We start from the raw sequence: 113376 nt of genomic DNA on the forward strand, positions 1-113376 counted from the left end.
GTACCGGTGTTGTATTGGTTGTCTGGCCTCACCTGCAACGACGAAAACTTCACTCAAAAAGCGGGCGCCTTTCGCAAAGCGGCCGAACTGGGCTTAGCCATCGTCTGTCCCGATACCAGCCCGCGCGGCAGCGATTACCCGGGCGAATACGACAGCTACGACTTCGGTTCTGGCGCTGGTTTTTATATCAACGCCACAGTAGATCCCTATTCAAAAACCTACCGCCTGTACGACTATGTGGTGAAAGAACTGCCGCAGTTGGTAGAAGCTAATTTTCCGGTAACCGACAAGCGCTCGATCTCCGGTCATTCCATGGGTGGCCATGGCGCTTTAATCTGCGCATTGAAAAATCCGGGCCGCTACCAATCGGTATCCGCCTTCGCGCCCATTGCCAACCCAACCAACTGCCCCTGGGGTGAGAAAGCTTTTACTGGTTACCTGGGTGAAGATCGCGCTCAATGGGAAGAATGGGACGCGACTTTATTGGTTGCCAACGCCAGTGAACGCTTACCCTTGTTCATTGACCAGGGCGAAGCGGATAACTTTTTAGCAGAGCAGTTAAAACCAGAAGCGCTGGAAGCGGCCTGTGATAAAGCGGGGCATCCGATAAAGCTGCGCCGTCAGCCGGGTTATGACCATAGCTATTACTTTATCGCCAGTTTTATTGATGATCATCTGGAGCATCACTTCAACGCACTGAGTTAAGACTGGAACCCTTCTGTTGGCCAGCTACCGATGGAAGGGTATTTATCGACGGGATGCAGAAATCCGGTTTCCAGTACTTATTATTGCGTCTTATCGAGCGTTATATATTTGGGTCCGCACTCAGGAAACAGATTGTAGGGATTCATGCTGTTGCCATAGTTCTGAATAGTGAGTGAATCGTTACTGTGTAAAGCGCTCACCACCATTTCTTGGTTGTTGCCCGGATCAGCAGCGACTAGCCCTGAAAATGTAAGATACTGTCCATCCAATACAAAACGACCCGTTGCTGAGCGGCTTTTGGTCGTAACGCTGTATTCACCGGTACCGTTGTTCTGCGTTAACTCAATAACCAGGTTGCAGGTCAGTGGCACTGAGCTTTCATAATGACCAGTAGCCGACTCTAGGGTTTCGGCATGGATAGACAGTGACCAGAGTGTAACTAACAGAAGGCCTGGCTTTTTCATTTTTTCTCCTTGCAAACTAATTTGAGCCTGCATCGCGCACCATTTAGGTGAAGCTGACAACTGGGCCTATCACTCTACCAGGCAGCCTTTCCAGGCGGATGCTCTTCAAACCAGGAAACGATGCTTGGCATGTTTTGCTCGAAGTTTCCCGGTGCAGAGAAGTTCAGTACGCCCGCGCGCTGAGCGCTTCGGTTCTCAAAGTCGTGCGTCAAGCCAGCAGGCGCAAGCACAAAGGAACCAGTTGGCGCCTCTGTCCATTGGTCACCGATCAGAAAACTCATGGTGCCTTCAATTACGAAAAAGATGTCGTCTTCATCGTGGCTGTGAGCGCCGGGGCCTTGGGTGAAAGGCTCTAACCACCATTCAGAAATTGAATACTGTCCAGCAGATTCTGCACCGTCGGCTTTGAACAGCGCAGATATCCCACCCATAGAATAACGACGGCCTTCACCGGGTAACAGTAAAATGGGTTTTCGATTCATGGTGTGTTCCTTTTCGTTGAGTCATCTATCTAGGCTGAATAGGACACTCACTTTAAGTCTTTATCAGGGTGGGTGTGCTTTTTACTTGAACTGGCATACGTTTTTGCATTGCATTTCTGTGTTTAGACGTTGATGTCCAATCGATACGATGCGTACCTGCTAACTGCCTTCCAAAAAAACGATCTAATACTTTAATGTAATCAGGTTCAAGATATTAATCGGTCCAAGAATGGGAAATCAGGGTACTCTTGATTCCAGTCTCCAAAGTGGCCTTCATTCATTATGATTTGAGTACCACCGATTTTCTCAAATATGAAACGCCCTTGATCTGCATCGCAACCATAGGGGTCGACCAATGAATTTATTATGTATGCATCTCCACAGTTGGTCTTAATCGATTCCCAGTTATAGGATTGCTGTAAAACAGGCTCATCTTCCTCGTTTGGCTGGATATGATATCCCGCAATCAGGTAAGTTGCTTTTACTGGAACTTGGGATTTCTCGAGAATAGCAAGCAGTAAAGCAGCACCAGCCGAATGACCGATCAAAATAGTATCCCTGGTAAGAACATGGCTGCTTAGAATTTTTGGTAGAAACGTCTCAATTGGCTCTTGGTTTATTTCGGGCCAATGAGGCGTTTCGACGTCAAAACCTTTGCCTTTGAGCTGTTCTGCTAGCCAGGAATACCAAATGGCTTGCGGATCACTGCCAGTCCCATGAAAAATTATTGCATGTTGCCCCATCGAATATACCTTTCATATATTGCCAGTCTGATGACAGTTATTAAGCTACTTGCCATAAATTATCACGCTAATCAGGAATATCACCATTATTGAGGTGGGTGTCCAATTAACTTAACAAAACCACCCATAGAGTGCGCCACAACTATGGGTGGGCAGGCCAGAGAATCGATGACCTGCTGAATGTCTGCTACGTAGTCTTCAATGGAAGTGCTATGCAGGGTAGAAGCCCCGTCACTCTGACCATGGCCGCGCAGGCTAACGGCGTGAGTTTCCCAGCCACGGGATGGGAAGTAATCCAGAAAGTTACCTTCCCAGCACCAGGCCGCATGCCAGGCACCATGTATCAGCACAATGGGAGTGGTTGAAATCCGCTCATGCGGAATCTTAGTGATGATTTCCAGTTTCATGCGTATCCCTGCCTTATGGCTTGAGTGGCTAGCGCCTTGGTTCAGCTTTTCCATGCTGTTAGGTGGCAACAATATACAACTTTTAGAGATTCTAAAGCAGCCTGATCTGACACCTCTGCTGTGGGTGCCTTCTTAATTAGTTAATTCCGCTTTCTATGCCTTGACAGTGGTCGGGCCACCGTATATGTCATATTAGTTCAATAAGTAGTTCCGTGGAGATATAGAATGGGTGAAGCTAGAAGAAGGGGAACTAAGCAAGAACGTATAAAAGCAGCGATAAATCGATTGAAAAGAGGGCTTCTTGCTGAGTATGGTGAGAGAGATGAAAAGATAGATAGAATGTTGTCAGAAGGGATGTCCCTTTTCTTAAACCGAATGAGCTCTGAGGAGTGGGGGAAAAGACGAGCAAATATTATTAAAAACTTAAGTTTATTCTCTGAGCCATCTACTGATTATTCCGATCTTAGCCTAGCAAATGCCAATGCAATTCGCTATAAACCAGATGAGATAGGATGGTATTTGTTTTTAGCAGAAAAGGCCCTGACTGACCCTTTTTGTATCGATGTAAGTCAAGCATCTCGATGTTTGCCATATATGGCTGGGATTGGTTCAAAGTCTAGTTTTTATGAAAAAATATATGGACTAGAGAAAAAAGTTGATGAGGTCCTCGGTAAGTATAAATCCGATCCAGACGGGGTTTTGTTCGAAATATTGGTTGCTCTAGCATACTCCTCGCTTGGATGGGAGGTGAGGTTTGTAGACGAAGAATATAAAAGGAAAAGACCTGATATTTTCGTGAGTTTAGGAAATAGAAGTTTTTATGTTGAGTGTAAAAAACAATCCAGAAGACCTCAGTATGGAGAAGATGAGCGAAATAAGTTTTTACGTATGTGGGATCTTGTAAAAGATGTTCTATTAAAGAATGGGCAATGGTTGTGGTTCGATTTTAAGTTTAATGAAGATATTATGGGGTTAAATGATGATTGCCTGGAAAAAATAATTTTGGGTAATTTGCCAATATCAGATGGTATGGTTTCGTTACAAAACGATGTCGCTGTAGATATATCTGTAAAAGAAATAGATCCTTTTAGGGTGAAAAGGTATCTTTTTGACTATAAAGTTAAATATAACTCACCTTTTCTAAATAAATTGTTGGGTGGTGAGTCAGTAACACCAAATTCTCAAGTTTCACTTATAGGCTTGATGAAAAGTTCATATGTTTCAGGGTGTGAAGTAAGTGCACTGGGGCAATATATAGACGATATTAGCTGGGCGTGTGGCGCGACCAGAGAATTTTGTTCTGAAGTCTCAATAGATCGAAAAGCAAGGGACATCAAAAATTTATTGTCTTCAGCAATAAAACAGGTACCTAGTGATACTCCTTCAATCATTCATATAGCTGTGGAGACGCTTGAAGGTGATGATGTTGAAAAGCGCCGGACAGAAAAAGTCATGAAGTCAGTTCCATCATTCTTAACCGATAAACCTATTGCAGAAGTTAGATTGCATCGATTCCAGCCTAATATGACGTTAGATAAATTGTGGGAATTCGATGAAACAGTTCAGAAGTTTTCAAGTGGTATCGTAAATGTCAATGGACTCCCTGAAGCAGTAGTTTTGCCGTCAGGTATCGAAATGAGTGATGGCGATCACTGGAGCTAGCCTCTTACTAAGTTAGACGGAAAAGGAACTGTAATCCCTTCACAATGCTGATGGATGTCTAGTTAGCTTGATTCAAAAAGTATCTGAAACGTGCAGGAAGTTCACCGTTTTAAATGCATATCCGTTAAGGTGGATGTCCTGTTAGCTCACCGGTTTCCTGTTCTTCGTTACTGCCTTCGAATGCTTCGTTCGTTTCGATTGCTAATTCTTTGAGTTCGCCATCCGCAAAGCAATTATCGCATATGCAGTCGATTTCATTTTCTCCATAGAAACCGCCAGCATCAAATCACGAGCCTACGTCACCACAAATAGTGCATTTCGAATTATCTTCGACTCTAAATGCGAAATTCTCTGGGCCACGAAAGTATTTGAATTTCATATTACTCATCTCATAAAATATTACATTTGAAAACGCATCTGGTGTTTCATAAGTTTTTATTCTATCCGTAAGTGATGAGATATAGGGTATTGGCTAACGCCGTTGTTTAGCGGCGGCCTGTCAAGGTCGTCAGGTGGAGGCCAAAGGTCGCAACGAACTACAACTACTTGTTAATACTTACATTCCAGGCCCCTTTGGACCACCATCACGTGGTTCTGGCCCTATGACAGGCTTAGGTTCATTAGGTTTGATCCATTTTTCGTAAATACTTCTATCAATAAATGAACTGTCGAGCTCTGGCTCCAAAGTTTGAGTTTTTGCTACCGCCGCATTAAGTACAACAAATGGCCTGTCCGCTTCATCGACTAGCCTCTTAATTTCATTCACTGCTTTTTTTTGAAAATCCAAATTAAATCCGAGCAAATTACTACCTAGAGCCTTAACCCATAAATCACCGTAGTAGTGCAAAATTCTCCCCGAGCTTGCTGCCAACTTGGCACTTGCTAGCTCATTAACAAATACAGTAGGAACAGAAGATGCGTAAGCTCTTCTCTCCTCTTTATCAACGTCATATAGTAAGACATTACTAGCGTGTGTTATTGAGCTTATCCTACAGAGCTGCTCTTGCTTGATTGTCGAAAACCCTTTTGCCTTCCAAGCATCATCAAAAAACTGCCTTTTTGCTTCGTAAAATGCAACTCCTTCAACATAGCGATCACCAGTAATCCAAACTTTGACTATTACAGCTATATCTCCGAAGCTTGTTTCTGACTTACTTTTTAGTTTAAAACCTTCCCATCTAACCTTTTGAGGCTTATCTGCCCAGTCTAACTCGAGCCCTAGGCATTCAATAGATTCCATAACCTGAGTCGTTATATGATTTTCGCTCCAACCACCAAGGTGATGATTATTAAAGCAAGTCGCTAAAGCATTATTTATTTGATTATTGGCTTTTTGGAGCCAGTCTTGATAGTTCATTTGACCCTTACACCGGAAATTGAAGAGTGCTAACGCCCGCGTAATAGGCGCGAGCTTGCCAGCGTCCTAATTGACGCGCTTGTTAAGAGCCCACCACGGGTCCGCTTGATCGAAAAAACGCTCGACAACCTCTTGCGCAATTGTTTCGTAATGAGCGAGGTTGTGCGCAATTTGGTGCTCATAATTCGGTCTATTGAATTCGAACCAGTGATCGTTGATACCTTCCTCTGGTTTTGACCCAAGTCGGAGTCTTGGCCAAACATCAGCAACACGGACCTTATTAGGCTCAATGTAAGCCCCCCCCCAACCGGTTGTAAAGCCCTCTGCATCGCATTGCGCAACTTCAACAACAAAGCTGCCACCTGAGCATAAAACTGAATCATTAGAAGGTCTAACTTACCGCCGTCTTTTCTCCGGAAGTGCGGATATGAGCCTTTGAACCCCTCGGCTCGAATTCGTGGCACTAGAATTTCCTTCAATGCCTTGTTCATGCTTTTTCTTGCTTCGTTGGTCATGATGCTTTTGACGCCGCTAGCAACAGTGAACGGAGCATCGCGTAGTGAGTCGAGGCAGCGCGTGCTTTTCTCGATGGCGGTGTTGGCTAACCTTGTTAAGCATTTTACACATAAAGTGCTGAGTCACCGCTTTTAGCCTGCCGAGCACGTTCAGCAAAGCCTTTATAAAAGAAAGGCAGATTATCGGCAGTATCTCCGTTTAAGCGGCCTCTTACTTTATTGAAAGTAATTATTGCAACGTTGAATTCAGGCTCCCCAACTACAAATACTGGCTGATCTTGTTGTTCATGCCAGTAGAACTGACCTCCAAATTCATTTGCTGCTACTGCCAACACGTAGGAACCAGCTAAGTGCGTTAGTGCATTAATTTCTTCTTCTGGCAGTTCGTCAATAAAGTTAGAGGCTTCATCAAGCATATCTTCAATTGCTGACAAACTCGCTTCTGAGTAATCGAGGGCGCTTACCGCTCTTTCCTGAAATTGCGCTACAGCAAATGTTGCTTTATCCAATACTTGTTCTTTCAGTTCATTCATGGTCGGTACTCGATTTATGTTTAACGCTGAGGTAACGGGCCGCTTTGGAAGGGAGCCAAAGGCGCAGCGGAAAAGCGGTCCCGTTGACCGTATTGTTATGACTAGAACCGGTTACGCTTAAGCCAGCTTAAAAAATCCGGGGCATCCTCCGAAAACTGGTTTGTCTCGTGGTCCCACAGAAAAATTTCTGTCGACTCTCCTGGTGACCAGCAATAAAGGTCACCGCAACCATTACTAGCGAAGGCAATATAGACCCGACTGTTAACGTAACTTTGATTTTCCAACAGTTCCTGTGGAGAAAGTATTTCGGCACCAAACCTTAGATCGTTTAAACCACCCAACCTGACAAATTCGCGATACCAACCCTTGAGCTCGATTTGCAGAGCAGTCTCTACTCGCGCCATCTCACTTTCAGAAGGAATCGGATCATCAAGCCGATACTTCTCGTTTTGCGCCAGAATGCCCTCAATTTGATCCATAGCTTTAGTCATAACGCTACCCATAAGCCGCGCCACTATATGGCGTCGGCTTTATTACGAATTAACAGGACAACCACCTTAACCCTCTTCTCTGCCGCCGCCTTTGCATTATGGCAGATGTCTTGTTTAGCCAACGGGATACTCAAAATAGCTGACCCTTAAGGTGGGTGTCCTGTTAGAACTATGCAATTTACTCGGTGTCACTTGAGTAACCATTATCAATTTGTTGCCACCCCTCTTTTATAGACTGTTTAAGGCGATTTGATGGTTCACGGTCTGACGGGTTAGTTATTGGCGAAGTTTTAAAGTCGATTAAAGCAAACTTCAAGTGCCTCCACGCTGCTCTGTATGAGCTTGCTTTTTGCATTGATATAAGAAAAGTATTTAGCCCTTGGGTAATTGCCGCCATCCATATAACAACGCTAACCTGATCTGTACTCAAAAAAGGCGGCTTTGAAGCACCAGTAACTAGTAGTATCGTACTAACTATTCCGAGTACGTAGTAGGTCATATACCAAGTACCTGCTCGAAACTGCCAATCTTTTAACCGTTCTTCAGCTTCCCTTATCAGATTTTCAATTTGTTTTTGCTCCATATTTATCCTTTTGCATAACGCTGGAGTTAAGACGCCGGCCGCTGGTGTGGCCAGTGGGTGGTCGGCTTAAACGAATTGTTAGGTGATACGGCCATTAGTAGACCCCCGCGGTGGGGCCTATAACCAACTCAGCCTTGTTGGAGGCGCACCACTGAGTGAGGTTGGTTTTAAGTTGCGGCCAAAGGCTTAGAGCCCAAGATGGCGCTTTGTTCTTGAAAGCCTCCTCCATTGGTAGGTAGGCTGTGAGGATGCCCATTGGAAGCTCAAGCAAGAATGAACCACCTGGTCCTGTGCAGACCAATTCCTCTTTCCACTCGGCTCTGAACGAAAAGGTTGGCATAGGACACCTAACGCTGAAATGAGCGGCGACCCGATAGGGGCGTCCGGTGGAGGCCGAAGGCCGGAACGACCTTAATTGACTTGCTATAAATCAACAACACCATTCTCAAAAATATAGGATCTACCTTCATCAGTAAGTCTCAAGGAACTTTCTCCGCAAACGATCAACCCTTTTTCGCTCGCCACTCTGATATAATGGTCAACCGATAGGCGGTGCATATCGCTGATACTGAAAAGATTCGAAAGATAGATCGTTGGCGTACTTGAAGTTTTATCGTAAGTAACCGCCACGTCGGCCATAAACTTTCTTAGGCCATCGGCAGTTCTTTGCGGGCGAGCTTCTTGGGCGGTTGAGAAACTTTGAGTTCCGATTTCAGGTTTCACAAATAGCGGTGCGTCAAGAAGAGTCCGAAGCAGATCATCATAAGCGTACTCTGCTTCCTCATCTTTAGAAAAATCAATGTATAACTTCGACGCCATAAATGTTGGCGTAGCTTTCTGGCCATGCTGACGAATTATAGGTATGACCTTGGACTGATCTATCTTTGATAACAGAGAAGAAGTCATAATCATTTTTTCATAACCGACTCCTCCCTCTCCATTGTCTGCTTTGCTTACATAATTTTCAGTGCACACCATCAATATGAAGTCTGAGGAATCCAAGTGGGATTCCATAAAATGCGGAAGATCCCCACCCGGCTTGAGATCCCACTGATCTAAAACGACATCAACACCCCGCAATCGCAGCGTGGTAGCAAAATTAAGAACCCATTCTTTATGCTCGGCAGAGTCGTGTGAATATGAAACAAAGACTCGTGGAGGATTATTTGCCATAGTTCATTCCATCAAGATTTATAACAGTTTATTCATAGTCACTTACGCCTCTTATTTCGGCGGGACCTTGGTTTAACGTTACTACGCTGTTCTACTCCGGCCCAGTAGGCGTAGTACGTATCCGTGTGGTTTAAGTCTTATACCACTGTCATCAATTCCGGAAAAACGTTCGGACCTCTGCTTATTTCGTATGCAAGCATTAGCATGGGATGGTGATGTCCGGTGGATATAGTCTAACCATAAACACGCTACCGCCCGGCCAGTTACACGGCTGCCAATGTAGTTAGTTGTTAAAATGTATAAGTATCACAACCGACATTTTCCTGTCTTTCCAATAGGCGCATTCTTGTCCGCTTTGAACGGATTCGAAGCCCTTGGCTGTTCTTCGTACAGTATTCGGCCCAACAAAAAAGCCCCCTGTCGGTGAAAACAGGGGGCTTTCTCTAGAACTATAGAGCAGTGGTCGTTAAATCACCCCAACTCATCCAACTGCTTCAACTGACCTTCCAGGTCTCGAACGCTGGTCGCCAACCCCTCAGCCTTTTCCCGCTCCTTAGCAATCACCGCTTCGGGTGCTTTGCTAACAAAGCTTTCATTGCTCAGCTTGCCTTCTACACGCGCCAGGTCTTGCTTGGCTTTGTCGATGGCTTTGCTGAGGCGGGCTTGTTCGGCGGCTACGTCGATTAGGCCGGCTAGCGGTACCAATACTTTCAGTTGGCCGACGAGCTGAGTGGAGGCGGGTGGGGCGTCGTCGCCTTCGTTTAGCCAGGTGATGCTTTCCAGTTTCGCCAGGGTTTTCAGGAAGGTTTCGTTTTCCTGCAGGCGGCGTTGGTCTTCGCTGCTGCCGTTCTGGAACAGGACGGGCAGTTCTTTGCCTGGGGCGATGTTCATTTCGCCGCGGATGTTGCGGATGCCGACGATAACGCCTTTGAGCCATTCGGCGTCGGCTTCGGCGGTGGCGTCGATCTTGGTTTCATCGGCGCGCGGGTAGGGTTGCAGCATGATGGTGTCGCCGGTTTTGCCGGCGAGGTCTTTGATCGATAGCCAGATTTCTTCGGTGATAAACGGCATCACCGGGTGCGCCAGGCGCAGCAGGGTTTCCAGCACGCGCACCAGGGTGCGGCGGGTGCCGCGTTTGCGCTCGGCGCTGGCGTTGTCGTCCCACAATACCGGCTTGGAGAGTTCCAGGTACCAGTCGCAGTATTCGTTCCAGATGAATTCGTACAGCGCCTGGCTCATCAGGTCGAAGCGGTAGTTGCTGTAGTAGCGTTCCAGATCGGCTTCCAGGCGTTGCAGGCCGGAGATGATCCAGCGGTCGGCCAGCGTCAGTTCGACGTCGCCACCGTTTTGGCCGCAGTCTTCGCCTTCGGTGTTCATCTGCACGTAGCGCGCGGCGTTCCAGATTTTGTTGCAGAAGTTGCGGTAGCCTTCCAGACGTTTGACGTCGAAGTTGACGTCGCGGCCCTGGCTCGCCATGGCGGTCAGGGTGAAACGCAGGGCGTCGGTGCCGGAAGGTTCCATGCCTTCGGGGAAGGCTTTGCGCGTGGCTTTTTCGATTTTCTGTTCGAGCTTGGGTTGCATCAAACCGTAGGTGCGTTTGGCGACCAGGTCGTCGACGCTGATGCCGTCAATCAAGTCGATCGGGTCGATGACGTTGCCTTTCGACTTCGACATTTTCTGGCCGTTTTCATCGCGAATCAGCGGCGTGATGTAGACCTGCTTGAACGGCACTTGCGGTTTGCCATCGTCGTCTTTGATGAAGTGCATGGTCATCATCATCATGCGCGCGACCCAGAAGAAGATGATGTCGAAACCGGTCACCAGCACGTTGGTCGGGTGAAAGGTTTTCAGCATCTCGGTGTCGTCCGGCCAGCCGAGGGTGGAGAAGGTCCACAGCGCGGAACTGAACCAGGTGTCGAGTACGTCTTCGTCTTGCGTTAATGCGATGTCGGCGCCGAGGTTGTGCTTGTTGCGCACTTCGGCTTCGCTGCGGCCGACGTAGAAGTTGCCGTCGGCGTCGTACCAGGCGGGAATCTGGTGGCCCCACCAGAGCTGACGGGAAATGCACCAATCCTGAATGTCGCGCATCCAGGCAAAGAAGGTGTTTTCCCATTGCTTGGGTACGAATTGGATGTCGCCGTTTTCCACCGCTTTGATGGTCGGTTCGGCCAGCGGTTTGGCGGAGACGTACCATTGGTCGGTGAGCCAGGGTTCGATGACGGCATCGGAACGGTCGCCGCGTGGCACCATTAAGGTGTGGTCTTTGATCGAGTCGAGCAGGCCGGCGGCTTCGAAATCGGCTACGATTTTCTTGCGCGCTTCGAAGCGATCCAAACCGGCGTAACCGGCGGGCAGTTTGGTGTCGTAGTCGACTGGTTTGCCCTGGTAATCGTAGGCTTCGGCCTCGCTTAATACGGCGGCATCTTTGTCGAAAATATTGACTAGAACCGAGCCGTGGCGTTTGCCGACTTCGTAGTCGTTGAAGTCGTGCGCCGGGGTGATTTTCACGCAGCCGGTACCGAATTCCAGATCGACGTAATCGTCAGCAACAATTTTTAAACGACGGCCAACCAGCGGCAATTCGACTTCTTTGCCAACCAGGTTGGTGTAGCGTTCGTCTTCCGGGTTCACCGCGACCAGGGTATCGCCGAGCATGGTTTCCGGGCGAGTGGTGGCGACGACGATGTAGTCTTTGCCTTCGGCAGTTTTGGCACCATCGGCGAGCGGGTAGCGGAAGTGCCAGAGCGAGCCCTGTTCTTCTTTGCTTTCCACTTCCAGGTCGGAAATGGCGGTGTGGAATTTCGGGTCCCAGTTGACCAGGCGTTTGCCGCGATAAATTAAATCGTCTTCGTAGAGGCGAACGAAAACTTCGCGCACGGCGTTGGATAAACCTTCGTCCATGGTGAAGCGTTCGCGCGACCAATCGACGGAGTCACCCAGGCGGCGCATCTGGCCGGTGATGGAGTTGCCGGATTCTTCTTTCCATTGCCAAACGCGGTCGATAAAGGTTTCGCGGCCCAAATCGTGGCGGCTGATGCCGTCGCGCGCCAGTTGGCGTTCCACCACCATCTGGGTGGCGATGCCGGCGTGGTCCGAACCCGGTTGCCACAAGGTGTTGCGGCCAGCCATGCGGTGATAACGAGTGAGCGCGTCCATCAGGGTTTGCTGGAAAGCGTGGCCCATGTGCAGGCTGCCGGTTACGTTCGGCGGCGGAATCATGATGCAGTAGGAATCGCCTTGGCCACTGGGCTGGAAGTAGTTGTTCTGTTCCCAGCGCTGGTAGTGTTTGCCTTCAATCGCCTGAGGTTGGTACGTCTTCTCCATGGGGCTGCTCGTCAACTCGCTGTCGTCTTGGCTCGGAATGTCCGCTGCTGGCGGACGCACGGAACCGCGCATTATACATGGGCGAGTGGGCTAAGCCGAGCCGTCTGGCGAGTGCTTTTGATGTTCGTTGAGCAGGCGAATGAAATCGGCACGCAGGCGGCGGCGCAGGTCGCGTTCGAACAGCGAAATGTAGTCGGCCAGGGCTTGGTCGGCCCAGTGATTAAACGCCGCTTCGAGTTCGTCGCTTAAGGGTTGGTCGAGCGGCGGTGCCGATTGCGCCTGTTCTTCGGCGGCGCGCCGTTCGGCTTCGTTGCGGATGCGGATCAGCTCGGACAGCGAATCGGACGATAGAAAGGGGTTGTCCGGGTTCAGCGGCGAGGATCTTTTGTCGAGCTCTTTGTCCGGCGCTCCAGCAACCCCTTTATCGACCACTTTGTCAACAATGGGCGGCACGGTGGAGGCTGGAGTCTGGGCGATATGATCCAGGCTCTGGCGCAATGCTTCCAGATCGTGCAGCAGCTGTTGGCGAACGCTGTCGTTGGTCACTAGACACGGTCTCGCAAGTCATGGCGGTTCAGTGGATAGCCGCGATCCTGATAGAAGCGATAACGCTGACGGCTGGCTTCGAGCACCGACGGTTCCTGACTGACCACTTCGAACACACGCTCGAAGCGGGAGAAATAATCGGGCAGGGTTGATGCCAGATTGACCAGAACATCATGGTGCTGGCCGGGGTGATTGTGCCAGCCGATCTGCACACCTTCGGGTTCGCCGTCGAGCAAGCCGTGCACCAGGAAACTATCGGGCGTTATGCCCCAGAGCACGTCGCTTAGTTGTTGCGCCTGGTCGGCGTCATCCACCGCCAGCAGTACCGAGTGCTGACGTGAGCGGGCTTTGCTCACCAGTCGGGCGGCGTAAGCCAGGCGGTCAAGCGTCTGGACGGCGGGAATGATATGGAAGTCGATGCGGGTCATAAGCCTGTCGATGGTGGTTCGGCCACTAGGGTAATCAAACTAGAGAATAGAACAAAGGCGGCATCAAAAAAGGGGCGCAGGGCCCCTTTTTGAAAACTGCAGCGGGCGATCAGCTCAGACGATCGAGCAGATAGCGCGTCAACATGCCGACCGGGCGACCGGTAGCGCCTTCTTTGGCGCTGGTCCAGCCGGTGCCGGCGATGTCCAGGTGCGCCCAGTTGTAGTCGCGGGTGAACTCGGACAAGAACGCAGCAGCGGTGATCGAACCGGCAGCGCGGCCAGCGCCGATGTTGCGCAGGTCGGCGTAGGGGCTTTCCAGTTCTTCGTTGTATTCCTCCCACAGCGGCATCGGCCAACCGCGGTCCCAACTGGCCTGGCCAGCGCCGACCAACTGCTGTTGCAGCTCTTCGTTATTGGCGTAAACCGCGGTCGGGTGGTGACCCAGGCCGATGATAACAGCACCGGTCAGGGTGGCGATATCAACCACGCTGGCCGGCTCGAAGCGGTCGACGTAAGTCAGCGCATCGCACAGTACCAATCGGCCTTCGGCGTCGGTGTTGATGATTTCAATGGTCTTGCCAGACAGGCTGGTGACCACATCGCCCGGGCGGGTGGCGGTGCCGGAGCACATGTTCTCGGCAGCGCAGATCACGCCGATCACATTCAAGGCCGGCTTCAGTTCGGCCAGCGTATTGAGCGTGCCGAAAACGGACGCGGCGCCGAGCATGTCGTACTTCATATCTTCCATGCCGGCGGCTGGTTTGATGGAAATGCCGCCAGCATCGAAGGTCAGGCCTTTGCCGACCAGAACGTGGGGTTTCTGGTCGCTCTTGCCGCCGTTGTATTTCATGACGATAACGTAGGGCGGGTTGGCGCTGCCCTGAGTCACCGCCAGGAAAGAGCCCATGCCGAGTTCTTCCATTTCTTTCTGGCCCAGTACTTCGACGCTGATTTCGTCGTAGGCGTCAGCCAGGTTTTTGGCCTGTTCGACCAGGTAATCCGGGTTGCAGATATTGGCGGGCAGATTGCCCAGCTCACGCGCCACATTCATGCCGTGCGCCAGGGCGCGACCGGTTTTGATGGCGGTGTCGAGGTTTTGCTGAACAACCAGATAATCCAACCGTTCCAGTTTATTCGAGTCGGCTTTTTTGGATTTGGTGGTGTCGTATTGATAGAGGCCGGTGAGCATCAGCTCGGTGGCTTTTTCGACGCTCCACTGAACACTTCGGTTAGCGGCAATGAGATCATCCAGCGCCAGGCTGGCTGAGCTGACCTTAGCCTGTTTGAGGGCTTTAAGGGTGGCTTTGATGACCTTGATAAAATTGTTTTCGTTCAGCTTGGCGCGGCTGCCGGCACCGATCAGCAATACCTGGCCGGCAGGCAGATCGGCATGACCGATCAGCGGCGTGACCTGGCCAACCTTGGTCGCCAGCAGGTTTTGATCTTTGAGGGTATTAAACAGAGCCGTGTGAGTGCCGCTGAGCGCGGTCAGGCTGGCTGCGTCTTCATCGTCGAACAGGTAGATCACCAGAGCATCGGTGTCGATGGCGTCGATTGCGCCGTGATTGACGTTGAATTGCATGTTGTCTCCAAAAACAGTGACTGATAAATGAACTGGCGTCGGGCAAGAGAGGTGCTTACAGGTTCTCCGGCGACACCTTGGCTACCATGATAGCGAAACGTCCGACGGGCGGGCAGGGCATCAGGCTTTCTTTTTCGCCTTGGGGGTGTAAACCAGATGTGTCTGGCTGGCGCGGTCGGCCCAGCTGAGCCGTTGCGGGTGGGCGTAGCGCCACAGAATGCCGATCAGTGCCAGACCCCAGGCCGGTAAAGCAACGGCAAAGCGGATCAGCCCCTGGCGCCAGCTAACGGGCTGACCGGTCTCGGTTTCTATATGAAGGCGCCAGACGCGCATGCCGACGGTCTGCTTTTTGGTGCGCCAGAAGCCGATGAAATAAAGCATGATGATGCCCAGGTTCCACAGCCAGAACAGCACCGCAGGCAAACCGCCTTCAATGGCATCGCGGCCCAGGGTGAAATGGCTGATGGTGACCGGAACGAAGCCGGCGATGATCAGCACGCCGATCAGAATAAACCAGTCGTAGAGGACCGAGCCGATTAACCGAAGCAGCGAAGGGTGTTCAAAGGTAGTCATGGCGCCGTTGTCTTAGCTTTAGCAGGGAGGGCAGGCTAACGGATTGCTACTAAAGTGCCAATAAAAGGCCTGCTTAGTTGTTTTTTTTTGACTATCCTTAGCAGCTTGTATGACACCTATGACCTGCAAGGAGTGGTTCGATGGAAGCGCTTGCTCAATCTAAGACGCTGGCCATCATGGAAGAACAGGCCGGTCAGGCAGCGAAGCTGCTGAAAGCGTTAAGCAATGAACGACGTCTGCTGATTTTGTGTAATCTGGTGGGCGGCGAATTGTCGGTGACTCAGTTGAATGAACGTATTCTGCTCAGTCAATCGGCGCTGTCGCAGCATTTGGCACGGCTGAGACAGGATGGCCTGGTGGCTGTTCGCAAGGAAGCTCAGACGGTGTATTACCGAATTGCCAGTGACGAAGCCCAGCAAGTGCTCGGTTTACTCTACAGCCTCTATTGTCCTGATTGATGGCTGCCGCGCTCTGCGGTCCTCGCAGAGCGCCATTTCTTTGTCAACCCCGTAAGATTGCTGCTCAAAAACACCCTGCCGTCATGTTTTTGGCGTTTATTGTGGTTAATTATTGAACTGCTTCACGTTTTTTTGGTGACATTGTTGTCCGCCTGCTTATCTGTTTGACATTGTCTATATAGTGTATAGGTTGTTTTTTGAGCAGGGATAGGTTCACAAGGATTGTTCTATCTTTCCACCGGGTCTTCCTAAGCAGATTGAAAAACGATGTCAGAAGCGAAAGCCAGAAACGACGCCAATATCAGTCGACTCCGTTTGCCGGAGTACAACAGCCACGAACACCCGCCGTTACCGCCGCGTATTCGTCTTGCCTCCAATTGTTGGGAGCGGACCTGGTGGTTAACCTTGATTCAGCCAGTGACCCAGCCGGAGCGCTTGAAATCCTTCGTGAAGCGTTTTTGCACCGACAAGGTGGATATTCGCGCCACCTTACGGACCAGTCGTCGGCTGTGTTTTGCGGTGACCGGTGCAGAGCTGGATCAACAATCCGAATTCGAAATCGCCATGATGGTGATGGCTCATATCGAACGGGATTTTGGCCACATTGAACGGGTTGAAGACCGTCCGGCCTCTACCTGGCCGTATCGGGAGTTTGCCCGCGGTTAAGGGTGAGTTTGCCCGAGGCTAAGACTGTTAGCTCAACCAGTCGTTAGGGCCGTTCAGCCCAAAAAACGCTGCCACACAGCGGCCGACCAAAGCGCAATGGCGATGACAATGGTCAACAAGACCGCTGCCGATCCCATGTCCTTGGTCCGGCCGGACAGTTCGTTGTAATCCGTACTTACCCTGTCCACCAGCGTCTCCAGGGCGCTGTTGATCATCTCCACCACCATGATCAGCATTAACGCTGATATCAGTATTGCCCCCTGCCACACCGATTGCGCGATCCAACATGCCAAGGGCACCCCAGCCAGCAGCAGCCAGCTTTCTTGTCGAAACGCCGCTTCGTGTCGGAACGCTGAGCGCACGCCCTGAACGCTGTAACGGGTGGCGTTGATCAGTCGGCGTACACCGGCCGATTGATATTGACGCAGGTTTTCATAAGGCGAAGTCATGACGTCGAGTGTCCTTGGTGACGAAGTTGGCGGTTGGTGGCGGCCGTAGCCGGGGCTTGGATGGGATCTTCCGGCCAGGGATGGCGATTGTAGCGGCCGCGCATTTCCTTGCGAATCTCAGGGTAAATGTTGCTCCAGAAGTGCGGCAGATCGGTGACCTGCGCCAGTACGCGGCCGTTTGGAGCTTGCAGCGCCAAAGTCAGTTGCTGACGACCGTCGACGAGGCTGGGCGTTTGCGCCAGACCGAAAGCTTCCTGCAGTTTTAACGCAGCGGTGACGCGGTGTTGATCGGGCTCATAGTCCAGGGCACAACGTCGGCCTGAGGGTGCCTGCCAGTGCGTCGGACACAGCCGCTTTAAGGCGTCAGCGCGCTCATAGCCGATCCAGGCATCGAATACTGCGCAGCTGTCGAGTTCATCTAATCGCTGGAGGCCGTTCAGCCAGGGTTCGATGCTTTGCGCCAGTTCGGTAGCACTGGCCGGCGCTGGCCAGTCGTCGAGCAATTGGCTGGCGAAGCGATAACGCTGCAGCCGGCTGTTCAGAGCGTCGGCCTTGGGCCAGTTCGATAAAGGCTGTTCAGCCAGCCAGTTTTGCCAGGCCAGACGTTGTTCGCTGGCGTCGGCGCGGGTTGGCTGGGAATCGATTAAAAACGGCCCCAGCCAGCGGCGGCGCACAAAACGGCTGTGATCCTGGGCGCTGGCGAGCACGATATCGCTGTGCTCGGGCAGGGCGTTACGCACGTTGGCTTCAGCAACCGGCAGCGCCTGCTGGATATCGACTTCGCCTTGGCGGTTGCGGCCGTGCAACAGCAGTTGCCAGTTGGATGCTGCTGCAAAGCCGCGTACCGCCGCGCCATTGGCTAAACGGGCGCGGCCCTGGCTGTCGCGGTGCATCAGTCGGTGACTGAGGGCATTGATCAGGATCGGTTCGGGCAGCAGTCGGGCGCTGTTGTTCAAGGCGCAATCGAGCCGTTGTGCCAGCAAGCGTGCTTCGCGTTGAATCTGGCGGTCGGCTTGTTGCACGGCCTGGGCGAAACCGCCTGCGCTGGCCTCGGGCCAGATCAGTTGATTGCCGAGCAACGCACCGAGCCAGGCGGCATCGCTGCCATGGCCCGCTTGATGACCGGTGACGACCAGATGCGCCAAAGCCGGTTCCAGACCCAGGCGGATTAAGCGTCGGCCGTGGTCGGTCAGTTGCCGATCAGCATCGAGCGCCCGCCAATGTGTGAGTTGCTGCACGGCCGACTGCCAGCGCCCGGGCGTTGGTGGCGTCAGCCAGAAGGCGTCGCTGCGTTCCAGCCCCCAATCGGCGAGCGTCAGTACCAGCGAGGTTAAATCGGCCTGGGCGATTTCCGGAGGCTGGTCCGGCGCCAGGCCGTCTTGCTCGGTCTGAGACCACAGCCGATAACAATGCCCCGGCCCTAAACGCGCCGCCCGGCCAGCGCGCTGGCGAGCGCTGGATTTGCTGATGCGTCGGGTCTTCAGTTCGGTCAGGCCGGTGGCGGGGTCAATTTCGGCATAACGTTCCAGGCCGCTGTCGACCACCGAGCGCACGCCCGGCAAGGTGACACTGCTTTCCGCCAGATTGGTGCTCAGAATGACCGTCGGCTCGGCCAGTTGTAAGTGGCCGTGCAAGTCATCCTGCGGCACCTGGCTGTGCACTACGCAACTGGGCCAGTCTGCCGGCAGACGCTGGCGGATACGTTCGATCTCGGCCAGACCCGGCAAAAACACCAACACATGACCGGGCCAGTCAACGCGGGCCTGAGCGATCAGCTCAACCATCAGCGCATCGGCATCACCACGACCGGGCGAGTGGTACGACTCGGTCAATGGGTATAACTGACCATCGGATTCAACGGTTGGCAGCCCCAGCGCTTGCTCCAGCAGGCTCATGCTGAGCGTGGCGGACATCAGCAGCAGACGCAGATCCGGACGGAACAGTTCGCGGCAGCTGTGCACCAGGCTGAGACTGACGTCCTGATCGAGCCCGCGCTCGTGAAACTCATCGAGAATAACGGTGCCGACACCCTCGAGTTCCGGGTCTTGTTGCAGGCGGCGTAAAAAGGCGCCGTAGGTGGTGACCGTCAGCCGGGTTTTGGCGCTGCGCTGGGTGTCGTGGCGCAGGCTGTAGCCAACTTGTTGGCCGACCGGCTCGCCGAGCTGTTCGGCCAGACGCTGCGCCGCCAGTTGTACCGGCAGCCGGCGAGGCAACAGCAAAATGGTTTCGCGCGGGTCGGCCTCGAGCAACCACAACGGCAAGCGCGTGGTTTTACCCGAGCCCGGCGGCGATTGCAGCAGGCAACCGCCTTCCTGCCAGTGTGTCAGTACCGTTTCGCGCAGCGCATCGACGGGCAGCGCATCGAGTTTCATGCCAAGGGGTTGCCGTAGGGCAGAAAGCGGTTGTCGGTGTGGTCTTTGATCCAGCGGGTCAGGTCGGCATCGGGAAATTCGCCGCGTGTTTTCAGTTCTTTGCACAACCACACCACCGGATTGCGGTCGCGGCCTTCCCAGCCAGCCCAGTGGTGCTCGGCCAGGGTAAAGAAACGCACCAGCCCAACCAGAGTGGCGGAATCCAGTGCTGATAATAGTCCGGCCCAGTCGGCCTGCTGACGACGCATCCAGGGTTGCAACGCGCTCAGTTCGGTCAGTGGCTGATCGGGAAATTGATCGGCATCGGCCTGTCCCAGCTCGGCCGCTTGCGCGAGTACAGCCGAATCGGGCGGGGTTGGGGCGGTGGCGTCGGGTGTCCAGGTGCCCGTAGTCATCTTGGCTCCATTGGTTCATAGCATTCGGGGCGGCATTATATCGGCTGTAAGGGCTGAGGACACGGAACAACTGAAGGCTGTGGTATAACGCCCGTATTAAACGATTTCCATGACAGGAGAATGACAACCGTGATGTTTCGGATGTTGAATTGGGTGTTTCACCGCCGCTGGCTGACGCGTTATCGCTGGGTGCACGACCGCTTGATGCGCGGCTTTCGTCGTCTGGCCGATCGCGGTGATGCCGATGCGCAGGAGTTGTATGGTTTTCTGTTGCTGCACAAAGGCAGCGACAGCGGCGCCCGTGCCACCGGTGCCGGCTATTTGGCCAAGGTGGCCGGTGTGTCGCGTCCCAAAGCCGCCTGGCAGTTGTATCAGTGTTATGTCGATGGCCTGACGCCGGGCTTTGCGGCCAACGCTGACAAAGCCGAGCATTACCTGCAATTGGCCGCACGCGGTGGCCATCCGTTGGCCGAAGCGCAACTAGAGCAAAGAGAGCAGCTCTGAGTTGTTCAGTGCCTTTGCCACTCGCGCGCCCAGGGTTCTAAAAAGCCGCGCACGATGGCGTCGCCGCTGTCGAATTCACAAGCCAGAATCTGCAACTTGGTAAGCACCGCTTCAAGCGGCATATTGCCGCAGGCGATGGCGCCGATGTCGGCCATCATGCTGCTGGCGGCGTAATGCCCCAACTGTACTTCGCCGTCGGGCACCTGGCTGCGTACGAACACCGGAATACCTTTGTCGGCAGCGCGTTCGAGGATGCGTTTTAAGTCGCCATCGTTCATCACATTGCCGTTGGCGTAAGCGTTCAACACCAGCGCCCGGTAGTTGCGTTCGATCATGCTCATCAGGCCATCGAGCGGCATACCCGGAAACAGAGTGATTAAACCGATAGCCGCCGGACGCCAGGGGCGCATCGGTGGTTGCTCGGCACGACCGGCCGGCTGCTCGAAATCATCGTCGTGCCAACCTGGTGCGAACAGCGCATCGTCCTTGCTGTGGTCGGTGTATTTGCTGACGCGGCTTCCCGGCAGGCAACGGGCTTTAGCATCACCACCGAAGGCGACACAGACTTCCGGTCGACCTTGTTGCAATACCTGCAGTGCCATCTCCAGGTTGGCAAAGCCGTCGCTGTCGCTTTGCGTTAGTGAACGCATGGCGCCGGTAATAACCACGCTGCGCTCGGTGCCGGACAATAAAAAACTGAGTGCGGCTGCGGTGTGGGCCAGGGTATCGGTGCCGTGTACCACCAAAACTCCATCAGCATCGCTGGCGACAATCTGATCGCGCAGTTGATACCACTGCGTTGGGCGAATATCGGATGAGTCGAGCAGCGGTTGCCATTCCTGCCAAAGCAGTTCGTGCTCACGCCAGCCGGCCAGACGCGGATGTCTTTCCAGCGTTTCACGCAGCAGTCCGGGTTGAGGTTCCAGGCCATTGCTGCCCTCGGCCATGCCGATGGTGCCGCCGGTGTTGATGATCAGATAACGCGCCATGATTTCTGTTCTCGTGCGAAAGCCTGCGCCGATCGGCACAGGTGATAGGTGTGAAAAAGTGTCGGGTTCAGCTTTGGCGTTCAGCGCTCAATGCAATAGAAACCGATTCGGCAAAGCGCAGGGCATGAGGTTTATCGATTTCGACTTCGGCGGCGTGCACTTCCGGATGTTCCATAATCAGCGTCAGCACCTGATGCGTCATGCGTTCGAGCAGCAGGAACTGGTTGGTCTCGACAAACTCGATGATTTCCTTGCAGATGGAACGATAGTTCAGGGTGTCTTCGATCTCGGTGGAATTGATGGCGTCGCTGGCATCAAAACGAATGCTGATATTCAGCAGCACGTCCTGCTTGTTTTTGATTTCCTCTTCCTTGATGCCGACGTAGGTGCGCAGGCGCAGGTCTTTGATGCGGATACGGGCTTGGGTGTTTTCGCGAATCATGAGGGCCTGCCGATCAGGTTAAGGAATTCATTGCGGGTATTTTGCGAGTGGCGCAAGCCGCCGAGCATCATCGAAGTGGTCATCCAGGAGTTTTGCTTTTGTACACCGCGCATGGTCATGCACATATGTTTGGCTTCGAGAATAACGCCGACGCCTTTGGCATCGGTAACGGTCTGAATCGCCTCGGCGATCTGCTTGGTCAGTTGTTCCTGAATCTGCAGCCGGCGCGCGTACATATCAGTGATGCGGGCAAATTTGCTCAGACCCAGCACCTTGCCATTGGGAATGTAGGCGATGTGTGCCTTGCCAAAAAACGGCAGCAGATGATGCTCGCACAACGAATAAAATTCGATGTCTTTGACCACCACCATCTCGTCGTTGTCGGCCTCAAACACCGCCTCGTTGGTGACCGCCTCCAACGACAGGCCGTAACCTTCGGTGAGAAAACTCATCGCTTTGGCGGCGCGTTCGGGGGTTTTTTGCAGACCATTGCGTTCCGGGTCTTCACCCAGTTCCAGAATGATGTTGCGGTAGTGGTCGGTCAGACTCGGCGGCATGACAATTCTCGATCTGTGATTGGACGGCAGTATACGACACTTTGATGACGGAGGATCAGCGGTCAGAAACTAGACCGCCGATTGCCCGAGGCTATTAGCTTAAAGGCTGTCTATGACCGCTAAGACATCGTCATGGTGCGATTTGGTTTTCACCTTCTCCATGACATGCGCCAGCTTGCCGTCTTCGTCGATGATAAAGGTGATACGGTGGATGCCATCGAATTCGCGGCCCATGAATTTTTTCAGGCCCCAGACGCCATATTGATCGGCGATAGCGTGGTCTTCATCGCTGAGCAGATCGAAGTTCAGGTTTTCTTTTTCGATAAACTTCACCAGCCGCTTGGGTGCGTCCGGGCTGATGCCGAGGGCGACGGTGTTGCGTTTTTCCAGTTCGGCCTTGCTGTCGCGCAGGCCGCAAGCCTGGGTGGTGCAACCGGGCGTCATCGCCTTGGGGTAGAAGTAGAGCACGACCTTTTTGCCGCGGTAGTCCTTGAGTGAAACGCTCTCTTCGCGTTGATTGAGGGTGGTGAACTCCGGGGCCGGCTTGCCGGTTTCGGGCAGTTGCAAAGCAGTCATTGAGCGGTTCCTTCTGTGTTGTGCGGTTATCAATCGGTACGATCGGGGCCGTGAATCGGTTCAGACATAAGGCCCGCCGCGGGACTTTCAAGCGTTCACCAAGCATTCACCAAGCATTCCTCGGCATTCACCCAGAATTCATCCGTCGATCAGCGTTTGGCGGCCTTTGTCTCTGTCCGCCAAGGGCAATTTGCGGTATCCTCAGGTCCTCGGTAGCGCTACCTCCAAACTATTGATTTCCCTATGTTTTTTGAAAAGGACCGCAGTCAGTTCTTCAAGCCGCTGACGGGCAAGTACCGCGAGCAGTTTGTTGAATGTCTGAAGGAGCTGTATCACCGGCTCTACACCTCATCGAGCGCCGATTATGGCCATGCACTGTCGCGTGAAGACCTGGTCGATACCTTCCAGGGTGCGTTGGCGCGCGCACCGGAATTGGCCAGCGAGGATGGCGAAGCCGAAGGTCGCTTTCGCAGCGATCGCGATCAGGCGGTCTGGGTGCTCAACGCCTTAATCGAACACGGCTGGATCGACAAGCAGGTCGATGAAGCCACGCTGCAATCCAGCTTTACCTTCAGCCGTTTTGGCCGTCAGTTTACCGAGCCGTTCGTCGCCGGTGATCTGTCCAGCGTGCGTTCGCACCATCGCAACACCCGCAATGTGCGTAACTCCCTGCAAGCCTTTTTGGAGCGCGGCGAGGTTTACGATCTGCTCGACGCCTGGGAAAACTCCGAACGCATCATCGCCGACTTCACCGACATCATTGCCGAGCTCGATGATCGCAAGCGCGATCTGGTGCGCGAAATGGGCGATCAGGTGCTGGTGCAGCGCGCCACCCAAGACTTCTTCGATTATATGGAGAAGCGCTTCCAGCCCGACCTCGCCATCCGTCTGTCGGCGGATAACGTGGAGAAATACCGCGATGAAATTGCCGAGTGCGTGCGCCGCATTCGTCACCAGAAACGCGAATTCAAAGCGCGGGCGGAAAAACGTCTGCGCGAACTGCTGCCCGAACAGGTGCGCGAAGGGCAGAGTCTGTTGTGGGCCTTGCTCGATCATATCGAAGGTCGCCTGAAGTCCGCCTCCGACATCATGCTGCCGGCGTTGCGCCGGGCGCTCGCCAGCTTTACCAAGCGCGCCGATATCGTCATTCGCCAGATCAGCTATCTGGCCGGCCAGCAACACAACGACGTGGTGCAAGTGTGCCAGCAATTGGTCGAGCAGGATGACGACAGTGTGGCGGCGGCGCTGGAACGCGCCAGCGATTTGATGTCGGTGCCCAACATCGGCTTTGTCGACCCCGGTGGTGTGCGGCTACACGCGCCGCGCACGCGACGCTCGTTCGAAACTTCAGTGCTCGAAGACAGCAGCGATGATTTCGATATGGATGCCCGCCGCGAACTCTATGTACAGCAGTTGCTCGACCAGGCGTTCTTAATTAACGACAACCGCGTGCGGCAATATTTGGCGCGTCGGTTAAGCAATGGCGATACGGTCACCACCGCCGAATTGCCGGTGGCCACCGCCGATGATCTGCTGGCCTTGGCGCACGCCATTGAAGTGGGTGCCAACCAATCGCTGGCGTCCGACTATCAATTCAGCGTCGAGTGGAAAAACGCCGATCAGCCCGGTGAATATTTTGAATCAAGTGACAACTTTACTATCCGGCTGGTGAACAAGAACGCCAACCAGCCCGAGGAGACACCCGATGTTTGATGAGTTGGATCGACTCCTGGACCGTCAGGGACTCAGCCGTACCGAGTACAGTGAGCTGCTGATCCGTTTGTTGGATCACGGCGTGTTGTGCCGCGATGAAAGCCAGGTAGAGCAACAGTTGTACGACCGTTATCTGCGCCTGGAAGAACCGGTGCGTGACTATCTGGAATTGCTGGGCATTCAGATTCAGCACGATCGTCGTTTTCATTTTGTCCGCCTGTTCCCGCCCGGTGCCGAAGTGCCCGGCCTGGATAACAGCGGCGAAGGGCCATTTAGCGGTGGTTTCCGGGCGCGTTTGTCACAGCAGGAAGTGGCGCTGGTGCTGGTGCTGCGCAGTCTCTACGACCGGGCATTGCGTGAAGGTCAGGTTGATGAAAACGGTTGCGTCCTGGCGTCACTGGAAGGTGTCAGCATTGCCATGCGCAATGTGTTGCGCCGTTCGTTGCCGGAGAATATGACCGAACGTCGGCAGTTGTTTCGGCGTTTGCGTCAGTTGCGCCTGATCCAATTGAATCAGGACGAAGCGGTGGAAAGCGGCGATTTCTGGCTGCGTATCCGACCGATGATTCTCAGCTATGTTTCCGACGAGGTGTTGTCGACCTTAACCGACGCGCCGGCCGACGATGAGGCCGAATTAACCTCGGAAGAAGACGCAGCAACCGACGCTGAAGGCTCTTTAGGCGAAGCTGACGGCTCAGTTGCAGAGGTTGATACCGAAGACGAATCAGCAGTGGATGACGCTGATGATTCCAGCATCGCCGTTACCGACGACACCGCTTCTGTCTTTGCACGGGACTGATCATGTTTCTGAAGAAATTTATCTACGTAAACTGGGGCAATATTCCGCTGCTGGAATTCGATTTCGGCCCCATCAATTTGCTCAGCGGCGGTAACGGTTCCGGTAAGACCACAGCGGCCGATGCCATCCAGACAGTGATGACCGCCGCCCACGATACACTGTTTCATTTTAACCCCGGTCAGGACGAAGCCACCCAGCGCGGCCGTGGCAAACAGGTGCGTACCCTGGCGTCCTATATTCTCGGTTGTGACGATGGCTCCTATGCTCGTCCCGATGGTGCCGTGGGTTATCTGGCGGCTGTGTTTCATCCCACCGAAGGCGAACCCGGCGAGCCTTTTACCGCGGTAATTGGCGCCAGTGCTTTTATCGATCGCGCCGGTGGTCAGGCCGTGGCGCGCCTGGGTGATATGGTTTATCTGGTGGCGCAGGGTGAACAGCTGGGCAAGGTCGACTTCGTTGCCGAAGGCACCGACGGCCGCCAGGTCGTCACCCTCGATAAAATTGTGCCTTACTTAAAAGCGCGCGGTTTGTCGGTGGAAAAATACGACACCAAGAAACAATATCTACGCCGTTTTTATGCCGCCATTCGCGGCCGGGAAGACGCCGTCAGCGAACGCGAAGCACTCAATGCCGCGCGTGCTTTTTCTCGCTTTATGGCATACAAGCCGGTGCGTTCGATCAACGGTTTTGTGGCCCAGGAAATTCTCGAACAGAAAGATCTCGGCGAAGCCATTCGCACGGTGTCGGACCTGATGAAAACCATCAGCGGCATGGAAGGTGAGGCAGCGCGACTGAAACGCACCGTGGAGCGTTTGTCGCAAGGTCGTGGCCGCGCCGATGCTTATATCGACCAATGGTTGGATTTCAACCTGGCCGATTACACCACCGCCCGGGCGCGCTTTGTTAAAGACCAGCAGCAATATCTGAACGCCAAGAACGAACAGCAGCGGCTGCGTCAGGAACGCGATGATGTGCAGTCCGAGCTCGACGTCACCGAACAACGTCGTGACCAGACGCACGAACAACTGGTGTCGCTGGAAGCACAGCGTCGCGGTGTCGATGCACTGCAAGAGAAAGACAAGCTGGAGCAGGAAATTGAACAGGCCAAAACGCGGCTGATTCAACAAGCCGAACCGCTGCTTAAACAAGACGACGCCTTAGGTCGCAGCCTCGACGCCAGTGAAACCATTATTCAGGCGCTGAGTAAAACCAGTCTGGTGACCGAGATTGCCGATCTGGGTGACAAGTCGTTGAACCAGTTATCCAAGAGCGTCGCCAAACACAACCGTCGCCCGGTCGATTTCCGCACCTTGATGAATCAGGATTGGATCGACATTGCGCCGCTGGAACAGCATCTGGATGAAGTGTTGGCGCAGCAAAGTGCCTTGAACCAGTGGCGTGACGCCTGGTTCAGCGACGAACGCACCAGCAGCGGTGTCAGCCTGCGCGACCAACTGCAACGGGTGCAGGACCGTCGTGAACAGCGGCTCGCCAAGTTGCGTCTCGATCTGAATCGCAAACAGCAGGACATCGACAGCCTGGCCGGCGAACGCCTGAATTATCCCTATCATGTGCGTACCGCTTTGGAAGCCATTCGCGATGCCTGGCCGCAAGCCGATCCGCGCGTGCTCTGTGACCATGTAGAAATCGAAGACGATGACTGGCAATCGGCCATCGAGGGCTATATCGGCGGTGGCCGTTTCGCCATTTTGGTGGAACCGGAATTCGAAGCTCAGGCCATTCAGACGGTGCGCGAGTTACCCAAAGAAAACCGCGCCCGGGTGATCCAGGGTTCCAAGGCGCAGGCCGATGCTGACCGGGTGAAATTACCGGCCAATTCCATCGTCCATCTGATGCGTTTCGATCACGCCATTGCCCGCGCTTATATGACCGCGAGCTACGGTTTGGTTGAGCAGTGCGACAGTACCGACGAACTTAAGCGCACGCGTCGCGGTGTCACCAAGGCCGGTATTGGTTCGGGTTCCTACGCCATGTATCGCTGCGATCTGCCGATTGCCGATCTGGTGTTTGGTCAGGGTGCGCGCGAACGCGCCTTGGCGGCCAAAAAAGACGAACTGAATCAGTTGGCGAGCCAGGCCAACGATCTGCAAAGTCAGGTCGCGGAAGTCAGTGGTCTGTATCAGGCGGTGAATCAGTTGGCGCATCTGGCGCATGGCGATCTGGTGCGTGAAATGCTCGACACCCAGCGGCGTCTGGGGGCGGCCGAAAAAGCGCTGACCAATCTGGACTTAAGCGACGCCAGCGCGCTGGAAAAAGAATACGCCGAGGTCAACGAACAACTGAAGACGCTCGATCAGCGCATTCGCGAATTGATTGAACGCAAAGGCAGCCTGGGTGAACGCTTGGAAAGCCTGTCCAAACAATGTCAGGCGCTGAGCGACCAGCAGGAAGAAACCGCGCTGCGTTCGGAGCAAAAAGAAGGCTACCTGCGCACCATCGCCACCGACTGGCCGGACTTCGATGTCGACGCCCGTCTGGCCGATGCGGATGAAACCGCTGAGACGGCAGACCCTGCTGTGCAGGATAAATTGCGGCATTCATTGGAGAGCGAACTGAACAGTTTGGCGCACAGCCTGGAAGGCTCCTTAACCGAGCACAATCAGGAATGCCAGCCGCAGGATGCCATCGCCCTGGATCTGAATTATTCCGACCTGCATTCGAGTGACTTCTTTAAAGGCATCGTTTCGCTGCGCCGTCAGATCGACCAGATTTATAACCGCATCAAGAACAATATTCTGGTCGAGAAAGTCGATAACCTGGGCAGCCTGAAAGAAAGCTTTAATAATGCCTTCGTTACCAACCTCTGCCATGCGATCTATCAGTCGATCAACGATGGCAAACGGGTGCTGGAAGATCTTAACCGCGAGCTGGAGCATCATCGTTTTGGTGCCGACAGCGAACGCTACTGGTTCGACTGGGAATGGTTGCCGGAGTACAAGGAGTATTGGCACTTCTTCGATGAAGTGATTAAAAACCCGACCCTGGGCGAAGGCCAGACCCTGTTTGATGCTGAACTCAGTGAACGCTCGGCGCGCATTCGCGATCAGTTAATGGCGATGCTGCTCGACGATGACGATCAAAAAGCACTGCGCGAACTGGAACGGATTTCCGATTACCGCAACTACCGCAACTACGAAATCTACAAACAACCCGAAGGCAAACAACCGATTGCCTTGAGCCAATACGGCACCGGCTCCGGCGGTCAGTTGGAAACCCCGGCCTATATTATTCGTTCAGCAGCGATCACCTCGGCGTTTCGTTTTAATGAAGGCGACAGCCATCTGCGTATGGTGCTGGTCGACGAAGCCTTCTCGAAAATGGACGAAACGCGCTCCAAAGAGGTGATTCGCTATCTGACTGAAGCGCTCGGCCTGCAATTGCTGTTTATTATGCCGACCAGTAAATCCGGCCCCTTTATGGACATGATTTCTAACCAGTTTGTGTTTTCCAAAGTGCCGCTGGCCGGTGGTCACCGCGTTGGTGAATTGCAGTCGCGGGTGCTGGTCGATCGCCAGCGCTGCAATCAGGATAAAATTAAGGCGCTCTGGGCCAATCACCGCAAGGTGATTCGTCAGCAGGCAGAATTGGATTTTATGGCGGACCTGTAAATGAACCTGTCGCAACAGATCAATCAGTTACCTCAACTCGATGCTCTGTTGCGGCGTATCCTGAAAGAACACAGTGGTCGCGACGAATATCGGTTCAAATTGACTCAGCCACGACTACGAAGCCTTGGCATCAGTTCGACTCTGGATGAGAGCGAAGAATGGTTGCAGCGTCTTGCATTGCTTGCTCAGGATGATGTTTTTGAAGTCAGACCTGCGGCGGATGAACGTCTGCTCGGAACAGTTCTGGTTATTCAGGAACGGCATCGCCAGCGTCTGCTTGAATTGTTAGCTGATCCCAGCATCGAGTTTGCAGAACGCTGGCCAGTTTTGGTGGCCGACTCGGCACTCTCTGAGTATATAGCTGAATGGTTGTTGGCTAATCCTCCTCATCCATCCTGGGCGGCGCAGGAATCAGTTGACTGGGCTTTGGGGTTACAGCGACTGATGACCTTAGATGTGGGCAAGGAATACAGTGGTCAGCAACTGGGGGCCTACCTGTTTGGAAGTGCCAAACTAACGGAAAATTCGACTCGAGCACGCGATTGGCTGGCTAATTTGGGAGTAGCCTGTGGCTGGCAATTGGTTGAGCGCGGGTTGTTGCTACATGCTCACCTGCCTGCTGGCGTTAGGCGTATTGCGCTGATTGAGAATCAGGATACCTATCTGCGTTTAGTGGACAGTCGTGGCGAGCACCTAGGATTAATATTTGTTGCCGGTAATCGATCCGCCTCACAACGGCTGTTGAGCCGCGATCAGTGTTACTTTGGCTATACCGCAGGCTCAGACCCGGAGGCAATCAGGCATTTTGAAGCATTCTGGTTCGACGCTGAGGCCAGCGATTATGACATACGTTACTGGGGCGATTTGGACTCTGAAGGCTTGGTTATATTGACCCGCATGCAGACACTGCTTCCCGGATTAAAACCCTGGTTGGCCGCTTATATAGCCATGGCGTCTTTGCAAGCGATCAGCCCAGCAAACGCTATTGAGACTGAGCAGCTGTCTACCTTGCTCGAAGGTGGCGATGTGCACCAAGAAGCCGTACTGAATTTGAATCAATTGGAATGGGACTAAGATAATGGCCGTTCATGAAATTAAACATCCGCTGATCCAGCACAAACTCGGTCTGATGCGTGAAGCGGGTATCAGCACCAAACATTTTCGCGAACTGGCCGGGGAGGTGGGTAATCTGCTGACTTATGAAGCCGGTCGTGAACTGGAAACCGAGCATTTCGAGATCACCGGCTGGACTGGCGAGCCGATGACGGTGCAGCGCATCAAGGGCAAAAAAATCACCGTAGTGCCGATTCTGCGTGCCGGCCTGGGTATGCTCGACGGCGTAATGCAGTTGATCCCCAACGCCAAGGTCAGTGTGGTCGGGTTTTATCGCAACGAGGAAACGCTCGATCCGGTGCCCTATTTCGATAAGGTCATTGAAGACGTTGATGACCGGACCGCCTTGATTGTTGATCCCATGCTGGCCACCGGCGGTACCTTGATCGCCACCATCGATCTGCTTAAGGAGAAAGGCTGTAAGCGCATCATGGGTTTGTTCCTGGTGGCAGCACCGGAAGGTCTGGCAGCGGTGACCGAGGCGCATCCGGACATTGATCTGTATGTAGCGGCCATCGATGAGCGACTGAATGAGCACGGCTATATCATTCCCGGTCTGGGCGATGCCGGCGATAAGATCTTTGGCACCCGCTAAAAAAGCTGCAAATTCGCGAATACCGTCTAGAGTAATGGCATGACAAAACAACATGCCGTCGCGCGCTGATGCCGATGGCTTCAATGGAGTTGGACTTCCGTGGCATATCGGGCGGACACGATGGGCAAGAAGCGTATTTTGATGGTGGACAGCCGTCCTGAAGATGTTCGCAAGCTTCGCGAGTACCTGATCAATAATGAATACGACGTTGAGCTGGAAACCGACAGTAGCCAGGCGTTAAAACGCATTCGTGAAGAGCAGCCGCACCTGGTATTGATGGAAGTCGATCTCGAGGGTGAAAGCGGCCTGACCATCTGCAAACTCTGCCGCAAGGATTACGACGGCGGTATTCTGTTCTACACCCACCGCGACAGCGAGATGGATCAGGTGCTTGGCCTGGACATGGGCGCGGATGATTACCTGATTAAAAATACCGGCCATCGCCTGGTACTGGCGCGCTGTCAGACGCTGACGCGTCGCGCGGAACGCGGTCGCCGGCTGGAAGCCAGACGCCAGACCGAGCGTCTGGAGTTCGGCGATCTGATCATCGATAACACCATGCGTGAAGCCTGGCTGGGCCAGCAACAGATTGATCTGACCAGTGCCGAATTCGACCTGCTGTGGCTGTTATCCAGTCATGCCGGTCAGATCCTGACGCGGGAAGAAATTTTCAGTCGCCTGCGGGGCATTGAATACGATGGCCAGGACCGCTCAGTCGATGTTCGGGTGTCGCGCATTCGCCCTAAAGTCGGTGACGATCCGGTGCACCCGCGCCGTATTAAAACCGTGCGTTCCAAAGGTTATTTATTCGTCGGCGATCTTTCCAAACACTGAAACAGTTCAGCCTTTGCGCAGCGCCCGATAAATGCGAAAGCCGCGTTGTTGGGTGATTTCTTGTACTTCGAACGCGCCTTTTTTCAGCGTCCTCTGGTAATCGAGAAAATCGTTGGCGACCCACCACAGACTGCCGCCGGGTTTCAGCCAGTCATGACTGGCGGCAAAAAAACGCTCGCTCGGTTCATAGTGAGTGCGCAAACCGGTATGAAAGGGCGGGTTGGTGATCAGATGATCATAACGCGCCGGCGGCACTTCATTGAGTCCATCAGACCAGATCACTTGCGCACGATCGGCAACGCCGGCTTCACTCAGGGTGCGCTCGGTCGAGGTGGTCGCCAACCAATCAATGTCCAAGGTCGTCAACTTATTTTCTGGATTGCTGTTGAGCAATGCCAGACTGAGCACACCTGAGCCGCAACCCAACTCCAGTAAATTGCCAGATAACTCGGGTAATTGATCGAGCAATACGGCGGTGCCGGTATCCAACCGATTCTGACTGAATACGCCCGGCAGGGCATAAATGCTTTGGCCGTTCCAATCGAAGCTGAGCCAGTCCTGATCGGTCGGCAACGGCTTTTCCAGTTGAACCTCAAACAAACCGCAGTGGCGGGCACTATCGAGTTTGTCGCAAGCGGCCCAGGGCGCAACGCGTTTGGGCAGGCTTTTGATACCGCCGAGATTTTCTCCCGCTATCCACAGCCTGGCAGACGCTGAATGCTGTTGAATTTGACGCAACCACCATTCCAATCGACCTTTGGCCTTGGGGTAGAACAGTACCAGTTGATCGACAGCTGTCGGCCACGCGTTATCGGGTGCCAACCACCGATCGGGTTGGCGAACATGCAAAGCGCGATTGGGCGTGATGCAGTGATCGCCGGCTTTGATCAGCGGATGGCTCTCGGGCGGGTCGAGCCACAGAACTGAAGAGGCGTCCAGGCTGTCGCGGTGGCGTTCCAGTATTTGCCAGCAAGGGTGCATTGCAAGTCGCTTTAATAATAGGGGAGGCGCAGTGTACCAGCGCTTATAAAAAAAGCGGATACCGGGGAGGATATCCGCATCAAAGTGGGGTAAAACCCCAGTTAGGGAGTAGTCACCATTACTGCTGCTGCTACGACCAACAGTTATTTGACTATAGAACACCTGCCCAATTTGAAGGACGATTTGTTGAACGATTGTCTTCTAACATCAAGATTTTTTGTGCCGTACCGACATAATAGAAACTTTTCAGGCTCAACAGCGCCATTTGGCGCGGGTGACAAACGTTATGGCCGCTAAGACTGTTTTTTTCTCACTGTTATTGCTGATATTACCGACGCTGAGTTTCGGCTACGGCGCCACCGGTCACGCTCGTCAGCAACTGCGGCTGATTGCCATGAATCTGATCGAACCGCGTCTGACCCCCACCGCCATGCAATTTAATATGCCTTCGTTGCCGGCGATGTTGGTCGACGGTGAACACGATCGACTGATTGCTCAGATGAATGTGTTGGTCGCCGAAGGGCTGATGGATCGGCAACCGATGATTGCCACCGAACGAGCCCTGACGACCGATGGTCTGTTGACCCGTCGTATTGGCGCACACCGTTATGATCGTCCTTTGATGATACGCCAGGCACCGGTGCGCTTTGGTCACGCCCAGTTGATCGGAACGGGGGAAATCTGGGTGACATCCTCGGCAACGGACGCCACTCGCGCCGAAATTCATTTCCAATGGGTCGCCGACCAACTGGCAGAATGGCTCTGGGCCCCGGCTTTTGATCAGGAGCCGCGCCTGGAACGTTTGAAGACCAGTGTTAATCAGCCGTTAAACGGCGTAGCAACCCTGGTGTGGCAAGACCAGCAATGGCAATTAACCCAACTGGAACCATACGCAGACTGATTCCGCTATTGCAGACGGCGTTGCAGTTGACCAATGGCACATTGCAAATGGGTGGGCAGGGTGCTGCCGCCTTGAGTTCCAGGGTTCATCAGCGCCTGCACAACCTGTGACAGGATCTGAGTCCAGTCATCGGCAATAAAACAGGCTTCAGGCAACTGTTGCAGGGAATCGATCAATAAGCCCTTCAGCTGTGGCAGCCGCTGACGCGCTGCTTCGTTAAACGATAATTCCACAATCATGTCGGCGACCTGCTGACGACGTAAAAAGACCAGCGATGAAGACGCCTCAACCATCACTTGAGCGGAAACTGCCACTTTGAGTCCCTCTGTCAGATTAGCTTGAATGCAGCGCAGTCAAGCTACCGCCGGGATGGATTGGCTGGCAACGGATAAGTCTGGGGAGTGTTTGTGGATAAGATGTCGGTAACCCGATGTTAGCGCGTACTTACTTTTAGTGCTTTGAAAAATAAAGGTTTTTACTTTGTAGTTCTTTGTAATTGAAAGCTGTTGCCAAGGCGTTATGCGTGGTCATCAAACGATCAAAGAATTCATTTTCCGGCTCAATTTCAATATATCGTCTGCTGCTTTTCTGTTATTGCTTTTTCCCGGATTTGATCAAAAATTAATGCGTGATCGGTTAAGTCACAATTAGGATTTTAGTTCAGCAATTGATATTGGAATCACTTCACATTTTAATTATTCCTGTTTGAGTAGAGTTTTACTTACTTTTTTATTGCAGTAATTTGCATCTTAGGTTTCAACTGACTAAATTGTTCACGGGTTTAATCGAATAAATTCGATGATTCCAACATAAGGAGAAAAGGATGGCAGCTGCCAAGAAAAAAACTGCGGCCAAGCGCGGACCCAAACCGGGTTCTAAGCGTACGCCGAAAAAAACTGCGGCAAAGAAATCCACCGCACGTAAATCCACTGCACGTAAAGCCAAAGCGAAAGCAACAGCCGCTGAACCAGTTATGACGGCTGGTGTTGTATCCGCCACCCGTAAATTGGATAAAGCCGAAGCTGACGTTGTGAAAGCAGAAGCGAAACTGGGTGCCGCTGCAGCGAAGAAAATGACGGCTCGTACCAAGGCCTCAACCGTTAAAACACCGGCGGCCAAGCGTCAACTGGATACGGCTGTGAGTCAGGAAAAGACAGCTCGTGATGCAGTAACCGCCGCCAAGCAGGCTGTTAAAGCTGCTAAGTTCGATTTGAAAGTTGCAGAAATCGAAGCCCAGGCTGAAGAGTATAAAGCCAAGGTCGATTTGCGGGTTGCCGAGCAGGAACTGAACCTGACCGCCAAGCTGGAAGAAGATCTGGCCGGTGCATTGGCCAAGTTCGAATCTCAATGGCGTGCCGCTCGTAAGAAGAAAGATGTTAGAAAGCTGAAAACTTTCCGCACCAAAGAAGAAGCGAAGATCAAAGCCAACGCTCGCAAGATCAAGGCCAAGGTCAAAGCTTTGGAAAAGAAAGAAGCGACTAAGCAAAAACCGGGTCCCAAGAAAAAACGCGGACCGGGTCGTCCTCCCAAGAAGAAAGCCTGATTTTCGGGATAGTCGACAACAGGAAAGCCACCTTCGGGTGGCTTTTTTTATGGGTGCGATAGCTGGCCGGCCGCCTGGCTGTGATAAACTGCCGGTTTTTCATAACGGCGATAGTGCCGCCAGGCTGGAAGAGATCTCATGCTTCGATTATTGGCCATCGATACCACCGCTGACGTCTGTTCGCTGGCATTGCTCGGGCCTGATACCGAGCTCAGCATTCATGAAGAATTACCCCGTCAACATGCTCGTCAACTGCTGCCCCGACTGGATGCGCTTTTTACCGAAGCCGGCTGGGCCAAGCGCAGTCTGGACGCCGTTGTTTATGGCCGTGGCCCGGGTTCCTTTACCGGCATTCGCATTGCTGCCGGAGTGGCCCAAGGCATCGCCCTGGGCGCAGGCTGTCCCATCTTGCCGGTCAGTACGCTGGAAACTCTGGCGTATGAGGATTGCCGGTTGGGTGAGCAAGTCTGGGTGGCGTTGGATGCGCGCATGCAGGAACTGTACTTTGCCCGTTATCAAATGGATGCGGATGGTCTGCCGGCTTTGCTGGATAAAGAACAATTGATCGACCCGGCAGCTTTGCCCGAGCCGTCGTCCGATGTTCGGTTGGTGGGTAATGGCTGGCTAACCGACTATGGCTTTTCGCAGCCATGGCAGACGCATCTGTCGACCCGGCAAATAACCCTGACCTTACCCAAGGCTGCGGTTGCCGCGCGTTTGGCGCAGCGACGTTTGGCGGCCGATCCTGGTTTGGCACTGCCGCCGGAGTCGGCTTTACCGATTTATTTACGCGATAAGGTCACCTGGGATAACAAGCCCAAGGTTGGCTCCTGATCGCTGTTATAAGGACATTGTTGTGCTCAGTGATTTGCAAGTCATTATCCTGGCTCTGGTTCAGGGCCTGACCGAATTTTTGCCGATTTCGAGTTCCGCTCATCTTATTTTGCCGTCGCAATTGTTGGGTTGGCCGGATCAGGGGCTGGCGTTCGATGTTGCCGTTCATCTTGGCTCGCTGCTGGCTGTTGTCGGTTATTTTCGACGCGATGTCTGGGCCATGCTGACTGCCTGGCTGGCGAGTCTTGCTCGCAAACCTCATGCAACTGCCGACAGCCGACTCGCCTGGTGGGTTATTCTCGGCACCATACCGGCGGGTCTGGCCGGTTTATTGTTGGAAGATTTTATCGAACAGCATTTGCGTTCCATGCTGGTGATCGCCGTGGCGACCATTGTTTTTGGTGCCTTGCTGTGGTGGTCGGATCGTCGCAGTGGTGCCAATCATGATCTGTCGCAGCTCGGTTGGCGCTCGGTATTGATCATCGGTGCGGCGCAGGCCGTGGCTTTGATACCTGGCACCTCACGCAGTGGTATTACCATGACCGCTGCTCTGGCACTGGGTTTTCAAAAAACTCAGGCGGCACGGTTCAGTTTTTTGCTGTCCATTCCGTTGATCGCAGCGGCGGCTTTGTTGAAAGGGCTGGAGTTGGCGCAATCAGCAATGCCGGTGTATTGGGGTGAAATTCTGGCTGGCTTATTGTTGTCGGGCCTCAGCGCTTATCTGTGTATTGCTGTATTCCTAAAATGGATTGAGCGCGTCGGTTTTCTGCCCTTTGTATTGTATCGCTTTGCCCTGGGCGCGCTGTTGCTGGCGGTCTATTTCTGGAGCTGAGCATGGCCGCTATTCCGGTTCTGGCGGATCACAACCAACGTCAACAGCTGCTGGCTGAAACTCAGCAAGCCTTGGCTGGGCTGGACGTGCAGTGGTTAGCGCAACCAACGGATACTTTGTTTTTAACGGTAGAGGATGGCTGCCTGGGTTTGGTCGATGGCAGTCAGCCTCAGCAAAAACCGGTGCTGGTCGATTTTGTTGGCGGCAAGGCGCGTCACCGACAGCTATACGGTGGCGGACGCTCTCAGGCGATTGCCAAGGCGGTGGGTTTGCATCAGCGCGCCCAGTTGGAATTGATTGATGCAACCGCCGGGCTGGGGCAGGACGCCTTTGTGTTGGCGGGACTGGGCGCCGAGGTGCGTTTGCTGGAACGTCATCCCTGGGTTTATATGCTGCTCAGCGATGGTCTGGCCAGAGCTCAGCTGGCTGGCATAGAGGCGGCGATGCGGATGACTTTATTGCCGCAGTCGCAAAGCCTGGCCGATATTGAGGCGGCCGACGTGGTTTATCTCGATCCGATGTTTCCCGAGGGGCCACGCAAAGCAGCGGTGAAAAAACCCATGGCGATGTTTCAGCAACTGGTGGGTGGCGATGCCGACGCTGATACTTTATTGCCTGCCGCTATGGCCGCTGCCCGCTTGCGTGTGGTGGTGAAACGTCCGCGCCTGGCGCCGGTTTTGGCAGAACAGGCGCCGAGCTATGCGTTGACCGGCAAAAGTAATCGCTTTGATATCTATACCTTGCGTTCCATTTCATCAGACTGATCGCTGCTGGTCTCTCCCAGGCTGGTCACTTGCATGATGTTGTACAACACCTCTGCCGGAACCACCTGATCGGAAGCGCGTACCACGCGCGGCAGACGATCATCGAACACAATACAACTATCGGCATTGACGCTGACCACGCCCTGTTGCTTGAGCGTCTGAATAAAGTATTTAAACAAGTCCTTATCGAAGAACTCCGGCGCATCCAGACCGTTCAATACCGACAAACGCTGCGCCATCTGTTGCGATTGGTTCTCCAGCTCCTTGGTGGAAGCCTTGGCCGAACCCAGACGAATCAACACCGCCAGCGTTAGCAAATAGCGCTCCAGAGTCGGCAACATGATGGCCGCCAGCAGTTCCAGTTGCAGTCGGTTGGCCGAGCCTTTATCGGCGGCGTACCAACGTTCCTGGTCCTGGAAAATCAATTGCTGTTTGGCCAGGCACGCCAGCCAGATCGGCACACTGTCGGCCGCTTCTTCAGCACTGATATCGAGGAATAATTCGGTGCGCACATAGGGGTAGATCAGTTTGACGCCATCCTTCAGTGATTTTTCATCAATGCCCTGACCTTGACCGAGCAACGCCGCAATCAACGCTGGCAGCGCATAAAGATGCTGGATGTTGTTGCGGTAGTAGGCCATCAACACAGCGTTTTGGCTGTCGAAACCGTAGAGGTCGCCGAGCTTTTGCGGAATATGCCGCAAGGTACCCATGGCCAGGGCGTATTCGATCCAGTCATCGGCGTCGCCTTCCGGCAAGGTGATGAACGGACTGTAAGGATGGTGTTGCTGCAAGGCACCGAGCAGCGTCAGTTGTCTGCGCAATAGAGTGCCATCGATGGCCCGGTGGGAGGTTGCCAACAGCGTCAGAGCCACCAGATTGATCGGGTTCAGCGCCGCCGCCTGGTTGATGCGGGTGCAGACCTGGCTCGCCAACTGATCGACGAAAGGCACCAGCCAGCCGGGTTTGTCTTCAGCGCTGTATTGGTGATTGCGCCAGTCCGGGTTGTGGTCATCGAGCAATTGGCTCAGCGCCATTGGCTGGCCAAAGTTGAGATAAACATGGCCGTAGTTTTTCAGTTTGCGTACGGTTTTAACCAGATCGAACAGGTTTTCTTTTTTCTTTTCTTTGCCGCGTAATTCACCCAGATAAGAGCGTGATTCCAAGACTTTCTCGTAACCGATATAGACCGGAATAAAGACCACTGGCCGGGTGTAATCGCGCAGATGACTGCGCACCGTCATGGCCAGGGTGCCGGTGGCCGGATGGCGCATACGGCCGGTACGCGAACGACCGCCTTCAATAAAATACTCAACCGGATAACCGCGGGAAAAGACGCTGTGAATGTATTCGTTGAAAACGGCGGTATAGAGTTTATCGCCACCGAAGCGACGGCGGATAAAGAAGGCGCCACCGCGACGCAGAATGCTGCCCACTACCGGCATATTCAGGTTTTCGCCGGCGGCGATATGGGGCACGTTCAGGCCCTGGTAGTAGAGCGAATAGCTGAGTAGCAGATAATCCATATGGCTGCGATGGCAGGGCACATAAACGATGGCGTGATCGCGCGCCAACTCCCGCACCGGTTCGATACCGCTGACTTCCACGCCGTTGTAGATGCGATTCCACAACCACGACAAAATCAGATCGAGCACCCGAATGACGTTGTAAGACACATCAGCGGCGATATCTGTAGCGTGTTTTGCGGCCAGTTTTTGCGCTTTTTCCAGCGGAACTTTCTTATTAGCCGCGTGCTGTTCAATGGCTTTGCGTACCGCTTCGGTGTTTAACAACTGGCTGATCAACACCCGCCGATGCGACAGGTCTGGACCAATAACGGCGGTACGCACCCGGCGGAAGTGAATGCGTAAAACCCGTGCGACCTTGCGTGCAGCAATCTTGGGTTCTGGTTCGTCTTCGGCCAGGCGGCGCAAGGAAATCGGTTCGTTTAATTCAAAGAAGGTATTGCGACCGTTAAATAGAATGGTGAGCAATTTTTGGAAACGGCCGATCAGGTTCCAGTTAGAGCTGAGCAGCGCTTTGACCAGGCTGTTCGACTTACGCGGTCCGCGTCCCCAATACAGCGCGACCGGCACCAGCAGGATGTCTTCTTGCGGATGATCGCGCAGATGATCCAGCAGTTGAGATAAAACCGGCGTTATGCCGGAACGGCGGCGACGCAACACCGAAGGGCGGGCGTGCAGGGCAATAACCGGGCGACGTTTTTCCAGACCTTCCAGTTGCAGGCGGCGGCTAAGGTCGGGCAGACCCATTTTGCGGCATTGGCGGTCCAGAACCATGGCATCGGCCGTGGACTGTTGTTCGAGAACATAAACAACGGTGCGTGCCTGCTTTAAGGGTTCCAGATCGATCTTGGCGGGTTGGTTATCGAGTCGGACCCACCAGAACAGGATGGTTTGAGCAAAGCGACCGATCAGGTCGAACAGGGACCGCATGATGAGGTGTCCTATGAATTGGCCGATGAAAGGCGCGAGTGTAACGGATTGAGGGCGGTTCAGCCCAGTGCCCGAGCGCGGTCAATCGTCTGATTCGTCGTCGGCGTGCGCAACGGCGAAGAGCGGCCAATTCAATAATGCGGTGGCGGTTTGTTGTCGATGTCCTCAGGCAAGGCATCGCGCAGGCTTTGCTGGTCCGACAGTACGCGCTCCAAAGCACGTTCCAGGCGTTCAATGCGGTCCTGTTGGGCGATCACCACCTGATCCAGCGCTTCCAGGGTGTCGTCTAGGTGAGTCAGGCGGGTTTCCAGGTCAATCAGGCGGTCGGTATCGCTCATGTTCAGTGTTCCAGGGCTGGTTTTTACGGCGGTTTTTGGCATTATGACGGCCGTTACAGGGATTTTTTCTGTCGTTAACTGCATAGCATGATTCAGGACAGGACGTCAGGCCCGCCGGCGCTGCCAATCAAACACCATAGCGGGCGACAGCATAGCGTATCTAAAGACAGAGCGTCATAAAGACAACAACATCTGAGTGGACACTATGAAGTTGAAAGCGTTTTTTATTCGAACAGGGGTTTCCCTGCTGGTGGCTGTTCCTGGCCCCGTTATCATGGCGGCGTCCTTATCGCTGTCATCCGTACCTGAAACCTGGACTCTGGACGAACTGACCGATGCACGGGTTCATCCGGTTGAGTGGAGTGCCTATGCCATAGCCGCGCTGGTTATGCTCATTCTGACAACGCTGGCACAGTATATTGCCCAGCCTATTTTGTCTGAAATCGACGTCGATACCCGCGAAGAAGGCATTGTCAAATGGTTCAACGTCAGCAAGGGTTTCGGTTTTATCACCCGCGATAGTGGCGAAGACGTGTTCGTGCATTTCCGTTCCATCCGCGGGCGCGGTCATCGTTCGTTGCAGGAAGGTCAGCGCGTCAAGTTTGGTGTGGTTGAAAGCACCAAAGGCCTGCAGGCTGAAGACGTAACTGTGGTCCGCCAGCGTTGATGGCTGAGCGGCAACACTAAAAAAAGCGAGCCTGGCTCGCTTTTTTTATGTCAGTCGAATCAGGCTTAAGCGCCTGCGGTGTGCCAGGTAATCTGTGTCTGGCTGCCATCGGGTTGCACGCTGATCCAGGCATCGGGTTCGGCGCCTTCCTGCCAACTATCCGCGGCAATGCGGACTTCGCTCTGAAAATGCGCCGCTGCAGTGAGCGCGCATTCCAAGTCGTCACGCCAGGGCAGGTCAGGGTTGTTTAGCCATAGGCTGGTAAAACCCTCGATCTCTTTTTCCAGCACCACGATGGTGAAGCGTTCGCCTTCCCAGATACCTTGAAAGGACCGTGCATTTTTGGGCATGCCGGCGACGCGCTTGGTCGCGGTCAGGTCATCCAGTTGGTCGGTGAGCCAGGGTTCGAGATCGGCAACACCAATCCCCTTGAGATAAATTTCGATGTCGGGAGCGCGGTGATGGGTCACGGGCGAGGTTCCAATATAAACAATAAAACTCGAAAAACGCTGAGCGCCAGATAACCACCCAGAGCATAAAGTCCACCCGCCAGAATTAACAGCAAACCAAAGAGTGAAACGGCTTCCTGAGTGATGCTCGGATCAAGCAACTGGTCGGTAAAAACCACCACCATCATGCCGGCGCAGAAGATAAAACCGCCGGTGGTGAATTGTTTTAACGCTCGTCTGGGCGACTCGGTTTGGCGGCGCAGCCAATCGACCAAAACAGAGCGCACGGCAGATAATCGGGACAGCATGGGCGATGACGCTGAAGGTATTTAACCGTATGATAGCGCGCTCCAAACCCGCTGCACAAAGGTTGTCCATGTCGTCCGCCACTCTGGCTTTGGCCAAAGATCTTATCGCTCGTTCCTCTGTCACACCCGAAGACGCCGGTTGCCAGGCACTGCTTGCCGAACGCTTGGCCGCTGTGGGCTTCCGTAACGAGCCGATGCGGTTTGAGGACGTCGATAATCTGTGGTCTGTTCACGGCGAAGGTGGACCCTTATTGGTGTTCGCCGGCCATACCGATGTGGTACCCACTGGCGACGCCAGCCAATGGCGCTTTCCGCCGTTCGAGCCGACCGAGTCTGACGGCTATCTGTACGGACGCGGTGCGGCTGATATGAAAGGCAGTCTGGCGGCGATGACTGTCGCGGCCGAACGCTTTGCCCAGAAGCACCCGAATCATCCGGGTCGACTGGCGTTTTTGATTACGTCTGACGAAGAAGGCGACGCCTACAACGGCACCACTCGGGTGGTCGATACGCTGGTTGAGCGCGGTGAACGCATCGACTGGGCAGTGGTCGGCGAACCCTCCAGCACCGATAAAGTCGGCGATGTGATCAAAAACGGCCGGCGCGGTTCCATGCTGGGTTATTTAACGGTTAAAGGCATTCAGGGCCATGTGGCGTATCCGCATCTGGCCAGTAATCCTGTGCACCGGGTTGCTCCGGCCATTGCCGATCTGAGTACCGAAGTCTGGGATGAAGGCAACGATTTCTTCCCGCCGACCAGTTTTCAGATTGCCAATTTCCAGTCCGGTACCGGCGCCACCAATGTCATTCCCGGCGAGGCGCATCTGGTGTTCAGTTTCCGCTTCAGCACCGAAGTGACCGCCGAGCAATTGCAGCAACGAGTGCGGGCACTGCTCGATAAACACGAACTCGAATACGAGCTGCGTTTTGAAGTGAAAGGTCAGCCGTTTTTGACCGAACGCGGCGCGCTGGTGCAGGCCGCCACTCAGGCAGTGCAGGATGTCATGGGATTTGAAACCCAGCTATCGACTGCCGGTGGCACTTCCGATGGTCGCTTTATCGCACCGACCGGCGCTCAGGTGGTTGAACTGGGGCCGGTCAACGCCACCATTCATAAAATCGATGAATGCGTCGCCATTGCCGACCTGGATCAACTGACCGAGCTCTACTTGGCGGTTATGGAAAACCTGCTCAACTGAATCAGAGTTTGCCCAGCGCTTTCAGCTGCAGATTCAGCGCGCGACCGCTAATTTGCACTTCATAAAGACTGAAGCACAGCGATGCCACTAACAAGATCAGCGACAGCGCAAAACAGCCGGTGCCCAGCATTGACTGATCAAGAAACAGAAAGAACATCGCCAGCACGCAACCAATAAAGGCCAAGACGCCGAGTACCTGCATGCGGCGAATGGCTTCAATGCGAATTTTCAGATTAAGAATCTGGTCGGTCAGATCGCTGTTCGGATCATCCTGGTTTTGCCGGATTAAAGTACGAATTAATTGCGCGACCACCAGAAAACGGTTGGTATACGCCAGCAATAACAGCGAAATGGCGGGAAAGAGTAAAGCGGGTGTGGTCAAATTCATCAGCTTGCTACACTCCGGCGTTCAGCAAGGGGAGGAGAGTCGTATGTTAGCCAAATTGCTGGGTTGGTTTGAAGCACCACAGCAAGCACCAGATGAATTAAACGCCGAAGAAGCGGCGACCGTTTTGATGGTTGAGATCATGCTGGCCGATCAGGATCTGGACGAGCGCGAAGCCGATCTGATTGCCGAACGTCTGGCCATTCGGACCGGGGACGATAAAGCAACGGCGTCCAAACTGGTACAAAAAGCACAACAGCGTCATAGCGAAAGCCCCGATCTATATCCTTTCACCCGAGCGATTAACGATCGCTTCAACGAAGATCAAAAATACGATCTGATTGTCGACCTGTGGCGCACCGCTCTGGCTGATAACAATATCGATAAACTCGAAGAGCATATGATCCGGCGCATCGCCGATATGCTCTACCTGCACCACAGTCACTTCATCCAGGCCAAGCTCGAAGCTCAACAATCAAACTAATCGGCCGATAAATTTCTGACGGTTGTTGGTTTATTGTCTTTTTCGTGCTCGTTTTACGTCGAAAACTTGACGCCCAATACTCCAATTTCGTCCTAAATGGTTGTTCGAAGTTCACAAAGATAGTCATCGCATTGCAACCTTTGTGAACTCGGTCAATACTAGTGATAATTCGGGTTGCGAGAACAGTTGCCTGCAACCGCAGTCGGATTGGAAAGCGGCTGTCTGACCGTTTTCCCCAATCTGGGCGCAAGGATATATTCTGGTTGGAGTTATAAAGAAGTGAATCGTAGACAGTTCCTATTTCAGGCGCTTTCGGTCTCTGCCATGGCCGCAGGAACCGGTTATGCGACCTTGGATATGATTCGTAGATCTTCACCGGAATGGGCAATCAGCCAGGCTGAGAAAGCCCGCAAGGCAGCAGAAGACGCATTGAAATCCGGTCCGGTTTCCGATGAAGGTACTCTGGCCAGTGCGCCAGCCCAGCCTGCAGCCAATCCAAGCCAAACGAATTCCCCTGTTGCTGAACCGACACCGGCGACGCCGGCCAGCGATATTGCCAGCCAACAGCCAACTCCGGTTGAGCCGGGCAGTGATGCCTGGCGGCGTACCCTGGCGCGACAGCAAGCCCAGCAGGACGCGCTGACCGATGCGCCGGTTCAGCAACCCAGTGTTAGCGCCCAAAGCGAAGCTCCGCCTGAAGTAACGCCTGCGCCTGCGCCGAGTCGTGAACAGCGCCTGAATCGTTTGGCGCGTCAAGAAGCGGCTCAGCAATCATTGACCTCAACGCCATCGCAAGTTGAGCAGGCTGCTGCTGAGGCGACGGCCGAACCAACTGCTGAATCGAACACGCTGGCGCAATCTGAAACGCCGCTCGATGAAAGCCAGGTAACCAGTGATGCGCCGGTTTACGTTGAAGAGTCGCAGGACCAGGCCGAGAAAGTTCGTCAGAAAGTTGAGCACTTCGAATACGATTTTTCCGACGATGTGTTCGTGACCACCGCCGATTTCGAAACCCTGGTTTCGGCACTGGAGCGCATGAACCGGGTGCAGGCTTATGTCGGCCACGGCAACTTCAATATCATCGCTTTCGACGACATGCTGCGTTATGCGCGTTACCAGCCGCGCATCGGAGAATTCACTCCGGCAGAACTGAATTATCTGGAACAATTGTTTTATGACGATGTTCGGAATTTGGGCTTTTTCGGTGAGCGGGTCATCAGTCGTCTCGATCACCGTTTAAACGCCAACGACATTCAGAAAATTCAAGGCACCGGCCATTTCCTGCTGCGCGGCCAGTCCGAAACCTTCTATAACCAGTTGCGTGCTCAGGTCGGGGATTCGTTGATTCTGACCAGCGGTGTGCGCGGCGTGGTCAAGCAATACCATCTGTTTATGGCCAAGGTGGTGCAGGCCGAAGGCAACATCTCGCGCGCCTCACGTTCACTGGCACCGCCGGGGCATTCCTATCATGCCATCGGCGATTTCGACGTCGGCCGTGTTGGCGGCGGGCTCAGTAACTTCACGTCCGACTTCGCCGAGACCGACGAATACAAGCGTCTGCGTGACCTGGGTTTTGTGCACATTCGCTACACCCAGGACAACGAATTCGGCGTGCGCTTTGAGCCATGGCATATCAGAGTCGTCTGACTTTGATGGGAGACGCTTAACGGAAGACGCTAAACGCTTGTTAGGTTTCCGCTAATCAGCGTCTACCGTCTCCCGTCCAGCAGGTCGCGTCAGCGACCCCGAGCGGTTTTTACTGCATCCGCAATCAGAAACGCCAATTCCAACGCCTGATCGGCATTCAATCGTGGGTCACAGTGGCTGTGATAGCGCTCGGCCAGATCGTGTTCGGTGATCTGGAAAGCACCGCCGATACACTCGGTGACGTTGCGGCCGGTCATTTCGAAATGCACACCGCCAGCGTGAGTGCCTTCGGCGCGGTGAATCTGGAAGAAATCCTTCACCTCGGAAAGAATCGAATCGACGGCGCGGGTCTTGTAGCCATTGTCGGTTTTAATGGTGTTGCCGTGCATCGGGTCCGAGCTCCACACCACCTCTTTGCCTTCTGCTTTGACTCGCTGCAGCAACGCCGGGAAGTAATCGGCGATCTTGTCGGCGCCCATGCGCACAATCAGGTTCAGCCGGCCCGGTTCGTTTTCTGGATTGAGAATATCGATCAGTTTGATCAGCTCATCCGGATCGGTGCTCGGACCGGTTTTCAGGCCCAGCGGGTTGTTAATCCCGCGGCAGAATTCGATATGGGCGCTGTCGAGCTGACGGGTGCGATCGCCGATCCACACCATATGCGCAGCGCAGTCGTACCAGTCGCCGGTCAGGCTGTCCTGGCGCGTCAATGCCTGCTCATAAGGCAGCAGCAGCGCTTCGTGTGAGGTATAGAAAGACGTCTCGCGAATTTGCGGTGTGTTGTCCGGCGAAATACCGCAGGCGCTCATAAAGGCCAGCGTATCGTCGATCATATCGGCGAAGTGCTGGTAGCGTTCGCCCTGCGGGCTTTTTTCAACAAAGCCCAGATTCCACTGATGCACCTTGTGCAAGTCGGCCAGGCCGCCCTGAGCGAAAGCACGCAGCAGGTTCAGCGTCGAAGAGGACTGATGATAGGCCTTGAGCATGCGCTGCGGGTCTGGCGTACGCGAGGCTTCGTCGAAATCGATACCGTTGATGATGTCGCCACGGTAAGCGGGCAGGGTGATATCGCCCTGGGTTTCGCTGTCGGACGAGCGTGGCTTGGCGAACTGGCCGGCCATGCGACCGATTTTTACTACCGGGCTCTGGCCACCGAAGGTCAGCACCACGGCCATTTGCAGCAGCACCATAAAGGTGTCGCGGATGTGGTTGGTGTTGAACTCTTTAAAACTCTCGGCGCAGTCGCCGCCTTGCAGCAAGAACGCCTCGCCTCGGGCCACCTTGGCCAGTTGCGCTTTCAGTTCGCGCGCTTCGCCGGCAAATACCAGCGGCGGCTGACCGGCGAGTTCGCGTTCGACGGCTTCGAGCGCGGTTTGGTCCGGGTAGGTGGGCATCTGGCGAATGGTTTTGGTGCGCCAGGAATCGGGCGTCCAGCTGGTCATGGGACTTCCTAAATTGGAGTGAACAGAATGCGTATTTTGCCTTAAACAGGCGAGGGGTGCATTTTATGCACTGCATTTTGGAGCCTCTTAGCAACTCACACAAGGCTCTGCGCGAGGCTAAATGGACTTGCCGCAAGGCGCGACTCGCCGGTAATGGCCGTCGTCCTTGCCAAGAGTCGCAACGCGGTGGCAGGTTCATTTAGCCCGCGCCCTTCGGGGCTTACAGAGGAATCCGGACGCTGAGTTGCACACCTTTGAAAGGTCCCGACCTTCCTGCAGTCGTGCGCCTTGCCCCCGAATCCCTCTGTAAGCCAGAGCCATGTGTGAGTTGTTCAGAGGCTCCAGCAATCTATTGCAGATTAGGCAATGCAGGTTTTCGTTTCATTAATGGGACTGAAACTGACCGGCCAGAAACTGTAGCGGGTGACGCAGTTCAACGCCTTGCAGCCGGTTGACCTGAGAGCGGCAGGAATAACCGGTGGCAACCAGACCTTCGCTCGGCTCGCTGTCGATCACCTCGCGCCAGGACAAATCGTAAATGCGCTCCGAGGTTTGGCGGTTACGGCTTTCGTGGCCGTAGGTGCCCGCCATACCGCAGCAGCCGACGTTTTTCAGCGTCAGTTCCTGGCCGAGAGCTGCGAAAATTTTGCTCCATTCGGCCATGCTGGCAGCGGCGTTGGTTGTCTCGGTGCAGTGGCCGAGCAACTGCACCCGGCCTGGGCGGAACTGACCGCGCACGCTTGCCAGTTGATCAAGCCGCTGGCCGAGGAATTCTTGCAGCAACAATACCTCAGGCAAATCACCATCCAGATATTTGCGGTATTCGCTGCGGTAGGCGAGCGTCATTGACGGATCGATGCCGACCAGTGGAATGCCGGCCGCCGCCAGGGCATTGAATTCTGTCTGCCGACGCTTCGCGACCTTGGTGAAGGCGCTTAAGAACCCATGCACATGCAGCGGCTTGCCGTTGGCGCGGTAGGGCATCACCCAGACGCGGAAGCCGAGTTGCTGCAACAGTTTGAGGATATCGCCGACGGTGTCGGTATCGAAGAAGGAGGTAAACGCATCCTGAACGATCACCACCGAACGCTGGCGTTCTTCGTCACTCAGTGCAGCCAGGCGTTTGGGATTGGCCCAGTCGATGTTGTCGCGGCGCATCAAGCTGGCCAGGTGGTGGCGGTGAATCAAAGGGCTATCGACCATGCCGGCGCCGCGATCGAGCAACCAGGCGACCGGCTTGGCGCGCATCAGTCCGTTGTAGATCCATTTGAAAGGCGCGCGCGCCAGCAAGGGAATCACAAACTCCAGTGTGCCGATAAAGTAATCCTTCAGCGGGCGCAGATAACGGCCGTGATACAGGTGCAGAAACTTGGCGCGGAATTCTGGTACATCGACCTTGATCGGGCACTGGCCGCTGCATGATTTGCACGCCAGACAGCCGGCCATCGAATCGTAGACTTCCTGGCTGAAATCGTAATCGCCGCGTTTCAGCGACAGGCTGTTTTTAATGCGTGCCGGCCACTGTTTCCAGCCCGAACTTTTAAGCTGGGCATTGGCTAGGTCTTGAGTATTGACGCCTTGCTCACCCAGCGCACGCAACCATTCGCGAATCAGCGAGGCACGGCCTTTCGGCGACTGGCGCCGGTCGCGGGTGCCTTTCCACGACGGACACATGGCGTCGTTGGGGTCGTAGTTGTAGCAGGCGCCGTTGCCGTTGCAGTACACCGCTTCTTTCTGGTGCTGCCAGCTTTTCAGCGGAATAGTGCGGTCGAGTTCGCCGCGCGTAGTGACGGCATCAATAAGGGTCAGTTTCTGGTCGGCTTCGGCGGTGGCAATTTTGCCCGGGTTTAATTGGTTGTGCGGATCGAAGGCGCGTTTGATCGCCTGCAATTCCGGGTACAGGTCGCCAAAGAAACTCGGTGCGAATTCCGAACGTACGCCCTTGCCGTGTTCGCCCCAGAGCAGGCCGCCGTATTTTTGCACCAGCTTAACCACCTCGTCGGTGATTTGCCGTACCCGCGCCAGCGAGGCTTCGTCTTTCATATCCAGCGCCGGGCGCACGTGCAGCACACCGGCATCGACGTGGCCGAACATGCCGTAGGTGAGACCTTCGCGGTCGAGCACGGCGCGAAAATCCATAATAAAGTCGGCCAGGTTTTCCGGCGGCACGGCGGTGTCTTCAACAAAGGGCACCGGGCGCGCCTCACCCTGAGCGTTGCCCAGCAAACCGACGGCGCGTTTGCGCATACCCCAGATGCGACCAACCGCCGCCGCGCCGCGTGCCACTGTATAGCCATTGCACTGGCCCGGCTGCCCGGCCAATCCATCCAACCGGTCAGTCAGGCGCTTAATGCCCGTTTCCAGTTCGGCTTCGTCGTCGGCGGTGTATTCCACCAGGTTGATGCCTTCAACCACTTCGCCGTCGGCGGCCGGGAAAAACTCTGCCACGCCGTTCCAACTGATGTCGTTTTTGGCGAGCCCCAGCACCTTGGAGTCGACGGTTTCAATCGAGGTCGGCTGCGCCTGCATCAACGTCTGGGCGTCGCGCAGCGAGGTTTCGAACGAATCGTAACGTACGTTCACCAGCGCCGAGTATTTCGGAATGCGCAGCACGTTCAGCTTTGCTTCGACAATAAAGCCAAGCGTGCCTTCGCTGCCGCACAGAATGTTGTTCAGGTCGAACTGGCCAGCGTCGTTGCGGATATGCGCCAGGTCGTAACCGGTGAGGCAGCGGTTCAGTTTGGGAAAGCAGGCGTCGATATCGTTGCTGCGGCGTTGCTGCACGTCATCGACGGTGCGGTGGATGGCGCCGGTGAGGCCCGGTGCCTGCTTTAATTCATCCAACTCAGTGTCGGACAGCGGGCCGCTGTCGAGGCGTTCGCCATCGAGCAGCACGGTGCTTAATGCCAGCACATGATCGCGTGTTTTACCGTACATCACCGAGCCCTGGCCAGAGGCATCGGTATTGATCATGCCGCCGATGGTGGCGCGGTTGCTGGTCGAGAGTTCCGGCGCGAAAAAGTAGCCGTGTTTTTTCAAGGCGGCATTGAGCTGATCTTTCACTACCCCGGCTTCGACCCGCGCCCAGCCTTCTTCGGCGTTGATTTCCAAAATGCGGTTCATATGCCGCGACAGGTCAACCACAATGCCATCGGTCAGCGACTGGCCGTTGGTACCGGTGCCGCCGCCGCGTGGACTCAGTACGATGTCCTGCCACTCTTCCTGGCTGGCCAGGCGGGTGGCGCGCTGCAGGTCGGCAGCGTGTTTCGGGAAGATGACCGCCTGCGGTAATACCTGATAGATGGAGTTGTCGGTTGCCAGCACGGTGCGGTTGGCGTAATCCGGCGCGAGCTCGCCTTCAAAGCCAGTGGCCTTGAGCGCATCGATGTAGGCCAGGTAGTGGCTCTGAACCGGGGTGACTTCAGCTATTCGGGGGATCATCAGGGTTGGCACTGTTTCGTTTGGCGCTGGTTCGTTCTGCACGGTGTATTCGGCAATGTTGCAGGTAAGGCCGGTATTCTAACGGAATGTGCCCTGATTACGAGTTGACCGGCACGCTGGAACGCACCGGCCAGTTCGTATTCAGTTGCGGGGAGAGGGTGCCCGGGCAGCCAGCGGCTTGGCCATGCTCACCACGGGCCGCTTGCGTCCGGTTTCGGAAGCCTGGCGCCAGGCGCGCAGCTTGAGTAATGCCTGCACTACCTGAGTCCGGGTGATTTCACCAATCAAGCGACGTTGTTCAACGACCGGATACTTTTTCGGCTTGTCGCCGGTCATGGTCTGGGCCAGGTCGACAATGCTCATATCGCTGTTCACCGTCAGCACATCGCGACGCATCACATCGGCAACCTGAGCGGCATCTTCACTGTGGTAGCTGTCGGTCAGTAGTTGTTTAAGGCAATCCTGCTCCGAAATGTAGCCAACCAGATGCCCTTCCTGATCAACCACAGCACTGCCCAGAATGTGGTGCTTCAGCAGTATTTGAACGGCTTCGGTAACGGTAGCGGTGTCTTGAATAGTGACACGGGTTGGCGTCATGCAATCGGCGACGGTGAGTGGGTCGTGCTTCATTCGCGTTCTCCTCCCTGGTGTGCAAAAGGCTTTCAGGTGCAGCGTTGGGGACCAAAAGCAGAATAGTCAAGGGGGTAATAGCTGGCAAACGCCGGGAGTGCTAACCCGTGAAACCAGCTACAAAACGTGAATGCCAGCATTCGGCGCTTTGACAAAAATTGTCAGGCAAAAACAAACGTCGGGTAAATATTTGTCATTTTTTCATCGTTTCCAGCCACTAAACCTGAAAAAACCACGATTTTTCAAACGCTGAGTTAAACGATGACCTGAGATACTAAGCGTGTCTCAGTAGTGCCCTTTGGGCCATAGGAACGATCATGGATGCTCTGACCTCATTCTCTATTAAACACATTTTTCTGAGTTTTATCGTATTGCTGGCGTTGGCTGGTTGTGAGCCACCGGATGACCTGGGAAATGCTGGTGAAAGAAATGCAGGACAGGGCATTCAGGTCCCTAACTTTGAGATCGACAATCCATTTGGGAATGGCGGCCCTGGAGATGGCTCTGACGGGGTGTGTGTGGATCCTTTCAGTCTGGATGATCCAGATTGTGCCAAGTTATGTGACACCCAAAACCCGCCGCCTGACGAGTGTGGGGATGGTGGTTCAGGAGATGGCTCTGACGGGGTGTGTCCGTTTCCTTTCAGTCTGGACGATCCAGATTGTGCCAAGTTATGTGACACCCAAAACCCGCCGCCTGACGAGTGTGGGGATGGTGGTTCAGGAGATGGCTCTGACGGGGTGTGTCCGTTTCCTTTCAGTCTGGATGATCCAGACTGTGCCAAGTTATGTGACACCCAAAACCCGCCGCCTGACGAGTGTGGGGATGGTGGTTCAGGAGATGGCTCTGACGGGGTGTGTCCGTTTCCTTTCAGTCTGGACGATCCAGATTGTGCCAAGTTATGTGACACCCAAAACCCGCCGCCTGACGAGTGTGGGGATGGTAACGGTGGAGGCGATGGTATCTGCGATCCCACGGATATTAACAACGATGTGGACTGTACCCAGGAGCAGCGATGCGAAGCGAATGCAGGACTGCCGCAGTGTGTCCAGCTGTGTATCGAGAACCCAAACCTGACGTTCTGTGAAACACTCTGTGTTAATGCCTTCGAAACACCAAACGCGACGTTGCCGACGCATTGCACAAGCTACTGCCCCGAGAATGGACAGTCGGTACCGGGTTTCTGTGAAGCGTTTTGTCCGAAGAGTGACGGAACGGTTCCGGGTTTCTGTGAAACGTTTTGTCCGAAGAGTGACGGAACGGTTCCGGGTTTCTGTGAGACGTTTTGTCCGAAGAGTGACGGAACGGTTCCGGGTTTCTGTGAAACGTTTTGTCCGAAGAGCGACGGAACGGTACCGGGTTTCTGTGAGACGTTTTGTCCGAAGAGCGACGGAACGGTTCCGGGTTTCTGTGAGACGTTTTGTCCGAAGAGTGACGGAACGGTTCCGGGTTTCTGTGAAACGTTTTGTCCGAAGAGCGACGGAACGGTTCCGGGTTTCTGTGAAACGTTTTGTCCAGCAGGCAGTGGTTCTGGTTCGGTGCCAGGCTTCTGCATCACCTACTGCCCAACTGAGTTTTCAGCCGATATGCAGACATTTTGTCATGACTATTGTGAAGGGGACCCAAGTCTGCAGTTTTGTAATAATGGTGGGGGTGAGCAGGTAGTCTGTACGGAGACTAATTTTGACCACGGAGAGTGCGCAACGGCATGCTCATCAAACCATACTCTCGATTATTGCGATGAAATCTGTGCAGTTGAGCTCGGTTATAAATTTTGTGAGAGCGTGTGCAATGACAACCCAGGGCTAGATTTCTGCCAAGACCTTAAAAGCTGTCTCGAAGACCCAACTCAAATTAAATGCCAGCCAAACGGTGAATGCAAAGATAGCTCCGGAGTAGTACAGCCCTGTGTGGAAAGTTGCAAGAATGATTCGACCCAAGATATTTGCAATATAATTTGTGAGTACACTAATGGTGCCAATTATTCATTTTGTGAAGAAATTTGTGCTAAAGCAGAGCAAGATAATATCGATATAGAATATTGCAATAAAATACAGGATTGCGGCGATAACCCCTATCAGGATAAATGCCTTGATAACTGCAAGGAAGACAACTCACTTTCATATTGCGGTGCAGTGTGCAGTTTCTTTGCTGGAGAGGAGGGTACTGAGTTCTGCGGTGATCAGGACGACTTTACGGTGCAATTGCAGGATCCGAAAATACTCCTTTTTAAATGGCCGAATACCGCTGAAAACAGCGATCACTATCGTATTTCTGCATACAAAGGGGATGAGCTTTTTTGGGAAAGTGAAGTCATATCAAAAGATAAGCATAGCTATCAGATGACTATTCCTCTGTATGACCAGAACTGGACTAATGCTGCCTATACATTTAGTGGTTGCAATTCGGCGGACATCTGCACTGAACTTAATACGACAAACCTTGGGTTCAAAGGCAAACTGCTAAACGGCATAGGCTATTTTAAATCTACTGCCACCAATGCAACGCTGGACAATCAGCTTTTCGGACGCAGTGTCGCTATTAACAAAAAAGGCACTGTTATGGCGATTGGTGCCGATAGACACGAATTTGCCAGTACTGATAAACCCGGTGCGGTCCACCTGTATGAAAGAAACTCGGATGGTCGCTGGAACCTTATAAGGATAATCGGGGCACCTCAACAGCCATCGACGAGTGTTGGTGTTAATGGCGAATTTGGCTTTGCACTGAGTTTAAATGATGCGGGTACCCGCTTAGCGGTCGGTATGCCCGGGTATAACAATGGTAACGGTGCCGTATTTGTGTACGGGAAAGATAATGGCCTGTGGTCGACTCAAGCATGCATGTTGTCTGCAGTCGACCAACTCGGTGCCGGTGCCCGCCTGGGTACCAGTGTCAGCGTGGGCGGTGAATCTGTACCCTCGGTAGTGGCCGGGGCGCCTATGAGTAAAGTCGGGAACGTGACTAGGGGCGCTGCTGCTATTTTCACGGTTTATGGAATATTGGATAAAGGGTGTAGTCCGGTGGGAGGAGTAGATGCTGTTGTGATTGGACGACAAGAAATATCCTCGGATGTCACTCTCCACGACTCTGCGAGTACACAGAGAAACTTCGGCATCAGTGTCGCTATTGATGAAACGGCTAAAAGAGTGGCGGTAGGTGTGACACAGCTTGGTAACGGACCCAATTATCAAAGTTATGTTTATATGTATGTCCGCGATGTCGGGGTTAATACTTGGACTGATCAGCCAGCACTAATCAATCCAGTACTAAACGAAGTCAATAAGCGGTCTAATTTGAAATTTGGTAGTTCACTTAGCTTTAATGCGGCTGGTTCAACATTAGCAATTGGAGCGGAAGGGGATTATGCCGTCGGTAGCAGTGTTCGCACAGGTGCTGTGTATCTGTCAGCTCTGGACATAGCGCGAAGTGGTTGTACAGCTGACTCCATATGCAATAGGTGGACAGGTACTAATCTTGTTAGTAATGGGACTGATAAACAAATGGCCCGTTTTAAACCCGCAACTGCAGGTGATGGTCATCTGTTTGGCCATCAAGTAAGTTTCAGTGGGGATGGTAATCGGCTTGCTGTTTCTGCTCCTTATGACAACAAACTTGTCAATGGAATTAATATTCAATCACTAGGGGCAAACGTTGACACGGTTAGTGAAGCAGGTGCTGTCTATATTTTTAAAAGAACACCTGGGGACGTTAATGAGCCCTGGAGCGACACTTGGGAAGAATTTGTATACATTAAGTCATCCAACGTCCCTGATGAGGGTGATCAATTCGGGGCGGCAATGGAGTTAAGTGCGGATGGTCAGTCGTTGGTGGTGGGGGCACCTTTCGAAGATCGCCTGTCTGAAAGATACTCTAGCGGTTTAGACAGTTTCCTCGAAGATAACAACGATTTAACCGATTCCGGTGCTGTTTATCTGTATTAACAGTGGCACTTGGAATTCGTTATCTCAGTGGACGTTGTTAGATACCGGGCCGTGAGGCCCGGTTTTTTTAGGCTTGAAGCTGTTGCTGTAAAAAGCTTACCGCGTCGGCCAGTTTCAGATTTTCTTTCTCTGCAGCGCTGCGTTCTTTGTATTCCAATTCACCCTCGGCCAGACCACGATCACTGACCACAATGCGATGCGGAATGCCGATTAATTCCATATCGGCGAATTTCACACCGGGGCTGGTTTTTTTGTCGCGGTCGTCCAGCAGTACTTCAATACCTGCATCTGTCAATTCGCGGTACAGGCGTTCAGCCACTTCCATTACTTCCGGTGATTTATGCGCGTTCAGCGGCACGATGCCAACCTGGAAAGGAGCTAACGCATCGGGCCAGATGATGCCGTTGTCGTCGTGGTTCTGTTCGATGGCCGCGGCGACAATGCGGCTGACGCCGATGCCGTAACAACCCATCAGCATGGTTTGCGCTTTGCCATTGTCGTCGAGCACGGTGGCGTTCAACGCTTTGGAATATTTGTCGCCTAATTGGAAGATGTGGCCAACTTCGATGCCCTTGGCAATTTTCAGTGTGCCTTTGCCGTCTGGGCTCGGGTCGCCTTCGACCACAGAGCGCAAGTCGGCGATGTCTGGCAGCGGTAAATCGCGTTCCCAGTTAATGCCAAACCAGTGTTTGTCGTCGCTGTTGGCACCGGCGCCGAAGTCGCTCATCAGACTGACGGCGCGGTCGATGACGATGGGCATCGGCAAACCAATCGGCCCCAATGAACCCGGGCCTGCACCGACCACCGCACGAATGCGTTCTTCGCTGGCCATGGTCAGCGGTGCTTTCACTTGCGGCAGTTTCTCGGCTTTGATTTCATTCAGTTCGTGATCGCCACGCACCAGCAGGGCAACCAAACCGCCGTCCACGTCGTCTTCGGCTTCGACGATCAGCGTTTTGATGGTTTTTTCAATCGGCAGACCAAAGCCTTCCACCAAGGCGGCAATGGTTTTGGTGTTCGGGGTATCAACCTGGCGCAGCTCTTCGCTTGGAGCTGCCCGTTCGCCCGCAGGCATCACGGCTTCGGCGCGTTCGATGTTGGCGGCGTAATCGCTGCTATCGGAATAGGCGATGTAGTCTTCGCCCGATTCCGCCAGCACCTGGAACTCGTGCGAGCTGTCGCCGCCGATGGCACCGCTGTCGGCCAGCACCGGACGGTAGTTCAGGCCGAGCCGATCAAAAATACGGCAGTAAGCCCGATGCATGTTGTCGTATTCGGCTTGCAGCGATTCCATCGAAACATGGAAGGAGTAGGCATCTTTCATAATGAATTCGCGGGCGCGCATCACGCCAAAGCGCGGCCGGAATTCATCGCGGAATTTGGTCTGAATTTGGTAGAAGTTGGCCGGCAGTTGTTTGTAGCTGGTCAGTTCGTTACGGGCCAGATCGGTGATCACTTCTTCGTGAGTGGGGCCAAACACAAAATCGCGTTGGTGGCGGTCCTGCATTTTCATCATCAGCGGGCCCATATCGTCCCAGCGGCCGCTTTCCTGCCACAGCTCGGCTGGTTGCACACAGGGCATCAACACTTCCTGGGCGCCGGCGCGATCCATTTCTTCACGCACGATGCGTTCAATTTTGCGCAGTACTTTGAGGCCGGTTGGCATCCAGGTGTACAGGCCGGAGGCGAGTTTACGCACCATGCCGGCGCGCAGCATCAGTTGATGGCTGGCGATAACGGCATCGGCGGGCGTTTCCTTGACGGTGGCGATCAAATACTGGCTGGCGCGCATGAAGCTTCTCGTAGTTAGCAATGAGTCAAATTGGCTGGTGGTTCAAAGAGCCCGCCATTGTAGAGGCAATGGCGGTCAAGGTGTAGTAAGGCAGCGCTGTTACCACTCGCCCTGGTTGGGCATCGACGCCCAGGGTTCGGCGGCGGGCAGGGCGTCGCCGGCTTGCAGCAGTTCGATGGAGATGTTGTCCGGGCTGCGCACAAAGGCCATGTGGCCGTCGCGTGGTGGGCGCAGGATGGCAACACCCATTGCCTGCAAGTGCGCACAGGTGGCGTAGATGTCATCGACGCGATAGGCCAGGTGACCGAAGTTACGGCCGCCGGTGTATTCTTCCGGGTCCCAATTGTAAGTTAATTCAACCATTGGGGCTTTGTCGGCCAGGGCGCGTTCGCGGTCTTCCGGGGCGGCCAGAAAAACCAGAGTGAAACGGCCTTTGTCGTTGTCGCTGCGGCTGATTTCGACCAGGCCGAGGCCGTCGCAGAAAAAGCGCAAGGAGGCGTCGATGTCGCTGACGCGAACCATGGTGTGTAGATAACGCATAAAAACTCCAGATGGGTTAGCAGAGGTCAGTCGGTGTGTTTGAACGGCAGGGCGTCGGTCATTTGTTCGCGGTAGCGTTCGACCATTTCGGCTTCTTCCAAACAGAAGCGTTCCACTGCTTCCTGAAAATCGGGCCGCGCCAGCCAGTGAAAGGAGCGGGTGATGCGCGGCTCAAAACCGCGCGCTACTTTGTGCTCGCCCTGGGTGCCCGGGTCGAAACGTTGCAGGCCGTGGCGGATGCAGTAGTCGATGCCCTGGTAATAGCAGCATTCAAAATGCAGGTTGTTGAATTCGTCGAGGCAACCCCAGTAGCGGCCGTAGAGCGTGGTTGAATCGCGAAAGCATAAGGCTGCGGCCACGCCTTCCTCACCCTGAAACGCCATAAAGAGCACCAGCGATTCGGCCTGATCGGCCAGCAGCTGCTCGAAAAATTCCAGTGTCAGATAACCCTGACGGCCGCGCTTTAAGTAGGTGGCGTGGTAGAAGATATAGAACTGACGCAGCGTAACGGCGTCGATTTCCTGGCCTTCAAAGCAGCGCATTTTCAGGCCTTGTTCGGCGATGGAGCGGCGTTCTTTGCGCAGGTTTTTGCGTTTGCGCGAGGCGAAGCGGTCGAGGAAGTCGTCGAAGTCGCGGTAATTGCGGTTGCACCAGTGGAACTGAACATCGCGCCGTTCCACCCAGTCGGTGTGGTTGGCCCAGAGGTCGGCGGTGGCGTCGTCGGGAAACAGCAGATGGCAACCGCTGTAATCCTGGTTCAGGGCTTCCTGTTGCATGGCCTGGGCGAGGTCGGTGACTAATGACGCATGCAAGGGCGCGCTCGATCGTGGTCCCATGGACGGTGTGTAGGGAATGGCGCAGACCAGTTTGGGGTAGTAGGGCAGGCCGTGTTGTTCGTAGGCGTGCGCCCAGGCCCAATCGAAGACGTATTCCCCCCAGGAGTGGGTTTTGGCGTAGCAGGGCAGCGCCAGTTCCTGTTGTTCGTCCTGCCAGTGCAGATGATGCGGCGACCAGCCCCCATCAAGGCTACACACGCCGCTGCTTTCCAGAGCGCGCAAAAAGCTGGCGCGGCTGAACGGGTTATCGGTGTGTTGGCCTAGGTGTTGGGGCCATTGGGTGTGCCACTGAACGTCGGGCATAGAGGCCATTCCTGGGAAAGTGCCGAGGCATTATATCGGTTGCGTGCAGGCAGACCCAGTGCCCACTTATACATCTGTTCCTTTGCGGTACAATGGCGACAAAGGAGGGCTCGATGTTCGAACTGGATCACCGCTTGCAGAATGATTGCGTCGAAGTTGGCGAATTGATGCTGAATCGCATTCTGCTGATGAAAGACGCCAACTACCCCTGGTTGATACTGGTACCTCAGCGTGAGGATATCAGCGAGATTTACCAGCTGGACGAAGACGATCAGGAACAATTGATCTGGGAAAGCAGCTTCGTCGCTGAACGCCTGATGGCCACCTTCAAAGGTGACAAGATGAACATAGCGGCGCTGGGCAATGTGGTGTCGCAGTTGCATATCCATCATGTGGTGCGCAAACAAACCGATGCGGCCTGGCCCAACCCGGTTTGGGGCGCCGTTCCGGCCAAGGCTTATCCACGTGGTGCCTTGCGCCAGCGCGTGCTGAGCTTGCAGTCGGCGTTTGAAACCTCGGTCTTTAAAGCGGCTGAACCGCCGGCTGGTTGATGCAGCGGATTTTCGTTAGGGTCAGGGTTGTCATTAAAACTTCATCAAAAAGTCAGAAAGGTGACACGGGCGAATGAATAATAGACGCCATGACGATGGAGGCTTCTTCATGAAATGGCTGCACCGAATCCAACAGCTTGACACCCTGACATTCAATTGGTGCATGGCGCGTCGTCGCCGTGAGCGTATCACTGCCTTGAGTCGTGCGGTGTCACGTACCGCCGATGGCTGGCTCTACCTGCTGTTCTTTGCCGTCTATGGCGTGACTCAGCCAGAGTCCGGCATGGCCTTGGTTAAGGTGGCTGTAGTGGCTTTCGCGGTGGAACGCGGCATCTACTGGGTGCTGAAAAACACCTGCCGGCGTAACCGACCCCAAGAAGCCATCGACGATTTCACCAGCTTTATCATTCCGTCCGATAAATTCAGTTTCCCCTCGGGCCATACCTCGGCCGCCTTCCTGTTTACCGTGCTGGTGGCCAGTCAGCTGCCGGTATTGGTGCCGGCGCTGTTGCTGTGGTCGTGCTGTGTGGCCATGTCACGCATTTTCCTGGGTGTGCATTTCCCGACCGATACATTGGTTGGCGCAACCCTGGGTTCGCTGGTCGGCTTCTGGGCGCTGGGAGGGTTTGTACTGTGAAAATCCTCTACGGCGTTCAGGGCACTGGTAATGGCCATATCACCCGAGCCCGGGTGATGGCCGAAGCGCTGGCGCATGCCGGTGTTGATGTCGATTGGGTGTTTTCCGGTCGCGAGCGCGAACGCTTTTTCGATATGGACGCCTTCGGCGATTTTCGGGTGTTCAAAGGTCTGACCTTCGCTACCCGTGATGGTCGCATTGATCTGCGTCGCACCATGAACGACACCTCCATGCGCGGCCTCTGGCGCGATATTCGCTCGCTTGAGCTGAGCCAATACGACCTGGTGGTCACCGATTTCGAACCGGTCGTGGCCTGGGCTGCGCGCTCTCAGGGCATGCCTTGTGTGGGTGTCGGCCATCAGTACGCTTTTAATCACGATATTCCCAAGGCCGGGCATTCGGTGGTGTCTGAAGCCATCATGCGTTGGTTTGCGCCGGTTACCGTGGGGTTGGGTGTGCACTGGCATCATTTCGGCGCGCCTATTCTGCCGCCGATTATTGAATCCACGCCGGAACCCAAACCCGGTTCGCTCGATAAAGCCCTGGTTTACCTGCCGTTCGAAAACAGTGAAGCGACGCTGGCGTTGCTGAACGAGGTCAACAGCCGGGTGCGGTTTGTGATGCACTGCGGCGATATTGAGCCCGGCCAGTATGGTCAGGTGACGGTGCGCGGCTTCAGCCGCGATGGTTTCCAGGCGTCGCTCGCCGAATGCGGCAGCGTGATCTGTAACGCCGGCTTTGAACTGGCCAGTGAAGCTCTGTCGATGAGCAAGCGCATCCTGGTGAAACCGCTGCGCGGCCAGATGGAGCAGCAATCCAATGCGGCGGCGTTGCAGGCCTTGGACTTGGGCTCGGTAATGCCGAAGGTTTCCACCGGCGCCATTGAAGCGTTCCTGCGCCAGAGTGAGCCGCGCTGGGTGAATTACCCGGATGTGGCCACGGCTCTGGTGAGTTGGTTACAGCGTTATCCTCATGCCTCCATCGACAGCCTGGTTGACCAGCTGTGGTCGGGCGTGAACTTCCCTTCGGAGCAACCTGCTCAGCGCGTCGCCTAGTTTTTCTTGAGCAGCGCAAGACGGTCCGCCTGGCGGGCCGTTTTTTTTGCCTGGCTGTAAAGCTCAGTTGACAAAAAACCGACCCTGCGGCAATTTAGCGCGCTCTAATCAGCTCAGCGGGGAAGATGAATGCGGCTCAAGATCGAATGTGAAGAGCGCTTGGGTATTTGTGCTGAAGTGCTGGATATTCTGGTGCAACACCAGATCGATCTCAGGGGTATCGAAATTGAACCCACCGGCCGGATTTACCTGAACTTCCCGACGCTTGTTTTCGATGAATTTCAGCATCTGATGCCGGAAATTCGTCTGATTCCTGGCATCCAGGATGTCTCCTTGATTCCCTATCTGCCCGGTGAACGTGAACAGCAGGAAATGCAGACGCTGCTGAAAACGCTGCCTGAACCGGTGGTATCGATCGACAGCCAGGGCAATGTGGTGATCGCCAACGAAGCCGCGCTCGATATTCTGCAATTGCCCGAAGCCGAGGTGCACGGCAAGTTGCTGAAGAACTGGGTGAAGGGTTTCAATTTCAGCCATTGGCTTAATGGCGATCAACCCGGCGCAACGGCGACTCATCTGCAACTGCGTGGCCGTACTTTCCTGGCCGATATTTATCCGATTCGCGTACCCAACGAAACCGATGCCGACCAGGACGATTACTTTGCCGGTGCGGTGATTACCTTTAAATCACCCGAGCGTCTTGGTCGTCAGATTACCGCCTATCAGCAGCAGGCCGGTGAGTTTGAATTACTCATCGCCGAAAGCCAGCCGATGAAAAAGGTGATTCGTCAGGCTAAGCGCATGTCGGGTCTGGATGCGCCTTTGTTGATTACTGGTGAAACCGGGACTGGTAAAGAGTTACTGGCCAAATCCTGCCATCAACACAGCTTGCGCAAAGACAAACCGTTCCTGGTTTTGAACTGCGCGGCCATGCCCGACAGTGTGGCCGAAAGCGAATTATTCGGTTACGCCGCCGGTGCTTTTGAAGGCGCGACCCAGTCCAAAAAAGGCATCGTCGAACTGGCCGAAGGCGGCACGGTGTTCCTCGATGAAATCGGCGATATGTCGAAGCTGTTGCAGTCGAAATTTTTGCGCCTGATGCAGGACGGCACCTACCGCCGGGTGGGTGATGAACAGGAATTCACCGCCGACGTGCGTATCATCTGTTCAACGCAAAAAGATCTGCTGGCGTTGTGCCGCGACGGCACCTTCCGTGAAGATCTTTATTACCGGCTGAACGTACTGGCGCTGCATATTCCCGCCCTGCGCGATCGCAAGAACGATATTTTGCCGATGGCCGAACGTTTTATTGCCCGCTTTGCCGAACCGCAACGCCGCCGGATTCGTATTTCACGCGCTTGTCAGAATGCGCTGCAGCAATATCCCTGGCCGGGCAATGTGCGGCAGATGGAAAATTCATTGTTGCGTGCTGTCTCCTTAGCTGAAGATGACATTCTGGAGCCAGAACATTTGCAATTGCCCAGCTTTTCCAGCGGCTGGGGTTATGTCGATGAACATTTCGAAGGCTCGCTCGATGAAGCCATGAAACGGTTTGAGGCTCAGTTGTTGCGCCGGCTTTATCCGGCTTATCCGAGCAGTCGGCAACTGGGTAAAAAGCTGGGCGTTTCGCACACCGCCATTGCCAATAAGTTGCGCGAGTATGGTATTGGCAAGCACAGTCGATCCGACTGATTTGTCACCGGGAGAATGCAGATGAAGTTCTACCATTATTGGCGTTCATCCGCCGCTTATCGGGTGCGCATTGGGTTGGCACTGAAAGGTGTTGACGCGCAGCAGGTGCCTATTGAGTTGCGTGAGGGCGATCAGCACAGTGCAGCTTATCGCTCGGTGAATCCGGCGGGTTTGGTGCCGTCGCTGGATTTGCAGCCGGGATTGGTGCGGCAGTCGATGGCGATACTGGAATACCTGGAAGAGGTTTATCCGAATCCGCCGCTGTTGCCGAACGATGCGTTGGCGCGTGCTGAAGTTCGGGCCCTGTGCCAGGACATTGGCTGTGACATTCATCCGATTAACAATATGCGCGTGCTAAAGCAGTTGCGCTCGCAATTTCAGGCTAGCGAAATTGAAGTGAACGCCTGGCATCGGCACTGGATTACTACCGGCTTCGATGCTTTGGAAGTGCAGGCGGCGCGCTTGGGCAGTGGCGATTGGTTTTATCGTAATCAATTGAGCCTGGTCGATGTGGTATTGATTCCGCAGATGTATAACGCTCTGCGCGTTGATATGACGCTTGATGCCTGGCCGCGTTTGCAGCGCATCTATCAGCACGCCACCGCTCAGCCGGCTTTTGTTCAGGCCGAACCGAGCCGCAATCAGCCCGCAGACTGATCTTTGGCAGCTTGCTGGGCGGCGCTGAGTACGCCGCGCAGCAGGCGCAATTCTTTGGCAGTGGGTTGGGCGCGGCGAAACAGGGCGCGCAGATGATCCAGCGCCTGGCCCGGGTGCGCCGGGTTGAGAAAACCGATATCACCCAGCGTCTCATTCAGATGGTCGTAAAACCTTTCCAGATCGGCATGCAGCGGGTAGGGCGTTGTGGTGGTGTTGCCCGTTTCATTTTGCGCCGCTTTGAATACCTCGTAACTCAATAACTGCACCGCCTGACTCAGGTTCAGCACCGGGTAGTCCGGGTTGGCGTCGATATTCACCTGGGCGTGACAGCGCTGAATGTCGTCATTGTGCAGGCCCATTCGTTCGCGTCCGAATACCAGTGCAACCGGTGCTTCTTGCTGGCGCGATACGGCTTCGCGGCCGCACTCTTCGGCCGACAGGGCCGGCAACCGAATGCTGCGTTCGCGGGCGCTGGTGGCAACGACCAAGCCGCAATCGGCGATGGCTTCGTCGAGGCTGGTCACGACTTGAGCGTTGTCGAGCAGGTCGGTGGCCTGGCCGGCGCGGTTGTAGGCTTCATCGGCAGGAAAATCGATGGGATTGACCAGCACCAGTTGCTCCAGACCCATGTTTTTCATGGCGCGTGCGGCGGCGCCAATGTTGCCGGGATGCCAGGTCTGAACCAGGACGATGCGGATATTGAGAGACATGAAAACGCCTTGGGGTTGGTCACGGGGCCGCGCAGTTTAACACGGCCGCCGTCTCAATCATCCGGCTCAGATGCCCGGCGACTGATACTCGACCAACTGACAGCCGGCGATGCGCCATTCGCCCTGGTTGGTCTGGCTCAGCGCGTAGAAGGCGAGGTATTGCTGATCGTCGTCGGTGCGCAGCCAGACTGGCAACACCCAGTTGTCACCCGCCGCTTCCAGTTCCCTGAAACGAATGACACTGAATTCGGTCAACGGCTGATACTGGCGCACGACCATGGTGTAGAAGCGCTCGGCGGTCAGGAAGCGGCCTTTGATGTTGGGGTGAGCCCAGGCCCAGGCGGCTTCGGCATCGCCGCTGCGCAGGGCGCTCAGTTGTTGGGTGATCAGGTTGCGAAACTGATCTTCCAACTCATCGTTATAGTCATCGTCTTCAGCCTGGACGCCGGTTGCCAGTAGCGCGCAGCACAGCAGAAGGGAAAGCAGGGAACGCATGGCGGACTCCCGTTTTGGGGTGTCCACTCAATACGCTCCCGGCCGAGGATCGGTTCAGCGTGGCCGGTTTAAGGGCATTTCGCGAACGCGGGCGGCGATGACGGCGTTGTCTTTGATCTGCAGGATTTCGATCAGATAACGATCGATCTTGATCGACAGGTTGGCATCGGGGATGTCTTCTACGTGCTCCAGCACCAGGCCGTTCAAGGTCTTCGGACCGTCGGTCGGCAGCTCCCAGGCCAGGGCGCGATTGATTTCGCGGATGTTGGCGGTGCCGTCGATGACGTAAGAGCCATCGCGCTGCGGGTGGATTTCCTTGCTGGAATTGGCGATGTCGGTGGTGAATTCACCGACGATCTCTTCCAGCAGATCTTCCAACGTGACCAGACCCTGAATATCACCGTACTCATCGACCACCAGACCCATGCGCAATTGCTGCGTCTGGAAGTTGATCAACTGGGTATGCAGCGGGGTGTTTTCCGGCACGAAGTACGGGTCCTTGGCGGCCTTGGTGAGCATTACCTTGGACGGCTCGTCGGCGTAGAGGAACTCAGCGGCATCGCGGATGTGCATGATGCCGATCACCTTGTCGAGGTCGCCTTTGTAGAGCGGGAAACGGGTGTAGTCGGTGCGGCGAATCTGGTCGGCGATGGTATCGACATCGGCTTCCATATCGACACCGCTGACTTCGTTACGCGGCACCATGATGTCGTCGACGGTGACGTTCTCCAGCTCAAGGATACCCAGCAACATGTTCTGACGTTGCGGGGGCAGCATCTCGCCGGATTCGTTGACCAGGGTTTTTAATTCTTCCGCCGACAGGGCATCGGTGCTGTCGCCGGTACGACCGACGCGGAACAACCAGAACAGGCTGTTAACGAACAGATTGACCAGCCAGATTGCCGGTGCCAGCGCAAACATCAAGGGCCGCAGCACAAAGGAAAACGGAAAGGCGATCTGTTCAGGATAGCGTTGCGCCAGTGTCTTGGGCGTGACTTCCGCGAAAATCAGCACCACCAGCGTCAGTAATATTGTCGACAACCCCAGCGCCAGATCCTGCTGCGTCGGTAACAGTCGGATAGCGATGATGGTGGCCAGAGAGGCCGCGGCGATATTGACCAGGTTGTTACCGATCAGAATGGTACTGATCAGACGGTCAGGCTTTTCCAGCAGACGTTGGGCCAGGCTCGCAGAGCGATGTCCTTCATTGGCCAGGTGACGGAGACGGTAGCGGTTGAGTGACAACATGCCGGTTTCCGAGCTCGAGAAGAAAGCGGAACAAAGCAGCAGCAGGCCCAGCAAGACAAACAGCAGGCCTAGGGGGAGCTCGTTCAAGGGGTAAAAACCTCAGTCACCAATAGAAAGTGCTTTTTAGCGGCGCGGTCACCCCTCTGTCAAGCACAGTTGCGCGTCGATAAGAGAATTAGCCGTATTGATGAAGCAGGTATTCGAGAACGAACTTCGAACCGAAAAAAGCCAGCATTAAAAATACAAATCCGAAGATAGTCAGCCGGCTGGCCAAAGCGCCGCGCCAGCCCAGATGAAAATGTCCGAACAGCAGGGTGGCGAAAAAGCCCCAGGCTACCAGCGTCAGCACCGTTTTATGCATCAGATGCTGAGCGAAGATATTTTCAATAAAGAGGCCACCGGAGATGATGGCGGCGGTGAGCAGAATAAAACCGATCATCAGCCATTCGAACAGCAGCCGTTCCATGGTTTGCAGCGGCGGCAGAAAGCGATTCAGGCGGCTGTCTAAATCGTGGTTATGCAATTGGCGGTTCTGGGCGCCAAGCAGCACGGCTAACAAGGTGGCGATGGTGATCACCGAATAAGCCAGCATCGACAGAAAGACATGCAGGACGACACCGGTTCGATACAACCGGGGCGATGACGCATCCGGTGCCAAGACAGCGACAATCATAATCAGCGCCGCTGCCGGCAGGGCGAAGGCGAACAGGCTGTGCAGCGGTTTTGACCAGCCGCTGACCAGCAGGGCGGAGATCACGAAAAAGGTGATTACCGAGGCGGCATTAAGAAAGCTGATCTGCAAAGCGCCGGAGACCAGAATTTCCGAAGCCAGCGTCGACAGATGCGCGGCGGCACCAATCACTGCCGGCCAGAACAACCATTGGCGATTAGGCGACTGCACACGATACAAGCCGTTCAGGGCGACCAGGCCACTGACGAGATAGCCCAGGATGGCGAGCCAGATCAGCATTCGGAAAAGTCCTCGCAGTTCGGCGTCGGCCGAAAGGGATATAGAAAAAGCAAGGCGCTAGTCTCGCATAAATGATAGACGTTCCCAAACTCAACTTGAGGTTGCGTTGGCTGCCACCATCATAGAGACGCAGCCGGTGCCCTGTTATACTGCCGGACCTTTCAAATCCCCACGGAAAGCGAGATGTTTAAGAGCCTCACCGACCGTCTTTCCCAGACGCTGAAACAAATTTCCGGTCAGTCCAAGCTGACCGAAGACAACATCAAAGCCACGCTGCGCGAAGTGCGCATGGCGTTGCTCGAAGCCGATGTTGCTTTACCGGTTGTCAAAGATTTTATCGATGGCGTGCGTGAGCGCGCGGTCGGTCAGGAAGTCTCCCAGGCGCTGAATCCGGGCCAGCAATTCCTCAAGGTGGTGCAGTCTGAACTTGAGCGGGTGATGGGCGAAACCGGCGAGCCGTTGGCGCTGAATACCCAGCCGCCGGCGGTGATCTTGATGGCCGGTCTGCAGGGGGCGGGTAAAACCACCACTGTTGCCAAGCTGGCGCGTTTCCTGAAAGAGCGCGAGAAAAAGAAAGTCATGGTGGTCTCGGCCGACGTTTATCGGCCGGCGGCGATCAAGCAGTTGGAAACCCTGGCGGGTGAAGTCGGCGCGCTGTTCCATCCCAGCGATGAGAAGCAGAAGCCGGTCGCCATTGCCAAGGGCGCCATCGATGCTGCCCGCAAGCAGGCGGTGGATGTGGTCATCGTCGATACCGCTGGTCGCCTGGCTATCGACAGCGAGATGATGGATGAGATCAAGGCGCTGCATAAAGCAGTAAAGCCGATCGAAACCCTGTTCGTGGTCGACGCCATGACCGGTCAGGACGCCGCCAATACCGCCAAGGCGTTCAGCGATGCTCTGCCATTGACCGGTGTGGTGCTGTCGAAAACCGATGGTGATGCCCGTGGCGGTGCCGCCTTGTCGGTGCGTCACATTACCGGCAAGCCGATCAAATTTATGGGCGTCGGCGAGAAAACCGACGCCTTAGAACCGTTCTACCCGGACCGTGTCGCTTCGCGCATTCTCGATATGGGCGACATGATGTCGCTGATCGAAGAAGTCGAACGCAAGGTCGACAAAGACAAAGCCGAGCAACTCGCCAAGAAGCTGCAAAAAGGCAAAGGTTTCGACCTGGAAGACTTTCGCGAGCAGCTGCGCCAGATGGACAACATGGGCGGCATGATGGGCATGGTCGACAAACTGCCGGGCATGGGCCAGATGGGTGCTGCGGTCAGCCAGATGCAGGGTGCGGAAAAGCAGTTCAAGCAGATGGGCGTGATCATCGATTCGATGACTCCGCAGGAGCGCCGCTTCCCGGATAAGATCAATGGCTCGCGTAAGCGCCGTATTGCCTCGGGTTCCGGCACTCAGATTCAGGACATCAACCGTCTGCTCAAGCAGCACAAGAACATGTCCAAGATGATGAAAAAGGCCGGCAAGAAAGGCGGTATGGCCAAGATGATGCGCGCCATGGGTGGCGGTCAGATGCCTGGTGGCGGCCAAATGCCGGGTGGCGGTTTGCCTCCGGGTGGCTTCCCTGGCGCCGGTGGCCGCGGTCCGTTCGGTTAATTCTCTTCTGACGGGGCCGTCCGGCCCCATCATCCTTGCTTTTTAAGCTCTCAAACGTATAATTTCGCGGCCTTGAAAACCGGGGTGGGCCTGGTTTTCGTTTCACTTTGGGTTAGGAAGGCTGTTTTCGAACAGAGCTTCCGCATTCAGAGGTAACCCCTCTGGAGATCCAAAACGGCAGGTGATTTCAAAGCTTGCCCGCAACAGGAGGACGCGAATGGTCGTCATTCGACTCTCACGGGGTGGTTCCAAGAAGCGCCCGTTTTACCACATTACCGTCGCTGATAGCCGCAACGCCCGCGATGGCCGTTTCATCGAACGCGTTGGCTTTTTCAACCCTATCGCTCGTGGCCAGGAAGAACGCCTGCGCGTCACCCTGGAGCGGGTAGAGTACTGGCAGGGCAAAGGTGCACAGACGTCTGATCGTGTCGCCCAGCTGTTGAAAGAGTATCAAAAGGCCCAGGCCTGATTCGTACGACAGGGCCTGAATGATGACGCCGGAAGCACCGGACAAGATGGTTGTTCTGGGTAAGGTCTCCTCGGTCTACGGCATTAAAGGATGGGTGAAAATCTATTCTTACACCGAACCGATGGACCGCATCCTCGAGTATGGCGAGTGGATGCTGAACCTGGGTGGCAACTGGACCTCTGTCGAAATCGACAAAGGACGCAGCCACGGCAAGGGCATGGTTGCTCATATCGCCGGCTGCGACGACCGCGACCAGGCCCGCAGTTATTGCGGAGCCGAGATCGCTGTCCCGGAGGAGTTTCTGCCGGAACTGCCTGAAGGTGAGTACTATTGGTACGAACTGGAAGGTCTGACGGTGGCAAATACCACGGGCGTCATTCTGGGTAAGGTGGATCATTTAATGAGTGCGGGCGGCGGCAATGATGTGCTGGTCGTCAAAGGCAATGCCGACAGTGTTGATCGTCAGCAGCGTCTAATCCCGTACGTGCCGGAAGTCTACGTCCAGGATATTGACCTCGAAGCAGGTCGGATTCTGGTCGATTGGGACCCGGAATTTTGACAACGGAAACGTCTCGAACAGCCGAACCGCAAGCTTGGTTCGGGCTGGTCAGCCTCTTTCCGGAGATGTTCGAACCGTTTTTACGGCAAGGCGTCATCGGAAGGGCGGTGCAAAAAGGGTTGATTGAAGTCGGGTTATGGAACCCGCGCGATTACACCCACGACAAGCACCGCACCGTGGACGACCGACCTTTTGGCGGTGGCCCCGGGATGCTGATGAAGGTGCAGCCATTGCGCGATGCCATTCAGGCCGCCAGGGCCGCCAGCGGCAATAAGGCGAAGGTGATTTACCTGTCGCCGCAAGGTCGCCGGTTGGACCAGGCTGGAGTGAGTGAACTGCGTAATAACAGTCACCTGATTTTCGTCTGTGGCCGCTATGAGGGCATCGACGAAAGAGTCATCGAGACAGAAGTGGATGAAGAGTGGTCGCTGGGTGATTTTGTTCTCAGCGGTGGCGAACTGGCCGCCCAGGCGTTTATCGACGCTATTGGTCGTCAGCTTCCCGGCGTATTGGGGCACGAAGCCTCTGCCGAGGAAGATTCATTCACCGAAGGGTTGTTGGATTGTCCGCATTACACCAGGCCTGAAGTATTAGATGGCCGAGCGGTGCCGCCGGTTTTGCTCAGTGGTCACCACGACGACATTCGTCGCTGGCGATTACAACAAGCATTAGGGCGCACCTGGCAAAGAAGACCGGACCTGTTGGCTGATAAGGTACTCACCGCAGAACAGCAGGCGCTTTTGGATGAGTTTTTGACTCGCGCGATAGATCAGGAGCGGAGTGATGAGCAATAGCAATTTGATTATTCAGCAGCTTGAAGCTGAACAGATGAATAAAGAAATCCCGGCCTTTGGCCCGGGTGACACTGTCGTTGTACAGGTCAAGGTTAAGGAAGGTGAGCGTGAGCGTCTTCAGGCGTTCGAAGGCGTGGTGATTGGCAAGCGTAACCGCGGCCTGAACTCGGCTTTCACCGTACGTAAGATTTCCAGCGGTGTTGGCGTCGAGCGTACCTTCCAGACTTACTCACCCATCGTTGACAGCATTGAAGTCAAGCGTCGTGGTGCGGTTCGTCAAGCCAAGTTGTACTACTTGCGTGAGCGTTCTGGTAAGTCTGCTCGCATCAAGGAACGCATCGACCGTAAAGGCTAAGCCTGGATCGATGTTTCCCAAAAAGCAGCTTCGGCTGCTTTTTTTATGGCTGCAATCTGTGATGATGGATTGAAACAGCTTCTTGCAAAAAAATCACAACGCTAAACCGGGCGCAAAGCCCATAACGGCGGGGCTTCGCGTTGACAGCAGCCAGCCCCCTCAGTATGTTTCGCTCAGCATTATTCCGGCATTTTGCCGGGCACGATCTAACCGTGAATAAGAGAGGCAGGTTTTGAAATCAGTCAATGTGGGACTTTGTGGTCTGGGCACCGTCGGCAGCGGCACCTTTAATGTCATGCGCCGGAACCTGGAAGACATTGCGCGTCGAGCTGGTAAGCCGGTGCAGATTACCCACGTTGGTGCCCGCCGCGATCATCCAGACTGCGATCTGGGTGATGTTAAGGTGTCGCGCGATATTTTCGAGGTCGCCCGCGATCCCAACGTCCATATTCTGGTTGAACTGATTGGTGGTGAAGAAACCGCCAAGGCGCTGGTGCTCGAAGCCATCGCCCACGGCAAGCATGTGGTCACCGCTAACAAGGCGATGATCGCCAAACACGGCAACGAGATTTTCAAAGCCGCCGAAGCGCAGGGCGTGGTGGTGACTTATGAAGCCGCTGTTGCCGGTGGTATTCCGATCATCAAAGGCATCCGTGAAGGCCTGGTCGCCAACGACATCAAATGGCTGGCCGGCATCATCAATGGCACCGGTAACTTTATTCTCACCGAGATGCGTGAAAAAGGCCGGATGTTTGATGACGTACTGAAAGAAGCCCAGGCCCTGGGTTATGCCGAAGCCGATCCGACCTTCGATGTGGAAGGCATCGATGCGGCCCATAAGCTGACCATTCTTGCGTCCATCGCTTTTGGCATTCCGCTGCAATTTGACAAGGTTTACACCGAAGGCATCAGCCGCATCACCCGCGAAGATGTGCAGTACGCCGAAGAGCTGGGCTACCGCATCAAGCATCTGGGCTTCAGTCGTAAAACTCCCGAAGGCGTTGAACTGCGCGTGCATCCGACGCTGGTGCCGGAAAAGCGTTTGCTGGCCAACGTCAATGGCGTGCTCAATGCGGTGCTGGTTGAAGGCGACGCTGTCGGTCCGACCATGTACACCGGTCCGGGCGCGGGTTCTGAACAAACGGCGTCTTCGGTCATTGCGGATATCGTCGATATTGCCCGTGAAATCGACAATGCTGGCAACGTGCCGCATCTGGGCTACAGCGTCGAAACCGAAAACCTGCCGGTGTTGCCGGTCAGCGAAATTGAAACCTCTTATTACTTGCGCATCACGGTGCGTGATGAAGTCGGTCAGATGGCCAAAATTGCTCAGGTATTGAGCGATAACGGCATCAATATCGAAGCCATTATCCAGAAAGAGCCGGAAGATGAAGCCGCTGTGGTACCGCTGATTTTGCTGACGCATAACGTCCGCGAAAAACGCATGGATAAAGCCATTGAGCAGCTCGAAGCGTTGGATTCCGTACCGCGACCTGTGGTTCGGATTCGGGTAGAGCAGCTTGACGGCTGACGATCAGCTGCGGCGGCTATGGCGCGCCGGGCAGAAGCGCAGCTCCAGGCGGGACGCCGTCAATACATCCCTGTAGACTTGGCGGTCGCTGTCCTCGCGACCGACACTCGCCCGAAGCCGCGCTTCTGACCGGCGCTCGTTGCGGTGGTTTGTTAAGCTTGGGTGATTGTCCAAGAGAGAATATCAAGAGAGAAGCAGTGTGAAATACATCAGCACCCGGGGCCAGGCTCCGACTCTGGAATTCGAAGACGTTTTGCTGACGGGTCTGGCCAGCGATGGCGGTCTGTACGTCCCGGAAACCTTGCCCGAATACAGCTTGGACGAAATCCGTTCCTGGCGCGGTCTGCCGTATCACGAATTAGCGTTTCGCATCATTCAGCCTTTTGTTGCTGGTGCTGTCAGCGACGACGACCTGGCCACCATGCTCAAGGAAACCTACGGCGTTTTTGGTCATAAAGCCGTGGCACCTTTGGCGCAGATCGATCACAACGAATACGTGCTGGAGCTGTTCCAGGGCCCGACGCTGGCGTTTAAAGATTTCGCGCTGCAACTGCTTGGTCGTTTGCTGGATGTGACGCTGGCCAAACGTGGCGAGCGCGCGGTGATTGTTGGCGCGACATCCGGCGATACCGGCTCGGCAGCCATTGAAGGCTGCAAGCGTTGCGACAACATCGACATCTTTATTCTGCATCCCTATCAACGCGTCTCGGAAGTGCAGCGCCGGCAGATGACTACCGTGGTCGGCGACAACATTCATAACATCGCCATTGAAGGCAATTTCGACGATTGCCAGTCGATGGTCAAAGCCAGCTTTGGCGACCAGTCCTTCCTGCGTGGCGAGCGTCGTTTGGTGGCGGTGAACTCCATCAACTGGGCGCGCATCATGGCGCAGATCGTCTACTACTTTTACGCGGCCCTGAACCTGGGTGGCCCGGATCGTCAGGTCGCCTTCTCGGTACCGACCGGTAATTTCGGCGATATCTTTGCCGGTTACCTGGCCAGGAAGATGGGCTTGCCGATCGGTCAGTTGGTGGTTGCTACCAACCAGAATGACATCCTGCACCGGGTGTTGAGCAAGAATCTCTACGAGAAGCAGCCGCTGGCACACACGCTGTCGCCGTCGATGGATATTGTGGTGTCGTCCAACTTCGAACGCTTGCTGTTCGATCTGTACGATCGCGACGGCGCCAGCCTGAGCACCTTGATGGACAAGCTGAATAACGAAACCGTCAGCCTGGATGAAGCGCGACTGGCGCGCGCCCGTGAACTGTTCGACAGTTACGCGCTGGATGACGCCGGCACCGTCGATACCATTCGCCAGGTTCACGCCGATACCGGCTATCTGCTCGATCCGCATACCGCCATTGGTGTGGCGGCGGCGCGTGCTACCCGGCGCAGCGCTATCGATCCGATGGTCACGCTGGGCACGGCGCATCCGGTTAAGTTTGCCGATGCCATCGAAAAGGCTGGTTTGCAATCGCCGGAACTGCCGCATCATCTGACTGACTTGATGCAGCGTCCGGAACGCTACAGCGTTTTGCCGGCCGATCTGGCCCAGGTACAGGCTCACATCGCCAAAACAGTTTTCGGTTGATGTTTTGAGTGCCGACTTACCGGCCATCAGTGAACGGCCGCAGCCAGCAGGCCCGGCGGTTCACGATCATCCTTTGCTCGACCGGCTGTACCGCGCTCGCGGGGTCAGCGCAGCGGTCGAGCTGGATTCCCAGCTCAAACACTTATTGCCCTGGCAATCGCTGAAGGGCATCGATGCGGCTGTCGATCTGTTGCAGCAAGCGTTGCAAAACCAATGGCGGGTGTTGATCGTCGGTGATTACGACGTCGATGGTGCCACCAGTACCACCCTGGCGGTTGAAGCCCTGAGCGCCTTTGGTCTGAACGTCGATTTTCTGCTGCCCAATCGTTTTGAATACGGTTACGGCCTGTCGCCGGAAATCGTTGCCTTGGCGTTGCAACAATCACCACAGCTGATCATCACCGTCGATAATGGCATCGCCAGCCTGGACGGCGTCGCGGCGGCCGAGGCGGCGGGCGTTAAGGTACTGGTCACCGACCATCACTTGCCCGGTGAACAACTGCCTGCTGCCGACGCCATCCTGAACCCCAATCAACCGGGTTGTGATTTTCCCTCCAAAGCTGCTTGCGGTTGCACGGTGATGTTCTATTTGCTGATTGCCTGGCGGGCGCGGCTAAGAGAATCAGCTTGGTTCGACCAGGGCCATCGTGAACCGCAATTGGCCGATTGGCTCGACTTGGTCGCCTTGGCGACGGTTGCCGATGTGGTGCCGCTGGATGCCAACAATCGCCGCCTGGTGCAGCAAGGTTTGGCGCGTATTCGTGCCGGCCGCGCCCGGCCGGGCATTCTGGCGTTGTTTGAGGTCGCTGGTCGCGATTGGCGTCATGCCCGCAGTCAGGATTTCGGCTTTGTCGTCGGCCCGCGGTTAAACGCTGCCGGCCGTTTGGACGATATGACGGTCGGCGTTAAAACCCTGCTGGAACATGATCCGGCGAGGGCACGTCAGCGCGCTGCCGAACTGGATTCGCTCAATCGCGAGCGGCGTTCCATCGAACGCTCCATGCTGGTCGATGCCGAACGTTACCTCGACAACCTGACCGATTTGGGCAACCGCAACGGCCATGTGCTGTTTGAGTCCGACTGGCATGAAGGCGTGATCGGCATCCTGGCGTCGCGGGTTAAAGACCGGATGCATCGGCCGGTTATTGCGATGGCGGCCAGCGATGACGGCTTGCTGAAAGGCTCAGCGCGTTCCATCGCCGGCTTTCACCTGCGCGATGGCCTCGATTGGATTGCCAGCCAATGTCCGGGTTTACTGCGCAAGTTTGGCGGCCATGCCATGGCGGCGGGCCTGACCATCGAAGCGGCGCGGCTGGATGAACTGCGCCAGTGGTTCGACCGCGCAGTAACCGAGCTGTGTGAGCCCGAAGCGCTGATACCAACGCTGATGACCGATGGCGAACTGAGCGGTTCCGACCTTAACCTGGAAACCGCCCTGATACTGGAAACCGCCGGACCCTGGGGCCAGAACTTTCCCGAACCGCGGTTTCACGGCCGCTGGCGCATCGAAAGCCAGCGCATCGTTGGTGAGCATCATCTGAAGCTGGAATTGAGTGACCCGAACGGCCAGGTCGTCGATGCCATCGCCTTTAATATCGACACTTCAATATGGCCAACGCAAAAACCCTATTTGGACGGGGTTTATCAATTGCAGTGCAATCGATATCGCGGCCGGGAAAGCGTGCAATTGGTTTTTAATGACCTGGTTCCGCGCGATTAATCACTACCTAAGGCATTGAATTTTCGATAAAATATGCCGCCCGAAATCGGCAAACCCTGCTTTTGGAAATGGAGCGGACCGTGGAACTCAATCCGATCAAAGAACAGATCAAAGACCTTCAGGCGCGCACCGACGTGCTTAGGGGGTACCTTTGACTTCGATGTAAAGCAAGAACGCTTAGACGAAGTCGAACGTGAACTGGCTCAGCCGGACGTCTGGAACGAACCCGAACGGGCTCAGGCGCTGGGGCAGGAACGCAGCAACCTCAGCACCATTGTTACCACCCTGACGCGCCTGATCGACGGCACTCGTGATGCCGGCGATTTACTGGATATGGCCGCCGAAGAAGACGATGCCGGCACCGTTGCTGATATCCAGTCAGATTTAAACGCCATGGAAGCGGAACTCGAAACGCTCGAATTCCGTCGTATGTTCAGCGGCGAAATGGACCCGACCAACGCCTATCTGGATATCCAAGCCGGCTCTGGCGGCACTGAAGCGCAGGATTGGGCGGAAATGCTGTTGCGCATGTATCTGCGCTGGGCCGAAGAAAAAGGTTTTAAAGCCGAACTGATGGAAGCCTCGGCCGGTGAAGTGGCCGGTATTAAATCGGCGACCATTCGCATCGAAGGGGAATACGCCTTTGGCTGGCTGCGTACCGAAACCGGTGTGCATCGTCTGGTGCGTAAATCGCCGTTCGATTCCGGCAATCGTCGCCATACCTCTTTCACTTCCGTCTTTGTATCGCCGGAAGTTGACGACAGCTTCGAAGTGGAAATTAACCCGGCCGATTTGCGTATCGATGTGTATCGCGCTTCCGGCGCCGGTGGTCAGCACGTTAACCGGACCGAATCGGCGGTGCGGATTACCCACTTGCCGACCAACATCGTGGTGCAGTGTCAGAACGACCGCTCGCAGCACAAAAACAAAGACCAGGCGATGAAACAGCTGAAAGCTAAGCTGTACGAATTCGAGATGATGAAGCGCAACGAAGCCGCCCAGGCGGTGGAAGACTCGAAGTCGGACATCGGCTGGGGCAGCCAGATTCGTTCCTACGTGCTCGACGATTCCCGCATCAAGGATCTGCGCACCGGCGTGGAAACACACAATACCCAGGCCGTGCTCGACGGTGCTCTGGATCAATTCATCGAAGCGTCTCTGAAGAAGGGGCTCTGAAACCGTGCCCGGTGCCCGCACGCCGGGCACCCCGACAGTGGACTGACAGAAGATGACGGACAACCAAACACCGCACCAAACTGATAGCCAAGCCGCGACGGACGACAACCATCTGATCGCCGAGCGCAAACAAAAACTCGCCGATCTGGCCGCCAGCCGCCCGCAGGCGTTTCCGAACGATTTCCGTCGTGAGCAAATGGCCGGCGAACTGCAGTCGCAATACGGTGATCTGGATAAAGAAGCCGTTGAAGCAGAAGACGTCACCGTCGCCGTTGCTGGCCGGGTGATGCGCCGTGGTGGTCCCTTTATCGGCCTGCGCGACAGCAGCGGCCGTATTCAGGCCTATTTACCCAAACCGTTGCAGAAAGAAAGTCAGGACTGGCAGTTGCTCGACATCGGCGACATCGTCGGTGTGCGCGGCAAGCTGGCTAAGTCTGGCAAGGGTGAGCTCTATGTGTCGGTCGAATCGCTCGACAACCTGACCATCCTGACCAAGTCGCTGCGTCCGCTGCCGGATAAGTTCCACGGCCTGGCCGACCAGGAAGTGAAGTATCGCCAGCGTTATGTCGATCTGATGATCAGTGATGACACCCGCCGCGTATTTGAAGTGCGCACCGGCATCGTCAACGGCATTCGTCGCTTTTTGACTGAGCGCGGCTATATGGAAGTCGAAACCCCCATGTTGCAGGTGATTCCCGGCGGCGCCACGGCCAAGCCGTTCGTCACCCATCACAACGCCATGGACATCGATATGTACCTGCGCATTGCGCCGGAGCTGTATCTGAAGCGTCTGGTGGTCGGTGGGTTCGAGAAGGTGTTCGAGATCAACCGCAACTTCCGTAACGAAGGTGTGTCGACGCGCCATAACCCCGAATTCACCATGCTCGAGTGGTACCAGGCTTACGCCACCTACCACGACCTGATGGATTTGACCGAAGCCATGCTGCGTGAAGTCGCCCAGAAAGTGCTGGGCACGACCGAGCTGAAATATCAAGGCAAAACCTTCGATCTGGGCGCGTCTTTTGAGCGCTTGACGATGTTCGACTCCATCCTCAAATACAACCCGGAATTGAGCTCTGCCGATATCGACAATCGTGATGCAGCGGTAGCCGTGGCCAAAGGTCTTGGTATAGAAGCACAGGCCGGTTGGGGTCTGGGCAAGTTGCAGACCGAGATTTTCGAAGCCACGGTGGAAGAAAACCTCGAGGGTCCGGTGTTTATCACCGCTTATCCGGCGGAAGTATCACCGCTGGCGCGTCGTAACGACGATAACCCAGAAGTGACCGACCGCTTTGAGTTCTTTATCGGCGGCCGCGAAATTGCCAACGGCTTCTCGGAGTTGAACGATCCGATCGATCAGGCTGAGCGCTTCCGTGCCCAGGTTGATGCCAAGGACGCCGGCGACGACGAAGCCATGTTTTATGACGACGACTACATCAACGCCCTGGAGTACGGCATGCCGCCAACGGCAGGTGAGGGCATCGGTATCGATCGACTGGTGATGTACTTCACCGATTCACCCTCGATCAAAGACGTCATCCTTTTTCCCCATATGAAACCCCGCAGTGCGGGCGAATAACCCAGGAGACAGTGAATGCTAGACCCGGATCTGGATAAGAAAATTCAGGAACACGAAGCCAAGATCGAAGAACTGCGTCAGCAGAAAGAAGCCCAGGCCAAGCGGATGGAAGGCTTCGAGCAGTACCAGGAAGAAGTCCGTAAGTTGTTCGACGAGTACGGCATTTCTGAGTACGACATCTTCACGGCACGTTCCAAGGCGATCATCGAGTGGGTCAAGGCTCAGGGTAAGAAAGCTGACAAGCCGGAATTCTACGAAGAGCTGCAAGCCTACTTTGCGCGTGTCGGTGGCGTTAAAGGCGCTCGTAAGAAGGCTGCCAAAGCCGCTACTGGCCCGAAACTGGCCATCGGTACCTATGAAAACCCCAATACCGGTGAGCGCGTTGAGAAGAAACGTCGCAACCCGAAACCTTTGGATGTCTGGATCGAAGAACACGGCATTGAGACCGTTCAGGGCTGGAAAGTCGACTGACATTCAGAGTCCCGATCAAAGCCGGCTTAATGCCGGCTTTTTTTATGGTTTAAAAGTGATTTCCAGTGTCATAAAAGTTGACAGCCTTGACGCAATAGAGTGACAACTCTATGAACGATTACAAATTGATACAAACTTCGCAGGAGGGGTTACTTGAAGCCTTCTGAAAAAGGGTTTAGGCAATCTATCCCCAAGCTGAGGCCTCGTTTAGTGGAACAGTGGTTTTCCTCGATGAGTCAATACCGCATTGAATAGTTAGTGTACTGAAAAACTGTAACACATTGATATTAAAGGAAAATTATAGTTAGGTTAAAATTTGATCAATATATGGCAATACCGTGACGGCGGTGGTTGAGACCTGTTAAACCAGCTTTCTTCACAGAGATATCCACAGATTTTGTGGACACTCTTCGCTAGCCCTGATGGGCTCAGGGTTTTGATAAAGTTGTGAACAGCGTCAAGCTGACGACGCGCCTGAAGCCCGGTGATTGGTGGTCAGAATCGGGTCAAAAAATGACCTTGAGAGCGACTTTGGTGCGTCGTTTTGACGCCGTGACGATCAGCGATTGATTTGCCGCTCAGCGGTCCCCACTTTCGAGTCGACTTTGCAGTTGGACTCGAATGCATGACAGATCAAGATCCACACCAACCCGAAATTATCAGCCGCGGTTCTGCCCTGGTCCGCAGTGACGAACAACTCCCCGACAAGCTCTACCTGATACCGGTACAAAACCGACCCTATTTCCCCGCCCAGATCATGCCGATCATGGTGCAGGCGGACGCCTGGCGGGAAACCCTGGAACGGGTCAGCAATACGCCGCACAAATTGCTGTGTCTGTTCCATATCGACGACTTCGACGCCCAGGCGATTCGCCGCGATCAACTGCCGCTGACCGGGACGGTAGTGCGGGTGCATCAGGTGCGTGAGCGCGATGGCGCCATTCACTTTATTGCCGAAGGCCTGCGCCGTGTGCAGCTGCGCGCCTGGCTGTCGCGCAAGGCGCCTTATTTGCTGGAAGTTGCCTATCCGAGCGAGCCTGAGGAGCCGGAAAGCGAGGTGCGCGCCTACGCTCTGGCGTTGATCAGCGCGATCAAAGAACTGCTGCCGATCAATCCGCTTTATTCGGAAGAGCTGAAACAGTATTTGAATCGCTTCAGCCCCAACCAGCCATCACCACTGGCCGATTTCGCCGCCGCCATTACCTCAGCTGAGACCGCCGCGCTCCAGGATGTGCTCGATACCCTGCCGCTGCTGGCGCGGATGGAAAAGGTGCTGGCACTGCTGAAGCGCGAGCTCGAAGTGGCGCGCCTGCATCAGGAGATTAACGATCAGGTCAATGAGGAGATGTCGCGGCATCAGCGCGAATTTTTCTTACGCGAGCAGTTGAAATACATCCAGAAAGAGCTGGGCATCAGCAAGGACGATCGGCAAAGCGATGCCGACGAGTTCCGCGAGCGTCTGGACGGCAAGACCGTGCCTGTTGATGCCATGAAGCGCATCGACGAAGAGCTGCACAAGCTGTCCATCCTGGAAGCCGGTTCGCCTGAATACGGTGTGACTCGGAATTATCTCGACTGGGCGACGCAGATTCCCTGGGGCCAGTACAGCGAAGACAAACTGGACCTGCAGCGCGCCCGCAAGGTATTGGACAAGCACCATTCCGGCCTGGCGGATGTCAAAGACCGCATTCTCGAATTCCTTGCGGTCGGTGCTTACAAAGGCGAAATCGCCGGTTCCATCGTCTTGCTGGTCGGCCCGCCCGGGGTGGGTAAAACCTCCATTGGCCGGGCCGTCGCCGACAGTCTGGGACGGCCCTTCTATCGTTTCAGCCTGGGTGGGATGCGCGATGAGGCGGAGATTAAAGGTCATCGCCGTACCTATATCGGCGCCATGCCGGGCAAGTTTGTGCAGGCGTTGAAGGATGTCGAGGTGATGAATCCGGTCATCATGCTCGATGAGATCGATAAGATCGGTGCGTCCTACCAGGGTGACCCTGCTTCGGCCTTGCTGGAAACGCTGGACCCGGAACAGAACAGCCAGTTTCTCGATCATTATCTGGATATGCGTCTGGATCTGTCGAAGGTGCTCTTTGTCTGTACCGCCAACCAGCTCGATACCATTCCGCCGGCCTTACTCGACCGCATGGATGTGATCCGTCTGTCCGGTTACCTGGCCGAAGAAAAGCTCGATATCGCCAGTCGTCATCTGTGGCCGCGCCAACTGGAGCGCGCCGGTGTCGATAAGCAGCAGCTGAAGATCAGTCGCAAGGCGTTGCGTCAGGTGATCGAAGGGTATGCGCGCGAAGCCGGGGTGCGCAATCTGGAAAAACAACTGGCCAAAATTATCCGCAAGTCGGTGGTGCGGTTACTTGAAGCACCGGATACCAGCATTCAGATTCAGCCAGAAGACTTGCCGGACTTGTTGGGCACGCCGCTGTTCCGGCGCGAGAAGCGACTCAAGGGCGTTGGCGTGGTGACTGGTCTGGCCTGGACCTCGATGGGTGGCGCTACCTTGCCGATCGAAGTGACCCGGGTGCACGACTACCAGCGTGGTCTGAAGCTGACCGGCAAGCTGGGTGAGGTGATGCGCGAATCCGCCGAAATAGCCTACAGCTTTGTGGTCGCCAATGCGCAGCGTTATGGCGGCAATGCCGAGTTGTTCAAGCAAAGCCTGATTCACGTGCACGTCCCCGAAGGCGCCACCCCCAAGGATGGTCCCAGTGCCGGTGTGACCCTGTCGACCGCCTTGCTCAGCCTGGCGTTAAACAAGGCGCCGCCGGCGGGGCTGGCGATGACCGGTGAAATCACCCTGACTGGCGAAGTGCTGGCGGTCGGTGGTATTCGCGAGAAAGTCATAGCAGCGCGGCGCCAGGGCATTCGCAAGTTAATCCTGCCAGAGCCTAATCGCGGCGATTTTGACGAGTTGCCGGATTACCTGAAGAAGGGTTTGACGGTGACCTTCGCCGATCACTTTGATCAGGTAGTGCAGGGCGTCTTTGGCTAAGCCGAGCCGGTCTATTTCGGTCTTAACCCTGGTTCAAACGGTTCAGCCAGGGTTAAGACCGGCGCTACTATAAAGAGTGCGTTAGAAACACAGAAACCGGCTTGAATCCGGAGACGCTGGAGACCCACATGAACATCATCCGTTTGTTGACTGTGACCTTGGCACTGAGTGTCAGCACTGCCGCCTTGGCAGATTACTACCACGAAGATCGCCACTACAGCGACCGCCAGCATTTCTATGCCGATGGCCGGGTGGTGTATGCCGAACCCATCTATGAAACCTATTACTACCGCGACAGTGGCTCGCGTTATGAAATCTGCCGCACCCGCGATGTCGAGGTCGATCGTTACACCCGCAACAATGGCAACCCGGGTGCGGCCATTATCGGTGGTGCGCTGGGGGCGACCGTGGGTTCTAATGCCGGTCACTCGCCCGAGTCACAGATTTTTGGTGCTATCGCCGGTGGCATTATTGGTGGCGCCATCGGTAATGAGCTGGGCGGCGATAAAGAAACGGTGGTGCGCTACCGCACCGAACGCCAATGCGAAGTTGAATACCGCCATCATCGCCGCGAGTTGATAGGCTATGAAGTTCGCTACCGTTACAATGGTCGAGAATTCACTACCATCATGGATCGTCATCCCGGCCGCTATGTGCAATTGGAGGTCGAGGTGACGCCCAGATAATAACCATGAGGCACACCTACCCATGTTGAGGTTGCTCGGGCTAACCCTGGCCACCGCCTTGTATCTCCTTACGCTGGCCTTGCCGGTCAGCGCTGAAACCCATCCCTGCACTGGTGCCGCTTTGCCGTTAACGACGGAGGGCGCCGTCGTGCAGGCGGCCGAATGCCTGTATGGCGGCCGTGTGGTCAAGGTGGAACGCGCTGGCAGTGGCAGTAATTGGGTTTACAGACTGCGAATTTTGCTGGAAGGCGGCCGGGTCCGTTCTGTCGATTTTGATCCCGCCAGCGGTCAGCCCGTCAATCCGTCGGACCGGCCCTGATCACATCAGGCCAGATCACACCAGGCCAGATCACACCAGGAGAGCACCATGCGCTTATTGATCGTCGAAGATGAAGCTGGTTTGCGCGAACACTTACAGCAAGGCTTTAAAAAGGAAGGCTTTGCTGTGGATTGCAGTGTCGATGGTCGTGATGGTCTTTTTATGGCGCGCGAACACGATTACGACGCCGCCATCATCGACCTGGGTTTGCCGGAACTCGATGGCATCGAACTGATCAAGCAGGCACGTGCCGCCGGTCGCGGCTTCCCCATTTTAATTCTCACCGCGCGCGGCCATTGGCAGGATAAAGTGACTGGCCTCGAAGCCGGCGCCGACGATTATCTGGCCAAACCCTTTGTCTTTGCCGAACTGCTGGCGCGCGTCAAAGCGCTGGTGCGGCGCAGTGTTGGTATGGCGTCGCCGTCGTTGAGTGTTGGCATCTATGAACTGGATACCGCCAGCAAAACTCTCAGCGTTGAAGGTCAGTCGGTTGAGTTGACCAGCTTTGAATACAACACCCTGGAATACCTGATGTTGCATCGCGACAAGGTGGTGTCCAAAGCGGAGCTGACTGACCATCTCTATGAGCAGGATTTTGACCGCGACAGCAACGTGATCGAAGTCTTTATCCGCCGGCTGCGCAAAAAGCTCGACCCCGACGGCGAGCGCAATCCCATCCTGACCCAAAGAGGTCTCGGTTATCGCTTTAACGCTGATGCCAGCTAAGCGTAACCGTCCCACCTTTTCGCTGCGCCGGCGCCTGCTGGTGTCAGCAACGGTCGTCTTACTGGTGTTCCTTGGCATTACCGGCCTGGCGCTGGACCGGGCTGTGGAGCGCAGTCTGGTGACCGGTCAATCGGAACGCCTGTTTCTGCGCGTGCTCAATCTGCTGGCCGAATCGGAATTGAACGGCAATGAGTTTTGGTTGCCGACATACCTCGCCGAAGAACGCTACAACTCACCGGAATCCGGTCTGGTGGCGTTGGTGTTGAACGAACAGCGACAGGTTGTCTGGGAGAGCTTATCCAGCCAATGGTTCGAACAACTCGACTGGGTTCGGTCCCAGGCCAATGTGTCGCCCGGTCAGGAAGAGTTCGGTGATCACGGCGGCTACGTTTACGAGCGTTACGCCGTGCTCTGGGAGGGTGTCGATGGTGACACTCCGCGCTTTGAATTCTGGGTGTTGGAAGACGCCGCTCCGTTACAGCAGACCTTGCAGTCGTTTCGTAATCAGCTCTGGGGTGGCCTGGGTGCGGTGACGCTGGCACTGCTGGTAACGCTTTGGCTGGTAGCGCGTTGGGGTCTGGCGCCACTGCGTCAGGTGGCCTTGCATCTGCAGCGCATCCGCAGCGGTGAAGCGCGCCGACTGGACGGTCGCTACCCCAGCGAATTAACCCCATTGACCGATAACCTGAACCGTCTGCTGGAAGCCGAGCAGGGCCAGCGCGATCGTTATCGTCAGGCCATGGCCGATTTGGCGCACAGTCTGAAAACGCCGCTGGCGGTGATGCGCACCCTGGATCCGGGCGATGTCGAAGAGCTCAACGAACAGATAGTGCGCATGGACCAGATCGTGCGTTATCAGTTGCAGCGTGCCGTCACCGAAGCCCGTTCCGGGCCGGTATTGGGGCAGCGTGTGGATCTGGGTGAAGCGCTGAGCCGGATGGGGCGAGCGCTGGAGAAAGCCTTTGCCAACGATGACAAGGTACTCGACCTGCCCGATATCGAATCCTGGCCGGTGGCCATGGATGCCAACGATCTTCTCGAAGTCTTGGGTAACCTGCTGGAAAACGGCTTCAAATACAGTCGTTCGGTGATCACCGTGTCGGTCAGTCGAGCAACGGCTGTTCCCGACTGCTGGTGTGTGGATATCGACGACGATGGCCCCGGCATTTCACCCCAGGCGCGTGAACAGGTGTTAGACCGTCATCAGCGCCTGGATACTTTGCAGCCGGGGCAGGGCATTGGCCTGGCCATGGTGCGCGATATTCTCGCCAGCTATGGACTGAGCCTGAGCATCGACACCAGTCCTTTCGGCGGCGCCCGCTTTCGCCTCTACCTGCCCATGGCCGCCTAGCGGATCTGGGTCCAGTAAAAAACCACCGAGAAGAGTATCAACACCAGCAGCAACCACAGATTGCGGTTCTTGCCATCCTGGCGTCGGCGCGAGCGATAACGGTTCAACAGAAACGCCGAGACCGACAGGCTGATGCAACCGATCAGCGCTACCGGCATCCACGGCAACACACTTTGCATCCACTCGGTGCGCATCTCCAACTGGTGATAACGCACCACGCCGGTGTTCATTTCCGGCTTGGCAATCCACCACAAACACTGAAAGCCGAGCAGGGCAATCCAGGCGGAAACATTGCAGATGTGCAGCAAGCGCATCCAGATATCGGGCTTACGACGTTGACGACGATCAACAGGCGGTTCCTGGTTCATAACTGCAAACGGTGTCCGTTTTCGTGCAGCCAGCGGCGTTCGCTCTTCCAGCTGGGATGGCTGCGATTGACTTCAGCCCAGAACGCCGGGCCATGATGCGGGTGGAGCAAATGAGCGGTTTCGTGCGCCACCAGATAATCAACAACGCGCTCCGGTGCCAGCATAATCAGCCAGTTGTACTGAATGCGACCTTCGGCGGTGCAATGCCCCCACTTGGTTCGGGTGCGGCGCAGACGGATGTCGAGCAGTCGCTCCGACCAGCCCCGGGTGGCGAGCAGTTGCTCGGTTTTCTGCGTCAGTATCTGCCGCGCCTGTGCCTTATAAAAGTCGGCCAGCAGGTTGTGCACGCTGTCTTTATCGAGATCGGCGACATCCAGCTGCAGGCTGTCACCGAGCCGCTGCCATTGCGCTTTACGACCGGGGCGCAGCAGCAGTTGTAATTGTTGATCCATCAGCGGGCAGAACGCTGCCTGTGAAAAATCCGGCCGTTCGTCACTGCGTTGGCGCTGATGTTCGCGAACCTTGTTGATCCACTCGGCCCGGCTGTCGACAAAGGCCAGCACTTCCGCCGAGCGGGTACGGTTGGGCAGGCGCAGTTCGACCTGACCATCACGCACATGCAGCGCCAGCGTTTTGCGCTTGGAGCGACGAATGGGAATCTGCTCACCACGCCAATTGAGCACTTCGGTCATCGCGACGGGTTTTCCATCAGCGGGGTAATCAGCGATTCCAGGCCTTCACTGCGGATCAGCAGCGCCAACGCCATCATCTGGCCCAGGCGACCGGCTGGCCAGCCTTTGCTCTGAAACCACAGCAAATACTCTTCGGGCAGGCGAATCAGCGGACGTCCGCTATATTTGCCAAAGGGCATGGTGGTTCGTGCCAGTTCGATCAGATCTTGTTGTTGGAAGGACATGCCGTGTGAGTGCCTCTTTGGAAAACCCTGTGACCTTGCCGGAATTTGTCCGCAGGCAGGCCGAGCAAGGTCTGGCGCGGTTTCTGGAGCGTCGGCGTCGGGATGTCGAACTGACCGGTCAATTGTATAAAACAGCGCTGGTGATTCAGCAAACCACGCCGCATCCGTTAACGCGTGAAACGGTGACGCTGCCCGTAGCGCTGTTGAACTGGCGTGAAGACCGCTGGCGGCTGTACTTTCGCGGCACCCGTGGACGCTGGCTCAGAGTGCCCGACAGTCCGGAGCTGAGTCGGCCCGAGCCATTACTCGATGCGGTTGAAGACGATCAGCTTGGCATCTTCTGGCGCCAATAATCCTCCAGTCGCTTAATCGCCTCTTCCAGTGTTGCCGCATCGGTACCGAAGTTCAGTCGCACTGCCCGATCATTGCCAAAGTCACGGCCATCGCTGGGCATGACGCCCGCCGCAACAAAATGCCGCATGGCTTCTCCCGGTGCAAAATCGGATTCAATCCACGCCAGAAAGGTCGCCGGTTGCGGCCGGTAACGCAGGCCGGGCAGGGCGTTGATCGTTTGCGCCAGACGGTCGCGGTTGTCGCGCAATTGCAGCCGCAGTGCATCCAACCAGGGTTTGCCTCCGGTGAAAGCCGCTTCGGCCGCAAAATAGCCTGGGAAAGAAGGATGCGGTAGTAGGTCCTGACCGCTTTTCTGGTAACGACTGCGCAGTTGCGCACTGGGCACGATGGCAAATGAACAGCCAAGACCGGCGACGTTAAAGGTCTTGCTGGCGGCCATCAGCGTCAGACTGTTATCGCGCAAAGCATCCACTGAGCCGGCCGGGCAATGCTGGCCGCCGTCCAGACGCAGATCGCAATGAATTTCATCGGAACAGAGCACCACCTGTTGGGCCTGGCACAGTTGCGCCAGCCGCTCCAGATCATTGCGCTCAAGCACGGTGCCGTGCGGATTCATGGGGTTGCACAGAATCATCAGATGGCAGTCCGGATGCGCCAGTTCCGTGGTCAGCTGTTGCCAGTCCCAGATCCAGCGCTCGCCATCGAAGTGCACCGATAAGGGGACGGGCGTGCAGTCGCGATGCTTGGCCGCCGCCCGTAACGGCGGATAATTCGGTTCCTGCACAATAACGCGGCCACCTTGGGCGAAAGCCTGAATTGCCAGGTTGAAACTGGGCACCACACCCGGCATCCATAAAATCCAATCCGGCTCAATAGCCCAGTCGTATTCCTGGGCGCACCAGTTGACCACGGCCTGATTCAATTCCGGCCAGGGATGAGTGTAACCGTGCACCGGGTTACTGAAGCGTTGCTCCAGCGCTTGTTGCACCGTCGGCGCGGTGGCCAGGTCCATATCGGCGACCCACATGGGCAGCACCGGTTGGTCGCGGTAGCGTTCGACTTTAATGGCGTGGGTATTGCGACGATCGACAGCGTTAAACATGGCAGGATCTATTGAGGTTTGGCGGCATGCTGCCCCAAGGCGGCAAAACTGGCAAGTTCTGGCGGCGCTTCTGCTACAATGCGCGCCGTTTTTATCAGGCTCGGTAAGGTGAGGTAACAGGCAGATGAGCAGTGATCGTTTTGGCGGCACCCAGCGCTTATACGGACGCGACCAGACGAGCTATTTGCAGCAACGTCATGTGGTTGTGGTCGGCCTTGGCGGTGTCGGCAGTTGGGCGGCCGAGGCTTTGGCGCGCACCGCTGTGGGTCGCATTACGCTGATCGACCTGGACGATGTCTGTGTCTCCAACACCAACCGCCAATCGCATGCGCTGGAAGGCAACATCGGCCGCATGAAAGTCGAGGTTATGGCCGAGCGTTTACGGGCTATTAATCCGGCGATTGAGGTGGAGGCGATCAGCGATTTTCTGACGCCGGACAATCTGACCCGTTACCTGGACCCGGCACCGGATGCGGTGCTCGATGCCATCGACAGCGTGCGCGTCAAGGCGGCGCTGATTAACTTCTGCAAGCGTCGCCGCATTACCCTGGTCACCACCGGTGGTGCCGGCGGGCAGATCGACCCGTTGCAGATCAAGGTCGATGATCTCAGTCGCACCATTCAGGACCCTTTAGCCGCACGCACCCGTCAATTGCTGCGCCGCGAATACGGCTTCAGCCGCAACGCCAAACGCAAGTTCGGTATCGAGTGCGTCTATTCCACCGAACAGTTGCGCTACCCTCAGGCTGATGGCGATGTCTGCGCGGCAAAGCCGAGCGACGGCGACAGCGTGCGTCTCGATTGCGCCACCGGGTTTGGCGCATCGATGATGGTAACGGCAAGCTTCGGGATGGTTGCTGCCAGCCGGATCGTAGATCGTTTATTACGCAAGCAAGCGCAACACAGTGATGCCGTGAACACGGCTGAACAAAAGGTGAATCTCAGCACGACGCCCGGCTGACGTTCTGCCCCGGTCGGGATACACTGCGCTGCGATGTTTGCCTTTTTAAGGCGGCTGTTTTGCTAGCCGCTAAGACGCTTCTAAGACCTGAGGTCCATCCATGCTGACTCTGTTGCTGAAAGTTCTGCGTGCTTTGAATTCCGAGGCCGGCCCCTGGCAGATTTCCTTTGCCGCCGGCCTGGCGCTGATCATCGGTTTGACGCCGGTGCTGTCAATGCACAACGCCCTGATCCTGTTGTTTGCCTTTGTCTTTCGCGTCAATCTCGCCACCTTTTTTGCGCTCTGGGCCATCTTCTCCGGCTTCGCTTATTTGCTCGATCCGCTGTTCGATCAGTTGGGTTACGCCTGGCTGATGGCACCCGGCTGGAGCGATTTCTGGACGGGTCTCTATCAGAACGACTTTTGGCAACTGACCCGTTTCAATCACACTGTAACGCTGGGCAGTCTGGTGATCTCGGTGCTGCTTTTTGTGCCGGTCGTGTTGTTGTTCCGTTACAGCGTGGTGGGCTATCGCGCCAAGCTAATGCCGTCGCTGGAGCGCCTAAAAATTGTCCAGGCGCTGAAGGCCAGCAAACTCTATGACCTCTATCAGAAACTGCCATAAGGAATCGCACTGATGAAAGTATTTCGCTGGAGCGGTTTGATCGGTTTTGTGGTGGTGCTGGCGCTGTTGCTGGTGATTGGATTTTTCTTTATTGATAACTGGATCAAAGCCGGTATAGAAGCCGGCGGTACACGCATCAATGGCGCCGAAGTGAACGTTGGTGATGTTGATCTGACCTTCAGTCCGATTGGTTTCAAACTCGAAAACCTGCGGATCACCGATGTCGATGAACCGACCAAGAACCTGTTCGAACTCGATGAGGCGCGGTTGCAGTTGCGTCTGGCGCCGTTGTTTTTCGGGCGCATCAATATTGAAGCGATGATTGTTGATGGCATGCGTTCCGGCACCGAACGTCGCCGCCCGGGACGGGTGTTGCGGCAAGCCGAAGCGGCTAACACCAGCAACAGCACCAATAACACCGATACAACCGCAGCCGCAGCGCCGGCAACGGCTGACGCCGGCGGTGCTTCACCGGCATCGAGTCGTACGAATGCCGGCGGCGAAACCGCCAGCGTTGCCAATGCGTCCTCGGATTCTTCTTTACCAGATCCGACACAGGTGGCGTTGTCGAATCTTGAGCAGACCCGCACGGCGGTCAGCCGTGCCCAGACCCAAATGCAAACCGCCAACGACACGGTTTCCTCAGCATTGGATGCCTTACCCGACGACGCCAGCCTGGACGATTACGATCGTCGTCTGGATGCATTGGGCGAGCGGCGTCTCGACAGTATCGAGGCCGTACGCCGTACCCGGGACGATTTGAATGCCCTGGCCGAACAGGCCGCCCGCGATCAACTCAGTGTTGCCAATGCGCGTCAGGCGGCGCGCGATGCGGTACAGACCGCCGAAAATGCGCTTGCCGATGTCAGCGCAGCGCCGGCACGAGACTGGACCTCACTGAGAGAGAAATACCCGCTGAACGCAGCGACTGCGACGCGCTTTGGTCGCATGCTGCTCGGCGATGAGATTTTCGATCAGGTAGAGCAAATCCAGGACTGGTATGAACAGGCTTCACCCTGGCTGGCACGGCTGGCTCCGGAACCTAACGAAGATGGCCCACAACGTCTCGACGGCCGTTATGTGCGCTTCCCGCATCCCAATCCGGCGCCCGACTTTTTGTTGCGCGAAGCGCTGATCGGCTTTGAAGCCGACGGCCAACCCTGGCGCATCCAATTGCTGGATGTAACCGGCCAGCAAAGCATGACCGACCGGCCGGTGCGCATCGAAATCGTTAAAGGCGATCTGGACGATCCGCGCATGCGCATTGCCGGCGTGCTCGACCGCCGTGGCGACAGCGTGCACGACCGCTTCGAATTATTCGGTCGTGATCTGGGTTTGGGCGCGCGCCGTGTCGCGGTAGCCGATGCGCAACTGGACTGGGTGCCGGGCCGTACCGATCTGTCGGGTACGGTCGATGTGATCGATGGCGAACTGGACGGCAATTTGGCACTGCAATTCAGTGGCAGCGACTTTGAGGCCGGTGACGACAGCCGTACCACAGCGTTATTGAACCAGGCCCTGAGCAGCGTCAGTTCTTTCGATATGGGCATCGATATCGACGGCACTGTGCGTCGGCCGCAGCTGTCGTTAACATCCGATCTCGATAATCAATTGAACCAGGCGCTGAGCCGTGTCGTACGCGAAGAATACGACCGCTGGTTGGCACAAAGCCGTGCCAGCATCGACGCCGAAGTGGCGCAGTTGCGGGCGCCGCTGGACGAGCGTTTGGCCGAGGTGCGCGCCGAGCGCGATAGAGTCCAGGCGCAGGCTGACGAGTTCCAGGCTGAAGTGACCGATCGCATCGAATCCGAGCGTGATCGTTTGCAGCAGAGGCTGCGGCGTTTGGAATCGCAAGCCGAAGACGCCATTAAAGATCAAATCAAAAAACTCGACCTGCCGTTTTAACCTCGGCGGGTCCTTTAAGGCGGCCCAGGCCGCCAGTGAGAAGACACCTGTTATGCAGATAGACCTGGTACTGGAAGTTGAAGACAGCGACGCCTTGATCGCCATCGACTTTCTGGTCGACAACATTGAGCTGTCCAAATCCAAGCTCAAGGACATGATGAACAAGGGCGCCGTCTGGCATGTCGATGGCAAGAAGGGCAACCGCCGTCGGCTGCGCCGGGCGATGACCGACATCGTGCCTGGCGATCGTTTTGAAGTCTTTTACGACGAAGAATTGTTGGCGATCAAACCACCATTGCCACGATTGATCGCTGATGAATCGCATTATTCCGTTTGGGACAAACCGCCGGGCGTGCTCAGCCAGGGCACCGACTGGGGCGATCATGCTGCCTTGCCGCGTCTGGTTGAGTTGTATTTCACGCCGCGCCGGGAAGTGTTTTTGATTCATCGTCTCGACCGCGAAGCGTCCGGTCTGATGATTCTCGCGCACAGCCGCAAAGCCGCCGCGCAGCTGTCGGAGTTGTTCGCCTCCGGCAGCGCTGTGACCAAGCGTTATCGCGTGGAAGTATTGGGCGATATAAAAGACGAAGGGGTGATCAACAGCGAAATAGAGGGAAAGTCAGCCCTGACTCGATTTAAGAAACTGAAATACGAAGCAGAACCGAACCGATCGACTTTGGATGTGTGGATTGAGACTGGCCGAAAACATCAGATTCGACGCCACTTGGACGGCATCGGCCATCCCGTTATTGGTGATCCCCGCTATGGAGAGGGTAATAATAGCAATGAAGGAATGAAGCTTAAGGCAGTCGAAATGTCCTTTGATTGTCCCGTCACCGCGAAACACCAGCGGTTTTCCTTGTTGTAAGCATTGCCCGAGTGCGCCCGGAACCAGGGCGCGTCTTTAATAAGGCAGACTTCAGGTTACAGATTCATAGTTGTGTTTATTACGATTGCTCCGTCATCACTCGTTAGCTTCATCACAGCCTGAGCATCGAGCTGCTGGTAAGATTCGTGATCAATAACACTCAATATATAAGCAACGTTAAAAAGCGGAACGGTGCATGGATAAAAAAACAATCATGGTCCATCCATTAATAAGCGGGAATCCTTATATAAGAATTCTCTACGATTCAATGGGTGAATATGATTTTGAGGGTTTTTATTCCAGCCGGCTTGGGTTCCTCTTTAATGGTGCTCGAGTGCTTCATATCCATTGGATGGACGACTTTATTTCGGGCGGTGTTGTAAAAGGTTTTCTGCGGATGATTCGCCTTTTAGTGGTGGCCTTGGTCATCCGTTTAAGGGGCGGTTTGGTGATATGGACATTGCATAATTCGGTCAGCTATACCCATAACCGTCGTCACAGGGTGTATGCACGCTGGCTGGGGTATTGGTTACAGGTTTTCGTTAATTACATCATTGTGCATTCTGATTACCAAAGGGAGCACATAAAAAAGAGATTTCGTAAGAAAGCAGTCACGGTTCTGCACCATAACTACTTGTCAGATATTGCATTGCATTTAAATCCAGACATTCAGAATAAGGATGACAGCACTGCTTTGTATTTTGGGATGATCTCAGAATACAAAGGCGTAGACAGGTTGGTTGATGCTTATAACAAGTCCCAACGTCGGCGAAAGCTGGAAGTGTGTGGCTTTTGTGAGCCTTCTTATGGTGAATGTCTCATTCAGTCAGATAGCAGTCGCTCCATCAGCTTTGATTTTGATTGGTTTTCAGATGAACAGCTGTATCAAAAAATCATCGGCGCTGGCGTGATTGTATTGCCGCACGTCAGTATCACTAATTCAGGCTCGCTTTATTTGGCGTTGTCGCTGAGAAAAACAGTGATCATCAGGCGCAGTCGGTTAGTGGAGGAGACCCTGCAGAAATGGCCGGGTCTCGCTCAAGCGATCTATACGTTCGATCATGACGATCAGTTGCGGCAGTTATTGGATGCCGTTGACGTGATACAGGATGCCTCCTGTTTCGACGCCTTTATTCAAGATACGTCGATTGAGAAAGTCAGGCAGTCGTACCTTGAGCTGTATGCACAGGGAACCGGTTGATCGTCCGATCGGATATTTGAACGGCGCTTGAGCGGCGGCGAGTGTTTGCTCAGCCCGAGCCATAACGAACCGTGACAGCGGTTGAAATGTCCTCCAAGTGCCCAATACCTCTAGCTGGTTGCGGTTTTTTGCCGTTGTGAGTGCAACGTGCGCATAGTCCACGGTTTGGGCACGCGCTATACTCAAGAACCCAACTGTCATCCACTGACTGAAAAGGAAGCCCGCCTCCATGTTTGAACGCGTCAGCGCCGCCCCGGCCGATCCGATCCTGGGTCTGAACGAATCCTTTGCTGCCGACCCCCGGCCCGACAAGGTTAATCTGGGCGTCGGTGTGTTCATGAATGACGATGGCGTGACGCCGATTCTCGATACCGTTAAGCAAGCCGAAGCGCGCTTGGTGAAAGAAGAAACCACCAAGAGCTATCTGGCCATTTCCGGTGACGGTGAATACGGTCGCCAGGTTCAGGCACTGCTGTTTGGACAGAGCAATCCCATCATCACCGAACAGCGTGCGCGCACCGCTCAAACTCCGGGTGGAACCGGCGCTCTGCGTCTGGCGGCGGACTTTTTGAAAACTCAGTTGGGTGTGAACACCATTCACGTCAGCGATCCGACCTGGGCCAACCATGGCAACATCTTTAAAAGCTCGGGTCTGAATATCGCGACTTATCGTTACTACAACGCCGACGACTACAGCCTGGATTTCGACGGCATGCTGGCCGATCTGGCCAAGGTACCGGCCGGCGATGCAGTAATGCTGCACGGCTGCTGCCACAACCCGACCGGTGTCGATCCCAACGCCGAACAATGGCAGCAACTGGCCGATGTTGCCGCCGAACGTGGCTTTGCCGTGCTGTTCGATTTCGCCTATCAGGGTTTTGCCCAAGGCATGGATGAAGACGCCGCCGGTTTGCGCGCCTTTGCCAAGAAAGTCCCGGAATTACTGGTAGCGTCGTCATTCTCCAAAAACTTTGGTCTCTATAACGAGCGCGTTGGTGCCATGACACTGGTGGCAACGAACAGCGACACCGCCGAATCAGCCTTCAGCCAGGTCAAAACACTGGCCCGAGGCAACTATTCCAACCCGCCGGCACACGGTGCCAAGGTGGTGGCGACCATTCTGACTGACGATAAGTTACGCCGCGCCTGGATTCAGGAAGTGGCGGACATGCGTGAGCATATTCAGCAACTGCGTGACCTGATGGTTGCCAAGCTGAGTGAGCGCGGCGCCAAGCGTGATTTCAGTTTTATCAGTCGTCAGAACGGCATGTTTTCCTTTACCGGTTTAACACCGGAACAGGTCAAAACCCTGAAGGAAGAGCATGGCCTTTATATGGTGGGCAGTGGCCGCATTAACGTCGCTGGCATGTCGCGCTCCAATATCGATGCCGTCTGTGACGCCATCGTCGCGGTGCTTTGACCACCAGGTTTAGCCAGTAAATGCCAGACCCGGCCGGTCGTCCTGACCGGTCGGTATCGTCTTATCCGTCAGTCATTTTCAGGAAGTCGCCATGAAGCCGTTTAAGGTGCATTCCAAATATCAGCCGGCGGGCGATCAGCCCAAGGCCATTGATCAACTGGTGACCGGGCTGGAAGCCGGCCTGACCGCCCAGACGCTGCTCGGCGTCACCGGTTCCGGTAAGACCTACACCATGGCCAAGGTGATTGAAGCGGCGCAGCGCCCGACCATTGTTATGGCGCACAACAAAACACTGGCCGCGCAACTCTATTCGGAGTTCCGCGAATTCCTGCCGGAAAATGCCGTCGAGTATTTTGTTTCCTATTATGACTACTACCAGCCCGAAGCCTATGTGCCGTCCTCGGATACCTTTATCGATAAGGATTCGTCGGTTAACGAACACATCGAACAGATGCGTTTGTCGGCCACCAAGGCGCTGCTGGAACGTCGCGATACGCTGATCGTTGCCACTGTTTCCGCCATCTACGGTTTGGGTTCACCCGAGTCTTATTTGAAGATGATGCTGCATCTGAAAAAAGGCGACTCGGTGGATCAGCGTTTTATTCTGCGCCGGCTGGCGGAGCTGCAATACAAGCGCAATGACGTTGATTTTGGCCGCGGCACTTATCGAGTGCGTGGCGACATCATCGATGTGTTTCCGGCCGAGTCGGAAATGGAAGCGGTGCGTATTGAATTGTTCGACGAAGAAGTGGAGCAACTCAGCCTGTTCGATCCGCTGACCGGTGAAGTGCTGAACAAGCTGACGCGCACCACCATCTACCCGAAGACGCATTACGTCACGCCACGCGAGACCATCGTCAAAGCCATCGAAGAGATCGAAACCGAACTGGGCGAGCGGCTGAAAGTTCTCGAAGGCGATAATCGGTTGGTCGAAGCGCAGCGTCTGGAACAACGCACTCGCTACGATCTGGAAATGATGCGCGAACTGGGTTATTGCACCGGCATCGAAAACTACTCGCGCTTTCTGTCCGGCCGTGGTCCTGGTCAGCCGCCACCGACCTTGTATGAATATCTGCCCGACGATGCGTTGATGTTTATCGACGAAAGCCACGTCTCCATTCCGCAGATTGGCGCCATGTACAAAGGCGACCGGTCGCGCAAAGAAACCCTGGTTGAATACGGTTTCCGTCTGCCGTCGGCGCTCGATAACCGGCCGCTGAAATTCGAAGAATGGGAACGTTTGGCGCCCCAGGCAATTTATGTGTCGGCAACGCCGGCCAAGTACGAAGCCGAACACAGCCAGCAAACGGTGGAGCAGGTGGTGCGTCCGACCGGTCTGGTCGATCCGCTTGTCGAAGTACGGCCGGCATCCACTCAGGTCGATGATTTACTGTCGGAAATTCATAAGCGCATCAAGCTTGGCGAGCGCACGCTGGTGACTACTTTGACCAAACGCATGGCCGAGGATTTAACCGATTATCTGGCCGAAAATGGCATCAAGGTGCGCTATCTGCATTCGGATATCGACACCGTCGAGCGCGTCGAAATTATCCGCGATCTGCGCTTGGGTGAATTCGATGTGCTGGTCGGTATTAACCTGCTGCGTGAAGGTCTGGATATGCCGGAAGTGTCATTGGTGGCGATTCTCGATGCCGATAAAGAAGGCTTCCTGCGCAGCGATCGTTCGCTGATTCAGACCATCGGTCGTGCCGCTCGTAACCTCAACGGCACCGCCATTCTGTATGGCGATAACATGACCGGCTCGATGCAGCGTGCCATTGAGGAAACCGAACGTCGCCGCGAAAAACAGATCGCCCATAACGAAGCCAATGGCATTACCCCTCAAGCCTTGCAAAAAGACGTTCAGGATATTCTCGAAGGCGCTATCGCACCTGGAGCCCCCGGCCGCAAAGGTAAGATGGCCAGTCGTCGGCAGAAGGTGGAACGCATCAACGCCGAAGAGAAAAGTTACGCCACCATGTCCCCGGCGGAACTGTCGAAAGAAATTATACGACTGGAAGATGAGATGCATCGCGCCGCCAAAGATATGGCCTTTGAAAAGGCCGCTGCCTTGCGCGATGAGATGATCGAAGCCAAGAGTCTGTTGAAGGTGGTTTAATTTAGTCAGGAAAGGATTTGCGATGACACCGGACGTTGCTGAACACTTTAAAAATTATCCGCCTGCAGCGCGTGATTGTCTGCATCAGGTACGGCAATTAATCATCGAGGTTGCCAGCGAACAGCAGTTGGGCGGCGTCGAAGAAACGCTCAAATGGGGTGAACCCAGTTATAAGGTAGCCGGTGGCAGCCCGGTGCGTTTTGATTGGAAACCCAAACAGCCCGAGCAGTGCGCTGTATATTTTGTCTGTACCACTCGCTTGGTGGAAACCTTTCGCGAAGTCTATGGCGCCGAGCTAAAGTTTGAAGGCAAGCGCGCCATTTTACTCGATCCCCAAAAGCCCTTACCCGAGGCGGCGTTACGTCACTGCATCGATATGGCGTTGCGTTATCAACAGTTGAAACATCTACCTCTGCTCGGCGCCTAACCACTGTTCGACCAAGTCAGGCAGGCGCTCATCTGCGTTACCCAGTATTAACTTAAAGCCGGAATGCATCGGCACCGGTTCAGCATTGATAATGACCTTGGTGGCCTTGTCAGCGGCCAGTGTTAACAAGGACGCGGCGGGTTGCACCGTCAGGGAGGTGCCCACGACCAAGACTTTATCGGCCGCCGCCATCGCCGCTTCCGCAAACCCCAGTACTGATTCGCCAAACCAGACCACATCCGGCCGCCATTGACCGCCATCAGCCGCGCGTTCATTCAGATCGACCGCTTCGCCATGCATCCAGCGTTTATTGCTGGCATCCGTCGTTGAGCGGACCCGGTCGAGTACACCGTGCAGATGAATAACGGCACTGCTGCCCGCGCGTTCGTGCAGGTCGTCGACATTCTGGGTAATGATCTGCACCGGGTAACGCGATTCCAGGCGGGCGATGGCGCGATGTGCCGCCGTCGGCTGTGCCTTCCAGGCCAGGGCGCGGCGCTCATTATAAAACTCGGTCACCAACTGGGCGTTGGCTTGCCAGGCTTGGGGCGTTGCCAGCGTCAGCGGATCATGTTGACGCCACAGGCCGTCCGCTCCTCGAAAGGTGGCCAGGCCCGCACCGGCACTGAGGCCGCTGCCTGAGAAAACGACAATAGGTTGCATGGCGTTCCTGAATGAAAATGACAGTGCTAAAGCCTGGCGCTGATCGGAAATGGGTTCAAGTTTTCCTGAGTGCCGCCGATGCCCCTCTCGAAGGGTTAAAATGCGCCCACAGCAGGGATATGAATGATGGCCGTTGTCGGTGACCACTTCGACAACCTCGCAGCTCAGCTGGATTTCAGCCGTTTAAGTCGGCCGCAGCCCCAGGCGGTTGAGTCAGCCGATGAGCCGCCTGCAACTGCAAAGCGCACGTTAGGCACTGTCTTGGGTGTCAGTATGACGCTTGAATCCGGGGTCGAGGTGAGCTTTAACGTGCGCGAGGGAATCGCCGGGAAGCTGGTTGATTTTACGCTGGAAAGTTCACAGCAACTGTCGGAAAAAGAACAGCAGGTTTTTGCCCGGGTTATCGACGACCTGGCCACTGCCATTGATCAATTGTTCAGTGGTAAGGCCGCAGGTCAAACGGATCTCTTTCAATCCATCAGCGATCGCTCCATCAATGATTTGGACATCAGCGCGAGCCAGCAAACAGGGATGCTCAGTCAGCAGTTAACGCTGCAGCAGCAAACCATGAGCAACGGCGAAAAGCGCTTATCGGCCGATTGGCAGCAAGGGGATCTGGACTCGGGTATTGAGGATCGCCACGGCTTCAAACTGAGTAAAAAACCCGGCGTTGTTGCGCAAACCTATGGCCAGGTGGGAACCAACTGGCTGGAGGCGAAGCTGGCCGCTGCGACGAGCGTAATGGGTAATACTCAGAATCTGGCGGGTGGTTTGCAATCGCAAGCCTTAAGCAGCTTCTATGGCTCCGGATTAAACGCTCTGCTGCAGGTGGCTAACGACAGCATCCGGGCGCTTGAAGATATTGGCGCCAGCCGGGACCAGGCTCAGGGCGTCGTAGGGCGCACCGTCTCCGCATTAAGTCAGCACACTCAAACACAGCCGATGTCATCCGGTTCATTGTCGATTCCCGATTTCGATGCGGCCTTTACTTCAAATCGGAAAAAAGACGCTCGTGAACTAGGTCCTGGTACTTATCAGTTGACCATCAGTCTGTCTCAACAGAGCCGGCAAAGTTCCGATGAAGATTCCGATGCTCAGTACGTAAGCCAGCAACGCACTTTGGAGATGATCTACCGCACGGCAACGCAAGAGCAGACCTTATCGCTCAATTGGAGCAGTGAGGAGAGCCAGCGATATAAGCTGACCAATGGCCAGATTAACTCCAGCGGGCGTCAGCGCGAGGAACTGTTAGAGTGGATCATTGACGATGCCAATGGTCGCTCCAGTGGGCGTGAGCAAATATCGCAGCGCGACTTTAACGTCTACGGCGGTCAAGCTTCCGGCTCACCGCTGATGCAGCTGGATCGTTACGATGACAGCCAGGATGGGCAGGGGGTGAGTCATTACGTCTAGTGAAGTGTATTACCTCAACTGATCGACCGTTCGATGGCTCATGCGCCTATCGCTAGGGTCGAATGCTGACAGCGCAGCACCTTGGTGAAAGTCTGTAAGTTCGGCTTTGCGAAAGGTCTGATGGATTCAAACCCGGCAGAAGGTACCTTGACCAACCCACGCACCGCCGAAGAACGTAAGCGCCTACCACTTAGCAAAGCCCAGTTTGACGCCATCTATGCCATTGCGCCTGACTGGATGCAGGTGGCCATGGATTTGGCTTTGATCTCATTGCAAAGACACGGTGATCTGGTGCGTGCCCGGGTCCGATCACATTGAAGGTATTGTCTGGCGGTGATTCAGACTAAGACTGAGAAGCATGGCCATCGAGCGTTTTTGAAGATCACAATGGGCGAGGGGCTGCAGGAAGTTATTCAGCGGTCCAGATCAATTGCACCGGTATGCCCGTTCATCCTGCATCGAGTACCAGAGCGTAAAAAGCAGGCGGCTTCGCTTGAGCACTGGGCGCAAATTACGCCTGATCACCTCAGCAAGGCGTTTGCCGGATTAAGGGACAGCTTGCCAGAGTTTCAAACCATGTCACGAGAACAGAGACCCGGTTTCCATACGATTCGAGGGTTGGGGGGGCATCTTTACTTGAAGGCTGGGTTCAGTGACGAGTATGTGAATCATCTTTTTGGTCATACCACCCAGAAGATGTCAGATGAATACACGGATCAACACCGCGAATGGACAAGTGTTAGCGCGGAGCTATAGCCATACTTGGCACAAGTTCTTGATAAAGGAAGTTCATAAACTGCCTCGCATTGTTGCGTTGGTCCTCTAAATCGTCACCAGAAAATTGGTGGCTGTCAGGATTTAGCTCGTTTTTCCACTTATCGAGCTTTGTGTGTGTGTCTTCATCTATTGAACCTGCACTCCATAACCTATCGATCTGTGTTCCTAGTTGTTCCCCTTCAAGTGATGAAGCTCTATATTGCTGAGCGAACCTAACTTTAAGTTCTTCCTCTAGAAATACTCTCAGCGGAATTTGAATAGAATCTCGTTTTCTATCAATGAAATCGAATACTTGATCTCGCATCCTTTCATGGACCGACCGGGTTAAGTCATTAGGTCTCTTCATTACGATAGTTGATCCGTCCATTTTTTTCTTTATTTCAATTACGTTTATCAACCCACTTTTAAGGTGCTTCTTAAGGAGATTTGAAATGCCTTCTCGGAAATGACTTAACATGATCACTTGTTCAACGTCATTTACAAGATATGAGATTTTTCGATGAGTAGCAGATACTCTGTGCTCATCAAAAGATGTTACTGGATCGTCAAAAACAACTACTGTTTTTAATCGATCTTCTTTTTCCATTGAATCAAGCTTTGCAAAAAACAATGATAAACTTAGAGATCGTCTATCTGATTCAGAAAACACCTTGTCTAGATTTGAATCTTTAACCTTCTTATTTTTATACATGACCTGCAAGTAGCATATTGGAGTATGGCCATTTCTATCCCAAGCTTTAACTAAATGAAAATCAGAACCACCAAGCTCTTTAAAGGACTGGTTTATTCTATCGAAAAAGCGGTCTAGGAAATCACTTTGTTCGGATTGTAGTTTTTTTTCTAGTTCCGGAAGTTCTTGAATTAAAGACTCATGCTCTGACTTTAACTGGATATATTCTTCGCAGATCGCGGACCTTTCATGTCGCTTGATCATTCTTCCAACGAGCGTTCCCTCAGCAGTGATCTCGGCTAACTTGCTGTTTAAATTAGCAGTGTTTGCTTGCTCTTTGTAATGAGTCAGTACCTCGTTAATAGGAGTGGTAACTTCCATATTATATTGGTTTACCAATCTGGAGATTTCTACTGTCAATTTGGTAAGTTCAGCCAAACCTAGCGCTTCTATAGGGTCTTGTGGGGACTGCTTTTTCTGTTCAGACTTTATTAGCGCTTCTTCTAAAACCTGATTTATTTCTGTGCCTGTTTTTTCAATCAATGTAGTGATTTCAATTTTGTAGGCTTCACTCTTTGCGATAAATGATTGAAAGTTGGGTTGTTCTAATAGTTCAGGGTATTCGCTAATAACTGTTTTATTTCGCTCTAAAGTAAGGAGCAATGGAAGATATAAATCCTCTTTGAGTATTGATATTCCTCTGTCAAGTATTTTTGACATCGAGTTAATGTGGCTACGGTATTCTTCATTGAAATAGCTGGCGTATGCACTAACTAATTTTAGTGCTTCGTCCTTCAGCAGCTGACCGCAGAACTGGCAATTTACATTGTTGCCAAATGACAGACCAGCCCTGAACCAACTAAACGGATTTTCAGTAGCGGCTATATGCTCATTTACATGTGAGTCGATTAGTTCTTGTGCTTTAAGGTGAACTGTTTCAATGGACGTTCTAAGTGTTTCATTAAAGTGTTCCAGGGCTTCGATATTTCCACTTATATCGTGTAAACCGGTAAGTTGCTGCCTCCTGGTCACAGCTGATATATCCGACAGTTGCTTTTTGATAGCTTGGTATTCATTCCCTAGTGTTCGATGCCTATCAGCCAGTTCGATTTTTGGGTGAGCTACTTTCAATGCCAGGAATTCATCGATTGGTTGTACATCTCTAAAGTGACTGTCTTCAAAGCGTCTGAGGTCGCGTCCGATCTTATCTCTGAGTTTCTTTTTCTCAGATATCAGTTCTGCATTTTGAACGCCGGATTCACCTAATATGAACGCGCTAAACTTAGTTTTAGTGTCTCTTGTGAATTTTTGCGATGTGAATAGGTGAGAATGGTAAAATGTGTCGTCATATACCGCTAAGTTGTGCGATTTTCTTAGACCAACCTCCCAGTGATCACTATTGAAAATGGCTCTTCCTTCGCCTTCATTTTCTCCTTCTTTGCAAAATGAAAGTTCGACTCGTTGTGTTTTCTGAGCCTCTGGGATGGACTTTCTGTTTTTGATTGGTAGTGGATCGTTCCGTTCTAATGATCCAAAGATATCTGTGAGAGTTGATTTCCCGTAGGTGTTCCTTCCATAGATAACAGTCCATTTGGAGAATTGGACATCTGCTAACGAGCAATCAGCAAATAGACCAACATTTTGAATTTTACTAATTCGACGGAGCATCCTTGATTCCTAGGTCAGACTTGTTGAGAGCCAAGATTAGTTGCTTGTCAGAGTATTAGAGATGGTATTGATTTAGAAGGGGGGTGACTTTTTGAGTGGTTTAGAAGAGAAGGTTTGATTGGTTTTTCGCCTGTAGCGGCTGCCGGGGCTATTTAGCTATATTTTGTCCTTTGATGTGCGATTAGTAATTAAGTACTCGCTATTGTGGCATTTCTCAATTGGATTGGACGCCGCGATAGTTGTGGGGTGCCACTACTGTATATCTCCAAAATATCTCCAATCTGTCTCCAAACCCCAGACACAAAAAAACCAAGCACCGCTAAGTGCTTGGTTTTTCTGAAGAATTTGGTAGGACTATCCAGACTCGAACTGGAGACCTCTACCATGTCAAGGTAGCGCTCTAACCAACTGAGCTATAGTCCTTCAGGTCGGGGCGTATGATACTTGGAAATTCGCCTCGCGCAACCCCCACCTCTGAAAAATTTAACGGATTCAATCAGTTACCCCCGTTCTCCCGATCACAGAGCCGACTTCAAAGGGCGCTGCGGCCGGGTGTCTTGTTAGAGCTTTGATCCAGGTCAGTCGGTGTTGTGCTGCGCCGTTTTAGACTGCAGACGGATGATGGTTTCGGGTGGCGAAAATGGATTGGGTGCTGACGCTTGGGGCGCTGGGAGCGTTCTTGCTGATCGGGCTGGGTCTGTGGCTGGTGGTGTGGTTGCGGCATCAGCATCGTCAGAATGCTCAGTTGCGGGCTGTCTTGGCGTCATCACCGGATTTTGTGTTTGAGCTGGATGCCCAGGGGCGTTTTTGCGATCTGCATTCGCGTTCATCTGATGTGCTGTACCGACCACGGGCGGCCTATCTGGGATCGAGCCCGGAAGCGGTGATGCCCAATGAAGCCGCAGCAGTGATCAGGGCGCTGATTAGTGAGCCAAAAGGCGCTGGTGTGTGGTCGTCCGATCAAATTTCCCTGCCGGTTAATGGCCATTGGCGTTGGTTTGAGGTGTCGGCGTGCTGGCGTTCTGAACCTGAGCCTGGGCGCTGGTTGTTGTGGATGCGCGATATTACTGAGCAGAAAGAAGCCTTGGCGGATCACCAGATTTCGGCGCTTGCGCTGCAAACTCAGGATGCCGTGCTGATCACCGATAGAGAGCGGCGCATCATTCGGGTCAATGCGGCTTTTACCGATATTACCGGTTACCGCGAGCATGAAGTAATCGGTCGTAATCCGTCGGTGCTGAGCTCGGGCGTGCACGATGAGGATTTTTATCATCAGCTTTGGAGCGATATTGAGTGCGAGGGTTACTGGTCTGGCGAGATCTGCAACCGGCGCAAGAATGGCGAGCTGTTTACTGAGCGGGCGGTAATCAAGGCGGTGCGTGATGGCGCCGGCAAGGTGACGCATTACATCGCCAGTTTCAGTGACATTACTGAGCGCAAGGCGGCTGAAGCGCATATGCAAAAGCTGGCCTATCAGGACCCGCTGACGCTGCTGGCCAATCGTCGTTTGCTGATCGACCGGCTCGATAATGTTCGGCTGCAATCGCAGCGCAGTCGTCAGTATGCGGCCTTGTTGTTTATCGATCTGGATCATTTCAAACAACTAAACGATGCCTTTGGTCATACGCTCGGTGATGAACTGCTGGTGCAGGTGGCGCGGCGCATGAAGGCCTGTTCACGCACCTCGGACAGTCTGGCGCGCACCGGTGGCGATGAGTTTGTTGTCTTGGTTGGCGGTTTGCCCACCGATCTTGGCCAGGCTGAAAGCGCGGTTCAGGCTTATGGCAATAAACTGTTGGCGGCGTTGCGCCGTCCCTACGATTTGCAGGGCCAGGCTTATTTGCTCAGTGCCAGTATCGGCGCGATGTTGTTTCGTGGCGACGAGCAGCCGGTGGATACCTTGCTGATGTCGGCCGATTTGGCGATGTATGCCTCCAAGCAGGCCGGGCGCGATCAACTGTGTTTTTTCGAGCCGGATATGCAGGCGCGCTTGCAGCGGCGCAGTCAGTTGGAATTGGATTTGCGTCAGGCTTTGGCAGATGGCCAGTTTGAGCTGCATTACCAGCCGCGCACCAATCTGCACGGCCGCGTTTTGGGCTATGAGGCGCTGCTGCGCTGGCGCCATCCACGTCTGGGCGTGCTGAAGCCGGAGCATTTTCTGAGTCTGGCGGAGTCGAGCGGGCTCATCATTGATATCGGTCGTTGGGCGTTGCGTCAGGTGTGCGAACAAAGTCTGCTGTTTGCCGATGAAGCGGCTTTGCCGATTTCCATTAATGTCAGTATCCGACAATGGCTGGCGGCGGATTTTGTTGATCAGGTGGATGCCATTCTGGCGCTGACTGGTGTTGATCCGTCATTACTGGAGTTTGAGCTGACCGAGGTTTTGATCGGCCGCGATCTGGATCGCAGCCGGGAGCGCATGGCTCAGTTAAGTGAAATGGGGGTGCGCTTTGTACTGGATGATTTCGGCACCGGCTGTTTGTCGTTACCGCTGCTACATGCCTTGCCGTTGGACCGGCTGAAGATCGATGTTTCTCTGGTCGAAGGTCTGGAAGCGCGCAGCAGTGCTTACACCATTATTAAGTCGATCATCGCCATGGCGCGGCCCCTGGGTTTGCAAGTCCTGGCCGAAGGCGTGGAAACACCCGGGCAGGTACAGATTCTTGCTGCGCTGGGCTGTGATCAATGCCAGGGCCATTGCTTTGGCGAGCCGGCGTTACTGACTCAGTATTGATCTTAAGCTTTCGGCAATGCCGATGGTGACCAGCGTCGAAGCCAGGGTGCCGATCAGCACATATTCGGCAAAGGCGCGTTCTTCCAACTGACGAAAACGCGCAAATCCCTTGGCGGCGATGATGATGGCAATGACGTTGTAGTTAGCGCTGGAAACCAGCACCAGATACATCAACCAGCGTTCCAGAATGCCGATGACCCGGCCGGCATTGTATTCGCGTGCATCGACTTGGGTTTGGCTGTTGTCGCCATCAACATCGCCATCTGCAGTGAGCCTGGGCTCCAGTGAGAAGCGATGAAACAGGCTGCGGATCAGCAGATTGGCTTCGTTGGCGACTAATAAAAAGCCGGTCAGCCAGATCAAGGCGCGGGTCAGTTGGGCGGTGCTCATTCCCAGATTCCACAGCCAGGCTTCGAAACTGTGTTGCCAGGCCGGAGCGGGCAGGGCGTCGGCGAGCAGGGCCAGGGTGACCAGCATCAGCAGGGTTGCCGCCAAACGGCCATCGTTGAGCCAGCTTTGGGGCAGCAGTCGTTCGGGGACGATCAAGGCCAGCAGCATCAGACCAGCCAGACTCAGGCTGGCAAAGGACAACCCCAGAGTCAGCCAGCACCACAGCAGTTGCAGCGTGAGCAGACTGATCAGAAAACGCGACCCCAGTGGTTCATCGCGTACGATCAGCGCCAGGCGGCTGGTCAGCCAGCCAACCAGAAACAGCCAGGTCAGCACGCTCAGCCCCGCATCGATTGGTTGAGGGTTTGGGTCAGCGCAGTCAGCAGCCGGATGACGGCATGCAAACCACCGCTGTTGATATTCTTGTAGACCGCCTGTTCGCTGATGTTCAGTTCTTCGGCGATGCGCTCGACCCGCCAGCCTAACAGCAAGCGATTGAGAATATGCAGGCGGTTGGCGTTCCATTTATTGAGTTGGTGGCTGAACAAACCCAGGCCGCCGCTGGCGAGTGGCTGTTCTGACTCGCTCAGTCCGGCCAGGGTAAAGAGTTCGCCGCTGCGTTTGAGCCGATCAATGCCATCTCGCGCCTGATAGAACGCCGGCCCGTCCATGCCCAGCGCCTGGTCCGGGTTCAGGTCGGTACTGATCGCGCCCAGGCTCAATGAGAACCGCATCCGCACCGGATAAACAGCGGCGGCTATGGCCAGGCAGTCAGCGAACACCCGGTCGGCCTGGTCGTAAACCACCTGGAATTCATCGCCCAGAGTGATGGTGTAGGGTGATGTCAGGCCGTTTCGATTCTGGTTCAGGTCGTCCAGCGCGCCCTTGAGCTGTTCTTGCAGTTGTTGACGCAAGCTGGAACGACGTGAGGCGACCAGGTCGCCGATCAGCACCAGAGGAGTCATGATCAACCTCTTAGGTTGTTTAATGATGATTTAAACCATAATGGTTTTATTGGTTGATTTGCAACCACTTTGGTGGATTGGTTCCGGGGCGACCGCTTTCAGGCCCGTCACCGGACGCGCTAGAATGGCGCGTCTTTTGACCGATGTAAGGAACCGAGCTGTGTTGTTGTCGCCTGCCTTTTACGTGCTCGCTGTGATCGCCATTCTGATTGTCGGTATTTCCAAAGGCGGTTTTGGCGGCGGCTTGGGAATGGTCGCGGTGCCTTTGATGTCGTTGGTGATATCCCCTTTCGATGCCGCTGCCATTCTGTTACCGATGCTTTGCATCATGGATGTGGCTGGTTTGCGTGCCTACTGGCGGCGTTGGGATCCACAGAATCTGTGGATCATTTTGCCTGGCGGCATTCTTGGCGTGTTGGTGGCAACTCTGACCTATCGCTGGGTGGATGAGCAGATGCTGCGTCTGTTGATCGGGGTGATTGCCGTTGCTTTTGCGCTGAATTATTACAGCCAGGCCTGGCGGCGGGAGCAACCGGCGCGGCAGGTGAGTCGGATCAGAGGCGGTATCTGGTCGGCGGTTGCCGGTTTTACCAGCTTTTCCGCGCACGCGGGCGGACCGCCGATCAGTGTCTATCTGTTGCCGCAACGTCTCGATAAGACGCTCTTTGTGGGCACCACCGTTGTCTTCTTCGCCTTCGTCAATTACATCAAGCTGGTACCCTACGCTTTGCTGGGGCAGTTCCGCATTGAGATTCTGTTGAATGCGTTATTGCTGGCCCCAGTGGCGGTGGCCGGTGTCTATCTGGGGCTTTGGCTGCACCACCGTTTATCCGAGCGTTGGTTTTACCGGCTCTGTTACGCCCTCTTGCTGTTGACCGGTTTGCGTCTGCTGCAACAGGGCCTGGTCGGTTAACTGAGCCGTTACTCGGCCGCGTCGATTCTCCACGACAGCACCGTTTCCAGGCCGTTTTCGGTCACCCAGTGGTTAAGCTCGCGCGGTGCGCGGGTTTTCTTTTCCAGGGTTTCCAGTTTAAGCGGATGGCGGTATTGGCCCGGTGGTAAATCGCGCGCCGGTTGCGGCCGGCCGGTCAATGGTTTTTTACGGGCCTGTTGTTTGAGTCGCTCACCAATGAATTTTTCCAGGCGGGCTAACAAGGCCGATTTATTCAGGTGGGGCAGGTGAGTGGTAATCCAGTCACCAATTTTTACGCTGCGACGATTAAAAATATCTTCTTCGGTTAATTGGTAATCGCGCTCTAGCGTTTCCAGCAAAGCGAAATACTGCTCAAAGCCTTCTTCTTTTTTCAAGGCTGCAGCTTTGGCCTGTTTTAATTCTTCCAGTTCGGCTTGATATTGCTGAATTTGTTGATCGATCAACTGATCGTCAAGAGGGGTATATGCCTTAGCTTCGGTCATGGTCTCAACATTCAAATAATAGAAGTGGATGAACAAACAGCTCTAACAGGAAAAACCCTTTTAGAGCATCAACACTGGCGGTCTATCGGTAGCCGGGGTACGGCCGCTATTGAGAGAAACCGGCGACAGTGGGCAATGCAATACGCGATCTGAAGGTCTGATTACGTACTGAACATTAAAACGGCTCACTCATCGGTATAAAAAGTGCGAGATATCTGGAGCGATATCAATTTAGGGGCCGAGGGTGAGCAATTCAAGTTTAATATCCAACCGAACGTAATATTTGTGTGACGATACCAAGAATAGTCAGGGTTTCGCTGTCTGGAATAATGACTTCATCGATATCCGGATGATGGGCAATCAGCCGAGGAGACGGCGATAACTGTAATTCCCGGACGGTTAATTCGCCCTGAAAAGCGGCGATAACGATTTGTCCGGAACGCGCCGTCTGTGCCTGGTGGGCAATCAGTACATCGCCCGGACCGATGCCGGCATCAATCATGGCATCGGTTTCCACGGCGACAAAAAAGGTTTTGTCCGGGTAGCGCAGGCACAGCTGGTTGAGATCCACTGCGCTGGAATCGTCAACGCTGGCCGCTGCATTCTGGCTGGCTTCGGCGCCTTCAATAAAGAGCGGCAGATTAAGTTGAGGTCCGGCCACGCTGCGGCCAAGTAATTGAACAGCCATAACTCTCGCCCAATAACTGTATTTATATACAGTATATTAGGCTGACTGAGCCACACAGGCAAGTCTCGCTTCAGTCGCCGGTCATGGCCTGGGCGCCACGCAACATGGCATGAACCAGTTCATCGGCGTCAAACTTGGTCAGTGCTTCGTTGGCGCCGACCTGATTGGCGTAGGTCAGGCTCATTTCGCTGTTTAACGAGGTGTGCAGGATGATGTAGGTCCGTTTTAACTCAGCCATATCGCGAATTTTGAACGCCAGTTCATAACCATCCAGGCCAGGCATCTCGATGTCGCTGACCAGAATATCGGTGGCATTGCCAAGCCGCGCATTGTTTTCCATCACTTCCAATGCTTGCAGGCCGTTGGTGGTGACCTGGTAGGGAATGTTGAGATTGTCCAGCGCGTCCGACAGCTGTTTGCGCGCTACATGAGAGTCATCAACCAGCAGGATATTCAGCGGTTGCAGCTGTTCACGTTGGACGTCGGTCAGTTTGGCAAAACGTCGTCCCGGCGGATCCGGATAGATGCGTGACAACAGCAGTTCGACATCCAACAGCTGAATGGTGTTGTCACCATCCATAAAGAGACCGGTCAGGTAGGCGTTTTTACCCAGCATGTCCGGTGGTGGCTTGACGTCGCGCCAGTTGGTATCGACGATTTTCTCGATGCGCCGCACCAGAAAACCCACTTCCCGACGCTGGACATCAGTAATGATGATTGATGCCTGAGCCTGCTCTTCCGGTGTGAGCGGTGTATAGCCGACGGCCGCCGCCATATCGATCACCGGTATGGTTTTGTTGCGCACGTTGGTTGCGCCCAGTACTGCCGGGTGGTCCTGCGGCAATTTGGACAGCGCGCGATAGGGGATGATTTCGCGCACTTTGAGCGTGCCGATGGCAAAGCTTTGTTTGCCCGTCAGCGAGAACAGCAGCAATTTTTGGGCGTGTTTGTTGGCCTTGATATTCATACTGCATCCTATCGTTGGCAGGCGGCGCGAAATACGTTGTGGTAATCAGTTTAGTCGCCCTGACTCAGGTGCGAAACAGTACCACCAGTTCGTGCATCTTGTCGGATAGCTCGCTCAGGGTTTCCGCGCCTTTCACCGACAATCGACCCTGTTCCAGGCTGTGATCGGCCAGGCCAGTGATGCGGGTCAGTTGTTGGTTGATCTCTTCGGAGACCTGGCTTTGCTCTTCGATGGAGGTCGCCATCTGGTGGGTCATTTCAGTAATGCGAACCACGGCAGCGGCGATGTCGTGCAGCGCTGAGTCGGCTTCGCCCACCCGGCTGACGCTGTCTTCAGCGATGCTGCGACCGCGTTCGGCGGCGGCTTCGGCGTCACCGGTCTTGGTTTTTAATTTGTCGATGATGGTCTGGATCTGGGTGGTGGTGTTGGCGGTGCGGATTGCCAGCGAGCGAACCTCGTCGGCAACCACCGCGAAACCGCGACCATGTTCGCCAGCCCGGGCCGCTTCGATGGCAGCGTTCAATGCCAGCAGGTTGGTTTGCTCGGTTACTTCCTGAATCAGCTTGGCGGCCTCGGCAATCGATTGGGTTTCACTGACCACTTCCTGCACGGTTTGACCGATGGATTCAACCGCTTCGGCCAATTCCTGAATACCTTGGCGGGCCTGGCTGATGGTCGCCGTGCCCTGGTCGGCCAATTCGTGTGCTTTATCGGCTTCGCCGGCGGTATCCTGAACATTGCCGGATACTTCGTGGATGGTGGCCGCCATTTCGTTGACCGCTGCAGCAATTTGTGTGGTTTCGTTTTGCAGTTGGTCGACCGCTGTTACCGATTCCTCGGTCAGTTTGCGCGATTGGATAGCCTGGTTATTCACACCTCCGGCGGCGTCATCAATGCGCGTCAGAACGGTGCGCAGATGCGCTTTGGCGCTGTCCATGGCCAGTTCCAGTTGGGCCATGGTATCGGGCGCATCGGAGAAGGTCATGGCGATGATGGGATCGCTGAACTGACCAGCAGAGCGTTCTTTCATATGAGCCATCATGTGTTCGCGCTGACGATAGGCCAGCACACTTAACACCGTCATTACTGCTGCGGCTGCGCCCAGGCTGACCCAGTCGCCAGTGAAATAACCGATGGCGACCATGAAGAAGGCCGCCAGGCTGTTCGGCCCCCAATGCACGATGCGTTTGCGGATGCGTTGCAGTAAGGACAGTGGATGTTTGCCAGCGTTCAGTCGCTGGTAGATGCGAAAGGCGCGGTTAACATCCTCACGTTTGGGCTTCACCCGCACCGATTCATAAGCGATGATTTTGCCGTTTTCGGTGACCGGTGTGACGTAGGCGTTAACCCAGTAGTAGTCGCCGTTGTTGCGTCGGTTTTTAACCAGACCCATCCAGGGTTTGCCAGCTTTGAGATATTCCCACATGTTGGCGAACGCCGCCTGCGGCATATCCGGATGACGAATCAGATTGTGTGCCTGGCCAATCAGTTGATCCCGGCTGTAGCCGCTGACCTCACAAAAGACATCATTGCAATGCAGAATGACCCCTTTAACGGTGGTCGAAGAGATCAAAACCTGATCATCGCTCAACTCGTATTCGGTGTCGGTGACGGGTAAGTTCTTGCGCATGTGAGTATCCGGATCCTGAGTCTTGGCGGTCTTATTGAAATATTTTCAGTCATTAAGCTATCGGCTGCCGCCGGGGTGATTTTAGCGATACTTGGTGCGCGACGCTTGTGTTTAGCTGAGACGGACCGTTTTCCATTGTGCAATGCATTGTGTGGTGTCAACGCTGGAGCCTCGACTGCTACAATTGATGAGCAGAAATCGAACTATCCCAGCCCGGGATTCGTGTAAGGAGACTTTGTGATAACGACGACGTCCGCTCGCCTGTTGACTGTCTTGGCGCTTGTCTTTGGTTCGACCGCAGTGCTCGCTGAAACCTTTGTTGAAGCCATCAGCAACTGCCGTGAACTGAATAATCGGGAACGGCGCTATGCCTGCTATGACGATGCCGAAGCCTACAGCGGAAACGTTCAGCTTGAAGTGGCCGCTTTTAATTACGAAGCCACCTCAGACCCGCTGACCGGTCAGACCGAACACCAGTTATCCATCCGCTCCGCGCAGGGCCTGAACGGGCGAGGCGATCCGATTGTACTGTCGTGGCAATGTGATTCCACTGAGCCAGGCCGCTATGTACTGATCTTGAGTTGGGAGGATTTTCTACCCAGTGGCCGACCGGAAGTGACCACCCGTTTGGGACAACAAGCGCCGGTGACCGGACGCTGGCAAGCGGGCGGCTCTCGTGAGTCGTCGATACTGGATGGTCCCGATACCGGCTTCACGCTGAGTGAATTTGTCGCTCAGGTGGCGCAGCAGGTTGAGCGCGGAAATACCACCATGGTGTTTCGCACCACGCCCTATAACGACGATCCCATTACTGCGGTTTTTGATTTCACCGGCTTCACCGAGGTGATCGAACCCATGCGTCAGTCCTGTCGCTTCTAAGCGACGGGCTTGCATTCCGCCGAATGATGATCAATCTTATAAGAGTGTAACCACGAAGGAGACCTAGAGATTATGCAGTGCCCGTCTCAGGACGGTGACAACTTACCCCATCCCAATTAAGTCCCATCCTAATTAAGAGCGAGGTGATGCTATGAATGATGTAAAAGAATTCGAGCTGATCGTTTCCGAGAATTTTGATTTCAGCGCTCTTGACGTCTGCCGCGATGAACAGGGGGATCTGCAGGCTAATCTGGATCCAATTTATGACATTCTCTGTGCCTCCGGTATCGCTACCAATCTGGTAGACAATCACGATGTGCTGTCTGCCCTGATTAACACCCTGTACGACTTTCACCTGGAAAACGGCGGTTCCGTTGATCTGGAAGTGGAACGCCACCGTGCTGTCCATGAACTGAGCGGTGAATATGGTCGCGCCGGTGTCACCGGTAGCGCGACCTTGCATTGATATCGGGTTCAGCCGTGCCTGTATAGCTTATCGGGTGCGGCTGACTTCAACGGTTTTTTTCGGACAGCAATTCTTCCATATCCAGGCCGGTCAGTTTGCGCAGTTGATTGAGCAGATAAAAAATCGCTCCCATCAGAATGACGGTGGACGGCAGCGCAATCACCGGGTAACTCAATAAAGTCATCTTGCCCAGCTCTTCGCTGAAGGCCGTGGTCCCTGGCTGGCTGACGACAATCAGCTTCGCCAGCACATAGTTCAATACCGCCGAGAGCATAAAAGAAGCGGTGATAATGTAGCTCACCAGGCGCAGACGGCGTTCCAGTAACTGTGCTGTACCGCGCTCTTCCAATGCCTGCTGTACTTTATCCATGGCAAACAATTGAGCGTTGAAGATCAGCGTGCGGACCAGGGGAAAGCGGGTGAACTGGCTGATCAGTACGGCGACGCCGAGCAGTGCCGGTACAGCGGCCTCTTTAATGGCGATGTATTTGGGGTCGAGCTGCAGCAAACTGATGCCGCCGGTGAGGAACACGCTGATCACGCCGATGACCGAAAAGGTATTGACCTTCTTGGTCTGGCGCATTTCCCAAAGGCCGTAACCAATCGGGAAGGCCAGAGCGATCACAATGCCCCAGACCGGGCCGAGGGACTCTTCGCCACTGAAGCGGGTCAGAATGATGACGGGTAGCAGAATGTTGAATAGCAGGTTGGTGAAAAAACCACCACCTTTGGATTCGTTGCTCAAAACGCTGTTCTCTTATCGGGGGTGGCGGGCATTGTATGCAAAAGCCGGCTAAACGACATCCCGCCATGACGACCTTTCCGTTATCTTTAGGCTGTAGCATTATCAGCCATGGGCAACTAAACGGAACGGACTGATGGAGTGGCAGTTACTCTTGGCTTTGGCGGTACTCGCCCTGGCTTTCTTTCTGACGCAGGGCTTGTTGAAGTATTTCCTGGCGCTTTTTGTCGATAGCAAAGATGTCTCCATTCAACGCAAGGCGCTGATCCGCAAGACACTGCAGTTTTTTCATGTGCTCGCCTATGCCTTTGCCGGAGGTCTGGTTTTTGGCGTGGGTTATGGTCAGTTCGTCTTGTTTCTGTCGTCCTTCTTTGCCGTTCTGGGCGTGGCCTTATTTGCCCAGTGGTCCATCCTCAGTAATGTCACCGCCAGTATTATTATCTTTTTCCAGTTTCCGTTTCGCATTGGTGATGAAATCAAAATCGTCTTTAAAGACGAAGATCTCAGCGGCGTCATCGAGGAAATAACGCCGTTTCATGTGTTGATTCGGCGCCAGCAGGGTGATCTTCTGACTTACCCCAACAGCCTGCTGTTGCAGACCGCGGTGATCAAACCGGTGCCGAAAACAGCAGCGGTAACGCAACCGGATTCAGTTCCGGCTCCGACTGAATCGACTGAGCGACAGCCAGTAGAACCCCGCCAGCAATAGCAAGGCGACCAGCAGCGCC

The 113376-nt window shown here is 54.7% G+C and carries 111 protein-coding genes and 1 tRNA gene (2 of these 112 running past the window's edge); 59 read left to right on the forward strand and 53 right to left on the reverse strand.

Annotated features, from left to right (window positions below; all coding sequences use genetic code 11):
• On the forward strand, window positions 1–705 hold the 3' portion of the coding sequence (gene fghA, locus ACXAE6_RS12730) for an S-formylglutathione hydrolase (protein WP_475148639.1). It extends 126 nt beyond the left edge of the window; only the last 705 of its 831 coding nucleotides appear in the window; its start codon lies off the left edge, out of view; its stop codon occupies window positions 703–705.
• An 80-nt stretch (window positions 706–785) separates the two neighbouring features.
• Here fghA and ACXAE6_RS12735 read toward each other — a convergent pair whose 3' ends face one another.
• The 4 genes from ACXAE6_RS12735 to ACXAE6_RS12750 form a co-directional block, all read right to left on the reverse strand.
• Window positions 786–1169, reverse strand: coding sequence for a hypothetical protein (locus ACXAE6_RS12735; protein WP_475148641.1), 384 nt, complete (start codon window positions 1167–1169; stop codon window positions 786–788).
• A 74-nt stretch (window positions 1170–1243) separates the two neighbouring features.
• Window positions 1244–1651: a cupin domain-containing protein gene (locus ACXAE6_RS12740; RefSeq protein WP_475148643.1), complete on the reverse strand. Its 408-nt coding sequence runs from the start codon at window positions 1649–1651 to the stop codon at window positions 1244–1246.
• A gap of 206 nt (window positions 1652–1857) precedes the next feature.
• The gene (locus ACXAE6_RS12745) at window positions 1858–2394 is read right to left on the reverse strand and encodes an alpha/beta hydrolase (RefSeq protein ID WP_475148645.1); all 537 of its coding nucleotides are present in this window, start codon (window positions 2392–2394) and stop codon (window positions 1858–1860) included.
• Between the two features lie 86 nt (window positions 2395–2480).
• Window positions 2481–2801: an alpha/beta hydrolase gene (locus ACXAE6_RS12750; RefSeq protein WP_475148649.1), complete on the reverse strand. Its 321-nt coding sequence runs from the start codon at window positions 2799–2801 to the stop codon at window positions 2481–2483.
• A 225-nt stretch (window positions 2802–3026) separates the two neighbouring features.
• Between ACXAE6_RS12750 and ACXAE6_RS12755 the strand changes: the two genes are divergently transcribed.
• A complete protein-coding gene (locus ACXAE6_RS12755) occupies window positions 3027–4463 on the forward strand; it encodes a hypothetical protein (protein WP_475148651.1) in 1437 nt (478 codons plus the stop codon).
• Between the two features lie 556 nt (window positions 4464–5019).
• On the opposite strand, the gene ACXAE6_RS12760 is transcribed toward ACXAE6_RS12755, so the two are convergent.
• The 10 genes from ACXAE6_RS12760 to ACXAE6_RS12805 all read right to left on the reverse strand — a co-directional run bounded on the left by ACXAE6_RS12760 (window position 5020) and on the right by ACXAE6_RS12805 (window position 15568).
• Window positions 5020–5820, reverse strand: coding sequence for a hypothetical protein (locus tag ACXAE6_RS12760; RefSeq protein ID WP_475148653.1), 801 nt, complete (start codon window positions 5818–5820; stop codon window positions 5020–5022).
• 619 nt (window positions 5821–6439) lie between these two features.
• Window positions 6440–6868 (reverse strand): hypothetical protein, encoded by a 429-nt coding sequence (locus ACXAE6_RS12765; RefSeq protein ID WP_475148654.1) that lies wholly within the window; start codon window positions 6866–6868, stop codon window positions 6440–6442.
• 101 nt (window positions 6869–6969) lie between these two features.
• On the reverse strand, window positions 6970–7359 hold the full coding sequence (locus tag ACXAE6_RS12770; protein WP_475148657.1) for an SMI1/KNR4 family protein: 390 nt from the start codon (window positions 7357–7359) through the stop codon (window positions 6970–6972).
• A 178-nt stretch (window positions 7360–7537) separates the two neighbouring features.
• Window positions 7538–7942 (reverse strand): hypothetical protein, encoded by a 405-nt coding sequence (locus ACXAE6_RS12775; protein WP_475148659.1) that lies wholly within the window; start codon window positions 7940–7942, stop codon window positions 7538–7540.
• Between the two features lie 423 nt (window positions 7943–8365).
• Window positions 8366–9115, reverse strand: a complete 750-nt coding sequence (locus tag ACXAE6_RS12780) for a toll/interleukin-1 receptor domain-containing protein (protein WP_475148662.1) — start codon at window positions 9113–9115, stop codon at window positions 8366–8368.
• A gap of 471 nt (window positions 9116–9586) precedes the next feature.
• Window positions 9587–12439, reverse strand: coding sequence for a valine--tRNA ligase (locus ACXAE6_RS12785; RefSeq protein ID WP_475148665.1), 2853 nt, complete (start codon window positions 12437–12439; stop codon window positions 9587–9589).
• Between the two features lie 90 nt (window positions 12440–12529).
• Window positions 12530–12985, reverse strand: coding sequence for a hypothetical protein (locus ACXAE6_RS12790; RefSeq protein ID WP_475148669.1), 456 nt, complete (start codon window positions 12983–12985; stop codon window positions 12530–12532).
• A complete protein-coding gene (locus ACXAE6_RS12795; protein WP_475148671.1) occupies window positions 12985–13413 on the reverse strand; it encodes a DNA polymerase III subunit chi in 429 nt (142 codons plus the stop codon). The genes ACXAE6_RS12790 and ACXAE6_RS12795 overlap by 1 nt, the downstream gene beginning before the upstream one ends.
• A gap of 109 nt (window positions 13414–13522) precedes the next feature.
• Window positions 13523–14995: a leucyl aminopeptidase gene (locus tag ACXAE6_RS12800; RefSeq protein ID WP_475148677.1), complete on the reverse strand. Its 1473-nt coding sequence runs from the start codon at window positions 14993–14995 to the stop codon at window positions 13523–13525.
• A gap of 120 nt (window positions 14996–15115) precedes the next feature.
• Window positions 15116–15568 carry an RDD family protein gene (locus ACXAE6_RS12805; RefSeq protein WP_475148680.1) on the reverse strand — a complete coding sequence of 151 codons (453 nt, stop codon included), beginning with the start codon at window positions 15566–15568 and terminating at the stop codon, window positions 15116–15118.
• Window positions 15569–15708: 140 nt separating this feature from the next.
• Here ACXAE6_RS12805 and ACXAE6_RS12810 point away from each other — a divergent pair, with 140 nt between their 5' ends.
• On the forward strand, window positions 15709–16026 hold the full coding sequence (locus tag ACXAE6_RS12810; RefSeq protein ID WP_392802372.1) for an ArsR/SmtB family transcription factor: 318 nt from the start codon (window positions 15709–15711) through the stop codon (window positions 16024–16026).
• A gap of 267 nt (window positions 16027–16293) precedes the next feature.
• Window positions 16294–16692 (forward strand): hypothetical protein, encoded by a 399-nt coding sequence (locus ACXAE6_RS12815; RefSeq protein WP_392802370.1) that lies wholly within the window; start codon window positions 16294–16296, stop codon window positions 16690–16692.
• A 53-nt stretch (window positions 16693–16745) separates the two neighbouring features.
• Here ACXAE6_RS12815 and ACXAE6_RS12820 read toward each other — a convergent pair whose 3' ends face one another.
• From ACXAE6_RS12820 to ACXAE6_RS12830, 3 genes are read right to left on the reverse strand one after another with little or no spacing between them, the layout of a single operon-like run.
• Window positions 16746–17141, reverse strand: a complete 396-nt coding sequence (locus ACXAE6_RS12820; RefSeq protein ID WP_475148691.1) for a diacylglycerol kinase — start codon at window positions 17139–17141, stop codon at window positions 16746–16748.
• Window positions 17138–19513 carry an ATP-dependent helicase C-terminal domain-containing protein gene (locus tag ACXAE6_RS12825; protein ID WP_475148694.1) on the reverse strand — a complete coding sequence of 792 codons (2376 nt, stop codon included), beginning with the start codon at window positions 19511–19513 and terminating at the stop codon, window positions 17138–17140. The genes ACXAE6_RS12820 and ACXAE6_RS12825 overlap by 4 nt, the downstream gene beginning before the upstream one ends.
• Window positions 19510–19908, reverse strand: coding sequence for a hypothetical protein (locus tag ACXAE6_RS12830; protein ID WP_475148696.1), 399 nt, complete (start codon window positions 19906–19908; stop codon window positions 19510–19512). The genes ACXAE6_RS12825 and ACXAE6_RS12830 overlap by 4 nt, the downstream gene beginning before the upstream one ends.
• Window positions 19909–20028: 120 nt before the next feature.
• Between ACXAE6_RS12830 and ACXAE6_RS12835 the strand changes: the two genes are divergently transcribed.
• Window positions 20029–20412: an SEL1-like repeat protein gene (locus ACXAE6_RS12835; RefSeq protein ID WP_475148699.1), complete on the forward strand. Its 384-nt coding sequence runs from the start codon at window positions 20029–20031 to the stop codon at window positions 20410–20412.
• Between the two features lie 5 nt (window positions 20413–20417).
• Here the strand turns inward: ACXAE6_RS12835 and ACXAE6_RS12840 are convergent, their stop codons facing one another.
• The 4 genes from ACXAE6_RS12840 to bcp form a co-directional block, all read right to left on the reverse strand.
• Window positions 20418–21401, reverse strand: coding sequence for an asparaginase (locus ACXAE6_RS12840; RefSeq protein WP_475148702.1), 984 nt, complete (start codon window positions 21399–21401; stop codon window positions 20418–20420).
• 67 nt (window positions 21402–21468) lie between these two features.
• Window positions 21469–21843 (reverse strand): dihydroneopterin triphosphate 2'-epimerase, encoded by a 375-nt coding sequence (gene folX / locus ACXAE6_RS12845; protein WP_392802354.1) that lies wholly within the window; start codon window positions 21841–21843, stop codon window positions 21469–21471.
• Window positions 21840–22400 carry a GTP cyclohydrolase I FolE gene (folE, locus tag ACXAE6_RS12850; protein WP_475148704.1) on the reverse strand — a complete coding sequence of 187 codons (561 nt, stop codon included), beginning with the start codon at window positions 22398–22400 and terminating at the stop codon, window positions 21840–21842. Before folE ends, folX begins: the two co-directional genes overlap by 4 nt.
• Before the next feature lie 99 nt (window positions 22401–22499).
• The gene (bcp, locus tag ACXAE6_RS12855; RefSeq protein WP_475148707.1) at window positions 22500–22976 is read right to left on the reverse strand and encodes a thioredoxin-dependent thiol peroxidase; all 477 of its coding nucleotides are present in this window, start codon (window positions 22974–22976) and stop codon (window positions 22500–22502) included.
• Window positions 22977–23219: 243 nt separating this feature from the next.
• Here bcp and ACXAE6_RS12860 point away from each other — a divergent pair, with 243 nt between their 5' ends.
• From ACXAE6_RS12860 to ACXAE6_RS12885, 6 genes are all read left to right on the forward strand, one after another.
• The gene (locus tag ACXAE6_RS12860; RefSeq protein ID WP_475148712.1) at window positions 23220–24689 is read left to right on the forward strand and encodes a Wadjet anti-phage system protein JetA family protein; all 1470 of its coding nucleotides are present in this window, start codon (window positions 23220–23222) and stop codon (window positions 24687–24689) included.
• Window positions 24682–25488 (forward strand): DUF4194 domain-containing protein, encoded by an 807-nt coding sequence (locus ACXAE6_RS12865; protein ID WP_475148716.1) that lies wholly within the window; start codon window positions 24682–24684, stop codon window positions 25486–25488. Before ACXAE6_RS12860 ends, ACXAE6_RS12865 begins: the two co-directional genes overlap by 8 nt.
• 2 nt (window positions 25489–25490) lie before the next feature.
• Window positions 25491–29117 (forward strand): ATP-binding protein, encoded by a 3627-nt coding sequence (locus tag ACXAE6_RS12870; protein ID WP_475148724.1) that lies wholly within the window; start codon window positions 25491–25493, stop codon window positions 29115–29117.
• A complete protein-coding gene (locus ACXAE6_RS12875) occupies window positions 29118–30191 on the forward strand; it encodes a Wadjet anti-phage system protein JetD domain-containing protein (protein ID WP_475148732.1) in 1074 nt (357 codons plus the stop codon). It abuts the gene before it with no gap.
• Between the two features lie 4 nt (window positions 30192–30195).
• Window positions 30196–30825 carry a uracil phosphoribosyltransferase gene (upp, locus tag ACXAE6_RS12880; RefSeq protein WP_475148736.1) on the forward strand — a complete coding sequence of 210 codons (630 nt, stop codon included), beginning with the start codon at window positions 30196–30198 and terminating at the stop codon, window positions 30823–30825.
• Window positions 30826–30945: 120 nt separating this feature from the next.
• Window positions 30946–31659: a winged helix-turn-helix domain-containing protein gene (locus ACXAE6_RS12885; protein ID WP_475148738.1), complete on the forward strand. Its 714-nt coding sequence runs from the start codon at window positions 30946–30948 to the stop codon at window positions 31657–31659.
• Window positions 31660–31665: 6 nt separating this feature from the next.
• Here ACXAE6_RS12885 and ACXAE6_RS12890 read toward each other — a convergent pair whose 3' ends face one another.
• Complete coding sequence (locus tag ACXAE6_RS12890; RefSeq protein WP_475148742.1) at window positions 31666–32640, reverse strand: class I SAM-dependent methyltransferase; 975 nt, start codon at window positions 32638–32640, stop codon at window positions 31666–31668.
• A gap of 286 nt (window positions 32641–32926) precedes the next feature.
• Here ACXAE6_RS12890 and ACXAE6_RS12895 point away from each other — a divergent pair, with 286 nt between their 5' ends.
• Window positions 32927–33541 (forward strand): hypothetical protein, encoded by a 615-nt coding sequence (locus ACXAE6_RS12895; protein ID WP_475148745.1) that lies wholly within the window; start codon window positions 32927–32929, stop codon window positions 33539–33541.
• A gap of 5 nt (window positions 33542–33546) precedes the next feature.
• On the opposite strand, the gene ACXAE6_RS12900 is transcribed toward ACXAE6_RS12895, so the two are convergent.
• A complete protein-coding gene (locus ACXAE6_RS12900) occupies window positions 33547–33855 on the reverse strand; it encodes a hypothetical protein (RefSeq protein WP_475148748.1) in 309 nt (102 codons plus the stop codon).
• A 509-nt stretch (window positions 33856–34364) separates the two neighbouring features.
• Between ACXAE6_RS12900 and ACXAE6_RS12905 the strand changes: the two genes are divergently transcribed.
• The 4 genes from ACXAE6_RS12905 to ACXAE6_RS12920 all read left to right on the forward strand — a co-directional run bounded on the left by ACXAE6_RS12905 (window position 34365) and on the right by ACXAE6_RS12920 (window position 37514).
• Window positions 34365–35084, forward strand: coding sequence for a hypothetical protein (locus tag ACXAE6_RS12905; protein WP_475148751.1), 720 nt, complete (start codon window positions 34365–34367; stop codon window positions 35082–35084).
• Between the two features lie 138 nt (window positions 35085–35222).
• Window positions 35223–35918, forward strand: a complete 696-nt coding sequence (tsaB, locus tag ACXAE6_RS12910; RefSeq protein ID WP_475148755.1) for a tRNA (adenosine(37)-N6)-threonylcarbamoyltransferase complex dimerization subunit type 1 TsaB — start codon at window positions 35223–35225, stop codon at window positions 35916–35918.
• Window positions 35919–35940: 22 nt separating this feature from the next.
• A complete protein-coding gene (locus ACXAE6_RS12915) occupies window positions 35941–36750 on the forward strand; it encodes an undecaprenyl-diphosphate phosphatase (protein ID WP_475148759.1) in 810 nt (269 codons plus the stop codon).
• A gap of 2 nt (window positions 36751–36752) precedes the next feature.
• Window positions 36753–37514 (forward strand): class I SAM-dependent methyltransferase, encoded by a 762-nt coding sequence (locus tag ACXAE6_RS12920; protein ID WP_475148763.1) that lies wholly within the window; start codon window positions 36753–36755, stop codon window positions 37512–37514.
• On the opposite strand, the gene plsB is transcribed toward ACXAE6_RS12920, so the two are convergent.
• Window positions 37484–39970: a glycerol-3-phosphate 1-O-acyltransferase PlsB gene (gene plsB, locus ACXAE6_RS12925; protein ID WP_475148767.1), complete on the reverse strand. Its 2487-nt coding sequence runs from the start codon at window positions 39968–39970 to the stop codon at window positions 37484–37486. The genes ACXAE6_RS12920 and plsB overlap by 31 nt on opposite strands.
• Window positions 39971–40101: 131 nt before the next feature.
• Entirely contained in the window at window positions 40102–40308 is a 207-nt protein-coding gene (locus ACXAE6_RS12930; protein ID WP_392802310.1) for a SlyX family protein, read from the reverse strand.
• A 205-nt stretch (window positions 40309–40513) separates the two neighbouring features.
• Here ACXAE6_RS12930 and ACXAE6_RS12935 point away from each other — a divergent pair, with 205 nt between their 5' ends.
• Window positions 40514–40975 (forward strand): cold-shock protein, encoded by a 462-nt coding sequence (locus tag ACXAE6_RS12935; RefSeq protein WP_392802308.1) that lies wholly within the window; start codon window positions 40514–40516, stop codon window positions 40973–40975.
• Window positions 40976–41040: 65 nt separating this feature from the next.
• Here the strand turns inward: ACXAE6_RS12935 and ACXAE6_RS12940 are convergent, their stop codons facing one another.
• Together ACXAE6_RS12940 and ACXAE6_RS12945 are read right to left on the reverse strand one after the other, a co-directional pair.
• Window positions 41041–41445, reverse strand: a complete 405-nt coding sequence (locus tag ACXAE6_RS12940) for a hypothetical protein (RefSeq protein ID WP_475148775.1) — start codon at window positions 41443–41445, stop codon at window positions 41041–41043.
• Complete coding sequence (locus tag ACXAE6_RS12945; RefSeq protein ID WP_392802304.1) at window positions 41442–41732, reverse strand: hypothetical protein; 291 nt, start codon at window positions 41730–41732, stop codon at window positions 41442–41444. The genes ACXAE6_RS12940 and ACXAE6_RS12945 overlap by 4 nt, the downstream gene beginning before the upstream one ends.
• A gap of 68 nt (window positions 41733–41800) precedes the next feature.
• On the opposite strand from ACXAE6_RS12945, the gene dapE reads away from it, so the two are divergent.
• Window positions 41801–42931 (forward strand): succinyl-diaminopimelate desuccinylase, encoded by a 1131-nt coding sequence (gene dapE / locus ACXAE6_RS12950; protein WP_475148781.1) that lies wholly within the window; start codon window positions 41801–41803, stop codon window positions 42929–42931.
• Window position 42932: 1 nt separating this feature from the next.
• Here the strand turns inward: dapE and ACXAE6_RS12955 are convergent, their stop codons facing one another.
• The gene (locus tag ACXAE6_RS12955; RefSeq protein WP_475148787.1) at window positions 42933–43319 is read right to left on the reverse strand and encodes a DUF2721 domain-containing protein; all 387 of its coding nucleotides are present in this window, start codon (window positions 43317–43319) and stop codon (window positions 42933–42935) included.
• A 43-nt stretch (window positions 43320–43362) separates the two neighbouring features.
• On the opposite strand from ACXAE6_RS12955, the gene ACXAE6_RS12960 reads away from it, so the two are divergent.
• Together ACXAE6_RS12960 and ACXAE6_RS12965 are read left to right on the forward strand one after the other, a co-directional pair.
• Window positions 43363–43800 (forward strand): tellurite resistance TerB family protein, encoded by a 438-nt coding sequence (locus ACXAE6_RS12960; protein WP_475148788.1) that lies wholly within the window; start codon window positions 43363–43365, stop codon window positions 43798–43800.
• Between the two features lie 324 nt (window positions 43801–44124).
• Entirely contained in the window at window positions 44125–45447 is a 1323-nt protein-coding gene (locus tag ACXAE6_RS12965) for a M15 family metallopeptidase (RefSeq protein ID WP_475148791.1), read from the forward strand.
• Window positions 45448–45536: 89 nt separating this feature from the next.
• Here ACXAE6_RS12965 and ACXAE6_RS12970 read toward each other — a convergent pair whose 3' ends face one another.
• The 3 genes from ACXAE6_RS12970 to ACXAE6_RS12980 all read right to left on the reverse strand — a co-directional run bounded on the left by ACXAE6_RS12970 (window position 45537) and on the right by ACXAE6_RS12980 (window position 50960).
• Entirely contained in the window at window positions 45537–46889 is a 1353-nt protein-coding gene (locus ACXAE6_RS12970) for a class II 3-deoxy-7-phosphoheptulonate synthase (protein ID WP_475148797.1), read from the reverse strand.
• 384 nt (window positions 46890–47273) lie between these two features.
• Window positions 47274–50330 carry a D-2-hydroxyglutarate dehydrogenase YdiJ gene (gene ydiJ, locus ACXAE6_RS12975; RefSeq protein ID WP_475148804.1) on the reverse strand — a complete coding sequence of 1019 codons (3057 nt, stop codon included), beginning with the start codon at window positions 50328–50330 and terminating at the stop codon, window positions 47274–47276.
• Window positions 50331–50471: 141 nt separating this feature from the next.
• A complete protein-coding gene (locus ACXAE6_RS12980; RefSeq protein WP_475148811.1) occupies window positions 50472–50960 on the reverse strand; it encodes a CBS domain-containing protein in 489 nt (162 codons plus the stop codon).
• A gap of 317 nt (window positions 50961–51277) precedes the next feature.
• Between ACXAE6_RS12980 and ACXAE6_RS12985 the strand changes: the two genes are divergently transcribed.
• Complete coding sequence (locus ACXAE6_RS12985) at window positions 51278–54904, forward strand: hypothetical protein (protein WP_475148815.1); 3627 nt, start codon at window positions 51278–51280, stop codon at window positions 54902–54904.
• 67 nt (window positions 54905–54971) lie between these two features.
• Here the strand turns inward: ACXAE6_RS12985 and ACXAE6_RS12990 are convergent, their stop codons facing one another.
• The 3 genes from ACXAE6_RS12990 to ACXAE6_RS13000 form a co-directional block, all read right to left on the reverse strand.
• Window positions 54972–56696 (reverse strand): proline--tRNA ligase, encoded by a 1725-nt coding sequence (locus ACXAE6_RS12990; RefSeq protein WP_475148820.1) that lies wholly within the window; start codon window positions 56694–56696, stop codon window positions 54972–54974.
• A gap of 99 nt (window positions 56697–56795) precedes the next feature.
• A complete protein-coding gene (locus ACXAE6_RS12995) occupies window positions 56796–57236 on the reverse strand; it encodes a VOC family protein (RefSeq protein WP_475148825.1) in 441 nt (146 codons plus the stop codon).
• Window positions 57237–57262: 26 nt separating this feature from the next.
• The gene (locus tag ACXAE6_RS13000; protein WP_475148829.1) at window positions 57263–58375 is read right to left on the reverse strand and encodes a GNAT family N-acetyltransferase; all 1113 of its coding nucleotides are present in this window, start codon (window positions 58373–58375) and stop codon (window positions 57263–57265) included.
• Window positions 58376–58488: 113 nt separating this feature from the next.
• On the opposite strand from ACXAE6_RS13000, the gene ACXAE6_RS13005 reads away from it, so the two are divergent.
• The 5 genes from ACXAE6_RS13005 to maiA all read left to right on the forward strand — a co-directional run bounded on the left by ACXAE6_RS13005 (window position 58489) and on the right by maiA (window position 62967).
• Complete coding sequence (locus ACXAE6_RS13005; RefSeq protein ID WP_475148835.1) at window positions 58489–58926, forward strand: HIT domain-containing protein; 438 nt, start codon at window positions 58489–58491, stop codon at window positions 58924–58926.
• A gap of 109 nt (window positions 58927–59035) precedes the next feature.
• Window positions 59036–59563: a phosphatase PAP2 family protein gene (locus ACXAE6_RS13010; RefSeq protein WP_475148837.1), complete on the forward strand. Its 528-nt coding sequence runs from the start codon at window positions 59036–59038 to the stop codon at window positions 59561–59563.
• Window positions 59560–60618 carry an MJ1255/VC2487 family glycosyltransferase gene (locus tag ACXAE6_RS13015; protein ID WP_475148840.1) on the forward strand — a complete coding sequence of 353 codons (1059 nt, stop codon included), beginning with the start codon at window positions 59560–59562 and terminating at the stop codon, window positions 60616–60618. The genes ACXAE6_RS13010 and ACXAE6_RS13015 overlap by 4 nt, the downstream gene beginning before the upstream one ends.
• 129 nt (window positions 60619–60747) lie before the next feature.
• Window positions 60748–62310 carry a transcriptional regulator TyrR gene (gene tyrR / locus ACXAE6_RS13020; RefSeq protein ID WP_475148842.1) on the forward strand — a complete coding sequence of 521 codons (1563 nt, stop codon included), beginning with the start codon at window positions 60748–60750 and terminating at the stop codon, window positions 62308–62310.
• A 21-nt stretch (window positions 62311–62331) separates the two neighbouring features.
• Entirely contained in the window at window positions 62332–62967 is a 636-nt protein-coding gene (gene maiA / locus ACXAE6_RS13025; RefSeq protein WP_475148845.1) for a maleylacetoacetate isomerase, read from the forward strand.
• Here the strand turns inward: maiA and ACXAE6_RS13030 are convergent.
• The 4 genes from ACXAE6_RS13030 to ACXAE6_RS13045 all read right to left on the reverse strand — a co-directional run bounded on the left by ACXAE6_RS13030 (window position 62952) and on the right by ACXAE6_RS13045 (window position 66390).
• Window positions 62952–63677, reverse strand: a complete 726-nt coding sequence (locus ACXAE6_RS13030; RefSeq protein ID WP_475148847.1) for an RNA methyltransferase — start codon at window positions 63675–63677, stop codon at window positions 62952–62954. The genes maiA and ACXAE6_RS13030 overlap by 16 nt on opposite strands.
• Window positions 63678–63743: 66 nt before the next feature.
• Complete coding sequence (locus tag ACXAE6_RS13035; protein WP_475148851.1) at window positions 63744–64172, reverse strand: DUF4864 domain-containing protein; 429 nt, start codon at window positions 64170–64172, stop codon at window positions 63744–63746.
• Between the two features lie 54 nt (window positions 64173–64226).
• Window positions 64227–65507, reverse strand: a complete 1281-nt coding sequence (locus ACXAE6_RS13040) for an HlyC/CorC family transporter (RefSeq protein ID WP_475148855.1) — start codon at window positions 65505–65507, stop codon at window positions 64227–64229.
• 88 nt (window positions 65508–65595) lie between these two features.
• The gene (locus ACXAE6_RS13045) at window positions 65596–66390 is read right to left on the reverse strand and encodes a cytochrome C assembly family protein (protein WP_392804163.1); all 795 of its coding nucleotides are present in this window, start codon (window positions 66388–66390) and stop codon (window positions 65596–65598) included.
• Window positions 66391–66573: 183 nt separating this feature from the next.
• On the opposite strand from ACXAE6_RS13045, the gene ffh reads away from it, so the two are divergent.
• The 16 genes from ffh (at window position 66574) to ACXAE6_RS13125 (ending at window position 84335) form a co-directional block, all read left to right on the forward strand.
• Complete coding sequence (gene ffh / locus ACXAE6_RS13050) at window positions 66574–68001, forward strand: signal recognition particle protein (protein WP_392804161.1); 1428 nt, start codon at window positions 66574–66576, stop codon at window positions 67999–68001.
• 217 nt (window positions 68002–68218) lie between these two features.
• The gene (gene rpsP / locus ACXAE6_RS13055; protein ID WP_392804158.1) at window positions 68219–68470 is read left to right on the forward strand and encodes a 30S ribosomal protein S16; all 252 of its coding nucleotides are present in this window, start codon (window positions 68219–68221) and stop codon (window positions 68468–68470) included.
• 19 nt (window positions 68471–68489) lie between these two features.
• Window positions 68490–69029, forward strand: coding sequence for a ribosome maturation factor RimM (gene rimM / locus ACXAE6_RS13060; RefSeq protein ID WP_392804156.1), 540 nt, complete (start codon window positions 68490–68492; stop codon window positions 69027–69029).
• Window positions 69026–69823: a tRNA (guanosine(37)-N1)-methyltransferase TrmD gene (gene trmD, locus ACXAE6_RS13065; protein WP_475148868.1), complete on the forward strand. Its 798-nt coding sequence runs from the start codon at window positions 69026–69028 to the stop codon at window positions 69821–69823. The genes rimM and trmD overlap by 4 nt, the downstream gene beginning before the upstream one ends.
• Window positions 69813–70178 carry a 50S ribosomal protein L19 gene (gene rplS / locus ACXAE6_RS13070; protein ID WP_392804152.1) on the forward strand — a complete coding sequence of 122 codons (366 nt, stop codon included), beginning with the start codon at window positions 69813–69815 and terminating at the stop codon, window positions 70176–70178. The genes trmD and rplS overlap by 11 nt, the downstream gene beginning before the upstream one ends.
• Before the next feature lie 232 nt (window positions 70179–70410).
• Window positions 70411–71709: a homoserine dehydrogenase gene (locus ACXAE6_RS13075; RefSeq protein ID WP_475148874.1), complete on the forward strand. Its 1299-nt coding sequence runs from the start codon at window positions 70411–70413 to the stop codon at window positions 71707–71709.
• 199 nt (window positions 71710–71908) lie between these two features.
• The gene (gene thrC / locus ACXAE6_RS13080) at window positions 71909–73303 is read left to right on the forward strand and encodes a threonine synthase (protein WP_475148877.1); all 1395 of its coding nucleotides are present in this window, start codon (window positions 71909–71911) and stop codon (window positions 73301–73303) included.
• Window positions 73304–73307: 4 nt separating this feature from the next.
• Window positions 73308–75023 carry a single-stranded-DNA-specific exonuclease RecJ gene (recJ, locus tag ACXAE6_RS13085; RefSeq protein ID WP_475148881.1) on the forward strand — a complete coding sequence of 572 codons (1716 nt, stop codon included), beginning with the start codon at window positions 73308–73310 and terminating at the stop codon, window positions 75021–75023.
• A 68-nt stretch (window positions 75024–75091) separates the two neighbouring features.
• A protein-coding gene (gene prfB / locus ACXAE6_RS13090; RefSeq protein ID WP_475148885.1) for a peptide chain release factor 2 occupies window positions 75092–76199 on the forward strand; the annotation gives its coding sequence in 2 pieces (ribosomal slippage) (window positions 75092–75175 and window positions 75177–76199; 1107 coding nt in all).
• 52 nt (window positions 76200–76251) lie between these two features.
• Window positions 76252–77778 carry a lysine--tRNA ligase gene (gene lysS, locus ACXAE6_RS13095; protein WP_475148889.1) on the forward strand — a complete coding sequence of 509 codons (1527 nt, stop codon included), beginning with the start codon at window positions 76252–76254 and terminating at the stop codon, window positions 77776–77778.
• A gap of 15 nt (window positions 77779–77793) precedes the next feature.
• Entirely contained in the window at window positions 77794–78249 is a 456-nt protein-coding gene (locus tag ACXAE6_RS13100; RefSeq protein ID WP_475148892.1) for a hypothetical protein, read from the forward strand.
• 625 nt (window positions 78250–78874) lie between these two features.
• Complete coding sequence (gene lon / locus ACXAE6_RS13105) at window positions 78875–81253, forward strand: endopeptidase La (protein ID WP_475148896.1); 2379 nt, start codon at window positions 78875–78877, stop codon at window positions 81251–81253.
• A gap of 128 nt (window positions 81254–81381) precedes the next feature.
• Window positions 81382–81939 carry a glycine zipper 2TM domain-containing protein gene (locus ACXAE6_RS13110; protein ID WP_475148899.1) on the forward strand — a complete coding sequence of 186 codons (558 nt, stop codon included), beginning with the start codon at window positions 81382–81384 and terminating at the stop codon, window positions 81937–81939.
• 22 nt (window positions 81940–81961) lie between these two features.
• A complete protein-coding gene (locus ACXAE6_RS13115; RefSeq protein ID WP_475148902.1) occupies window positions 81962–82258 on the forward strand; it encodes a PepSY domain-containing protein in 297 nt (98 codons plus the stop codon).
• A 48-nt stretch (window positions 82259–82306) separates the two neighbouring features.
• On the forward strand, window positions 82307–82984 hold the full coding sequence (locus tag ACXAE6_RS13120) for a response regulator transcription factor (protein WP_475148905.1): 678 nt from the start codon (window positions 82307–82309) through the stop codon (window positions 82982–82984).
• A 40-nt stretch (window positions 82985–83024) separates the two neighbouring features.
• Window positions 83025–84335 carry an ATP-binding protein gene (locus ACXAE6_RS13125; protein ID WP_475148909.1) on the forward strand — a complete coding sequence of 437 codons (1311 nt, stop codon included), beginning with the start codon at window positions 83025–83027 and terminating at the stop codon, window positions 84333–84335.
• Here the strand turns inward: ACXAE6_RS13125 and ACXAE6_RS13130 are convergent.
• From ACXAE6_RS13130 to ACXAE6_RS13140, 3 genes are read right to left on the reverse strand one after another with little or no spacing between them, the layout of a single operon-like run.
• Complete coding sequence (locus ACXAE6_RS13130) at window positions 84332–84703, reverse strand: hypothetical protein (protein WP_475148913.1); 372 nt, start codon at window positions 84701–84703, stop codon at window positions 84332–84334. The two genes, ACXAE6_RS13125 and ACXAE6_RS13130, sit on opposite strands and share 4 nt — an antisense overlap.
• Window positions 84700–85395, reverse strand: a complete 696-nt coding sequence (locus tag ACXAE6_RS13135) for a M48 family metallopeptidase (protein ID WP_475148916.1) — start codon at window positions 85393–85395, stop codon at window positions 84700–84702. The genes ACXAE6_RS13130 and ACXAE6_RS13135 overlap by 4 nt, the downstream gene beginning before the upstream one ends.
• Window positions 85392–85619 (reverse strand): DUF3820 family protein, encoded by a 228-nt coding sequence (locus tag ACXAE6_RS13140; RefSeq protein WP_475148920.1) that lies wholly within the window; start codon window positions 85617–85619, stop codon window positions 85392–85394. Before ACXAE6_RS13140 ends, ACXAE6_RS13135 begins: the two co-directional genes overlap by 4 nt.
• Before the next feature lie 5 nt (window positions 85620–85624).
• Between ACXAE6_RS13140 and ACXAE6_RS13145 the strand changes: the two genes are divergently transcribed.
• Window positions 85625–85972 (forward strand): DUF3024 domain-containing protein, encoded by a 348-nt coding sequence (locus ACXAE6_RS13145; protein WP_475148924.1) that lies wholly within the window; start codon window positions 85625–85627, stop codon window positions 85970–85972.
• Here ACXAE6_RS13145 and ACXAE6_RS13150 read toward each other — a convergent pair.
• The gene (locus ACXAE6_RS13150; protein ID WP_475148927.1) at window positions 85945–87075 is read right to left on the reverse strand and encodes a MalY/PatB family protein; all 1131 of its coding nucleotides are present in this window, start codon (window positions 87073–87075) and stop codon (window positions 85945–85947) included. The genes ACXAE6_RS13145 and ACXAE6_RS13150 overlap by 28 nt on opposite strands.
• A 124-nt stretch (window positions 87076–87199) precedes the next feature.
• Here ACXAE6_RS13150 and tcdA point away from each other — a divergent pair, with 124 nt between their 5' ends.
• From tcdA to ACXAE6_RS13190, 8 genes are all read left to right on the forward strand, one after another.
• On the forward strand, window positions 87200–88036 hold the full coding sequence (gene tcdA / locus ACXAE6_RS13155) for a tRNA cyclic N6-threonylcarbamoyladenosine(37) synthase TcdA (RefSeq protein ID WP_475148930.1): 837 nt from the start codon (window positions 87200–87202) through the stop codon (window positions 88034–88036).
• A 100-nt stretch (window positions 88037–88136) separates the two neighbouring features.
• Window positions 88137–88640: a TIGR03546 family protein gene (locus ACXAE6_RS13160; protein ID WP_475148933.1), complete on the forward strand. Its 504-nt coding sequence runs from the start codon at window positions 88137–88139 to the stop codon at window positions 88638–88640.
• 12 nt (window positions 88641–88652) lie between these two features.
• Entirely contained in the window at window positions 88653–90545 is a 1893-nt protein-coding gene (locus ACXAE6_RS13165) for a TIGR03545 family protein (RefSeq protein WP_475148937.1), read from the forward strand.
• Between the two features lie 52 nt (window positions 90546–90597).
• Complete coding sequence (locus ACXAE6_RS13170; protein WP_475148940.1) at window positions 90598–91413, forward strand: RluA family pseudouridine synthase; 816 nt, start codon at window positions 90598–90600, stop codon at window positions 91411–91413.
• 196 nt (window positions 91414–91609) lie between these two features.
• Complete coding sequence (locus ACXAE6_RS13175; RefSeq protein WP_475148942.1) at window positions 91610–92614, forward strand: glycosyltransferase family protein; 1005 nt, start codon at window positions 91610–91612, stop codon at window positions 92612–92614.
• A 229-nt stretch (window positions 92615–92843) separates the two neighbouring features.
• Window positions 92844–94034 (forward strand): amino acid aminotransferase, encoded by a 1191-nt coding sequence (locus tag ACXAE6_RS13180; protein ID WP_475148945.1) that lies wholly within the window; start codon window positions 92844–92846, stop codon window positions 94032–94034.
• A 91-nt stretch (window positions 94035–94125) separates the two neighbouring features.
• Window positions 94126–96153 (forward strand): excinuclease ABC subunit UvrB, encoded by a 2028-nt coding sequence (uvrB, locus tag ACXAE6_RS13185; protein ID WP_475148947.1) that lies wholly within the window; start codon window positions 94126–94128, stop codon window positions 96151–96153.
• 22 nt (window positions 96154–96175) lie between these two features.
• A complete protein-coding gene (locus tag ACXAE6_RS13190) occupies window positions 96176–96580 on the forward strand; it encodes a DUF1801 domain-containing protein (protein WP_475148949.1) in 405 nt (134 codons plus the stop codon).
• Here the strand turns inward: ACXAE6_RS13190 and ACXAE6_RS13195 are convergent.
• The gene (locus ACXAE6_RS13195; protein ID WP_475148954.1) at window positions 96560–97243 is read right to left on the reverse strand and encodes a Sir2 family NAD-dependent protein deacetylase; all 684 of its coding nucleotides are present in this window, start codon (window positions 97241–97243) and stop codon (window positions 96560–96562) included. The genes ACXAE6_RS13190 and ACXAE6_RS13195 overlap by 21 nt on opposite strands.
• Window positions 97244–97516: 273 nt before the next feature.
• On the opposite strand from ACXAE6_RS13195, the gene ACXAE6_RS13200 reads away from it, so the two are divergent.
• The 3 genes from ACXAE6_RS13200 (at window position 97517) to ACXAE6_RS13210 (ending at window position 99412) form a co-directional block, all read left to right on the forward strand.
• Entirely contained in the window at window positions 97517–98656 is a 1140-nt protein-coding gene (locus ACXAE6_RS13200) for a hypothetical protein (RefSeq protein WP_475148958.1), read from the forward strand.
• Window positions 98657–98776: 120 nt separating this feature from the next.
• Window positions 98777–98974, forward strand: a complete 198-nt coding sequence (locus tag ACXAE6_RS13205) for a hypothetical protein (RefSeq protein WP_475148961.1) — start codon at window positions 98777–98779, stop codon at window positions 98972–98974.
• Window positions 98975–99031: 57 nt separating this feature from the next.
• Window positions 99032–99412, forward strand: a complete 381-nt coding sequence (locus tag ACXAE6_RS13210) for a site-specific integrase (protein ID WP_475148964.1) — start codon at window positions 99032–99034, stop codon at window positions 99410–99412.
• Here ACXAE6_RS13210 and ACXAE6_RS13215 read toward each other — a convergent pair.
• Entirely contained in the window at window positions 99396–101771 is a 2376-nt protein-coding gene (locus tag ACXAE6_RS13215; protein WP_475148967.1) for an AAA family ATPase, read from the reverse strand. The genes ACXAE6_RS13210 and ACXAE6_RS13215 overlap by 17 nt on opposite strands.
• A gap of 346 nt (window positions 101772–102117) precedes the next feature.
• Window positions 102118–102194 (reverse strand) — tRNA-Val (locus ACXAE6_RS13220).
• A 217-nt stretch (window positions 102195–102411) separates the two neighbouring features.
• Here ACXAE6_RS13220 and ACXAE6_RS13225 point away from each other — a divergent pair.
• Window positions 102412–104505 (forward strand): putative bifunctional diguanylate cyclase/phosphodiesterase, encoded by a 2094-nt coding sequence (locus tag ACXAE6_RS13225; protein WP_475148971.1) that lies wholly within the window; start codon window positions 102412–102414, stop codon window positions 104503–104505.
• Here ACXAE6_RS13225 and ACXAE6_RS13230 read toward each other — a convergent pair.
• Together ACXAE6_RS13230 and ACXAE6_RS13235 are read right to left on the reverse strand one after the other, a co-directional pair.
• Window positions 104488–105231 (reverse strand): hypothetical protein, encoded by a 744-nt coding sequence (locus tag ACXAE6_RS13230; RefSeq protein WP_475148975.1) that lies wholly within the window; start codon window positions 105229–105231, stop codon window positions 104488–104490. The two genes, ACXAE6_RS13225 and ACXAE6_RS13230, sit on opposite strands and share 18 nt — an antisense overlap.
• Before the next feature lie 2 nt (window positions 105232–105233).
• Window positions 105234–105860, reverse strand: a complete 627-nt coding sequence (locus ACXAE6_RS13235; protein ID WP_475148978.1) for a SatD family protein — start codon at window positions 105858–105860, stop codon at window positions 105234–105236.
• Between the two features lie 160 nt (window positions 105861–106020).
• Between ACXAE6_RS13235 and ACXAE6_RS13240 the strand changes: the two genes are divergently transcribed.
• A complete protein-coding gene (locus ACXAE6_RS13240) occupies window positions 106021–106773 on the forward strand; it encodes a sulfite exporter TauE/SafE family protein (RefSeq protein WP_475148982.1) in 753 nt (250 codons plus the stop codon).
• Between the two features lie 8 nt (window positions 106774–106781).
• Here the strand turns inward: ACXAE6_RS13240 and ACXAE6_RS13245 are convergent, their stop codons facing one another.
• From ACXAE6_RS13245 to ACXAE6_RS13260, 4 genes are all read right to left on the reverse strand, one after another.
• The gene (locus ACXAE6_RS13245) at window positions 106782–107276 is read right to left on the reverse strand and encodes a hypothetical protein (RefSeq protein WP_392804081.1); all 495 of its coding nucleotides are present in this window, start codon (window positions 107274–107276) and stop codon (window positions 106782–106784) included.
• 259 nt (window positions 107277–107535) lie between these two features.
• Window positions 107536–107964 (reverse strand): S24 family peptidase, encoded by a 429-nt coding sequence (locus ACXAE6_RS13250; RefSeq protein ID WP_475148988.1) that lies wholly within the window; start codon window positions 107962–107964, stop codon window positions 107536–107538.
• A gap of 70 nt (window positions 107965–108034) precedes the next feature.
• A complete protein-coding gene (locus ACXAE6_RS13255; RefSeq protein WP_392804077.1) occupies window positions 108035–108931 on the reverse strand; it encodes a chemotaxis protein in 897 nt (298 codons plus the stop codon).
• Window positions 108932–108995: 64 nt separating this feature from the next.
• A complete protein-coding gene (locus ACXAE6_RS13260; RefSeq protein ID WP_475148991.1) occupies window positions 108996–110561 on the reverse strand; it encodes a methyl-accepting chemotaxis protein in 1566 nt (521 codons plus the stop codon).
• 237 nt (window positions 110562–110798) lie between these two features.
• Between ACXAE6_RS13260 and ACXAE6_RS13265 the strand changes: the two genes are divergently transcribed.
• Complete coding sequence (locus ACXAE6_RS13265) at window positions 110799–111440, forward strand: hypothetical protein (RefSeq protein WP_475148994.1); 642 nt, start codon at window positions 110799–110801, stop codon at window positions 111438–111440.
• A 151-nt stretch (window positions 111441–111591) separates the two neighbouring features.
• Window positions 111592–111906: a hypothetical protein gene (locus ACXAE6_RS13270; protein ID WP_392804071.1), complete on the forward strand. Its 315-nt coding sequence runs from the start codon at window positions 111592–111594 to the stop codon at window positions 111904–111906.
• Window positions 111907–111952: 46 nt separating this feature from the next.
• Here ACXAE6_RS13270 and ACXAE6_RS13275 read toward each other — a convergent pair whose 3' ends face one another.
• The gene (locus tag ACXAE6_RS13275) at window positions 111953–112651 is read right to left on the reverse strand and encodes a VC0807 family protein (RefSeq protein WP_475148997.1); all 699 of its coding nucleotides are present in this window, start codon (window positions 112649–112651) and stop codon (window positions 111953–111955) included.
• Window positions 112652–112784: 133 nt separating this feature from the next.
• On the opposite strand from ACXAE6_RS13275, the gene ACXAE6_RS13280 reads away from it, so the two are divergent.
• Window positions 112785–113357 (forward strand): mechanosensitive ion channel domain-containing protein, encoded by a 573-nt coding sequence (locus ACXAE6_RS13280; RefSeq protein ID WP_475149001.1) that lies wholly within the window; start codon window positions 112785–112787, stop codon window positions 113355–113357.
• Here ACXAE6_RS13280 and ACXAE6_RS13285 read toward each other — a convergent pair.
• Window positions 113298–113376 carry the 3' portion of an MFS transporter gene (locus ACXAE6_RS13285; protein ID WP_475149003.1) on the reverse strand. Its footprint extends 1151 nt past the window's final position, so the window shows 79 of its 1230 coding nt (coding positions 1152–1230); its start codon lies off the right edge, out of view; the stop codon is at window positions 113298–113300. The two genes, ACXAE6_RS13280 and ACXAE6_RS13285, sit on opposite strands and share 60 nt — an antisense overlap.

The organism is Saccharospirillum sp. ABV4_185 (assembly GCF_056159245.1).

What these genes read in the sequence shown, in the direction of transcription:
- ACXAE6_RS12735 (WP_475148641.1), bottom strand. Translation starts at nt 1,169, where the DNA reads ATGAAAAAGCCAGGCCTTCTGTTAGTTACACTCTGGTCACTGTCTATC.
- ACXAE6_RS12740 (WP_475148643.1), bottom strand. Translation starts at nt 1,651, where the DNA reads ATGAATCGAAAACCCATTTTACTGTTACCCGGTGAAGGCCGTCGTTAT.
- ACXAE6_RS12745 (WP_475148645.1), bottom strand. Translation starts at nt 2,394, where the DNA reads ATGGGGCAACATGCAATAATTTTTCATGGGACTGGCAGTGATCCGCAA.
- ACXAE6_RS12750 (WP_475148649.1), bottom strand. Translation starts at nt 2,801, where the DNA reads ATGAAACTGGAAATCATCACTAAGATTCCGCATGAGCGGATTTCAACC.
- ACXAE6_RS12755 (WP_475148651.1), top strand. Translation starts at nt 3,027, where the DNA reads ATGGGTGAAGCTAGAAGAAGGGGAACTAAGCAAGAACGTATAAAAGCA.
- ACXAE6_RS12760 (WP_475148653.1), bottom strand. Translation starts at nt 5,820, where the DNA reads ATGAACTATCAAGACTGGCTCCAAAAAGCCAATAATCAAATAAATAAT.
- ACXAE6_RS12765 (WP_475148654.1), bottom strand. Translation starts at nt 6,868, where the DNA reads ATGAATGAACTGAAAGAACAAGTATTGGATAAAGCAACATTTGCTGTA.
- ACXAE6_RS12770 (WP_475148657.1), bottom strand. Translation starts at nt 7,359, where the DNA reads ATGACTAAAGCTATGGATCAAATTGAGGGCATTCTGGCGCAAAACGAG.
- ACXAE6_RS12775 (WP_475148659.1), bottom strand. Translation starts at nt 7,942, where the DNA reads ATGGAGCAAAAACAAATTGAAAATCTGATAAGGGAAGCTGAAGAACGG.
- ACXAE6_RS12780 (WP_475148662.1), bottom strand. Translation starts at nt 9,115, where the DNA reads ATGGCAAATAATCCTCCACGAGTCTTTGTTTCATATTCACACGACTCT.
- ACXAE6_RS12785 (WP_475148665.1), bottom strand. Translation starts at nt 12,439, where the DNA reads ATGGAGAAGACGTACCAACCTCAGGCGATTGAAGGCAAACACTACCAG.
- ACXAE6_RS12795 (WP_475148671.1), bottom strand. Translation starts at nt 13,413, where the DNA reads ATGACCCGCATCGACTTCCATATCATTCCCGCCGTCCAGACGCTTGAC.
- ACXAE6_RS12800 (WP_475148677.1), bottom strand. Translation starts at nt 14,995, where the DNA reads ATGCAATTCAACGTCAATCACGGCGCAATCGACGCCATCGACACCGAT.
- ACXAE6_RS12805 (WP_475148680.1), bottom strand. Translation starts at nt 15,568, where the DNA reads ATGACTACCTTTGAACACCCTTCGCTGCTTCGGTTAATCGGCTCGGTC.
- ACXAE6_RS12810 (WP_392802372.1), top strand. Translation starts at nt 15,709, where the DNA reads ATGGAAGCGCTTGCTCAATCTAAGACGCTGGCCATCATGGAAGAACAG.
- ACXAE6_RS12815 (WP_392802370.1), top strand. Translation starts at nt 16,294, where the DNA reads ATGTCAGAAGCGAAAGCCAGAAACGACGCCAATATCAGTCGACTCCGT.
- ACXAE6_RS12820 (WP_475148691.1), bottom strand. Translation starts at nt 17,141, where the DNA reads ATGACTTCGCCTTATGAAAACCTGCGTCAATATCAATCGGCCGGTGTA.
- ACXAE6_RS12825 (WP_475148694.1), bottom strand. Translation starts at nt 19,513, where the DNA reads ATGAAACTCGATGCGCTGCCCGTCGATGCGCTGCGCGAAACGGTACTG.
- ACXAE6_RS12830 (WP_475148696.1), bottom strand. Translation starts at nt 19,908, where the DNA reads ATGACTACGGGCACCTGGACACCCGACGCCACCGCCCCAACCCCGCCC.
- ACXAE6_RS12835 (WP_475148699.1), top strand. Translation starts at nt 20,029, where the DNA reads ATGACAACCGTGATGTTTCGGATGTTGAATTGGGTGTTTCACCGCCGC.
- ACXAE6_RS12840 (WP_475148702.1), bottom strand. Translation starts at nt 21,401, where the DNA reads ATGGCGCGTTATCTGATCATCAACACCGGCGGCACCATCGGCATGGCC.
- folX (WP_392802354.1), bottom strand. Translation starts at nt 21,843, where the DNA reads ATGATTCGCGAAAACACCCAAGCCCGTATCCGCATCAAAGACCTGCGC.
- folE (WP_475148704.1), bottom strand. Translation starts at nt 22,400, where the DNA reads ATGCCGCCGAGTCTGACCGACCACTACCGCAACATCATTCTGGAACTG.
- bcp (WP_475148707.1), bottom strand. Translation starts at nt 22,976, where the DNA reads ATGACTGCTTTGCAACTGCCCGAAACCGGCAAGCCGGCCCCGGAGTTC.
- ACXAE6_RS12860 (WP_475148712.1), top strand. Translation starts at nt 23,220, where the DNA reads ATGTTTTTTGAAAAGGACCGCAGTCAGTTCTTCAAGCCGCTGACGGGC.
- ACXAE6_RS12865 (WP_475148716.1), top strand. Translation starts at nt 24,682, where the DNA reads ATGTTTGATGAGTTGGATCGACTCCTGGACCGTCAGGGACTCAGCCGT.
- ACXAE6_RS12870 (WP_475148724.1), top strand. Translation starts at nt 25,491, where the DNA reads ATGTTTCTGAAGAAATTTATCTACGTAAACTGGGGCAATATTCCGCTG.
- ACXAE6_RS12875 (WP_475148732.1), top strand. Translation starts at nt 29,118, where the DNA reads ATGAACCTGTCGCAACAGATCAATCAGTTACCTCAACTCGATGCTCTG.
- upp (WP_475148736.1), top strand. Translation starts at nt 30,196, where the DNA reads ATGGCCGTTCATGAAATTAAACATCCGCTGATCCAGCACAAACTCGGT.
- ACXAE6_RS12885 (WP_475148738.1), top strand. Translation starts at nt 30,946, where the DNA reads ATGGGCAAGAAGCGTATTTTGATGGTGGACAGCCGTCCTGAAGATGTT.
- ACXAE6_RS12890 (WP_475148742.1), bottom strand. Translation starts at nt 32,640, where the DNA reads ATGCACCCTTGCTGGCAAATACTGGAACGCCACCGCGACAGCCTGGAC.
- ACXAE6_RS12895 (WP_475148745.1), top strand. Translation starts at nt 32,927, where the DNA reads ATGGCCGCTAAGACTGTTTTTTTCTCACTGTTATTGCTGATATTACCG.
- ACXAE6_RS12905 (WP_475148751.1), top strand. Translation starts at nt 34,365, where the DNA reads ATGGCAGCTGCCAAGAAAAAAACTGCGGCCAAGCGCGGACCCAAACCG.
- tsaB (WP_475148755.1), top strand. Translation starts at nt 35,223, where the DNA reads ATGCTTCGATTATTGGCCATCGATACCACCGCTGACGTCTGTTCGCTG.
- ACXAE6_RS12920 (WP_475148763.1), top strand. Translation starts at nt 36,753, where the DNA reads ATGGCCGCTATTCCGGTTCTGGCGGATCACAACCAACGTCAACAGCTG.
- plsB (WP_475148767.1), bottom strand. Translation starts at nt 39,970, where the DNA reads ATGCGGTCCCTGTTCGACCTGATCGGTCGCTTTGCTCAAACCATCCTG.
- ACXAE6_RS12930 (WP_392802310.1), bottom strand. Translation starts at nt 40,308, where the DNA reads ATGAGCGATACCGACCGCCTGATTGACCTGGAAACCCGCCTGACTCAC.
- ACXAE6_RS12935 (WP_392802308.1), top strand. Translation starts at nt 40,514, where the DNA reads ATGAAGTTGAAAGCGTTTTTTATTCGAACAGGGGTTTCCCTGCTGGTG.
- ACXAE6_RS12945 (WP_392802304.1), bottom strand. Translation starts at nt 41,732, where the DNA reads ATGCTGTCCCGATTATCTGCCGTGCGCTCTGTTTTGGTCGATTGGCTG.
- dapE (WP_475148781.1), top strand. Translation starts at nt 41,801, where the DNA reads ATGTCGTCCGCCACTCTGGCTTTGGCCAAAGATCTTATCGCTCGTTCC.
- ACXAE6_RS12955 (WP_475148787.1), bottom strand. Translation starts at nt 43,319, where the DNA reads ATGAATTTGACCACACCCGCTTTACTCTTTCCCGCCATTTCGCTGTTA.
- ACXAE6_RS12960 (WP_475148788.1), top strand. Translation starts at nt 43,363, where the DNA reads ATGTTAGCCAAATTGCTGGGTTGGTTTGAAGCACCACAGCAAGCACCA.
- ACXAE6_RS12965 (WP_475148791.1), top strand. Translation starts at nt 44,125, where the DNA reads ATGGCCGCAGGAACCGGTTATGCGACCTTGGATATGATTCGTAGATCT.
- ACXAE6_RS12970 (WP_475148797.1), bottom strand. Translation starts at nt 46,889, where the DNA reads ATGACCAGCTGGACGCCCGATTCCTGGCGCACCAAAACCATTCGCCAG.
- ydiJ (WP_475148804.1), bottom strand. Translation starts at nt 50,330, where the DNA reads ATGATCCCCCGAATAGCTGAAGTCACCCCGGTTCAGAGCCACTACCTG.
- ACXAE6_RS12980 (WP_475148811.1), bottom strand. Translation starts at nt 50,960, where the DNA reads ATGAAGCACGACCCACTCACCGTCGCCGATTGCATGACGCCAACCCGT.
- ACXAE6_RS12985 (WP_475148815.1), top strand. Translation starts at nt 51,278, where the DNA reads ATGGATGCTCTGACCTCATTCTCTATTAAACACATTTTTCTGAGTTTT.
- ACXAE6_RS12990 (WP_475148820.1), bottom strand. Translation starts at nt 56,696, where the DNA reads ATGCGCGCCAGCCAGTATTTGATCGCCACCGTCAAGGAAACGCCCGCC.
- ACXAE6_RS12995 (WP_475148825.1), bottom strand. Translation starts at nt 57,236, where the DNA reads ATGCGTTATCTACACACCATGGTTCGCGTCAGCGACATCGACGCCTCC.
- ACXAE6_RS13000 (WP_475148829.1), bottom strand. Translation starts at nt 58,375, where the DNA reads ATGCCCGACGTTCAGTGGCACACCCAATGGCCCCAACACCTAGGCCAA.
- ACXAE6_RS13005 (WP_475148835.1), top strand. Translation starts at nt 58,489, where the DNA reads ATGTTCGAACTGGATCACCGCTTGCAGAATGATTGCGTCGAAGTTGGC.
- ACXAE6_RS13010 (WP_475148837.1), top strand. Translation starts at nt 59,036, where the DNA reads ATGAAATGGCTGCACCGAATCCAACAGCTTGACACCCTGACATTCAAT.
- tyrR (WP_475148842.1), top strand. Translation starts at nt 60,748, where the DNA reads ATGCGGCTCAAGATCGAATGTGAAGAGCGCTTGGGTATTTGTGCTGAA.
- maiA (WP_475148845.1), top strand. Translation starts at nt 62,332, where the DNA reads ATGAAGTTCTACCATTATTGGCGTTCATCCGCCGCTTATCGGGTGCGC.
- ACXAE6_RS13030 (WP_475148847.1), bottom strand. Translation starts at nt 63,677, where the DNA reads ATGTCTCTCAATATCCGCATCGTCCTGGTTCAGACCTGGCATCCCGGC.
- ACXAE6_RS13035 (WP_475148851.1), bottom strand. Translation starts at nt 64,172, where the DNA reads ATGCGTTCCCTGCTTTCCCTTCTGCTGTGCTGCGCGCTACTGGCAACC.
- ACXAE6_RS13045 (WP_392804163.1), bottom strand. Translation starts at nt 66,390, where the DNA reads ATGCTGATCTGGCTCGCCATCCTGGGCTATCTCGTCAGTGGCCTGGTC.
- ffh (WP_392804161.1), top strand. Translation starts at nt 66,574, where the DNA reads ATGTTTAAGAGCCTCACCGACCGTCTTTCCCAGACGCTGAAACAAATT.
- rpsP (WP_392804158.1), top strand. Translation starts at nt 68,219, where the DNA reads ATGGTCGTCATTCGACTCTCACGGGGTGGTTCCAAGAAGCGCCCGTTT.
- rimM (WP_392804156.1), top strand. Translation starts at nt 68,490, where the DNA reads ATGATGACGCCGGAAGCACCGGACAAGATGGTTGTTCTGGGTAAGGTC.
- rplS (WP_392804152.1), top strand. Translation starts at nt 69,813, where the DNA reads ATGAGCAATAGCAATTTGATTATTCAGCAGCTTGAAGCTGAACAGATG.
- lysS (WP_475148889.1), top strand. Translation starts at nt 76,252, where the DNA reads ATGACGGACAACCAAACACCGCACCAAACTGATAGCCAAGCCGCGACG.
- ACXAE6_RS13100 (WP_475148892.1), top strand. Translation starts at nt 77,794, where the DNA reads ATGCTAGACCCGGATCTGGATAAGAAAATTCAGGAACACGAAGCCAAG.
- lon (WP_475148896.1), top strand. Translation starts at nt 78,875, where the DNA reads ATGACAGATCAAGATCCACACCAACCCGAAATTATCAGCCGCGGTTCT.
- ACXAE6_RS13110 (WP_475148899.1), top strand. Translation starts at nt 81,382, where the DNA reads ATGAACATCATCCGTTTGTTGACTGTGACCTTGGCACTGAGTGTCAGC.
- ACXAE6_RS13115 (WP_475148902.1), top strand. Translation starts at nt 81,962, where the DNA reads ATGTTGAGGTTGCTCGGGCTAACCCTGGCCACCGCCTTGTATCTCCTT.
- ACXAE6_RS13120 (WP_475148905.1), top strand. Translation starts at nt 82,307, where the DNA reads ATGCGCTTATTGATCGTCGAAGATGAAGCTGGTTTGCGCGAACACTTA.
- ACXAE6_RS13130 (WP_475148913.1), bottom strand. Translation starts at nt 84,703, where the DNA reads ATGAACCAGGAACCGCCTGTTGATCGTCGTCAACGTCGTAAGCCCGAT.
- ACXAE6_RS13135 (WP_475148916.1), bottom strand. Translation starts at nt 85,395, where the DNA reads ATGACCGAAGTGCTCAATTGGCGTGGTGAGCAGATTCCCATTCGTCGC.
- ACXAE6_RS13140 (WP_475148920.1), bottom strand. Translation starts at nt 85,619, where the DNA reads ATGTCCTTCCAACAACAAGATCTGATCGAACTGGCACGAACCACCATG.
- ACXAE6_RS13150 (WP_475148927.1), bottom strand. Translation starts at nt 87,075, where the DNA reads ATGTTTAACGCTGTCGATCGTCGCAATACCCACGCCATTAAAGTCGAA.
- tcdA (WP_475148930.1), top strand. Translation starts at nt 87,200, where the DNA reads ATGAGCAGTGATCGTTTTGGCGGCACCCAGCGCTTATACGGACGCGAC.
- ACXAE6_RS13160 (WP_475148933.1), top strand. Translation starts at nt 88,137, where the DNA reads ATGCTGACTCTGTTGCTGAAAGTTCTGCGTGCTTTGAATTCCGAGGCC.
- ACXAE6_RS13165 (WP_475148937.1), top strand. Translation starts at nt 88,653, where the DNA reads ATGAAAGTATTTCGCTGGAGCGGTTTGATCGGTTTTGTGGTGGTGCTG.
- ACXAE6_RS13170 (WP_475148940.1), top strand. Translation starts at nt 90,598, where the DNA reads ATGCAGATAGACCTGGTACTGGAAGTTGAAGACAGCGACGCCTTGATC.
- ACXAE6_RS13175 (WP_475148942.1), top strand. Translation starts at nt 91,610, where the DNA reads ATGGATAAAAAAACAATCATGGTCCATCCATTAATAAGCGGGAATCCT.
- ACXAE6_RS13180 (WP_475148945.1), top strand. Translation starts at nt 92,844, where the DNA reads ATGTTTGAACGCGTCAGCGCCGCCCCGGCCGATCCGATCCTGGGTCTG.
- uvrB (WP_475148947.1), top strand. Translation starts at nt 94,126, where the DNA reads ATGAAGCCGTTTAAGGTGCATTCCAAATATCAGCCGGCGGGCGATCAG.
- ACXAE6_RS13190 (WP_475148949.1), top strand. Translation starts at nt 96,176, where the DNA reads ATGACACCGGACGTTGCTGAACACTTTAAAAATTATCCGCCTGCAGCG.
- ACXAE6_RS13195 (WP_475148954.1), bottom strand. Translation starts at nt 97,243, where the DNA reads ATGCAACCTATTGTCGTTTTCTCAGGCAGCGGCCTCAGTGCCGGTGCG.
- ACXAE6_RS13200 (WP_475148958.1), top strand. Translation starts at nt 97,517, where the DNA reads ATGACGCTTGAATCCGGGGTCGAGGTGAGCTTTAACGTGCGCGAGGGA.
- ACXAE6_RS13205 (WP_475148961.1), top strand. Translation starts at nt 98,777, where the DNA reads ATGGATTCAAACCCGGCAGAAGGTACCTTGACCAACCCACGCACCGCC.
- ACXAE6_RS13215 (WP_475148967.1), bottom strand. Translation starts at nt 101,771, where the DNA reads ATGCTCCGTCGAATTAGTAAAATTCAAAATGTTGGTCTATTTGCTGAT.
- ACXAE6_RS13225 (WP_475148971.1), top strand. Translation starts at nt 102,412, where the DNA reads ATGGATTGGGTGCTGACGCTTGGGGCGCTGGGAGCGTTCTTGCTGATC.
- ACXAE6_RS13235 (WP_475148978.1), bottom strand. Translation starts at nt 105,860, where the DNA reads ATGACTCCTCTGGTGCTGATCGGCGACCTGGTCGCCTCACGTCGTTCC.
- ACXAE6_RS13245 (WP_392804081.1), bottom strand. Translation starts at nt 107,276, where the DNA reads ATGACCGAAGCTAAGGCATATACCCCTCTTGACGATCAGTTGATCGAT.
- ACXAE6_RS13250 (WP_475148988.1), bottom strand. Translation starts at nt 107,964, where the DNA reads ATGGCTGTTCAATTACTTGGCCGCAGCGTGGCCGGACCTCAACTTAAT.
- ACXAE6_RS13255 (WP_392804077.1), bottom strand. Translation starts at nt 108,931, where the DNA reads ATGAATATCAAGGCCAACAAACACGCCCAAAAATTGCTGCTGTTCTCG.
- ACXAE6_RS13260 (WP_475148991.1), bottom strand. Translation starts at nt 110,561, where the DNA reads ATGCGCAAGAACTTACCCGTCACCGACACCGAATACGAGTTGAGCGAT.
- ACXAE6_RS13270 (WP_392804071.1), top strand. Translation starts at nt 111,592, where the DNA reads ATGAATGATGTAAAAGAATTCGAGCTGATCGTTTCCGAGAATTTTGAT.
- ACXAE6_RS13280 (WP_475149001.1), top strand. Translation starts at nt 112,785, where the DNA reads ATGGAGTGGCAGTTACTCTTGGCTTTGGCGGTACTCGCCCTGGCTTTC.